The organism is Aureibaculum koreense (genome assembly GCF_034296135.1).
Classification (GTDB): domain Bacteria; phylum Bacteroidota; class Bacteroidia; order Flavobacteriales; family Flavobacteriaceae; genus Aureibaculum.
This window is the reverse complement of record NZ_JAXKVV010000004.1, coordinates 57672-173014: the sequence shown is the minus strand read 5'-3', so window position 1 is coordinate 173014 and position 115343 is coordinate 57672. Positions and strand designations below refer to the sequence as shown.

General features: G+C 34.0%; 90 protein-coding genes and 1 other RNA gene (2 of these 91 cut by a window edge). 39 read left to right on the top strand and 52 right to left on the bottom strand.

Annotated elements, in window-relative coordinates:
- On the top strand, positions 1-805 hold the 3' portion of the coding sequence (locus tag UMM65_RS05800; RefSeq protein ID WP_321975542.1) for a S41 family peptidase. Its footprint begins 794 nt before the window's first position; 805 of the gene's 1599 nt are visible here — the last part of the coding sequence; the start codon falls outside the window, past its left edge; it ends in the stop codon at positions 803-805.
- A 77-nt stretch (positions 806-882) separates the two neighbouring features.
- Here UMM65_RS05800 and UMM65_RS05795 read toward each other — a convergent pair whose 3' ends face one another.
- Positions 883-1494, bottom strand: coding sequence for an FAD-dependent oxidoreductase (locus UMM65_RS05795; protein ID WP_321975541.1), 612 nt, complete (start codon positions 1492-1494; stop codon positions 883-885).
- Between the two features lie 2 nt (positions 1495-1496).
- A complete protein-coding gene (locus UMM65_RS05790) occupies positions 1497-2075 on the bottom strand; it encodes a MarC family protein (RefSeq protein WP_321975540.1) in 579 nt (192 codons plus the stop codon).
- 207 nt (positions 2076-2282) lie between these two features.
- Here UMM65_RS05790 and UMM65_RS05785 point away from each other — a divergent pair, with 207 nt between their 5' ends.
- From UMM65_RS05785 to UMM65_RS05765, 5 genes are all read left to right on the top strand, one after another.
- Positions 2283-2858, top strand: coding sequence for a DUF3109 family protein (locus UMM65_RS05785; protein ID WP_321975539.1), 576 nt, complete (start codon positions 2283-2285; stop codon positions 2856-2858).
- Positions 2859-2937: 79 nt separating this feature from the next.
- Positions 2938-3438 carry an outer membrane protein gene (locus UMM65_RS05780; protein WP_321975538.1) on the top strand — a complete coding sequence of 167 codons (501 nt, stop codon included), beginning with the start codon at positions 2938-2940 and terminating at the stop codon, positions 3436-3438.
- Between the two features lie 333 nt (positions 3439-3771).
- Positions 3772-4743: a ribonucleotide-diphosphate reductase subunit beta gene (locus UMM65_RS05775; protein WP_321975537.1), complete on the top strand. Its 972-nt coding sequence runs from the start codon at positions 3772-3774 to the stop codon at positions 4741-4743.
- 232 nt (positions 4744-4975) lie between these two features.
- Positions 4976-7441, top strand: a complete 2466-nt coding sequence (locus UMM65_RS05770) for a ribonucleoside-diphosphate reductase subunit alpha (RefSeq protein ID WP_321975536.1) — start codon at positions 4976-4978, stop codon at positions 7439-7441.
- Positions 7442-7668: 227 nt separating this feature from the next.
- Complete coding sequence (locus UMM65_RS05765; protein ID WP_321975535.1) at positions 7669-8184, top strand: RDD family protein; 516 nt, start codon at positions 7669-7671, stop codon at positions 8182-8184.
- 182 nt (positions 8185-8366) lie between these two features.
- Here UMM65_RS05765 and UMM65_RS05760 read toward each other — a convergent pair whose 3' ends face one another.
- Both UMM65_RS05760 and UMM65_RS05755 read right to left on the bottom strand, forming a co-directional pair.
- On the bottom strand, positions 8367-9485 hold the full coding sequence (locus tag UMM65_RS05760) for a sialidase family protein (RefSeq protein ID WP_321975534.1): 1119 nt from the start codon (positions 9483-9485) through the stop codon (positions 8367-8369).
- Positions 9482-10366 carry a phytanoyl-CoA dioxygenase family protein gene (locus tag UMM65_RS05755; RefSeq protein WP_321975533.1) on the bottom strand — a complete coding sequence of 295 codons (885 nt, stop codon included), beginning with the start codon at positions 10364-10366 and terminating at the stop codon, positions 9482-9484. Before UMM65_RS05755 ends, UMM65_RS05760 begins: the two co-directional genes overlap by 4 nt.
- A gap of 224 nt (positions 10367-10590) precedes the next feature.
- On the opposite strand from UMM65_RS05755, the gene UMM65_RS05750 reads away from it, so the two are divergent.
- The gene (locus UMM65_RS05750; RefSeq protein ID WP_321975532.1) at positions 10591-13011 is read left to right on the top strand and encodes an alpha/beta hydrolase family protein; all 2421 of its coding nucleotides are present in this window, start codon (positions 10591-10593) and stop codon (positions 13009-13011) included.
- A gap of 208 nt (positions 13012-13219) precedes the next feature.
- Here the strand turns inward: UMM65_RS05750 and UMM65_RS05745 are convergent, their stop codons facing one another.
- Positions 13220-14959 (bottom strand): ABC transporter ATP-binding protein, encoded by a 1740-nt coding sequence (locus UMM65_RS05745; RefSeq protein ID WP_321975531.1) that lies wholly within the window; start codon positions 14957-14959, stop codon positions 13220-13222.
- A 147-nt stretch (positions 14960-15106) separates the two neighbouring features.
- On the opposite strand from UMM65_RS05745, the gene UMM65_RS05740 reads away from it, so the two are divergent.
- Complete coding sequence (locus UMM65_RS05740; protein WP_321975530.1) at positions 15107-16141, top strand: endonuclease/exonuclease/phosphatase family protein; 1035 nt, start codon at positions 15107-15109, stop codon at positions 16139-16141.
- 37 nt (positions 16142-16178) lie between these two features.
- Complete coding sequence (locus UMM65_RS05735; protein WP_321975529.1) at positions 16179-16886, top strand: PmeII family type II restriction endonuclease; 708 nt, start codon at positions 16179-16181, stop codon at positions 16884-16886.
- Here the strand turns inward: UMM65_RS05735 and dcm are convergent.
- Entirely contained in the window at positions 16835-18094 is a 1260-nt protein-coding gene (gene dcm / locus UMM65_RS05730) for a DNA (cytosine-5-)-methyltransferase (RefSeq protein WP_321975528.1), read from the bottom strand. The genes UMM65_RS05735 and dcm overlap by 52 nt on opposite strands.
- 131 nt (positions 18095-18225) lie before the next feature.
- Between dcm and gldA the strand changes: the two genes are divergently transcribed.
- Positions 18226-19119 carry a gliding motility-associated ABC transporter ATP-binding subunit GldA gene (gene gldA / locus UMM65_RS05725; RefSeq protein WP_321975527.1) on the top strand — a complete coding sequence of 298 codons (894 nt, stop codon included), beginning with the start codon at positions 18226-18228 and terminating at the stop codon, positions 19117-19119.
- A gap of 163 nt (positions 19120-19282) precedes the next feature.
- Here the strand turns inward: gldA and UMM65_RS05720 are convergent, their stop codons facing one another.
- Positions 19283-21925, bottom strand: a complete 2643-nt coding sequence (locus tag UMM65_RS05720; protein WP_321975526.1) for an AsmA-like C-terminal region-containing protein — start codon at positions 21923-21925, stop codon at positions 19283-19285.
- 163 nt (positions 21926-22088) lie between these two features.
- On the opposite strand from UMM65_RS05720, the gene kdsA reads away from it, so the two are divergent.
- Positions 22089-22907 carry a 3-deoxy-8-phosphooctulonate synthase gene (kdsA, locus tag UMM65_RS05715; protein WP_321975525.1) on the top strand — a complete coding sequence of 273 codons (819 nt, stop codon included), beginning with the start codon at positions 22089-22091 and terminating at the stop codon, positions 22905-22907.
- 49 nt (positions 22908-22956) lie between these two features.
- Positions 22957-23994 (top strand): transglutaminase domain-containing protein, encoded by a 1038-nt coding sequence (locus tag UMM65_RS05710; RefSeq protein ID WP_321975524.1) that lies wholly within the window; start codon positions 22957-22959, stop codon positions 23992-23994.
- 207 nt (positions 23995-24201) lie between these two features.
- Here UMM65_RS05710 and UMM65_RS05705 read toward each other — a convergent pair whose 3' ends face one another.
- Positions 24202-26754, bottom strand: a complete 2553-nt coding sequence (locus UMM65_RS05705) for an adenosylcobalamin-dependent ribonucleoside-diphosphate reductase (protein ID WP_321975523.1) — start codon at positions 26752-26754, stop codon at positions 24202-24204.
- Between the two features lie 204 nt (positions 26755-26958).
- The gene (locus tag UMM65_RS05700) at positions 26959-27324 is read right to left on the bottom strand and encodes a DUF1801 domain-containing protein (RefSeq protein WP_321975522.1); all 366 of its coding nucleotides are present in this window, start codon (positions 27322-27324) and stop codon (positions 26959-26961) included.
- 106 nt (positions 27325-27430) lie between these two features.
- On the opposite strand from UMM65_RS05700, the gene UMM65_RS05695 reads away from it, so the two are divergent.
- Genes UMM65_RS05695 through UMM65_RS05675 form a run of 5 tightly spaced genes read left to right on the top strand, consistent with a single transcriptional unit; the run spans position 27431 to position 30867 of the window.
- Positions 27431-28072 carry a hypothetical protein gene (locus UMM65_RS05695; protein ID WP_321975521.1) on the top strand — a complete coding sequence of 214 codons (642 nt, stop codon included), beginning with the start codon at positions 27431-27433 and terminating at the stop codon, positions 28070-28072.
- Positions 28072-28371: a winged helix-turn-helix domain-containing protein gene (locus UMM65_RS05690; RefSeq protein ID WP_321975520.1), complete on the top strand. Its 300-nt coding sequence runs from the start codon at positions 28072-28074 to the stop codon at positions 28369-28371. Before UMM65_RS05695 ends, UMM65_RS05690 begins: the two co-directional genes overlap by 1 nt.
- 51 nt (positions 28372-28422) lie before the next feature.
- Positions 28423-29820 (top strand): DUF4153 domain-containing protein, encoded by a 1398-nt coding sequence (locus UMM65_RS05685; protein WP_321975519.1) that lies wholly within the window; start codon positions 28423-28425, stop codon positions 29818-29820.
- Positions 29817-30209, top strand: coding sequence for a hypothetical protein (locus UMM65_RS05680; RefSeq protein WP_321975518.1), 393 nt, complete (start codon positions 29817-29819; stop codon positions 30207-30209). The genes UMM65_RS05685 and UMM65_RS05680 overlap by 4 nt, the downstream gene beginning before the upstream one ends.
- Positions 30199-30867: a DUF1361 domain-containing protein gene (locus UMM65_RS05675; protein WP_321975517.1), complete on the top strand. Its 669-nt coding sequence runs from the start codon at positions 30199-30201 to the stop codon at positions 30865-30867. Before UMM65_RS05680 ends, UMM65_RS05675 begins: the two co-directional genes overlap by 11 nt.
- 40 nt (positions 30868-30907) lie before the next feature.
- Here the strand turns inward: UMM65_RS05675 and UMM65_RS05670 are convergent, their stop codons facing one another.
- The 3 genes from UMM65_RS05670 to UMM65_RS05660 all read right to left on the bottom strand — a co-directional run bounded on the left by UMM65_RS05670 (position 30908) and on the right by UMM65_RS05660 (position 32796).
- Positions 30908-31270 carry a nuclear transport factor 2 family protein gene (locus UMM65_RS05670; RefSeq protein WP_321975516.1) on the bottom strand — a complete coding sequence of 121 codons (363 nt, stop codon included), beginning with the start codon at positions 31268-31270 and terminating at the stop codon, positions 30908-30910.
- Between the two features lie 99 nt (positions 31271-31369).
- Positions 31370-31594, bottom strand: coding sequence for a DUF3820 family protein (locus UMM65_RS05665; protein WP_321975515.1), 225 nt, complete (start codon positions 31592-31594; stop codon positions 31370-31372).
- On the bottom strand, positions 31591-32796 hold the full coding sequence (locus tag UMM65_RS05660) for an NAD(P)-dependent oxidoreductase (RefSeq protein ID WP_321975514.1): 1206 nt from the start codon (positions 32794-32796) through the stop codon (positions 31591-31593). The genes UMM65_RS05665 and UMM65_RS05660 overlap by 4 nt, the downstream gene beginning before the upstream one ends.
- A gap of 331 nt (positions 32797-33127) precedes the next feature.
- Here UMM65_RS05660 and ssrA point away from each other — a divergent pair.
- Positions 33128-33522, top strand: a transfer-messenger RNA (tmRNA) gene (gene ssrA, locus UMM65_RS05655).
- A 120-nt stretch (positions 33523-33642) separates the two neighbouring features.
- Complete coding sequence (locus UMM65_RS05650; protein WP_321975513.1) at positions 33643-33885, top strand: GIY-YIG nuclease family protein; 243 nt, start codon at positions 33643-33645, stop codon at positions 33883-33885.
- A gap of 318 nt (positions 33886-34203) precedes the next feature.
- Here UMM65_RS05650 and UMM65_RS05645 read toward each other — a convergent pair whose 3' ends face one another.
- Genes UMM65_RS05645 through UMM65_RS05635 form a run of 3 tightly spaced genes read right to left on the bottom strand, consistent with a single transcriptional unit; the run spans position 34204 to position 38188 of the window.
- Positions 34204-36714: a TonB-dependent receptor plug domain-containing protein gene (locus UMM65_RS05645; protein ID WP_321975512.1), complete on the bottom strand. Its 2511-nt coding sequence runs from the start codon at positions 36712-36714 to the stop codon at positions 34204-34206.
- Positions 36707-37618 carry a FecR family protein gene (locus tag UMM65_RS05640; RefSeq protein WP_321975511.1) on the bottom strand — a complete coding sequence of 304 codons (912 nt, stop codon included), beginning with the start codon at positions 37616-37618 and terminating at the stop codon, positions 36707-36709. Before UMM65_RS05640 ends, UMM65_RS05645 begins: the two co-directional genes overlap by 8 nt.
- Before the next feature lie 57 nt (positions 37619-37675).
- Positions 37676-38188, bottom strand: a complete 513-nt coding sequence (locus UMM65_RS05635; protein ID WP_321975510.1) for an RNA polymerase sigma factor — start codon at positions 38186-38188, stop codon at positions 37676-37678.
- 100 nt (positions 38189-38288) lie between these two features.
- Between UMM65_RS05635 and UMM65_RS05630 the strand changes: the two genes are divergently transcribed.
- Together UMM65_RS05630 and UMM65_RS05625 are read left to right on the top strand one after the other, a co-directional pair.
- Positions 38289-39362 carry a hypothetical protein gene (locus tag UMM65_RS05630; RefSeq protein WP_321975509.1) on the top strand — a complete coding sequence of 358 codons (1074 nt, stop codon included), beginning with the start codon at positions 38289-38291 and terminating at the stop codon, positions 39360-39362.
- A gap of 441 nt (positions 39363-39803) precedes the next feature.
- The gene (locus tag UMM65_RS05625) at positions 39804-40379 is read left to right on the top strand and encodes a DUF2911 domain-containing protein (RefSeq protein ID WP_321975508.1); all 576 of its coding nucleotides are present in this window, start codon (positions 39804-39806) and stop codon (positions 40377-40379) included.
- Between the two features lie 129 nt (positions 40380-40508).
- Here UMM65_RS05625 and UMM65_RS05620 read toward each other — a convergent pair whose 3' ends face one another.
- The 9 genes from UMM65_RS05620 to UMM65_RS05580 form a co-directional block, all read right to left on the bottom strand.
- Entirely contained in the window at positions 40509-41132 is a 624-nt protein-coding gene (locus tag UMM65_RS05620) for a thioredoxin family protein (RefSeq protein WP_321975507.1), read from the bottom strand.
- Between the two features lie 16 nt (positions 41133-41148).
- Positions 41149-41652 carry a TlpA disulfide reductase family protein gene (locus UMM65_RS05615; protein ID WP_321975506.1) on the bottom strand — a complete coding sequence of 168 codons (504 nt, stop codon included), beginning with the start codon at positions 41650-41652 and terminating at the stop codon, positions 41149-41151.
- A gap of 116 nt (positions 41653-41768) precedes the next feature.
- Positions 41769-42602 carry an endonuclease/exonuclease/phosphatase family protein gene (locus UMM65_RS05610; RefSeq protein ID WP_321975505.1) on the bottom strand — a complete coding sequence of 278 codons (834 nt, stop codon included), beginning with the start codon at positions 42600-42602 and terminating at the stop codon, positions 41769-41771.
- A 5-nt stretch (positions 42603-42607) separates the two neighbouring features.
- Positions 42608-44206, bottom strand: coding sequence for a glycerophosphodiester phosphodiesterase family protein (locus UMM65_RS05605; RefSeq protein WP_321975504.1), 1599 nt, complete (start codon positions 44204-44206; stop codon positions 42608-42610).
- A gap of 221 nt (positions 44207-44427) precedes the next feature.
- The gene (locus tag UMM65_RS05600; RefSeq protein WP_321975503.1) at positions 44428-46020 is read right to left on the bottom strand and encodes a RagB/SusD family nutrient uptake outer membrane protein; all 1593 of its coding nucleotides are present in this window, start codon (positions 46018-46020) and stop codon (positions 44428-44430) included.
- Positions 46021-46033: 13 nt separating this feature from the next.
- A complete protein-coding gene (locus tag UMM65_RS05595) occupies positions 46034-49003 on the bottom strand; it encodes a SusC/RagA family TonB-linked outer membrane protein (RefSeq protein WP_321975502.1) in 2970 nt (989 codons plus the stop codon).
- Positions 49004-49260: 257 nt separating this feature from the next.
- Positions 49261-49989 carry an MIP/aquaporin family protein gene (locus UMM65_RS05590; protein WP_321975501.1) on the bottom strand — a complete coding sequence of 243 codons (729 nt, stop codon included), beginning with the start codon at positions 49987-49989 and terminating at the stop codon, positions 49261-49263.
- 321 nt (positions 49990-50310) lie between these two features.
- Positions 50311-51807, bottom strand: a complete 1497-nt coding sequence (glpK, locus tag UMM65_RS05585) for a glycerol kinase GlpK (protein ID WP_321975500.1) — start codon at positions 51805-51807, stop codon at positions 50311-50313.
- 59 nt (positions 51808-51866) lie between these two features.
- The gene (locus UMM65_RS05580; RefSeq protein WP_415859556.1) at positions 51867-53435 is read right to left on the bottom strand and encodes a glycerol-3-phosphate dehydrogenase/oxidase; all 1569 of its coding nucleotides are present in this window, start codon (positions 53433-53435) and stop codon (positions 51867-51869) included.
- 181 nt (positions 53436-53616) lie between these two features.
- On the opposite strand from UMM65_RS05580, the gene UMM65_RS05575 reads away from it, so the two are divergent.
- The 3 genes from UMM65_RS05575 to UMM65_RS05565 all read left to right on the top strand — a co-directional run bounded on the left by UMM65_RS05575 (position 53617) and on the right by UMM65_RS05565 (position 56224).
- Positions 53617-54372 carry a DeoR/GlpR family DNA-binding transcription regulator gene (locus UMM65_RS05575; protein WP_321975499.1) on the top strand — a complete coding sequence of 252 codons (756 nt, stop codon included), beginning with the start codon at positions 53617-53619 and terminating at the stop codon, positions 54370-54372.
- A gap of 80 nt (positions 54373-54452) precedes the next feature.
- Complete coding sequence (locus UMM65_RS05570; protein WP_321975498.1) at positions 54453-54980, top strand: MORN repeat-containing protein; 528 nt, start codon at positions 54453-54455, stop codon at positions 54978-54980.
- 131 nt (positions 54981-55111) lie between these two features.
- On the top strand, positions 55112-56224 hold the full coding sequence (locus tag UMM65_RS05565; RefSeq protein WP_321975497.1) for a glycosyltransferase: 1113 nt from the start codon (positions 55112-55114) through the stop codon (positions 56222-56224).
- Here the strand turns inward: UMM65_RS05565 and UMM65_RS05560 are convergent.
- The gene (locus UMM65_RS05560; RefSeq protein WP_321975496.1) at positions 56216-57106 is read right to left on the bottom strand and encodes a glycosyltransferase family 2 protein; all 891 of its coding nucleotides are present in this window, start codon (positions 57104-57106) and stop codon (positions 56216-56218) included. The genes UMM65_RS05565 and UMM65_RS05560 overlap by 9 nt on opposite strands.
- 14 nt (positions 57107-57120) lie before the next feature.
- Positions 57121-57798, bottom strand: coding sequence for a cell division ATP-binding protein FtsE (locus UMM65_RS05555; RefSeq protein WP_321975495.1), 678 nt, complete (start codon positions 57796-57798; stop codon positions 57121-57123).
- 292 nt (positions 57799-58090) lie between these two features.
- On the opposite strand from UMM65_RS05555, the gene UMM65_RS05550 reads away from it, so the two are divergent.
- Together UMM65_RS05550 and UMM65_RS05545 are read left to right on the top strand one after the other, a co-directional pair.
- Complete coding sequence (locus tag UMM65_RS05550; protein WP_321975494.1) at positions 58091-61114, top strand: tetratricopeptide repeat protein; 3024 nt, start codon at positions 58091-58093, stop codon at positions 61112-61114.
- A 60-nt stretch (positions 61115-61174) separates the two neighbouring features.
- The gene (locus tag UMM65_RS05545; protein WP_321975493.1) at positions 61175-62899 is read left to right on the top strand and encodes a TonB-dependent receptor domain-containing protein; all 1725 of its coding nucleotides are present in this window, start codon (positions 61175-61177) and stop codon (positions 62897-62899) included.
- Positions 62900-63044: 145 nt separating this feature from the next.
- Here the strand turns inward: UMM65_RS05545 and UMM65_RS05540 are convergent, their stop codons facing one another.
- From UMM65_RS05540 to UMM65_RS05500, 9 genes are all read right to left on the bottom strand, one after another.
- Positions 63045-64415, bottom strand: a complete 1371-nt coding sequence (locus UMM65_RS05540; RefSeq protein ID WP_321975492.1) for a TlpA family protein disulfide reductase — start codon at positions 64413-64415, stop codon at positions 63045-63047.
- A gap of 9 nt (positions 64416-64424) precedes the next feature.
- The gene (locus tag UMM65_RS05535) at positions 64425-66872 is read right to left on the bottom strand and encodes a TonB-dependent receptor (RefSeq protein WP_321975491.1); all 2448 of its coding nucleotides are present in this window, start codon (positions 66870-66872) and stop codon (positions 64425-64427) included.
- Positions 66873-66951: 79 nt separating this feature from the next.
- Positions 66952-67665 (bottom strand): DNA repair protein RecO, encoded by a 714-nt coding sequence (gene recO, locus UMM65_RS05530; RefSeq protein ID WP_321975490.1) that lies wholly within the window; start codon positions 67663-67665, stop codon positions 66952-66954.
- Between the two features lie 11 nt (positions 67666-67676).
- The gene (gene porZ, locus UMM65_RS05525; protein WP_321975489.1) at positions 67677-70013 is read right to left on the bottom strand and encodes a type IX secretion system anionic LPS delivery protein PorZ; all 2337 of its coding nucleotides are present in this window, start codon (positions 70011-70013) and stop codon (positions 67677-67679) included.
- A gap of 189 nt (positions 70014-70202) precedes the next feature.
- Positions 70203-70445: a hypothetical protein gene (locus UMM65_RS05520; protein WP_321975488.1), complete on the bottom strand. Its 243-nt coding sequence runs from the start codon at positions 70443-70445 to the stop codon at positions 70203-70205.
- Between the two features lie 188 nt (positions 70446-70633).
- Positions 70634-71968 (bottom strand): sensor histidine kinase, encoded by a 1335-nt coding sequence (locus UMM65_RS05515; RefSeq protein WP_321975487.1) that lies wholly within the window; start codon positions 71966-71968, stop codon positions 70634-70636.
- A 50-nt stretch (positions 71969-72018) separates the two neighbouring features.
- Complete coding sequence (locus UMM65_RS05510; RefSeq protein WP_321975486.1) at positions 72019-72750, bottom strand: LytR/AlgR family response regulator transcription factor; 732 nt, start codon at positions 72748-72750, stop codon at positions 72019-72021.
- Positions 72751-72816: 66 nt separating this feature from the next.
- Complete coding sequence (pbpC, locus tag UMM65_RS05505; RefSeq protein ID WP_321975485.1) at positions 72817-75168, bottom strand: penicillin-binding protein 1C; 2352 nt, start codon at positions 75166-75168, stop codon at positions 72817-72819.
- A 130-nt stretch (positions 75169-75298) separates the two neighbouring features.
- Positions 75299-80878, bottom strand: a complete 5580-nt coding sequence (locus UMM65_RS05500) for an MG2 domain-containing protein (protein WP_321975484.1) — start codon at positions 80876-80878, stop codon at positions 75299-75301.
- A gap of 233 nt (positions 80879-81111) precedes the next feature.
- Here UMM65_RS05500 and UMM65_RS05495 point away from each other — a divergent pair, with 233 nt between their 5' ends.
- On the top strand, positions 81112-81519 hold the full coding sequence (locus tag UMM65_RS05495; RefSeq protein ID WP_321975483.1) for a DoxX family protein: 408 nt from the start codon (positions 81112-81114) through the stop codon (positions 81517-81519).
- Here the strand turns inward: UMM65_RS05495 and UMM65_RS05490 are convergent.
- From UMM65_RS05490 to dinD, 7 genes are all read right to left on the bottom strand, one after another.
- The gene (locus UMM65_RS05490) at positions 81511-84408 is read right to left on the bottom strand and encodes an OmpA family protein (protein WP_321975482.1); all 2898 of its coding nucleotides are present in this window, start codon (positions 84406-84408) and stop codon (positions 81511-81513) included. The two genes, UMM65_RS05495 and UMM65_RS05490, sit on opposite strands and share 9 nt — an antisense overlap.
- 142 nt (positions 84409-84550) lie before the next feature.
- Complete coding sequence (locus UMM65_RS05485) at positions 84551-85072, bottom strand: OmpH/Skp family outer membrane protein (protein WP_321975481.1); 522 nt, start codon at positions 85070-85072, stop codon at positions 84551-84553.
- Between the two features lie 221 nt (positions 85073-85293).
- Positions 85294-86199, bottom strand: coding sequence for a class I SAM-dependent methyltransferase (locus tag UMM65_RS05480; protein WP_321975480.1), 906 nt, complete (start codon positions 86197-86199; stop codon positions 85294-85296).
- A 161-nt stretch (positions 86200-86360) separates the two neighbouring features.
- Positions 86361-88232: a tRNA uridine-5-carboxymethylaminomethyl(34) synthesis enzyme MnmG gene (gene mnmG / locus UMM65_RS05475; protein ID WP_321975588.1), complete on the bottom strand. Its 1872-nt coding sequence runs from the start codon at positions 88230-88232 to the stop codon at positions 86361-86363.
- A 126-nt stretch (positions 88233-88358) separates the two neighbouring features.
- Complete coding sequence (ybeY, locus tag UMM65_RS05470; RefSeq protein WP_321975479.1) at positions 88359-88772, bottom strand: rRNA maturation RNase YbeY; 414 nt, start codon at positions 88770-88772, stop codon at positions 88359-88361.
- Positions 88769-92119 (bottom strand): DUF4175 family protein, encoded by a 3351-nt coding sequence (locus UMM65_RS05465; protein ID WP_321975478.1) that lies wholly within the window; start codon positions 92117-92119, stop codon positions 88769-88771. Before UMM65_RS05465 ends, ybeY begins: the two co-directional genes overlap by 4 nt.
- Positions 92116-92955, bottom strand: coding sequence for a DNA damage-inducible protein D (dinD, locus tag UMM65_RS05460; protein WP_321975477.1), 840 nt, complete (start codon positions 92953-92955; stop codon positions 92116-92118). Before dinD ends, UMM65_RS05465 begins: the two co-directional genes overlap by 4 nt.
- 73 nt (positions 92956-93028) lie before the next feature.
- On the opposite strand from dinD, the gene gltX reads away from it, so the two are divergent.
- Both gltX and UMM65_RS05450 read left to right on the top strand, forming a co-directional pair.
- On the top strand, positions 93029-94585 hold the full coding sequence (gene gltX, locus UMM65_RS05455) for a glutamate--tRNA ligase (protein ID WP_321975476.1): 1557 nt from the start codon (positions 93029-93031) through the stop codon (positions 94583-94585).
- 108 nt (positions 94586-94693) lie between these two features.
- Positions 94694-95599, top strand: a complete 906-nt coding sequence (locus UMM65_RS05450) for a T9SS type A sorting domain-containing protein (RefSeq protein WP_321975475.1) — start codon at positions 94694-94696, stop codon at positions 95597-95599.
- Between the two features lie 34 nt (positions 95600-95633).
- Here the strand turns inward: UMM65_RS05450 and UMM65_RS05445 are convergent, their stop codons facing one another.
- The gene (locus UMM65_RS05445) at positions 95634-95987 is read right to left on the bottom strand and encodes a 6-phosphogluconate dehydrogenase (protein WP_321975474.1); all 354 of its coding nucleotides are present in this window, start codon (positions 95985-95987) and stop codon (positions 95634-95636) included.
- 183 nt (positions 95988-96170) lie between these two features.
- Here UMM65_RS05445 and UMM65_RS05440 point away from each other — a divergent pair, with 183 nt between their 5' ends.
- On the top strand, positions 96171-97118 hold the full coding sequence (locus UMM65_RS05440) for an SPFH domain-containing protein (protein WP_321975473.1): 948 nt from the start codon (positions 96171-96173) through the stop codon (positions 97116-97118).
- A gap of 68 nt (positions 97119-97186) precedes the next feature.
- On the opposite strand, the gene tatA is transcribed toward UMM65_RS05440, so the two are convergent.
- From tatA to UMM65_RS05420, 4 genes are all read right to left on the bottom strand, one after another.
- Positions 97187-97381 carry a twin-arginine translocase TatA/TatE family subunit gene (tatA, locus tag UMM65_RS05435; RefSeq protein WP_321975472.1) on the bottom strand — a complete coding sequence of 65 codons (195 nt, stop codon included), beginning with the start codon at positions 97379-97381 and terminating at the stop codon, positions 97187-97189.
- Positions 97382-97485: 104 nt separating this feature from the next.
- Entirely contained in the window at positions 97486-98559 is a 1074-nt protein-coding gene (locus tag UMM65_RS05430; RefSeq protein WP_321975471.1) for a TPM domain-containing protein, read from the bottom strand.
- On the bottom strand, positions 98549-100756 hold the full coding sequence (rnr, locus tag UMM65_RS05425; RefSeq protein ID WP_321975470.1) for a ribonuclease R: 2208 nt from the start codon (positions 100754-100756) through the stop codon (positions 98549-98551). Before rnr ends, UMM65_RS05430 begins: the two co-directional genes overlap by 11 nt.
- A gap of 77 nt (positions 100757-100833) precedes the next feature.
- Positions 100834-102135 carry an NHL domain-containing protein gene (locus UMM65_RS05420; RefSeq protein WP_321975469.1) on the bottom strand — a complete coding sequence of 434 codons (1302 nt, stop codon included), beginning with the start codon at positions 102133-102135 and terminating at the stop codon, positions 100834-100836.
- Positions 102136-102819: 684 nt separating this feature from the next.
- Here UMM65_RS05420 and rpiB point away from each other — a divergent pair.
- Genes rpiB through UMM65_RS05400 form a run of 4 tightly spaced genes read left to right on the top strand, consistent with a single transcriptional unit; the run spans position 102820 to position 104913 of the window.
- Positions 102820-103251 (top strand): ribose 5-phosphate isomerase B, encoded by a 432-nt coding sequence (gene rpiB, locus UMM65_RS05415; protein ID WP_321975468.1) that lies wholly within the window; start codon positions 102820-102822, stop codon positions 103249-103251.
- Position 103252: 1 nt separating this feature from the next.
- Positions 103253-103696: a GNAT family N-acetyltransferase gene (locus UMM65_RS05410; RefSeq protein WP_321975467.1), complete on the top strand. Its 444-nt coding sequence runs from the start codon at positions 103253-103255 to the stop codon at positions 103694-103696.
- A complete protein-coding gene (locus UMM65_RS05405; protein WP_321975466.1) occupies positions 103693-104277 on the top strand; it encodes an NUDIX domain-containing protein in 585 nt (194 codons plus the stop codon). Before UMM65_RS05410 ends, UMM65_RS05405 begins: the two co-directional genes overlap by 4 nt.
- A gap of 12 nt (positions 104278-104289) precedes the next feature.
- A complete protein-coding gene (locus UMM65_RS05400) occupies positions 104290-104913 on the top strand; it encodes a hypothetical protein (RefSeq protein WP_321975465.1) in 624 nt (207 codons plus the stop codon).
- Here the strand turns inward: UMM65_RS05400 and UMM65_RS05395 are convergent.
- The gene (locus tag UMM65_RS05395) at positions 104910-106433 is read right to left on the bottom strand and encodes a M20/M25/M40 family metallo-hydrolase (RefSeq protein ID WP_321975464.1); all 1524 of its coding nucleotides are present in this window, start codon (positions 106431-106433) and stop codon (positions 104910-104912) included. The two genes, UMM65_RS05400 and UMM65_RS05395, sit on opposite strands and share 4 nt — an antisense overlap.
- A 120-nt stretch (positions 106434-106553) precedes the next feature.
- Here UMM65_RS05395 and recA point away from each other — a divergent pair, with 120 nt between their 5' ends.
- Positions 106554-107558: a recombinase RecA gene (gene recA, locus UMM65_RS05390; protein WP_321975463.1), complete on the top strand. Its 1005-nt coding sequence runs from the start codon at positions 106554-106556 to the stop codon at positions 107556-107558.
- A gap of 77 nt (positions 107559-107635) precedes the next feature.
- Here the strand turns inward: recA and UMM65_RS05385 are convergent, their stop codons facing one another.
- Positions 107636-108382, bottom strand: a complete 747-nt coding sequence (locus UMM65_RS05385) for a uroporphyrinogen-III synthase (RefSeq protein ID WP_321975462.1) — start codon at positions 108380-108382, stop codon at positions 107636-107638.
- A gap of 120 nt (positions 108383-108502) precedes the next feature.
- A complete protein-coding gene (locus UMM65_RS05380; protein ID WP_321975461.1) occupies positions 108503-109159 on the bottom strand; it encodes a DUF4271 domain-containing protein in 657 nt (218 codons plus the stop codon).
- Positions 109160-109424: 265 nt separating this feature from the next.
- Here UMM65_RS05380 and UMM65_RS05375 point away from each other — a divergent pair, with 265 nt between their 5' ends.
- The 3 genes from UMM65_RS05375 (at position 109425) to UMM65_RS05365 (ending at position 112183) form a co-directional block, all read left to right on the top strand.
- A complete protein-coding gene (locus UMM65_RS05375) occupies positions 109425-110144 on the top strand; it encodes a polyprenol monophosphomannose synthase (protein WP_321975460.1) in 720 nt (239 codons plus the stop codon).
- A gap of 209 nt (positions 110145-110353) precedes the next feature.
- Positions 110354-111706, top strand: coding sequence for a dihydroorotase (locus tag UMM65_RS05370; RefSeq protein WP_321975459.1), 1353 nt, complete (start codon positions 110354-110356; stop codon positions 111704-111706).
- Between the two features lie 93 nt (positions 111707-111799).
- A complete protein-coding gene (locus UMM65_RS05365) occupies positions 111800-112183 on the top strand; it encodes a DUF4296 domain-containing protein (RefSeq protein ID WP_321975458.1) in 384 nt (127 codons plus the stop codon).
- Between the two features lie 123 nt (positions 112184-112306).
- Here UMM65_RS05365 and UMM65_RS05360 read toward each other — a convergent pair whose 3' ends face one another.
- A complete protein-coding gene (locus tag UMM65_RS05360) occupies positions 112307-113341 on the bottom strand; it encodes an NAD-dependent epimerase/dehydratase family protein (RefSeq protein ID WP_321975457.1) in 1035 nt (344 codons plus the stop codon).
- 210 nt (positions 113342-113551) lie between these two features.
- Here UMM65_RS05360 and tyrS point away from each other — a divergent pair, with 210 nt between their 5' ends.
- The gene (tyrS, locus tag UMM65_RS05355; protein ID WP_321975456.1) at positions 113552-114847 is read left to right on the top strand and encodes a tyrosine--tRNA ligase; all 1296 of its coding nucleotides are present in this window, start codon (positions 113552-113554) and stop codon (positions 114845-114847) included.
- Positions 114848-114896: 49 nt separating this feature from the next.
- On the opposite strand, the gene UMM65_RS05350 is transcribed toward tyrS, so the two are convergent.
- A protein-coding gene (locus tag UMM65_RS05350; protein ID WP_321975455.1) for a phospholipase D-like domain-containing protein crosses the window boundary here: on the bottom strand, positions 114897-115343 show its 3' end. 855 nt of this gene lie beyond the right edge of the window; only the last 447 of its 1302 coding nucleotides appear in the window; its start codon lies off the right edge, out of view; the stop codon is at positions 114897-114899.

Here is a 115343-nt window from a genome sequence, read left to right as displayed (position 1 = left end):
CTTCACTAAAAATAAAGGTGGAAAAATAGATAAAACTTTTGCTACTTCAAAAGGCGATTTTGAAAAAGGACAGGTGTATGTTCTAATTGATGAAGTTTCTGCCTCGGCCAGTGAAATAGTAGCCGGAGCTTTACAGGATAACGATAAAGGTGTAATTGTCGGTCGCCGTTCTTTTGGTAAGGGATTGGTACAACAGGAAATGGAATTGGGCGATGGTTCTGCCGTTAGGTTAACCGTATCACGTTATTATACACCAACTGGAAGATCTATTCAAAAACCATATAATACCGGAAATGGTCAGAGTTATTATAATGATAGAATTACTCGATACCATAATGGTGAATTAACCAATTTTGATAGTATCAAAGTAGTTGATTCTTTAAAGTTTGTTACCCCAAAGGGTAAAAACGTTTATGGTGGCGGCGGCATTGTTCCTGATGTTTTTGTGAGTATCGATACAACAGCATATTTAGGCAGATTTCATTTTGCAACTATGCAGGATTTTGTATTTGAATATGTAGATAATCACCGTGAAAAAATGAATACTTGGACAGAGGGAGATTTTAAGCAAAATTTTGACGATGACGGTGAAATTTTGAAAGAATACCTTTCACTTTTTGACGATGAAAGTAAAATTTCCGATATAATAACTCCTCATCTAAAACGCTATTTAAAAGCACTTTTTGCTCGGAATTTATTTGATGAAAATTTATTTTATCAGGTATTAAATAATGGCGATGAGATGTTAAAAAGAGTAAAAGAGCTGGAAATGCAAGGGAATCCAGTTATGAGTTCGGACTTATGAGTTCAGAGTGTTACGTGTCACGTCTTGAAATTGGTTTATACCTAAAAAACTGAAAACTGCCATTGCGGACTGCCGACTTACTTTACCTTATCATGCACTTTTGTGTGTTCACCACCGTTCCATTTTGTTAAAATATCGGTAGCTACTGATGCTCCACTGCCACATGCAATAGCGAATTGACTACGCCATCCCGCCAAAGTACCGGCAACATATATTCCATCAGCAACTAAATGGTCATTATTCTTTAGCTGAATACGGTTTTTTTCAGGTTTTGCTTTTTGATGAGGCACTACATACTGTTCCAATCCTTTTATAAAAAAAGTGTTGGTATAGCCAACGGCTATTACAATTTCTTTGGCGTTATAATCAGACTGGTTGGTAACAACCTTAAAACTATCATGTAAATGTTTAATTTCAGTAACCTTTTCTTTTTCAATTTGAGAAACATGTGGGTATAACTCAAAAAGTTGATTTTTACCCGTTTCAAGAATATACTGTCCAGTTGTACCAGCATCTAATCCCAAAACATTATTAAATAGGGCATCTTGTAGGTGAGATGCTTTTTGATGTATAATAATTCCAATTTTTTTGTTTTTGGCAAAATCCTTTTCTTTGGCAGAACCCAAAATTAAAGCACAAGACATTCCAGCCGCACCTCCACCAATAATAAGAATGTCAAAATTTTTCATTTTTAATGATTAAATAAATCTTGAATATTTGCCGCAAACAGTTTTACAGCAATGGCCAATAAAATTACACCAAATATTTTTCTAATTACATCTATTCCACCTCTGCCTAGCAAGCGTTCAATCCTTTTAGATAGTTTTAATACAATATATACAAAAATAGTATTGATAATGATTGCAATTACAATGCTAATTGTTTCGTATTCTGCACGTAGCGAAAGTATGGTAGTCATTGTACCCGCACCTGCAATTAGCGGAAAGGCCAATGGCACAACACTTGCGGTTTCAGGAGCATTATGTTTATACAATTCTATTCCTAACACCATTTCCAATGCCAAAAAGAAAATAACAAAAGCACCTGCCACAGCAAATGAATTTACATCAACACCAATTAGCTTCAAAATTTCCTCTCCAACAAATAGAAATACAATCATAATTATTACTGCAACAATTGATGCTTTTTCTGACTGTATATGTCCAACTTTTTGACGTAAATCTATAATTATGGGTATGCTTCCCACTATATCTATAACAGCAAATAAGACCATAGTTGCTGTCATTATTTCTTTAAAATCTAACTGCATTTTCTTCGTTTTTAAATTTTCGGCAAAAGTAGTACTAAAAATTCGAGATTTGATATTAAAAATTTAAAATTTTAATGTGTTTTTTAAATTATATTAAATACAACCTTTTTACAAAAAATATAAACCACAAATTACACGATTGAACCAATAAACAATTAAACATTTACACAAATATCACGTACTTTTGCCGTTTCAATTAGATGTAAAATGTTTCAATTAGGTAAAACCATAGTTTCTGAAGAAATTATTGAAAATGATTTTGTCTGCAATCTTTCTGCGTGTAAAGGAACTTGTTGTGTAGATGGTGAAGCGGGTGCACCGCTTGAAGAAGATGAGTTGAAAACCTTAATGGATATTTACCCTAAAGTAAAACCCTATTTAACGAAAGAAGGTATAGAGGCCATTGAAGACCAAGGGTTATTTGTTACTGTGGATGGAGAATTTGAAACCCCCTTAATACCAAGAGATGACAGTTGTGTTTATATTAATTATGATGAAAAAGGCATTGCCCAATGCGGTATAGAAGAGGCTTACAACCAAGGTGAAATCACTTTTAAAAAACCGATTTCTTGTCATTTATATCCAGTTAGGGTAAAAAGTTATTCAGAATTTGCGGCCGTAAATTACCACAGATGGGAAATTTGTGACGACGCTTGTACTTTGGGCAAGGAGCTTCAAGTGCCTGTTTACAAATTTGTAAAGCATGCTTTAATCAGAAAATTTGGTGAAGACTGGTATGAAGAATTGGAAAAAGTTGCGGAAAAGATGAAAGGTCAACAATAATTTTTTTACCAATATTTTAAGAAGAATAATTGTTAAAATGTATATATTTGTTCTTAATTAAACAGAAAAATTTAAACAAATGAAATTTATTAAAAAGTTAGTTTTTGCAGTTGCCTTAATTGGAGGAATAACTACCATGAATGCACAATTTTCTATTGGTGGAGGTGTAGGTTTTAACGATAAAATGGGAGGCCCGGGAATCTTGGCAAAAGCCGAAGTAGAAATTATGGATAATATTTCTATCTCACCAAGTATATCTTATTTTTTTGGTAGTAAATTATATGGCTACGAAAGAAATTTATTTGCTGTAGATGCTAATGGACACTATAAAATCGAAATAATGATGGATGAGCTTGATGTTTATCCGTTGGCGGGTTTAAATTACTCAAGTTACAATACTGGTGATTACAGACTTAATGATGATGAATTTAAAGTTAAAGGAAATAGCTTAGGGCTTAATATTGGCGGTGGCGGCAGATGGAAATTTACAGATCAACTGAGTGTTTTTGCGGAGTTAAAATATGTAATTAGCAATTATAGCCAAGTAGTTTTTGCCGGTGGTATTTTATACGAGCTATAACTCTAAAAAGAATAATTTCTTAAATAACTAAAGAGTCAATTTTTATTGGCTCTTTTTTTTGTTTTTAAATTTCCATTTAAGCAGAATTTCAAAAACCCAGCAAACTTCCTTACTCGCTAAAGAGACCTATTTTTAATAAGCTGACTATCAGTGATATAATTAACTTAGTTTTAATAAGTAATAAACAATTTTAATGTCGTTTGTTAAAAACTTCACGTGTTTTGTGAATAATTATGGCTTTGATTCCTCGTCAAAAAAATGAACCTTTGTAAACTCGGTTTTCAACAAAAAAATCCAGCAATTATTTTTCTAATTTAAACTAATTCTACTATTATGTCTCAAATTGAGCCAATTCTTGAACCTAATGACAACAGATTTGTAATTTTTCCAATCCAACATCCAGATTTATGGGAATGGTATAAATTACAGCAAGCCAGTATTTGGACCGCCGAAGAAATTGACTTGGAAAAGGATATTAACGATTGGAACAACAAACTGACTGATGATGAAAAGTATTTTATCAAGCACGTTTTAGCCTTTTTTGCCGCTTCCGATGGTATTGTAAATGAGAATTTAGCTGAAAATTTTGTGTCTGAAGTGCAATATACCGAAGCAAAATTCTTTTACGGATTTCAGATTATGATGGAAAACATCCATTCTGAGGTCTATTCTCTGCTTATTGACACTTATGTAAAAGACGAAAAAGAGAAAGACCAATTATTTAGGGCCATTGAGGTTTTTCCTGCTATTAGAGACAAAGCACAATGGGCATTGAAGTGGATAGATAGTCCAAGTTTTGCAGAACGTTTGATTGCTTTTGCCGCCGTTGAAGGTATCTTCTTTTCTGGTAGTTTCTGCTCCATATTTTGGTTGAAAAAAAGAGGTCTTTTGCCAGGTCTTACGTTCTCTAACGAATTAATCTCAAGAGACGAAGGTATGCATTGCGATTTTGCCGTGCACCTGCATAATAACCACATGGTAAATAAAGTCCCTAAAGAACGAATCAAAGAAATACTTTGCGATGCACTTGATATAGAAAGAAGCTTTATAACAGAATCGCTTCCTGTTAGCCTTATCGGAATGAATGCCAAATTAATGACTGAATACTTAGAGTTTGTAACTGACAGGCTTCTAGTAGAGTTTGGTTGCGAAAAGGTATATAACTCAGCCAATCCATTTGATTTTATGGAAATGATTTCTCTAGAAGGAAAAACCAATTTCTTTGAGAAAAAAGTTTCTGAATACCAAAAAGCTGGAGTAAAATCTGGTGGAACGGGCAGTATTAGCTTTGATGCTGATTTTTAACGAGTCTGTCATTCCCGCGTCTGCGTGCCACCACAGCTTTAGCGGAGGAGCAAGGTGGGAATCTCATGATGCTTTACATAAGTCTTGATTGAGCTCGGTACAATGGCTGAAAGAATCTTTTGAAAACAGTATTCACATTAATGAGATTCTTCACTTCATTGCATTTCGCTCTGAATGACAAATACCAAATTAACCAATGACTATTAACCTAATAACTAAATAACTTAACAATATGTATGTACTAAAAAGAGACGGAAAAAGAGAACCGGTAATGTTTGATAAAATTACCGCTAGGGTAAGAAAAATGTGTTACGGATTAAACAAATTGGTTGATCCTGTAAAAGTTGCCATGCGTGTTATTGAAGGGCTTTATGACGGGGTTTCAACTTCAGAATTAGATAGTTTAGCGGCAGAAATTGCGGCTACCATGACAGTTCAACATCCAGATTATGCAAAACTTGCCGCTAGGATTGCCGTTTCTAACTTACATAAAAATACCAAAAAATCATTCTCTGAAACCATGACGGATCTTTACCAATACGTAAATCCTCGTACTGGCAAAAAAGGACCGATGATTGCGGATGATGTCTATAAAATTATTCAAGACAATGCTGAAAAACTGGATTCTACAATAATCTACAACCGCGATTTTAATTATGACTTTTTTGGGTTCAAAACCTTAGAACGTTCTTATCTTTTAAAAATTAACGGTAATATCGTTGAGCGTCCACAACACATGCTAATGCGTGTGTCTATCGGTATCCATTTAGATGATATTGATGCTGCAATCGAGACGTACGAACTAATGAGTAAAAAATATTTTACCCATGCTACACCTACATTATTTAATGCAGGTACCCCTAAACCACAAATGTCCTCATGTTTTTTATTACAAATGCAAGAAGATAGCATCGATGGTATTTATGATACTTTGAAACAAACCGCTAGAATCTCTCAATCTGCTGGAGGTATTGGTTTGTCTTTACATAATATTAGAGCCACAGGCTCCTACATAAGAGGCACAAACGGAACCTCAAATGGTATTGTACCAATGTTGCGTGTTTTTAACGATACAGCACGTTATGTGGATCAAGGTGGTGGTAAACGTAAAGGTTCTTTTGCCATGTATTTAGAACCTTGGCATGCAGATATTTTCGACTTTTTAGATCTAAAGAAGAACCACGGTAAAGAAGAAATGCGTGCTCGCGATTTGTTTTATGCCATGTGGATTCCAGATTTATTTATGAAGCGAGTTCAAGAAGATGGTGAATGGACTTTAATGTGCCCAAATGAGTGTCCGCATTTATTTGATACTTACGGTGATGAATTTGAAAAATTATACGAAGGTTACGAAAAAGTAGGAAAAGGCAGAAAGACCATCCAAGCACGTGAATTATGGGAAAAAATACTGGAATCTCAAATCGAGACCGGAACACCTTATATGCTCTATAAAGATTCGGTAAATAGAAAATCGAATCAGAAGAATTTAGGTACTATTCGTTCGTCAAACTTATGTACTGAGATAATGGAATATACAGCAAAAGATGAAGTTGCTGTATGTAATTTAGCTTCTATTGCCATGCCAATGTTTATTAGTGAAGATGCAGAAGGTAAAAAATATTTTAACCACAAAAAGTTATTTGACGTTACTAAAAAAGCAACTCGTAATCTGGACACGGTAATTGATAGAAATTATTATCCTGTAAAAGAAGCTGAGAATTCGAACTTCCGTCATAGACCCATCGGATTGGGTATTCAAGGATTAGCGGATGCTTTTATCATGTTGCGTTTACCCTTTACTTCTGATGAAGCCAAAAAATTAAATCAAGATATTTTTGAAACGCTTTATTTTGCTGCGGTAACCTCATCTATGGAAATTGCCAAAGCAAAAGGGCCTTATTCAACTTTTAAAGGTTCACCAATGTCAGAAGGTGAGTTCCAATTTAACATGTGGAATATTTCCGAAGATGACCTTAGTGGAAATTGGGACTGGAAAAAATTACGTAAAAATGTAATGAAACATGGTGTACGCAACTCATTATTAGTTGCACCAATGCCAACAGCATCAACCTCTCAAATTTTAGGTAATAATGAAGCTTTTGAACCTTACACTTCAAATATTTACACACGTAGAGTGCTTTCAGGAGAGTTTATTGTGGTGAATAAACACTTGTTAGAAGATTTGGTAGAACTTAATCTTTGGGACAATACTATGAAAGAAAGTATTATGCGTGCAAACGGTTCAGTACAACACATTGAAGAAATTCCACAAGAATTGAAAGATTTGTACAAAACAGTTTGGGAGTTAAGTATGAAAGACATTATAGACATGGCACGTCAGAGAGGCTATTTTATAGATCAATCTCAATCATTAAATCTTTTCTTAAAAGATCCCGATTATGGAAAACTCACCTCTATGCATTATTATGCTTGGAAATCTGGTTTAAAAACGGGTATGTATTACTTAAGAACCAAATCGGCGGTAAATGCCACTCAATTTACGCTGACCAATAAGAAAGAAGAGATTAAAAAGCCCGAAGCCGTTGCAATTGAAACACAGGTAAATATTGAAAAGTCTTCAACTCCTTCTCCTGTAATTTCGGATGATGTTTCAATGACACCTGAAGAGTATAAGGCTATGATTGCATTGGCCAAAGAAAGCCAAGGTGATGATGATTGTTTAATGTGTGGATCTTAATGAAACAGTAATTTTAAACTTTAAAATTACGTTGTTAAATTAATGCCACCGAAGGGCGGTATCTCACTTTAAATTTGAGACAAACAGAAGTCTTTAGAGTTTTAATAAAAATAGTTGTGTTTAATTTAAAAATCTCGAAACTGAATTGGTTTCGAGATTTTTGTTTTTTCAAAATAATAAGCACTACATTTCGTTAAAAGCCTATGTCTTTTTTTAATTTACGGTAAATGGAAGTATTAAACTATAAGGAATTTAGGGTAACAGACGAAATGTTGGCTGGTAAAGGTAAAAGACTACTTAATTATATAATTGATATAGCTTTTTTCTATTCTTTGTTTTTTCTATTGGGGATGGTGCTATACCTTATTGCTAAAATAATGGCAAATGAAGAACTTATAACATTTCTTTTAGAATTAGAAAATTTTAATCCGATTATAGACAGGCTGTTAACTGCCGTTCTTTTAGTAATATATTATGTGGTATTAGAAAGCCTATCTCAAAAAAGTATTGGTAAATTAATTACCAGGTCAAAAGTAGTTCTAGAAAATGGAGAAAAACCACCTTTTGAAGTGTTTATCAAACGCTCACTATGCAGAATTATCCCTTTTGATCAACTCTCCTTTTTAGGTAAAAAAGGATGGCATGATTCTATTTCAAAAACCTTTGTGGTTGATGATAAAATTTTTAACGAACAAAAAACCCATCATAAAAATTATCAACAGCTTGGCTCAAAAGATCTCTAGAATAAACTCCATATATAGATCTAAACACCATTAACTATTTTGGGTGCCGCTTTATTCTTCAATCCAATCGTTAAAATTATTACAACCTGCATTTAGCACGATAATTTTAGAAGATAGTTTTAAAGATATTACTAATTTAGTCCCAGCTACCGAGAGTTTGCAACTAGTGGTTTCAACATGTTTTATTTCTTCTCTAACCTATCCTCACCATCAGTCAACCACTCTAACGAAAAACTCACAAAAGAATTCTCCGTATAATCATCTTTTTCAAAAAACAAACCTATATCACCATTTTTAAGAATGGTTAAAGACGAGTATGCTGAACTACCAGCGTAAACAGTCTTTCCTTTTGACCATGTTTTACCTTCGTCATAACTGATTTTTACGGTCATATTTTCGCGTTTGTCTATGCTATTGGCATTAGAAAACAACAATCTGTTTTTTTTATAACCATCTTCAATAGAGGTATAACGAATAATGCTCGCATTACAACCAGGATCAATTAATGCTGGTTCTTCTTGGGTGGTCCACGTTTTACCACTGTCTTTTGAAGTGTGAATATATCTCATACTCGCCTTGTTAACACGGGCATTAACCATTAGCGTTCCATCTACCAATTCCACAATTTTTGATTCGTCGGCGGGTTTTAAGGGAGTATCAATGAAGAGCCATGTTTTGCCATGGTCATCACTACCAAATACGTGCATACCGCTTTCTAAATTTACCATACAATGCAATAATAGTCCATCTTTGGTTTGGATACCTCTGCCCGAAGTGATAAATTTAAAATCGTTATGCCATTCAGGTTTTGTAATTTGCGAAGTAATATCTTCGGGTTCGCTCCATGTTTTTCCGTTGTCCGAACTTTTTGTTACGTGTAAATAATAGACATTCAGTTCTTTATCCAAATCCATAAAGCTATAAAACATAAAAATCTCATTGGTTTCATTATCCACAATCATAGAAGGGTCTGAAGCGGATTGCCCGTAAGGAAAATCTACTACACGTTCTATAGCTGACCAAGTTTTGCCATTATCAGAGCTTCGTCTGATAACTATGTTGATTTCCTTGCTCCATTTTAAATCGCCACAAGAAGGTACACGCTCATCAATAGCAGCAATTAGATCTCCATTAGGTGCAGTGACTAAGGCTGGAATTCGATAACAACTAACACTATCTGCCATTGAGGTGTTAAATAAATTCGTAAAGTTAAGTTCGTCAGGTATAGTGTTCCTTTCAGGTTTTTGTCCATATACAACTAATGTAATAGAACATACAACTACTAGAATTAAATTTTTCATGAATTAGATTTATAGATTAATGGAAAAAATTTACCTTCCATTTTTTTGCCTTTTGGTATTATAGGTACCCCCTGTAAAAGTTCATCATCGGTATTACTAATGGTTCCATCTGCAAAAACGTTTAGAACGAATGCTCTTCGGCTAACTTCAGACTTATTTTCATAAGAACCGTGCACCATTAAAGGATGATGAAAAGTGGCATATCCTTTTTTCAATTCAATAGGTAAAGGCTTAAACTCTTGTTTTTGTTCTTTGGTTAAATATTGTAAAAGTCCATCCATGTCTCCTGCCAGTTCAGGGGCATTTAACAGTCCCCATTTGTGACTTTTAGGAATGTAGTGAAGGCAACCGTTATCAATAGTAGCATCATCCAAACCGGCCCAACAAGTAAGGTGCTGCATGGCAATTGTACGTGTCCAATATGAATAGTCTTGATGCCAAGCCACCACACCTCCATGTTTTGCTGGTTTGCAAAACAACTGATCGTGCCAAAACCGTACTGGTTTATTTTCGAGTAGCTGATGGGCTGCTATTACAAAAGCAGGATTCCATATTACGTCGTGAAAACCTTCAGATATACGCCAATGTCCCAAAGAATGAAATAAAACAGAATTGGGATCATTCGATTCATTACTGTGAAACTCATAAAACAAATAATGTGCAGGGTGATTAGGGTTCATTACCTCAGTCAATTGTTCATTTAAAAAATCAACCTGATTTTCATCCAATAATTTGATTTCTGATACATAGCCATATTCATGAAAATGGGCAACTTGCTCATCACTCAAACGGTATTTCTCCCACTCTTCATTTGATTGGGGCTGCTTGAATAAATCACTAAGCAAATGATGATAGTCCGCTAAATCTCTAATTGTTGACATAATTTACATTTTAACTGCACGTAGTTTTGGTTTGTTTGTGCTAACTGATCATTCTTTGTTGATTGAATAGCTTTATTATTTTTCCAAGACATAAAATAGCCTTTCTCTTTACCAACTTTACATTCAATAAAAGTACGTCAAGTTTGCATAAAAAACAATCATTGAATATTTACATTAAAAATCATAACTTAGCATAGTCAATTTTTTTAACTAAATACTTAGCCATGAAATCAATAATTTATGCTTTCCTATTTCTTTTTATTTTAAAAATAAATGCCCAAGTAAATGTTACTTACCAAAAACCTTCTAAAGAAATTTTAGATTTGGTTGATGTACCATTAGCTCCATCCGTTATTATGGATGACAGTAAATCCGTAATGATTTTCCTATACAGAGATGCTTTTAAAACGATAGCTGAACTTTCAGAAGATGAATTGCGTTTGGGTGGATTGCGTATCAATCCTAAAACTAATATTGGTAGTAGAACCAATTACTACAACAATATTAAAATGAAAAGTTTGGGGAGTAAAAAAGCTGATTTGATTCAAGTATCGGGTCTACCTGATAATCCGAGAATTGCTAATTTTAGTTGGAGTCCCGATCAAAAAAAGATTGCTTTTACACAAACCACTCCTAAAGGTGTTGAATTATGGGTTATTGACATTGCCAATGTAAGTGCAAAAAAACTGACTGAAGCCAATATCAACGCCAATATGCGAGATGTTATAAATTGGTTTGAAGATAGTGAGCATATTTTGGTAAAAATGCTTTCCGAGGATAGAAAAGAATTGATAAACACTTCAAAAGCTATTCCCGATGGCCCTACGGTTTCTGTTAATGACGGTAAAAAAGCACAAAACAGAACGTATCAAGATTTGTTAAAAAACCCCAATGATGAGCATAATTTTGAGCAATTGGCCCTTTCTGAACTGCACAAAATTTCCTTAAACGGAATTTCTCAAAAATGGTTGGAAAGTGCAATGTATGAATCTATCACTTTTTCGCCCGATGGCAGCTATGTCATGGTGTCAACTGTAGAAAAACCTTTTTCTTATATAGTTACCTATCGTCGTTTTCCTTCCAAAACTAAAATCTACACTAAAAATGGAATGGAAGTAGCCACGGTATTGGAATCGCCGTTATTGGAAGATCTGCCGCAAGGCTTTATGGCAACGGAAAAAGGTAGAAGAAACTTTAGCTGGCGTGCAGATAAACCGGCAACGTTAATTTATGCAGAGGCTTTAGATGGTGGCGATCCTGAAAATAAAGTCGATTTTAGGGATGAAATTTTTCAACTGGAAGCTCCTTTTAAAGGTGATGGCCAACCCATTTTAAAAACCATAAATCGGTATTCGGGAATACAATGGGCAAACGACAACTTGGCTATAGCCTATGATTATTGGTGGAATACCAGAAATACTAAAACCTATGTTTTTAATCCGTCGGATGCTTCTCAAAAACCGGAAATTATCGAAGATAGAAATTACCAAGACGTGTATGCCGATCCTGGCTCTTTTGTTACCAAAAGAAACGACATGGGCAGTACTATTTTAGCCCTAGATAAAAGAAATAATGCTTATCTAATCGGTAGAGGTTTTTCCGAAAAAGGTCAATTCCCTTTTCTAGATAAAATGGATTTAAAAAGCAAAGCCAAACAACGGCTATATCAATCAAAATATACGGACAAACTCGAAAATTTGAACGATTTTGACGTTGATAAAAACCAATTGTTAGTGAGAATAGAATCTCCGAGCGAATACCCAAATTACTATTTCAGAAATGTAAGGAACAAAAAACTAACACAATTAACTTCTTTTGAAAACCCATTTAAGGCCATTCAAGATGTACACAAAGAGGTAATTACCTATAAACGTGATGATGGACTGGAACTTTCTGGCACATTGTATCTTCCAGTTGGTTACGATATGGAGAAAAAAGAAAAGATGCCAATGATTTTATGGGCCTACCCCAGAGAATTTAAAGACAAAAGTAGTGCTTCGCAAAATACCAGTAATCCCAATGAATTTATCGCACCGTATTGGGGCTCACCAATTTATTGGGTAAATAAAGGTTATGTAGTATTAGATGATGCCGCTTTTCCCATTGTAGGCGAGGGCGATGAACAACCTAATGACACTTTTAGAAAGCAACTGGTGGCCAATGCAAAAGCGGCAATTGATGCTGTTGACGAATTAGGGTATATTGATAGAAATCGTGTAGGCGTAGGTGGTCATAGTTACGGTGCTTTTATGGTGGCCAATTTATTATCGCATAGTGATCTTTTTGCAGCGGGAATCGCAAGAAGCGGTGCATACAACCGTACGTTAACACCATTCGGATTCCAAAGTGAGGAACGTAACTATTGGGAAGCTCCAGAGGTGTATTACACCATGTCGCCGTTTATGCATGCGGAGAAAATGAAAACACCATTATTATTAACACACGGTATTGCAGATAACAATTCAGGTACGTATCCACTACAAAGTGAACGTTATTTCAACGCCTTAAAGGGTCTAGGAGCAACAGTAAGGTTGGTAATGTTACCCAAAGAAAGTCATGGTTATAGGGCTAAAGAAAGTATTTTACATTTACTTTGGGAACAAGACCAATGGTTGGAAAAGTATGTTAAGAATAAAGGGAAATAACCACCCCGCCCTTCAGGCACCCCTCCTTGAAAAAAGGAGGGGAATTAAAACGAAGTTTTGATTAACGATTTTTGAATTTTAAAAAATAAAGCCGTTAAAGGTTATTAGATTTATTCTGTAAATCTCTGCGGAATAGCTTTTTTGCCTTTGATAGATAATTTTAAAACTGGAATTTGGAAACCAAAGAACTCGAAACTTTTTTCAACCTTTATATCCTACTCTGATAGGTATATAAATCATGATATCTACCTTTTTTGGTAATAAGTTCGTCATGTTTGCCTTGTTCAACAATCCTACCGTCTTCAATGACTAAAATCTGATCCGCTTTTTGTATAGTGCTCAATCTGTGAGCAATTACAAAAGTAGTTCTGTTTTCCATCAATGTACCCAAACTTTTTTGGATGTACGATTCGCTTTCCGTGTCTAAATTAGAAGTGGCTTCATCCAAAATAATAATTTTGGGATTTGCCAAAATAGCTCTGGCTATTGAAATCCGCTGACGCTGTCCGCCAGAGAGTTTAACACCCCGTTCGCCAATTACGGTTTCTAAACCGTCGTCAAACCTATCGGTAAATTCATTTACATATGCTCCTTTAACAGCCTCCAATAGTTCTTCTTCAGTAGCATCAGACCTGGGGAATAAAATATTTTCACGGATAGTGCCTTCGTACAAAAAATCATCTTGTAAAACTACAGCAAGATGTTTTCTAAAACTGCTGAGATTTACGTTGGCCAAATCTATTCCATCAAGGGTAACTTTGCCTTCAATCGGATTTAGAAATGTAGCCGCCAAACCAGCGATGGTGCTTTTACCAGAACCCGAAGAACCTACCAACGCGGTAACACTGCCCGAAGGTGCTTTTAACGAAATATTATGCAATACCTCTTTGTTTTCCTCATAACTAAAAGAAACATTATCAAAAACAATATCACCTTTGATTTCATTTAAAATGACATTTCTCTTTTCCGGATTATCTTCTTCTGTCATGTGCATCAACTCTTGGGTACGATCCAAACCTGCCATAGCTTCAGTAAGTTGACTCCCGATATTGCTCATTTGAACGATTGGGGCAATCATAAAGCCTAAGAACAGGGTAAAGGATACAAATTCCCCATAGGTCATAGTATTATCCATAATAAAATAACCCCCAATTCCCATAATTCCCGCAGAAGCCAGACCCAATAAAAAGGTTGAAGAACTTGTCATTAAAGCTGTTGCGGTCAAGCTCTTTTTAACGTTTAGATATAAACGTTCCACACCGTCTTCAAAAGTTTTATTCTCTTGTGCTTCCGCATTAAAACCTTTTATTACTCGGACTCCGTTTAAAGTTTCCGTCAACCTACCTGTTACTTCAGCGTTGATTTTACCACGTTCCCTAAAAATTGGTCGGATATATCCAAATGCTTTTAAAGCAATAAATGCAAATATGGCAACAGGTACCAATACAAAAAAGGTCATTGTGGCATTTAGGTTGATTAAAATAATCAATGAAATAATCGCTGTAATTGTGCCACCAATTAATTGTACCAAACCGGTTCCGACCAAATTCCGAACACCTTCAACATCTGTCATTACACGGCTAACCAATGCCCCCGATTTATTATTATCAAAAAAACTGATAGGTAATGTTAACAGTTTTTTTTGCACCTTGGCTCTTAACAATGAAATTAAATGTTGAGCCTCCACACTTAATAATCGCGTTAACGAAAAAGATGTTACCGCCTGAATTAAAATAGCACTACACACAAAAATTAATAACGTCGTTAACGCTTGTATGTCTTTAGAGGGAATGACCTCGTCAATCAAATTTTTACTGGCGTATGGCAACACCAGCCCCGATAAACTTTTTAAAATAATTAAAAATAACCCTAATAATACAATATTCTTTCTGGGCCAAATAAACTCTTTAAATGCCCATGCAAACGATACTTTTTGTTTTTTGCTCATTACACACTAATGACTAAAACCGAGCCAATTATTTTTGGCTGACAATTAGGCATAAAGATACGTTTTTCGCTCCTTTGGGAAAAAGGGGAAAAATCCCTATTGACAAATTCATTTATTGTTAGTAATTTGATAGCTCAAAAACATATTATGGCAGCACGAACTCAACTTAGCTTTGCATCGTTCAATCTTTATAATTTAAATTTGGATAATCTACCAATGTATAGAGACCGCGATGGATGGGATGAGGCAACTTATACAAAAAAAGTTGATTGGGCAGCTAGCGTTATCAAAAATGGAAATGTAAACGCTTGGGGATTTCAAGAATTATGGCATAAAAAAGCTTTAGAAGATGTTTTTAAAAAAGCCGGGGTTTTGAATGCCTACGAGCTTTTAGTACCTGATAACCAAGAAGGGCAACGAATAGTTTGTGCAGGTGCGGTTAAAAAGGATATTTTAGTGGGTTCCCCCGAATGGATTGTAAATTTTCCCGATAAATTTATGTTAAAGAATGCGGGTGGAGACCCTCAAACACCCCTTATTAATGTAGCTTTGACCCGATTTTCAAGACCAATATTACATTTTAAAATCAAGCCCAGAAGTAATGGTAAAACCATATCGATTTATGTAGCTCATTTAAAATCGAAAAGACCCGCTGAAATTTATAGGGAAGATTGGTATAGGGGTAATGCAGATTATTATAAAAACCACTCCGTAGCTTTGGGTGCTGCAATCTCAACCATTCGTAGGACTGCCGAGGCAGCCGCATTAAGAATGATAATTACAGAAGAACTAAAAAACACAGATACTCCTGTAGTGGTTTTGGGCGATTTAAACGATAGTCAACATAGCAATACCTTGAATATAATTACTGGACAGCCCAATTACTTACTAAGTGGATTGTCAAGCGGAGGGAGTGATACAGGGCTTTATACCGCTGGTGCATTGCAACAGTTAAGGAGTTTACGCAATGTTTATTATACCCATATCTATCAAAATATTAAAGAATCATTAGATCATATTTTAGTTTCGCAAGAATTTTACGATAATTCCAGAAAAAGAATTTGGGCTTTTAAAGGAGTGGAAATCATTAACGATCATTTAAATACCGAAGACCATAAAATAGATGGCTCTACCGATCATGGAATTGTAAAAGCTTCTTTTGAGTATAGGCCGGTGAAATAACGGTATTATTAATAGATAGTTTATATTTGTTTTCACTATGGAAGAAAAACACTTATTAAAAATTATTACCAACTATTTCAGAGGTTCTATTTTTGAAAATCATAAAATTAATGTCCTAAAAGAACATTCTAGGTTAAAGTCTTATAAAATAAATCCGATTATAGTTAAATATTTATCTAAAGTTTTAGAAGACGATTTTACCCCTCTCGGCATAGCTAAAGCACTTTATTACCCCAGAGTATTGGGAACTTCGATTACAACATCATTTGGAACAAGAATACAAAAAATGTTTGTTGAACTGGGATTGGCACAAGGTTCTTTAATTCCTGAAATGGATATTGAATTTATTGACAAATTAGATGGAAGAAAAAAATGGTGCCAACTAAAATCAGGGCCAAATACCATAAACTCTGGTGATGTTGGGCCGTTAAAGCGAAAATTTTCTAAAGTTGCTAATTTGGGTAGAACAAACTCAATGACTTTAAATAATTCAGATCTTATTTTAGGTGTTTTATATGGAAATGAAGAACAATTAAGCCAACATTATAAAAAAATAGATGAAACTTACCCTGTAATTATCGGAAAAGAATTTTGGCACAGATTAACGGGCTTTCCTAATTTTTATGAAAAATTAGTCCATGAACTCGATAATATGATTATTAATTTAGATACCGAAGATTTTTTTAAAATAGGTTATACAACTTTGGCCAAAGAAATTGAAGATTCCGACTTGTTCGATTTCTGATAAACCTGATTTAAAAAAGTAACCAGAGAATAGCCTATTTCTTTAGCCAGGTTAACCGGAACAGCATTCCCAATTTGCTTGTACTGCTGTGAAACCGAACCCACAAACTCCCATTCATCGGGAAATGTTTGAATTCTAGCATATTCTCTTACTGTAAACGGTCTTGTCTCTTCTGGATGACACCTTTCTGTTTGTTTTTGAGCTGGGCTACAGGTCAATGTTAAACAAGGTTCATCCCATCCAATACGTCTTGCCATTCCTGTTTTTCCACCACCTAAATAGAAACTTTTTTGCATATATTCTTTCTGAATGTTCAAAGGTAAATCACGCCAATATCCTTTTGGAGGCACTAAATCGAGGACATTTTTTTTATGCTCGGGATACGTTGTTCCTTCAGATTTTGGAACATCGGTTTTATAAAGTGTTCCTTTTTTAAGTGCATCCTCTAAATTGTAAATTTTATCGGACGGTCTTGGGTAATTGTATTCAATATTGATATCCTTTCTAACACCAACCAAAATTAACCGTTCTCTTTTTTGGGGAACTTTATAATTTATAGCCTTCAATACCTGAACAGGAACTACGTTATATCCTATTTCATCGAGAATGGAAATCATCCCTTCCAATGTTTTCCCTTTTTCATGAGATAATAAACCTTTAACATTTTCTCCAACACAAATTACAGGATTTACTTCTTGCACAACCCTTGCAAATTCATAAAACAAAGTCCCTCTGGCATCTTCTAATCCCAATTTTTTACCTGCATAGCTAAATGCTTGGCAAGGAAAACCGCCCGTAACGACATCGACTTTATTTTTATATTCTGAAAAATCAAAATTCTTAATGTCGCCTTCCAAAACATTCCATTTTGGTCTGTTTTTCCGCAACGTTTGGCAAGCCCATTTATCAATTTCATTTAGTGCAACACAATTGATTCCTGCTTTTTCAAGACCAATTCCCAATCCGCCAGCTCCAGCAAACAATTCTAAAACAGTATAATCATTGTCAGGTTTTTCAAAATTATCGTCTGAATTTATAAAACTATTAAACTCAGGAAAAAGCAGTAACTGTTCCTTTTTATAAACCCTGTAATTGCTCATGGGTTCGCGTACAGCAGAAAGTTTACCATCTCTGTCCCACCTTCTGAGTGTTTCCGTATTTTTTCCTAAAATTTCAGCGACTTCTGAAATTGAATAATAATTTTTCATTTACAATAATTGATAACCAAATTACACAACCTTATACATGGTTACAAAATTATAACAATAATTTCGATTATGAATATTAAAAAATATTTATTTCCACAAACTTTCGTTACTTTGTAAACTAAAAAATCAGCATGTCAATAGAAGTACAACAAATCAGTAAAATTTACGGAACGCAAAAAGCATTGAACAATGTTAGTTTTAAAATAAACTCGGGCGAAATCGTAGGTTTTTTAGGGCCAAATGGTGCGGGAAAATCGACCATGATGAAAATTATTACAACTTACATCAATGCTTCGGATGGTGTAGTTATGGTAAATGGACATAATGTGGCTACTGAACCTATATTAGTAAAACAATCTGTTGGGTATTTGCCTGAGCATAATCCGCTGTATTTAGACATGTATGTAAAAGAGTATATACAATTTAACGCTTCGGTACACAGGGTTTCAAAAGAACGGATTCAAGAAGTTATAGAACAAGTGGGTTTAACACCCGAAGCCCATAAAAAAATCGGACAATTATCTAAAGGATATCGCCAACGTGTGGGTTTGGCTGCTGCTTTGTTACACGATCCTGAAGTATTGATTTTAGATGAACCTACAACTGGTTTAGACCCGAATCAATTGGTTGAAATTAGGGGTTTAATCAAAGAAATCGGTAAAACCAAAACTGTATTGTTTTCAACACATATTATGCAAGAAGTTGAAGCGGTTTGTGACCGTGTTATTATCATCAATAAGGGACAAATTGTAACCGATAAAAAACTAAACGAACTTAAAGGAGATAAAGAACAGGTTATTGAAGTCGAATTCGATTTACGTGTTGAACCACAGTTGCTCAATCAAATTCCAAAGTTAAAAAGTGTAGAGAACATCCATGATAATATTTGGCAATTAACATTTAATACAAGCAAAGATATGCGTCCTGCCATTTTCGATTTTGCCCATGACAACGGGTTAAAACTGTTGCAATCTAGCCTTAAAAATCAAGATTTGGAAAGTTTGTTTAGGAGTTTGACAAAATAGCTAGAAGGTCGGAAGTTCACAGTTTAAAAACTGCTTTATATAGGGCGTGGACACCCCTAAAGTCCCCTCAAGGGGACAATAGTTTCGGCAATATATTGTTTTAAGTTTTAAAAATTCAATCTCAAAATTTCACTTCGATCTTCCGTTTTCGGATCTTCCAACTTTAGTTAATAGTATCCTTTGCCTTTTTCTTCTTCCCGAACAAGTCTTTTAGAGCGTCTTTTGCTACATCTTCAACTTTCGGTGTTGTTTTCGGCTTTTTAACGGAATCTGTAGCTACAGAAGTTGTCGTACTATCCTTGGGTTTGTCCTTTCCACCAAGTAAATCCTTCAAAGCATCTCCAACTTTATCTTTGCCCTTATCAATCAATTTTTCCTTTTGTTTGGCTACCAATTGTTTAGTCAAATCGGTTACCGCTGCTTTAAAGTCTGTTTTTATTTCAGGATTGCTAAATTTACCTGTTATCATTGCATTTACAGGTATTTTAATGTTTTCACCTTCTTGCTCGCTTAGTTGGGCTATCAACTTGGTTACATCACTGCCTAAATATTTTGCTGGAACGTTAATTACCGCCTCATAGCCTAAGGTGTTATCAAAACCATGGCCACCACTTACATCAATTTTAATATCCTCATAATTAATAGAAAACGGATTCACTTGCACTTTACCATCTTTAAAAGTCAACGCTGTTTTTAAATCGTTCAAATTCAATTTTTTAGTATCCAAAAAACTAAGTTGTTCTTCTAATTTTGAAATAATTGGCGAATTTTCTGATGAAAGTTTTGAACTCACCAGTTCAGCAATGGCCTTACCAGACAACGTATTCAAATCGGGTGTAAAATTGTCTTTTAAATTCCCTGAAAGACTAATGTTTGTGTTCAATTTTCCTTGTATTACTTTAGCGATTGGTGCTAAGGCTTCCAATAAATTCAGCTGCTTAAACGATTCGTCAATGTTTAGACTGTTCATGTCCAAATTCATCGCAAATGTTGGTATTGCTGTTTTGGTTGATACATTTCCCTCAAAGCCGATAACTCCATTAAATACATTTGATTTCATATTTTTTAAGGTTGCCGTTTGATCTTTTATCAACAACGTACCTGAAACATTTTTTAAAGTAATATTATCATATAAAACCGTATTTGCCTTTGCATCAATAGTACAGTTTAAGAACGATGGAATTTGTATACTTTCTTTTTTGGAAGTATTTTTTTCTGCCTCCTGTTCATCTTCTTTTTTATCCGTTTCAGCTACCATAAAATCATTTATCGAAAAAATATTTGAGTTTAAAGAAAAACGACCTTCAATTTCTTCTTTATTGAACAGAAAACCAATCAAATTGTTAATATTGCCCGTAGCTTGAATGTCCGTCTTTCCCAGCTTCGCATCAAAACTGTTTAGTTTTACCGTTTTAGGACTTAATATTAACGAAGTATTATCAATAACCAATTTATCGCTCAATTCAGCAGAAACATATTCAAAATTCTTTAATGTAAAAGTGCCAGAAGTACGTGTGTTTTCATATTTTTTATTCTCAATAGAATTCATATCAAAGGATGTATTGGCATTGACTGCCAGATTTCCTTTTAAATCCTTAACAACATCTGCGGGATATACTTGCTCTAAATTTGCCAAATTGATATTTCCATCTAAATGGGCTTTAACCTTCATGTTTTCGGTAACTTCGGTCAACTTGGCGGACGCATTGAACACTTCCTTATCCAAACGGAATGATAGCGTATCAATATTTACATAAGTATCTTTTGCCAATCCTGTCTCGTTGGCTATTTTGGTATTGATATTTATATTTTGTAGAGATTTTGGTAAATCAGGATACTTAAACGACGCATTATCCGAATTGATAACAATATCAAATTTTGGGATATGGGTTTCATCAACCACACCTTCAAACTTACCATTAACGTCGAAATTACCTGTGGTCTGAACGCCTTCAATATTTTTTGAATACACTTCGGGAATCAAGGCCAAAAAGTTTTTAAAATCAGAAGAAGGAGTTTTAAAATTAATATTTACCTCTTGGTTTTTTTCATTGATTTTTACAAATCCGTCAAAAACCAATGGCAATTGATTTATCAAAGCTTTGTTTTCTAAAAAAGTGTATTTATTTTCGTTCAAGTCAATGCCGATTAGGGCTTCCAAATCAATTTTGTTATTGTTTAAATAGGCTACACTATCCATTTCCAACGAAATAAGTCCATCAGTTTGGGTCTTTAACTTTGATGTTGCCGCAGATAAATTTCCTTCACCTTTGTGATTAAAGTCATCTAACAAGAAAGTCATTTTGCTTGATGCATCATTATAGGATATTTTACTATTGGTGATGGTATATCCTTCTAAATTCAATTGAGTCGGTTCACTTTCTGGGGTATTTGATGTTTTCTCGGTTTCTTTGGCAATATCGTAATTAGCATTTCCGTTCTCATCAATTTTTATCGCCAAATTAGCCTCTTCAACTGTAAATGTGGTTATGCTGATGTCAGCACCACTTTTAAACAATTGAACAATTGGTAATTTTAAATCAATTTGTTTTGCCTGGAACAAAGTATCACCCTCAAAAGGGGCGTTATTTACCAGTGAAGTATTATTTAATGTTACCTCGGCACTAGGAAAGCTGCTCCAAATACTCAAATCGGCATCCGCAAAGTCTAACGTTCCATTAATATTGTTATTGGCCGTTTTCTTAACCATTTCAATAATTTTCCCTTCAAAAACAATGGGAATAATAAATACAGCAGCTATAATTACCACTAGAATTATTCCAAGTATTTTAACTATTTTCTTCATAAATATTTAACATGAAATTTAATGCAAAAGTACAATACACACATAACGCATTTTAACGCATTAGATTTTATTGTTAGTGCAATTCGCAAAACTAATTTTCATTTGGGAATTGTATTGTTAAGGAAAACGTAAAATATTGTATTTTTGCGACAAATTATAATCTATGGATATTTCTCTAATTCCCAATATAAAACACGCAGAAAGCAACAACTTTTTTCTATTATCTGGGCCTTGTGCCATTGAAGGGGAAGAGATGGCATTACGCATTGCGGAAAAAATAGTTACCCTTACCGATAAATTAGAAATTCCATACATTTTTAAAGGTAGTTTTAAAAAGGCAAACCGTTCCAGAGTAGATAGTTTTAGTGGTATTGGCGATGAAAAAGCCTTGAAAATACTACAAAAAGTAAGCAAAACTTTTGATGTACCCACGGTTACGGACATCCACGAAAGCGGTGATGCCTATTTGGCAGCTCAATTTGTAGATGTATTGCAAATACCCGCATTTTTGGTACGTCAGACCGATTTGGTAGTTGCTGCCGCTAAAACGGGTAAGGTTGTCAACCTTAAAAAAGGGCAATTTATGAGTGCCGAAAGTATGCGACATGCTGTAAATAAAGTAATTGAAAGTGGTAACGACAATGTTATGATAACCGATAGAGGCACAATGTTCGGCTATCAAGATATGATTGTCGACTTTAGGGGCATCCCGACCATGAAACAATTTGGAACTACGGTCTTGGACGTTACACATTCCCTGCAACAACCAAATCAATCTTCCGGAGTTACGGGTGGCAGACCGGAAATGATAGAAACTATTGCCAGAGCTGGAATTGCCACAGGAGTTGACGGCCTCTTTCTAGAAACCCATTTTGATCCTGCCAACGCAAAATCTGATGGTGCGAATATGCTCCACTTAGACCATCTGGAAAAATTGTTGACCAATTTAGTGGCGATAAGGAAGGTGATTAACATACTTTAACATCATAAAAACACAATTTTTTAATTGAAACATTGTTATATAGTTTATTGTGAGACATTTAACTATATACTTATTATTCATACTGTGTTCTAATTTGTTGTTCGGGCAAGAATTCACAATTGCCGGGCATTTAAATTCAGAACGTTCCTCTCATAATTTGTCGGAACAATTCAACAGTGATTTCAATACCGTTGATGCCAAAGTAAGAGATTACGGGGCAAACTACAATAGTTCATCACAATTGGCAGAACAAATCCTAAAAGATTTTGACACCAAAAAGGACAGAATTCGTGCTTTATACACTTGGCTGTGCCTAAATATTCGTTATGATATGGCATCTTTTAAAAGCGGACAGACCGAAATAGGTTTTAGTTATACTTCTAAAGTCGATTTTGATAGAAAAATGAAAGCTATAAACAAGAGTATTGTCAATAAAACCCTAAAGTCAAAAAAAGCGATTTGTGAAGGCTATGCCCAAACGTTTAAAGAAGTTTCTGAGCATTTAGGCATACAGTGTAAACTTATAGGCGGCTACGCCAAAGGTGATGTCACCGATATTAATAATCCACCAGCAGCAGAAAACCATGCTTGGAATACCGTTAAAATAGATAAAAAATGGTATTTGGTGGATGTTACTTGGGGCGCGGGCTCTACTAATGGCAACAGATGGACCGCCAAGTTTGACGATTTTTATTTTTTTACCGATCCTGAAAAGTTTGCCTTAACCCATTATCCTAGTGAAAAAGAATGGTTGCTAACCAACATAGACCTTACCAAGAAACAATTTTTTAGTTTACCTATTTTCAAAAAATCTTTCTTTACCAATAAATTGAAATTGATTTCACCCAAATCTGGTACCATTGAGGTTTCCACAAATAATGATATTACTTTTTTAATGGGCAACATCCCTCAAAATATTAATTTATATTATGCCTTTAAAGGTGATAAATACAGCCAAAAAATACAGGTTAATTGCAATAATGAACAATGTACGTTCAACATTCCCTTTACTAAGAATAGCGATTCAGAATTGTACATTTTCGCTAATCAAAAACCGATTTTGGAGTTTTATGTAAAACGAAAATAAAATTAAAAAAAGAAATCCCAAATTCCAACTTAAAGATAATTGGAATTTGGGATTTGTTTATGTGTTCTAATAGTGTAAACACCCCTAAGGTCCCCTCAAGTGGACAATGGTTATCGATTAAATTCTGTTTTTTAACTTATAAATTCAAAAATTGTTAATTCTGTTCTGGGATTTTCCAATATCGCAGTAACTCTGAACTCATAACTTTTACCCACATTTAGACATGCCGCAACTTTTGCATTTTAGGCAGCCTTCTTCGAAAACCAATCCTTCAGGATCTCCGCACTCACCGCATTTCTTGTCTTTAACTTCTGCATCTTTAGGTATAAAACGTTTTAAGGCTCTTGCAACACCGTTTTTCCAAGTATTGATATGATCGTCGTAAAGGTTTAAATTCTGAATCAAATCGACCACATAAGGCATTGGCATACCATGACGCAATACGCCCGAAATCAATTTGGCATAATTCCAAAATTCTTTATTGAAAGATCTGGACAATCCTTCAATAGTGGTTTTGTAACCATCACTATCAATATACTGGAAATCATATCGTGCCACACCATCTTCATCTCTATTTTTTATAACCCATCCTTTCTCTACCCATTGTGGCAAGTTAAAAGCATCTTTCATTTTACCCGTAAAAATTTCGTAAGGTTTACCTTCGATTAAGCCGATAACCGCTAGCCATTTTTCGGACTCATTATGGAACCTAATAATTTCAGCTTCAATTTTTTCCGGTCTTTTGGCCACTAATGTTTCTTCGGTATAAACCTCATTATTTTCTGTCTTTTCATCCGCTTTAACCAAAATTCCGCTTCTAGAGCCATCTCTGTAAACGGTTATCCCTTTTAAGCCTTGTTTCCATGATTCAATATAAATATCACCTACTTTGTCAACCGTTACGTCAGATGTCAAATTAATGGTAGAACTAATGGAATGTGTAGTATATTTTTGAACCAAAGCTTGCATTTCCACACGTTTGTTCCAGTCAATTTCAGGGGCGGTTGCACCAACATACGGACTATCTTTTACATCGGTTTTGCCAGTTGTGTTCATCCAAGTTTCGTACTTTTTATGATATACAGTAAACTCTTCAAAAGCATCGCCCAAATCATCCACAAAATCAACATTTGCATTTTCGTCGCTCGTATTAACTTTTCTACGGCGTACGTACGACAACAGAAATACTGGTTCAATTCCTGAAGAAACCTGAGCCAACATACTTAACGAGCCAGTTGGAGCCACAGTACTAATTGAAATATTCCTTCGGCCATTTTCCATCATTCTTGCATAAAGATCAGGGAATTCATTGCTCATCATTTGCACAAATTCCGAAGTATCTTCAATATTTCTATTAAATACTTCAAACTGGCCTCTGTTGATAGCCATATCTATACTGCTGTCAAATTCGGCAGTAAATTTTTCCTTGATTATTTTATCAACAACGGTTAAAGCCTCTTCGGTATCAAATTTAATTCCCAAAGCTGCAATTGCATCTGCCAAAGCAGTAAAACCTAAACCGGTTCGTCTTCCTTTTTTACCGGTTTCCGACAATAATTGCCAAATTTCTTTTTCGGTACGTTTTATGTGGTCAGGCTCTGGATCTGCCTCTATTTTTGCCAAAATTTTATCGGCCGCCTCTAATTCCAAATCTACCAAATCATCCATTAATCGTTGCGATTCATACACAACTTCGTAGAACTTTTTAAAATTGAATTTAGCTTTCTTAGTAAAAGGTTCTTCTACAAAACTGAATAAGTTAACAGCAATTAAACGACAACTATCACCTCCTTGCATAGCAATTTCAGAACAAGGGTTAGTAGAACTATTTTTAAATTCAGGATACACCGACGAAGTTGAATAATGATGTTGTTTGTCCCAAAAAATCAATCCTGGTTCGGCTGTATTGTGGGCACATTTTATAATTTTTTGCCACAATTCCTTTGCGTCAATTTCTTTGGTGTATTTTGGTTCGGCACTTTCAATAGGCCATTGCAATGTAAATTTGGTGTCATTTATAACAGCGTTCATGAATTTATCAGATAATCGGATGGAAATATTGGCCCCTGTAACTTTAGTCAAATCTTGCTTGATGGTAATAAAATCCTCAATGTCTGGATGAGCTACATCCATGGTTAACATTAATGCACCGCGACGACCATTTTGAGCCACTTCGCGTGTAGTATTTGAAAACCTGTTCATAAAAGAAACAGCACCCGTGGTAGTACCGGCTGCGTTCGAAACTAAAGCATCTTTTGGACGTAATTCCGATAAATCAACACCCACTCCACAACGTCTTTTAAATAATTGTGCCAATTGTTGATCGGTATAACAAACACCACCATAAGAATCCATTACCGAAGGCACAACGATACAGTTAGAAAGAGAAGCGATTACTTCCTTATTACCTAAACCGTACATAACACTTCCTTGCGGAATTACATATTTAAACTCTTTGAAAAGATCATATATTTTTTCTGTAGTTAATGGTTTTCTCGTTTTTCCATAAGTAGATAAACTGTCTGTAACTTTATCTGTAGGAATGTAATTTTCTTCTATCCTTCCAAACTCTTCCGCCATACGTTTGTGCATTTGATCTGGCGAATTTTCTAAATAATTACCATTTTTATCTTTTAGGCAATATTTGTTAATCCAAGTGGTAGCAGCTAATTCATCATTGTTGAAATAAGCTAACGAAGTCTTTAATACTTCTTGATAATCATAAATTTTGGCTTTGGTTTTGATAGTTTCTACAGACATTTTTCTTTTTTTTAGTAATTTGATTTCTCAAAAATAATACAGAATATTGCTCATTTTAAGAAGATAGGAGATAGTTAATAACAAAATTTTACACAGTTCGTTGAAAACTTTTTTAAGGCATTATTTTAAAAATTGGATAGTTTTTGATAGTTTTTAAAGCGTGCATTTTTCTTGGTCTCAGATAATTTTATTCGTTCTGACTTGTTATTTATAGAACTTTTTATCTTTTACCGCATAAGCATCTTTAAGTATTTCGATTAAAATTTTTTCGTTGATTTCCTTTAATGATTTATACCTCAGCGATTTCATCATTTTACGTTTTGCAGTGGTCATATATTCTAAATTGACGGTTAAATGGGCAGCGTTCCAAAAGCCTAAATCTACAAACCGTTCTTTTTGATTTACGTTTAGATAACAGAAGGGTCTCCCATTAATATAGTAAAATGGAATTCTATATTTGTATTTAAGGTCAACATCTTTAATTGTATTTTCAATGATTACTTGCAAGTGTAATAATATGGAACGATAAGGTTCGGGTTGATTTAAAATATAATTTTCTGCGGGATTCATATTTGTTTTTAGAAACTGCAACTAATTTAAGAAAATCTAAATTTAATCCATAAAAGTTGTACAATTAAAATTTTCAATTAACTTTGCATTTCAAAGTACTTTTATTATGAGTGATAAAGATTATTTAAAAGACATCTCAGAGATTAAAAATATAATGAACCGCTCTACAAGGTTTTTATCTCTAAGCGGGCTCTCGGGCATATTGGCTGGATGCTATGCGTTAATAGGAGCATTTATTACCTATAAAATATTAGAAACATCTAACTATACTTTCGATTATAGTGAAAAAACACTAAGAAGCAACTACGACACAATTGCTAATTTAAAAAGTACTTTAATCGGTCTTGCATTGCTTGTAGCTTTTTTATCGGTTATTTCTGCCTATTTCCTGACCAAACAAAAAGCAAAAAAGAACAACGAAAAAATTTGGACGCCAGCATCTCGTCAACTCTTAAGTAGCTTTGCCATACCCATGATTACGGGAGGTGTGTTTATTTTTCTTCTGGTTCAAAAAGGAATATATGGTATTGCTGCCCCAGCTGCATTGATATTTTACGGATTAGCCTTAATTAATGCAAGTAAATATACATTAAGTCAAGTCAGGTTTTTAGGGTTGCTGGAAATATTATTGGGGTTATTGGCCTTGGTGTTTTTTGGTAATGGATTATTATTCTGGATACTAGGGTTTGGGGTTTTACATATAATTTACGGAGGGTTGATGTACTTTAAAATGGAGAGAAGTAAATAGTGAAAGACATCTTAAAAAATATAAACAAACTTTTTGACCACCGTGTCAGGCTAGGTATTATGTCAGCTCTAATGGTCAATGAATCCTTAGATTTCAATACGTTAAAAGATTTGCTTGATGTAACGGATGGAAATTTAGCGAGCCATATTAAAGCCTTGGAAAAAGCAGATTACGTAAAGATAAGAAAATCGTTTATCGGTAAAAAAACAAATACAAAATATAATGCCACTCATCTGGGCACATTAGAATTTAAAAAACATTTAACCGCCTTAGAGCGGATTATTAATAATAAATCTTAAATTTTTTTATCACAATACTTTGTATTTCAAAGTACTTTTAATTTTAAAATCATGAACAAAAACATTTCATTGCTCGTTGGCTCTTTTTTCTTTAGTCTATTGTTTTTTAAACAAAATCTGGGTCTTAATTTTTTACTATTTTCAATGCTTACTGTTGGTCTTCTCGGAGTTTTTAATGCAAAGAAGTTTATATCAATAAGAGTTATTGTTGCCGTGTTATCTTTTTTAATCATGGCGGGGTTCGTTTTTATTTACAATTCCACCTTAAGTGTACTGTCGTCGATTATTGCTTTCTTTTATCTTTTAGGAACATTGAGCGAAGAAAAATCTTCAGTATATATTCAAATCCTAAATGGGTTTTTCTCCTCAATAGCGGCTGGATTTACCATCTACTATAATCGGCTAATAGACGAAACCAAAGCCGTAAAAAAGAAAAACATCAATTATATCTATTGGTTTAAAATGGTCGGAATTCCAATAATTGTCCTTTTGGTATTTGTTATTTTGTATAGAAGTGCTAATCCATATTTTAATGAACTTTTTAAAAGCATTGACTTTAGCTTTATTAATTTACAATGGGTCTTATTTACCGTATTAGGCTATTTTTTATTACTAAACATTACAAGTCCGCTTAGTATTGAACCGATTACAGAATATGATCTTAAAACTCTCAACACTCTAAACAAAGAAGGTATAAAACCTCAGCCCTTAGAGGATTTAGAGCAAGAAAACCAATTAGGCATTATACTACTTGTACTCTTAAATTTACTAATCCTATTTTTCTTAATTACCGACACCGTATATTTGTCAAGATTAACTGATCTTAATGCTCCTGATTTATCAAAAACCGTGCATGAAGGTATATATGCGTTAATTACTTCAATCTTTTTTGCCATCGGTATAATTCTGTATTTTTTTAGAGGAAACCTTAATTTCTACGAGAAAAATAATAACCTAAAAACACTAACCACTTTGTGGATTGCCCTAAATATTTTCCTAATTTTCATTACTGTCTACAAAAATTACATATACGTAAGTTTTCATGGGTTAACATATAAGAGAATTGGTGTTTTTGTGTATTTGCTACTTGCTCTAATTGGCTTAATAACTACTTTTATTAAAGTATATTCCACATTAAATTTCTGGTTTTTATGTAGAAAGAATATAAGTATCGGACTTCTCTTATTACTTATTTCAACAACTGTAAATTGGGATCAATTAATAACAAAATACAATACGGAATATGCAAACAACACGGATTTTGATTATTTAATAAGCCTTTCTGATAACAACACTTTTATGCTGAAGGAGTTTAAAGATACAACACCCAATAAACCCCCTTTAACTGCTCAAAACAAGATAGAAAACAAATACAGCCAATACCATAGAAGGCTAGAAAATAAGAAATGGCAAGAATTGGTGTTTGATAATTTAAAGCTCGAAAAATGAATGTTCTTTCAAAATCATTGACAACAGCGTTTAAATCTTCTTTGTTGGCATCAGTATTATTTGTCCTGGGAATATATAGTGTCGAAGATACTCCAATAATTATTGTAGAAATTATACCTGCACTCTTAATTGTTTGTGTAATTACATTTACTATAAGCACTATTGCTATATGGGTTACAATTTTGCCTTTTTATTATTTATCATCAGATAAATTAGAGTTAAAGTTTAAGGTCTATTTTCCTTTTTACGCCACACTCTTTTTTAGTATTTGTTTTATTATGGCTATTTCAATCGATTTTATAATAGGTTCCCTAATCTTTGGTATTGCTTACATAACCGCTATGTTCGCTTGGATATGGTTTTTTAAACCCGATAAAAATGAAAAATAATTCTCAAAAAAAGTTACAGCTCTTGCTGTTGTTATTCTCTAGTTATTGCTTAGCTCTAGTACTATTTCGAGCATGGATTACAACATCCTATTTTTATCTATTCCTTATATGGAATTTGATATTGGCTTATGTCCCTTATTGTATTACAACAATAATTAGTAAGGTAAGGCTAAAGAATTTTAGTTTTGTTTCGGCCTTTATAGTTTGGCTGTTGTTTTTACCTAACGCATCGTATATTATTACCGATATTTTCCACCTAAAACATCAAACAAATGTGCCTATCTGGTTTGACCTGTTACTAATATTGTCTTTTGCATTGAATGGTTTATTATTGTTTTTCTTATCTGTTTATGATATGCACAAACATCTTTTAACCAGAGTTTCATTAAAATTAACTTGGCTGATAACAATAGTTACATTATTACTTTCAGGATTTGGTATTTATTTAGGTAGATTTTTAAGATGGAACAGTTGGGATGTCATATCAAACCCAAAATTATTAATGTTAGATATAATTGATAGAATTATTAATCCTTTATCACATCCTGGCACTTGGGGCGTAACTTTTGGGTATGGAATATTATTTTTATTTGGGTTTATATTGTTAAAATTAATACGAGCTGATTATAGAGAAATTGATACAACAAAAAAGCAATGAACTTGTCATTGCCTTTTTGTTGTATCAAAGTAAGTTGGAGTTATGGCATCGCATAAAAAAATTGTTCGTTTACAATTTTTCCATCATTGACTTCATAGACGCAAATTTCTTCAATTTGTTGCCTACCTCTGTCTTTGAAAGTAACATCAAAATCCATGGTGCACGAAAAATGGTTTCCCGCAACCTGAGGATCGGAAATTTCACCCTTATGAAACTCCTGTACATTATTAAACCAATCAATGCTTTTTTGGGTAACGGCTTCTTTACCCGAAGTTACTTCACCTGGAAAGCCTGGCATTTCTTTACTTACAATGTTATCGGCATATAACTCGTTTATTGCGGTCATACCATCTCCTTGTCGCATTAGTTCGACCAATCGATTGGCTACTTTTTGTGTGCTCATAGTTTTAAGATTTAGTGTTAATATTTTCTAAAGTTAGAAAAAATAAGCTGCATTTGTTACGAACAAAATTCATTTAACAAAAATTTAAATTTGTTAACACTATTTTTCACGCCTTTTAATCTCCCTTATTAAATGCTCCAAACCGTTCAATTTTAATTCGTAAACCAAGCCGAGCATCATGCCTAATTTGCCTTTTGGGAAACCTTTGGCGTGATACCAAACTATATAATGTTCGGGCAAATCTATAAGGTCTCTACCTTTAAATTTACCATAAGGCATTTTGGTGTTGGCTAGGTCGATAAGGAATTGTTTGTCTTGCATCATTCTTTGCCATCAACATAGTCTTGAAGGTATTTAAAATTTTTGGTCAGCTTACCGTTTTCCGTAACCTTTGCTCGTTTTAAGACCCCGTCTTTATCTCCATTAAAAAAAGCGGGAATTACATCTTTCATAAACATTGAGCCAAATCCGCGACTGGCATTATCGGGTAGTTCGCAGGGTAAATTGTCAACAGCCATTACCACGATGGCATTTTCGTCTTTAAAATTTATCTCTTGTCTAGTTTCTGGATTATATCCGTAAACAGGATCGGCAATTGTAGAAGGTCTTATTGTTGGTGCCACAGGACCGTCAATATCACAACTAATATCTGCAATTACTTTTATATTAAAATTAACCGATTTTGTATTTCTATGTGTAATGATATGTGGAGCACCTTCACCATAAAAATGGGCCGCAATGTAAATATCACTTACTTTAGCAAAACGCATAAATGTTGACTTGTATTCTTCTGGATTTTCGAAAAAATCATATTTATCTAATTGTCTTCCGTCTATGCGAGTATTATAATCTAGTGCATCCAATTGCACGTAAACAGGTTCGTCAAATTCTTTCTTTAGATAGTCATTAACCGAAACCTCTTTAATTTTTAATATCTCTAAAACTTCTCTAACTCCAGCACCCACTTTACCTGTACCGGTTACTACAATTTTTATTGCAGGCACTTTTATGTTGTTTAACTCCTTCTCTAATTCTATCCCGTTTTTTAAATCGTCCGCCTTTGGTAATTCAATCCCTCCAAATTTAAGTCCATAAGCCCTAAAGGCGTTATAGGCACCAACCACCCCCGCATAATATCCAAAACCTATCAAACGGTGTCCTTTAGAATTGGTAATGGTTTCATGATCGTAAAACGTGATGTTTTTGTCGAGCATAGCTCTTAACAAATCTCTATTATAGGGTTGTTTTTTAATGGTATGCGAAAAGAAAAAGTATGATTTATTAGCAATTAAATTTTCAATTGGAACTTCTTTTACACCCAATAAAACATCACAATCCGATACATCTTCAGCAACGGTAATTCCTAGCTCTTTATATTCTTCATCTTTAAAAACCCTGATATCGGAAGATTCGACAATTACCTCGGCATTAGGATATTCTCCTACTAATTTTTGGCAGGCATTGGGCGACAGAACCACACGACGATCTGGCGGGTTTTTACGCTCTTTTATTAAGGCAAATTTCATATGCTGTATAAATATTTCTTTTAAAAACCAAAATGATTGATTATACCATTTAAATCTCGTAAAACACCCCTAAAGTCCCCTCAAGGGGACAATACTCAAAAAACAAAACACGTTTGGCTTCCGTCTTCTGTCTTCCTGCTTTCAGCCTTTCTAAGTTTTGGTATAAAATTTGTTGCAAGGTATTATGAAATAAGGTATTTAACAAGTTTTGATTTTAAAATATTGCGTACCTTTGTAAAATCCTTCTGGATAAGAAATAAAATTGATGAGTTCCTGAAATAAATTCAGTATTAATTCAATTGCGGTACGTAAAACGTACCTATTTCATTAAGGGGATGACCGGTTTTGACAGCAAGATCAGTTAAACTGTAAGCATGTCGAGCAATGAAATAGTACTCGTAAAACTCAATTTCAACACTTTAAACGGCGAGAATAACTACGCTCTAGCTGCATAATCTGAATTATAGTAGGATTTAGCCAAGTCTCTACAAGGTAGAGAAGCTTTATGTCTCCTGAAAGCCTTTGTTAATGGCGTTCAACTTAGAGACATCGTAAAAATTAACATAGAAATGCTAGGCTTCGATAGTGTTTCGAAATTTAAGAAGCTAAGCTAAAAGTAGGCGGTTTTCGGTCAGCTTTTAGACGAAAATCAAACGAAAACTAAACATGTAGAAAGCACTTTAGTTGCTTGTTTGGACGAGGGTTCGAGTCCCTCCATCTCCACCTTCGCCCTCCGAAGCTTTTTCGTAAGAAAATGCGAAGGAGGGCTTTTTAATTTATCAACGAATTATTATATATTTCTGAGTTGGGCTATGGTGGACACCGTCCACCTTAAACCTTACTATTATGGAACAATGGACCGTTTATATATTACTTTGTAACGATAATACTTATTACACAGGTTGTACCAACAATTTTGAAGATCGGTTATCAAAACACGAAAAAGGTTATGTGAATTACACCAAAACAAGACTTCCTGTTCATATTGTTACTAAAGCTGTTTTTTATGACAAATACAAAGCTTATGATTTTGAAAAATATTTAAAATCAGGTTCTGGTATTGCTTTTAGAAATAAAAGGTTAATTTAAAAAAACTGCCAAGTTTACTTGAGTAGATTTTGTTATTTAAGAGACCAAATTTGGAACAAACAAGTAATTATAATTGCAGTAATGGATGCATTTAGGTCGGACAATGGCCAATCCTTCGGCTTAAGACTTCTTTAAACCCTTTTAAACCCTATCGTATTTAATAAAATAAAATCAACAATAAACCTAACTGATTTTCAATACTTTATATAAGTAAAAGTACTAGTTGGTATGTTTTTAATCCAATAAAATTTTAAAATATCCAACAGTTACAAGCTTGTTTTCCATAATATATCTACTTGAAAACAAAGAATATTTCGGTTAAAACAAAATACTAAACACAGCATTTGGAGTAAAAGCTAATGCACTTTTTGTTACCTGCTCAATTTGATTATCACGAACGCGATAAAAATTAGAAATTACATTGTCTTGATTCAGTACATTCCAAATTGAAACACCCACTTTAGCTCTAATTCCTGAGGTTATTTTAAATTTATATCCCGCAGATGCATCTAAACGTAAATAGTCTTCAAGTCGACTGCTGTTGGTAGCTTCATATTGAATGGTGTTTTCTTCTACGGTTTGATTTTCTATAGGACGCGTAGTTGGTTTACCTGTATAATAGTTGAGCCCTGCTGAAAATTTAAAGCTTGTGGTAGAAAATGTGGATCCCAACGTTACTGCGTGAGTGATATCCACATTATTTGGGAATTGTGATGGACTAAATTCATCAAAAGTATAAGTGTTTTTTCCATAAGAGTAACTCAACCAGCTACTCACCTTTCTAATTCTCTTATTAATCAATACGTCCATTCCATTTACGGCATAAGACCCAATGGATTGATCATAAATATGAGGACCTAAAAAACCTTGACTTTGCGAGGTAATTTGATCTACATTTTTGTGATATGCAGTAGCACTAATCAACCACCCTCTATTGGAAAAGCTCACTCCCAAAGAAGCTTGCTTACTTTGGATTACAGGCACCTCTAGTTGATTTGATAAACGCCATCTTCTCTTTTCAACTCCTAAAAAGTCGTTTTGAAAATTGATGATTTGAGAAGTGTTTTGATGTTTGAGCTCTCCGGCTATTTCTAGGTTAAAAAAGTCCGCGAACCGTTGATTAATCACTAGTCTGGGCTCTATCAAGTGCTTTTTAAATTTTTCTATATAGGCGTACCGCAATCCACCTTTTATTTGTGTATCGTTTGATTCAGATTTAAAATCAACACTAGAAAATAAAGCGTGTTCACGAATTACCTCAGTTTCTAAAGTTAAAAATCTTGGATCATCTACATCGGTAAGATTAGATATGCCAGATTCTATAAATTGATAGCCATTGATATAGGTCCATTTCGGGTTGGCTACATAGATTGTTTTAAATTTTACAGAAGACTCCGAAACCTTGTTTTCCTGCTCCAGACGTTGATCCTTTAAAACATCCTCATTTATCGCGTTGAGTCGGTAATCGGTTTCATAAAGTTGAAGGCTGGTTCTGAATTTATTCGTCCAATCTCTTTGATAATGGAGACCTTCGGCGGTTGTGTTCTGAATCAATCGGCTCTCTCTTGAGCTAGTTTGTTGATTTTGCTCCGCACTTTCATTAAAAATTAATTTATTATTGACCTTGATAAAATTAAATCGTATTAAGTCTTTAGTACTGGGTTGGTATAACCAACGTACAGAAGTGTCATAAAAATCAAAAGTAATTCCAGAATGTTCAACTTTCGTAGTGTTATTATCTACTTCACTATCTTGCAATACACGATCATAATAAGCTGAATAGGTAGGCGTTTCTACAAAGTCATTAATCGCTTTTCGAGCGGCAATTTGTACTGAAGATTTTGCTCCAAGCGGAACATCGATAAAAGCATTGGCATTGGTAAAATTTGCCCCAAAACTTCCTGATATTTTTTTTGCAATCTTATCATCGGTATTCATGAGTATGGTGCCCGAAACTCCGTCAGTATAATCAACCCCGGTCCCGTTTTTTATCAGAGATACTTTAGAAGTAATTGAAGGATTAAACATGGAAATTAATCCGAAAAAATGTCCCGATTGATACATTTTTATACCATCCCACAATAACAGATTTTCAGCATGTGTACCGCCCCTAATATTTATGTTTGATACCGTTTCGTCAGAACTTTGAACTCCTGGCAAGGCCTGTACTGTCTGTAATACATCTGTTTCTATCAAACCTGGTACAAGATCAAATTTTTTGAAATTTATGGACATACTACCGTCAGAAAGTTTGTCTATACCCTTGGCAATATAATTGGCCAAGATAACTTCTTCCAATGACTCATTTTGGATACGTAGTACAATAGTATCACAACTATTAGATTTAAAATCACTCGATGAAAAGATTAAGGGAGCATAACTTAAATGCCTAATCTCTATGATTTCATTTTTATCTTCTACCGTTAGACTAAAGAAGCCCTTAGCGTTCGAAATTGTAGCATCATTATCTCCAACAATGGAAGCTGAATTTACAGGTGTTTTATCAAACTGATCGACCAGATACCCACAAATGTTGAAAGAATCATTAATTTTATTAATAGTGATATAATTACCATCAAAAAAAGTGAATTTAAGTCCCGTTGACTTTCGGAGATACTCAACGGTATTTTCTAAATTTAAATTCGGATCAGGAGATGAAATATAGATATTCTTAATAGTTTGATCTGCAAAGGTAAATTGACAATCCAATCGTTGTTGAATATCAACTAAAATTTGGACAAGGGGTTTTTTATCGTTGTTGTCCTGTGCCAACAACAAGGAGGAATTAAAAAGATAAAGTATAAGTACAAAGCATTTTAATTTATTCACTCGAATATAAAAGTATTTTTGTAGGACCTTCTCTCTTATACTTTAAGTTGAATGAACTCGTGATAGATTGAAGTGCCTGCTCAAGGCTTAAATGGGTAAAGCCGCCCGTAAATAATTGTTCAGTATCAATATCCTTAACGGTAATTTCTACGGCAAATTGTCGTTCTACTTCATTCAATACTTCAATTAACGGAATACTTTTAAAAGTACTTCTGTCAGTGATCCAAGTTGGTTCTGTTTGTTTGATCTCATCCAATTTTAATTTACCATTGCGAATACTCAAAGATTTACCGATGGTTAATATCTGATTAACATCGCCACTTTCTACATGTACAACCCCTTCAAAACATTTGACTTCAAAAAAACTATCGCGTTGATTTACGGTAAATTGTGTTCCGCGTACAGAAACTACGCCAGCACTGGTATTTACATCAAACTTAGATCCTTTGGCAACCTTAAAAAAGGCTTCTCCTTTCAGGGTTAATTCTCTTTTCTCTTCCCAGGTTTTTTTATTAAAACTTACTGTAGAGAGGTTATTTAAAATCACCGTAGAGGCATCCGGTAAATCAAAAGTTTGTTTTTGACTGGCCAAAGTCTTAATTGTGGTAGTCCTATTATTAAAGAAAGTAAAGAATAATCCTAGGCTAATAACTATTATTGCCGCAACCCTCAATAAAACTTTATTAGGGCTAAAACGTACTACTTTTGGTTCTGTCTTACCATCACGAATCGTTTTAAACTGTTCATACGATCTTGTTTCCGAAAAATTTGATGCTTTAAACGCTTCAGCTCCTTCTATGATTTTTGAATTTAATTCAAAGTCAACATCTTCTTCAAACGCCTTTAATTCCTCAGTATTAAGGTCATTTGTTAACCATTTTTTTAGTATTTCGTCTTGATTCATTGAGTATTATTTAACCTAAAAACAACTTAACATGGATTTATCCTGACAAATTTTACGTTAATTTAATTCTTTTATTTCAGCTTTAATAATTTTAAAGGCAGAATAGATTCTATATTCGACCACTTTTTTGGTGATATTCAACATTTCCGCAATTTCTTGATGTTTTTTCCCCTCTGTTTTATTGAGTAAAAAGGCAACGCGTTGTTCTTCAGTTAATTTAGCTAATGCACGTTGATATTTTTGATAAAATTGTTCCTTTTCTAACAAAAATTCTGGATTTTCTCCAGTATAATCCTTCGGTTTTACCTGTTGATGTTTTAAAATTACCTTTTGATGTTTTATTTCGTTCAACATCATATTTTTTGACACCATAAAAACAAAACCTTTGGCTTTTTCAAAACTTACTTCTTTACAATTTTTCCATAATTTAACGAAAGCTTCTTGTACTGTATCATTTGGGTCGTGGCGATTCCCATATTTGTAATAAAGGTAGTTATGAAGGTCTTTTGAGTATGAATTATAGATAGAAGCGAACACACTTTCATCACATACAGACTTAGATTGGGTCATTAATTTCCTATTTATGAATTAAAATTAAAAATTTTCAGGATTTTTTAACGTTTAATTGTTTTAATATGTGTACAATAATATTAACAATTCGCATTGCATAATGAAACAAACGATAAAAACAACCAAATTATTACTCTTAGGATTATTAATTTTTAGTTCCTGCAGAACTGAAGAATCTGTTTTGATTCCTGGTCCAAACGAATCTAATTTTACGGCTGATTCGAATTTGGCGGGCCTAATGAAGCGTACCGCCTTAAAAGATGGCTCTTTTGATAACATAATTGATAGGGCTAATTGTTTTACCGTACAGTTTCCTTACACAGTTTTTGCCAACGGTATTCAGGTAGTAGTGAATTCTTCTGCCGATTTTGAATCGGTAGAGAATATATTTGATGATCACGATGATGATACCGATACCATCCAAATTCAATTCCCTATAACAGTAACCTTAGAGGATTTTACTGAGGTAACATTGAACAATCAAACTGAATTCGATGCTTTAGCAAGTACTTGTAAAGGTGAAAACGAAATGGATGATGATATTGAATGTGTAGATTTTCGCTTTCCAATAACCATCTCAACTTATAATACGGTTACTGAACAATTTGATAAAGATCAACTACTAAATGATCGGGAATTATTCGATTTTATAGATGATTTTAAATCGGATGACATCTCAAATATTGAGTTTCCAGTAGTAGTTATTCGAAGTGACGAGACCGAAATTACAACGAATACCATGCCAGAACTAGAAGCAGAAATTACCGCTGCAATCAATGCTTGTGATGAAGATGACGACTACGACTATAATGACGATGATTGTATAGATTGCGAATTACTAGAATTCGTTGACTTATTGACTGAATGTAACGATTGGGGAATTAATCGCTTAACGCTGAACTCCTTAAATCTAGACTTACTATATCCGTTATATCGATTTGAATTCGATAGCAATGGTACTGTAAGGGTAAAACTTTTACTATTGACATTGTTTTCGGGAACTTGGACTGCAACTGGTACTGGACAAAACATTGAATTGACAATATCCATTCCTGGCTTGACGGAAGTATCTAATGTTTGGACCTTAACTGAAATTGATATTGTGCCAGGCGAGACAAGGGTTGATTTTAAGAATGGTGACGATCGTTTGCGGTTTGAAAGTGTATGTAATTAATAGATGTATTAATTTAAATTTTTTATATCATAACTAAAAAGAGCATCTTAATTTCGGGATGCTTTTTTATTGAACCAGACAATTGTTGATCAATTAAATTACCCGTAAAGCAAAGTAATATTGGGAAAATTAAAATTAATTTGATTTTTTTTCAGGATTATTAAAGAGGAGGTTGTTTTTAAGATAGGGGAGTCTTAATAGCAAATTAATCTAGACTCAGTTTAATTTTTTTATATCATAGCTAAAAAAGCATCCTTACTTCGGGATGCTTTTTTTAATACGAATAAAATAACCATTAGATTCATTACACTTTAGCAGCTAATTTGTGAAGAGAATAAAAAAATCATTTTATTTTCAGGACAATTTAAACTTAAGTTGTTTTTAATCCACAGGTCGCAAATAAAAACTTAAACATGAGTGACCAATTAAAAATTTTATACTATGAAAAAAATTGCTATGTTAAGAACCGCTTGGATATTGATACTAATTTTATTGCTTGCTACAAGTGTTTCCGCTCAAGATTTTCAAAAGTTGGATAAGGATCCTCAAGATATTGCTTATTTAAGGGCTTCAAGGGTTTCGATGCCTATGGTCAAAGTTATTTATGGAAGACCATCTTTAAAAGATGACCAAGAACAACTGACAGATAAAATTTCTTACGGTAAAATTTGGAGAACTGGAGCCAATGAAGCGACAGAAGTTAAGTTTTATAAAGATATCTATTTCGGGGAAACCCTAGTAAAATCAGGAACATATGTATTATTAACTATTCCTGGCGAAACAGAATGGGAAATCATATTAAATAGCGAAATTGACACTTGGGGTGCTTTTCAGTATAATCCTGAGGCTAATATTGCTCAACTAAAGATACCGGTAAAAAAAGCAGAACGCTTATCAATATTCTCTATTGGATTTAAAAGAATCAACGAAAATGCCAAAATGGTATTGGCTTGGGGTTATACACGAGTTTCAATTCCAATAAAATTTACCGAAGAATATTATTTTGCTAAACTATAAGTTAGTTGAAGAATTAATCAATAGCTAGACTAATTGTAATTGAATAATTTGAGGGGAGTCAATCTATTTAATACTTGGGATTATTGCTAGAAAACTGCTTTGAATTGAATTCAAAGCAGTTTTTTTATTTTACTTCTTTATCGAACACCCGATAGCCCTTGTTTTAGTAACCTCTATCTCCTTACTTGCCAATAACGCATCTACTGCATTTTCTAAATACTTAACCTTAACATTATTCTCATTTCTAGAACTATCATCAATTCCGCCAATATATTTTACAACTAGTCCTTCCTCTTCTTTTTGTAATAAATAGACGTGAGGTGTTGCCGTAGCACCATATTGCGGATATATTTTTTGCCCATCATCAAACAAATAAGGAAATGTAAACCCTTTTTCTTTAGCTCTAACCTTCATCAATTCGTAACTATCACCAGGTTGGACAGCAGGATTATTAGGATTAATTGCAATCACAGGAAAACCTTGGTCTTTGTATTTTTTGTCTAGGGCCAGTATTCTATCTTCGTTCCTTACAGAAACAGGACAAGTATTGCAAGTAAAGATAACGATAAAGCCTTTGGCTTCCGTATAATCAGCTAATGATACCATGTTTCCATCAACATTCTTTAATGAAAAATCAGTGGCAATATCACCAACGTTATAACCTTCAGAATTGTTTTTTTCTGAGTTTGAAGTGGTAAAAGCAAACAATGTTGCTATTACAATTATTGCTAGTAGTGTTTTTAAGTTTTTCATAATATAAATAATAAAGTTATAGAAATTCTTTAATCGTTTTATTTAATGATTCTTGAGTAAATGATTGCTCAAAAAAAGCTCGTTTATTTTTATTGTAAATTATGGTTGCCGGCAACGCACCAGACCAAGATTCATCCACTTTGGGTATCCATTCATTTTCATTGGGATCGTCCAATAAAATTACTTGTGGACTAACTTTATGCTTTTTTACAAATGGTATCAATTTACTTTCAAACTTTTCAGGAAAATCTAAACTAACCAAAATTACCTTTACTTTTTTGTCTTTGTAATTAGTGTACAATTCTTCAAAATAGGGTAATTCCTTTATACAAGGACCACACCAGGTTGCCCAAAAATTGATTACATACGTAGAATCATCATTAGCATTTAGTATGGGTTCCAGTTGAGAAAAATTGTAAATTTCTATGCTATCATTCTCTTGGTTAGCAACATCAATTTTCTGTTGTGCCTTACTAGAAAACACAATTAATAAGCCTATAACAACTAATACCTTCCTCATTAATAATCAATTAGATTCCCAAATTTAATCAAAGATAGTTACTAATAGAAGTAGTATTGATTCTTTTATAAAAATTTTAACTTACTCAAAAGTCGTAGTATATGTTTTTTATACCTCTATTCAAGTTCTAATTTTACATAGACGGGCAAATGGTCGGAAGGGTATTTTAAATCTTTAGAATCACTTAAAACAGCATATTTTTTAACCATAACTGGAGGTGATTTAGATACAAAAATATAATCAATTCGCCGTGTAACGGGTTCGTTAAACTTAAAACCGTTAAACGTGCCTGATGGTCCAAATTTAAGTTTACTTGATTCTTTGGTATCAACAAAATTTTGCTGTAAGTTGCTTATGAGTTCATTGTCAGGCTCTACATTAAGGTCTCCCATAATTATTATAGGATGATTTTCTGTATTTATTGTTTTTATCCTTTCTTGAATCAATTTCATGCTATTTAGCCTTGATTGTTGCCCAACATGGTCTAAATGAGTATTGAAAATCCACACTTTTTCCAATGATTCTAAATCAGTAAATAAGCCATAGGTACAATTCCTTTCAAAAGCAGCATCCCAACCCTTTGAGCGTATTTCAGGTGTTTCAGAAAGCCAAAACGTACTATCATTTTCAACCTTTACTTTATTCGTATTGTAAAAAATAGCAGAGTATTCTCCATTATCTCCTCCCTCTCTACCATGACCTATCATTTTATAATCTGTCAGGGTTTCTTTCATAAATTTAATTTGGTTAGGACGACCTTCTTGGGTTCCCATCACATCTGGACCGTAAAATTTTATCTGCTCGGTTATAAATTCTTTACGGTGTTCCCAAGCATTTTCTTCATCCGAGGCAACATCTAGACGGATGTTGTAGGTCATAACTGACAAGTTTTGACCATGAACAGAGATAAAAAACAACACCATGGTAATTAAGAAAAGAAGGTTTTTCATTTTTGCTAATTTTTTTGTTGATAAACCCTTACATAATCTACCACCATTTGTTGTGGAAAAACACTATCATCAATTCCTTTTTGACCTCCTAGCATTCCGCCAACAGCAACATTTAAAATTAAATAAAATTTTTGGTCAAAAGGCCATTCTGCTGTGGTTTTATGTTCGTTTTCTATCTGATTATAAACCACACCATCTAAGATAAAGTCTATTTTTTCGGGTGTCCAATCCAATGCAAAAACATGGAATTCATCATAAGGTTTATCAATAAAAATACTTTTGCTTTTTTCAGTTCCCTTGGTATGGTTATAGGCTTCAGTATGAATTGTTCCAAAAATGGAATCCTTATTAAAGCCAACGTGTTCCATAATGTCAATTTCACCGCATTCTGGCCAACTGACTTCACTTCTATTATTTCCCAACATCCAAATTGCAGGCCACATACCTACTCCCTTTGGCAATTTCGCCCTAACTTCAATGCGTCCATATTGCCAAGATGCCAAATCTTTAGTGGTTAATCTGGCGGAAGTATATTTTGCTGTTTTCCGCTCGGCGGCATATTTCATCCAGCTTTTCTTTAGTAATTCTGGATTGTTATAATCTTTATTAGTAATGGCTTCTTTATGGGTTTCAATGATTAAATTTCCATCTTCTACCCTTGCGTTTTTTAAACTATCGGTATAATACTGTTCTTCTTGATTTGCAATAAAACCATAGGCATATCCCCATTTGGTGCTATCTAGCTTGCCCTTATAATTGAACTCATCGCTCCAAACTAAACTGTAACCATCTTTGGTTGGGCTCTCTTTAATTCTCTCAAACAATAATTCAGGTTCATTGGTGGTAATATAATCGAATTCATTGGCCAACAACCAATCTAAATCTTCCTGAGCATTTACCGTCCAGGCATTTAATGTTAATCCTAATTCTTTGGCTTCCTCAATCCAATGTGGATTCTTTTTAAACACGTTCATATGATAGTCCAACCCTGAAATTCCGTCATTTTTTAATTCCTGTGGCGATTTAGAACCATTTAAATACTGCGTTTTTGCATTTGGATCGAGTTCTACAATTTTTTGAAGAATACCATAGCCAAAACTAATATAGGAATGGATATAAGGTTCGGCTTTTAGTTCTTTGACCAGAGCTAGTATTTTCTCGGTCATCTTAAGGTTGTGTTCTATATCTTTTGAAGGTTTTATTTCTAGCACCAAACCTGTAGTGGTATTGTTTTCCATACCCGCAAGAATGTAATCTTTAAGGGTAGGTAATATTTCCCCATTGGAAAGTTTGAATTTTGAAAGTTCTTCGTAAGTGCTTTCTTTTATCGTCAAATCGTTGTAATGAGGATCGTGATAAACAACTGGAATGCTGTCCGCAGTCATATGCACATCAAACTCTGAACCTGTACAGCCCAACTCAATGGCATATTTTAGAGCGGCAATGGAGTTCTCAGGAAGCTCCTTGGCTTTAAAAGCACCACGGTGGGCAACTACTACGTTATCTGCAAAATTAATATTGTCTTTCACGTTATTGTCACAAGCAATAAGACCTGTAAGCACTAATATAAGGGATAAATTTTTGAGATATGAGATGTTAGACATGAGATATTGGATAAAAAATGAAGTTATCGTTTAGTTTATAAAATTACAAAGAAATTATTTTAACTGTAACTTCAAAAAGCGGTTTTGATAAAATAGATACCATATAAAGTTTAACTGATTCAAATAAAAAGCGGGATTAGTTCAATTAAAAAAATCTAAGGGTTGATTCGAGACCCTTAGATTTTTAACATACTAACTTAAACTCAAAAAATTTAATTCCATTAATCTGTGTAACCCGAGTTCTGAGGGTAATTTGGCCCCAATAAATCTAATTCTGATTGTGGAATTGGCATATTTACCATCCAATCTTCTATACGCTCTCTAGCTATAAACTTCCATTGTTCATTACCTGCATGGTCCCTCATAAACTCAATTAATTTACCTGTTCTTTTTAGGGTGTACCATCGCTGCCCTTCAAAAGCTAATTCTCTAGCTCTTTCATCTAAAATTGCTTGTAAATCAATTTCTGTTAATTCTGTGGCGTTGGCACGTGTTCTTACTGCATTTATATAAGTTAAAGCTTTTGCGGTATTGCCATTCATCATGTGAGCTTCGGCACCAATCAAATAAGTCTCCGCTAATCTATAAATCAAGATGTTTTTTACTTGACTCGCTTCATCAGGCACAGCATCATCCTGTAAATATTTTAAAACACCCGGGTTCATAGTTAAATAATAGTTTCTATGCTGACTACCATACTCTTCGTAAACATCAATAGTGTCACCTACTTTTTTACCTGCTGGTAAATTTGCTACATCGTTATATGTATAATAACTTATATAGTAAGTATGATCATCCCTGTCATCATTTGGGTCTTCTTTTAAAAGATTACGTAAATACTCATTTGGCATTAAAAAACCAGCTCCTCTAGCTCCATTTTCTATGGCAAAATCTGCACCATCAATTCTATTGTATTGTGCTACCACATTAAAATTCATACGGTGCATATTACCCCCTCCAATAGTTTCATTGGGGTCGGCATACTGAATGGCAAACAAGGTTTCACCATTATTATAATCTCCTTTAAAAACATCTTTAGTGTTACCTACTAAATTATAGCTACCATTATCAATAACCGCATCAGCTTGTAAGGCTGCTTCTGTATAGTCTTTTTGCCAAATAGCCGTTTTAGCTCTTAAATGTCTGGCAGCAGCTTGAGTCCATCTTCCATATTGGTCAGTTGTCCAATCTAAATTGGCAATTGCAAAGTCCAAATCACTGTTTATTAAAGTGAATATCTCTTCTTCCGTTGAAGGTGCCTCCGGCCTGTCAAAACCATTTTCTGGTGTAGTGGGCTCAGTTGTAATAAAAATGTTATTAAACATTCTATACAAGGTAAAATAAGAATTAGCTCTCATTGCCTTCGCTTCTGCAATTAAAACATTTTTTCTTGTTTCATCCATCTCCGTATTTTCTGCTCCTTGAATAACAGCATTGGCTCTATCAACCAATCGATAATGGTGTCTCCAGAATCTTGAAAAACGTTTTGACCCAAAGTCGTTAACCGTTCTCCCCCAACTTAAGGTAGCATACAAAGAGATTTCTCCAGATCTACCAAATACTAAATCTGATTTAGCGATCATGGTCATAGCTCTCGCACTATTCCACTCACCATCTTCATATAAAGCCCTGTTCAAACTATATAAACCGACCGTCGCGGCCTCTAGACCTTCAGGAGTATTATATGTAAAATCTGCAGAAGTATCTGACAGTAACTCGTCTTTTAAATAATCTTCACATGATGTTGTTAGAACCACAAGTCCGACAACCAACATACCGATTAAAATTCTTGAATTTTTATTAAATAATTTCATCTTTTCGATTTTTTTATAGTCCTAATTTAACTCCTACAGTAATACCCTTTGAATCTGGAAAATCTCCTGGATTATTTTCAGGACTGTACGATTTATAATCTGTAAATGTAAGTAAATTGGTACCCGTAACATACAATTTTGCATTACTAAATCCAATTTTTGATAAAGCTGATTGAGGTATGTTATAACCTAATGTCAGTGTTCTTAACCTAACAAAAGAAGCGTCTTTTACCGCCAAAGCAAATAAATTAGACGGAGTTGTAGGTCTTGGTCTTGGAAATTCGTTAGAAGGGTTTTCGGGTGTATAATACGGCACTTTAATACCATTCCTAATACCTTGCAATGTACCTCCATTTTCAAAAGATGCCAAATACGGATTTGACCTCATAGCACCTTGAGAAATAAATACATCAGCAAAAAGTTCAAATCCTTTAAAATTAGCAGTGGTATTAATAGAACCGTACCAGTCAGGGGTACTTTTAAAGTAATATAAATCTTCATTATCTAAAATCTTATCATCGTTCATATCAACTATCCTAACATCTCCTGGCATAGCATCGGGTTGAGCGGAGTTGGCAATATCGTCACCTTCTTGCCATATACCGTCAAATAAAAACTGTGTGAACGTACTCAGGGTTTCTCCAATATATAAGTCGTTGCCCGGTAAGTCTATTTCATTTCCTTCCGCATCTTTTTCACCAGTTAAAGAAATAATTTCATTTTTATTGGTGGAGAAAATTAGACCAACTGACCAATTAAAATCTTGTTTACGGATAATATTTGTATTTACGACCGCTTCAAAACCAGTATTTTCTACCTCTCCAACGTTGAACCTTGTTACTGAAAAGCCCGTTGTGCCAGGCAATACCCTATCTAGTAATAAATCAGTAGTTGTACTTTTATAAAATTCAAATGTTCCTGTTACTCTATTTCTAAATAATCCATAGTCCAAACCAATATTCAAAGATGTAGTTGTTTCCCATTTTAAATCAGGATTTGGTAATCTATTTAAAGGGGCAAAACCTCCAGAAGTAACACCGCCAAAAACGTAAGGTATATAATCTGAAACACCTAAAGTCTCTTTGGAATCAATACCATCATTACCAGTTTGACCGTAAGTTATTCTTAACTTCATCTGATTAATACTATTGGAGTCTTCTAAAAATGACTCCTCATGCATTTTCCAAGCAAAAGCTATTGCAGGAAAGAAACCCCATTTTTCTTTAGCTCCGAAAACCGACGAGCCATCTGTCCTAGCTGTTAACGTTAATAGGTATTTATCCATTAAGCTATATCTAGCACGACCTAGAAAACCAACTTGCCTTTTTCTAACAATCTCTCTAAAAGATTCACCTATGTTATTTGCAACTCCGTTATAACCTAAATCGTCATTTGCAAAGTTTGATTTCTCAATTGAGTTTGTATTGGTTTTACGTTCATTTACCGAATGTACAAAGGTTAAATCTAATTTATTATTCTCGTTGATTTCCGGTGCATAATCGATAATGTTTTCCAATAAAAATTCTCTGTAAAACTTGTCGGATAATGTTGCCAACCCATTCACATCACCATCTCCGCTACCATGCTTACTACTTCTGTAGATGCCCTGTTCCGACGCTCTATTACGTAAAAAAGTATTTAATTTATACGATAAATTAGGTGTAAATTGATACAAACCAACCAAATTGATATCCGTTAAGTTTGTCCTTACCTCATTAGTTGACTCTCTAATATTCCACAAAGGATTAATGGTTGTATTACCAGACCCTAAAGGCTCTTTATTTAACTCACCATTTTCATCAAAAGGCTTTGCCAGTGGCGAAATTGTTATAAAGTTCAATGAATTACTTTCAATATCTTGCAAGCTTGTTTGAAAATTCACATTAGCCTGTAAGCTTAATTTTTTAGTAACCTGTTGATCTACATTTAACCTAAACGTTCCTCTTTTAAAGCCTGAACTGGGTATTAACCCGTCTTGATCAAAGTAGTTCACACTTGAAAACACTTTTGTTTTTTCACCTCCACCCGATACACTTAACGAATGGCTTTGGATTACGGCATTTTCCATGACCAAGTCTTCCCAATCTACATAAGTCCTATTGTTCAAAGATTCCAGTTCAAACGGCTCGAAGATGTCTTCATCTGGCTCATACTCATCATTATTATCAGTTCTGCGTGCCTCTCTACGAACTTGTGCAAATTCTTCACCTGAATACAAATCAAAGTTCTTTGTTAATTTTTGAGAAGTTAAATAACCATGGTAATCTATCTTAAAACTACCTTCTTTACCACGCTTGGTAGTAATAAGAATAACACCGTTTGCTGCTCTAGCACCATAAATTGCTTGAGATGATGCATCTTTTAGAACTTCAACGGAAGTAATATCAGAGGCTGCAACATCATTAATATCATCATAAGGTATACCGTCAACAATAATAAGCGGGTCATTACCCTCTATTGACACCTTACCACGAATTACAATGTTAGAGTTACCACCTGGCCTGGCATCATTTAGATTAACCTGAACACCTGCGGCTCTACCCCTTAACATTTCGGATACATTAGTTGTGGGCACTGCCACAGCTTCTTCCACATCCACACTGGCTACGGAACCTACAACATCACTCTTTTTTACCGTACCGTAACCTACAACCACAACCTCATCTAATATATTGTCTGGATCTAAGGTAACTGTAATATTATCGGCAATTGCCACTTCTTTGGTAGTGTAACCAATGAAAGACACTTGTAATGTAGTTGCATCTGCACTTACATTCAATGAAAATTTCCCATCAAAATCGGTAGAAGTTCCATTTGTAGTTCCTTTTACTACTACAGAAGCACCAGGTAAAGGTGTTCCTGTTTCATCTAGCACAGTTCCTGTAACTGTTTTTTGGGCTTGTACCGCAGTAAAACCGCTAAGTACAAAAGCAAACATCAGCAGAGCTAGATTTGTCCTTTTTTTAAATAGTTTTAACATCATAAGTTATTTGAGTTTAATTTTAATTTTTCAATATTAAGAACAAATCGTTTAAGACAAGTGACCTTAATATTAATTCTCGGTTAAATATAAATCCAATTGGATAACTGAACTTTATTTGCTTTTAAAAGCAAAATAAAATAACGTTAGCTTTAGATTTCATTTCGTGTCATTATATTTAATGGCAATAATACATAATTTTTTTAATAAAACAAAATTATACGAAATAAAATAAAATAAAACGAAACTTTTTTAATTTGTTACGAAAGCACTAGCATCAACAATCCCGCTAATGAAGCCCCAATTATAGGCCCAACAACAGGAACCCAAGCATAACCCCAATCGTTTGAGGCTTTATTTTTAATGGGTAATATTGCATGCATAATCCGTGGACCTAAATCACGGGCCGGATTTATGGCATAACCGGTTGTGCCTCCCAAAGACAAACCAATTACCCAAACTAAAAACGCCACGGGTAAAGCTCCTAATGAACCTAAACCGATAGTTGTTTCGGGTTCTGATAAAGTAGCATCTGTAAAATAAAGCACCACAAAAACCAATACAAAAGTGCCGATAATTTCAGAAAAAACATTTGAAGAGGTATTTCTGATTGCCGGAGCGGTACAAAAAACCGCTCTTTTGGTTTCGCCATCTTCTGTAACATCAAAGTGAACTTTATAAAATATCCAAACAATCAGAGCACCCAGCATTGCACCGATAAATTGAGCCAACACATAGCTTGGCACTAACGCCCATTCAAATTTACCTGCAACGGCCAACCCAATACTAACTGCTGGATTCAGATGAGCACCGCTGTAAGGCCCAGCAACAACTACGCCCACAAAAACGGCTAATCCCCAGGCGGTGGTAATAACCATCCAACCTTGGTCGTTAGACTTTGTTTTTTCTAAAATAATATTGGCAACTACGCCACCTCCTAAAAGAATAAGAAAAAAAGTTCCGATGATTTCTGCTATAAATGGTGTCATACTTGTTAGGTTTTATTAATAATTTTATTTTTTTGATTAACGAACAACGATTAACGAGTTTTGATTTTTGAACTTTTGCTTTATTGCTTGGAAAATTTGATTATTTCTCAAAAACACAACCCTAGCCCCTTTTACGCGTGTCACTGAAGCTTTAATGGTTACGAAGCGTAAGCACAAGAGGGGAACCGGTACATTTATAGCCAAGACTCCGAACTTTTTCAATTGTAAAAAGTTAATTCATTTAAAAAAAATTCTGAACTCATAATTTTTTTGTACCCAGAGTCCTTTTTCACTTCTGTCTTCGGCCTCAGGTCTTCCGACCTATTTTTCCTTCGTCCAATATTCAAGTGCGTCAATGGCTTTGTACCAGCCTTTAATGCCAATTTCTATTTCCTTTCTATCGTTAGTAGGTTTAAAATGTTTGTCTGTTTGCCAAATCTCTTGAATTTCTTCTGGGTTTTCCCAATAGCCTACCGCCAACCCAGCTAAAAAAGCGGCTCCCATTGCTGTTGTTTCTACAACTTTTGGGCGAACGGTTATTGTATTTAACACATCCGCTTGAAATTGCATCAGCATATTATTAACCGTTGCCCCACCATCAACACGCAATTCCTTTATTGAAATACCCGAATCTGCTTCCATCGCTTTTAAAATATCCATGGTTTGATATGCGATGGACTCTAGGGCTGCACGGGCAATATGGGCATCTGTACTTCCTCTGGTTAATCCGAAAATTGTGCCTTGGGCATGTTGGTTCCAATGTGGAGCTCCTAATCCAGCAAATGCGGGAACAAAATAGACCCCTTCAGAACTTTTAACAGATTCCGCTAACGCTTCAACATCTGAAGAATTACGTATTATCTTTAAACTATCACGCAACCATTGTACAACCGCCCCGGCAATAAAAATACTACCTTCTAAGGCATAGCTTGTTTTTCCATTTATTTTCCAAGCTACCGTCGTTAATAAATTATTTTTTGAGACGGTGGGTTTATCACCAATATTCATGAGCATAAAGCAACCTGTTCCGTATGTATTTTTTACCATTCCTGGTTTTGTGCACATTTGACCGAAAAGGGCTGCCTGTTGGTCTCCTGCAATGCCTGCAATAGGGATTTTAGTATCGTAAAAAGTGGATTGCGTATGGCCGTAAACCTCACTTGACTGTTTTACTTCGGGCAACATACTTTTCGGGATGGTCAGTAATTCCAACATTTTATCATCCCAATCCATAGTATTTAAATTGAACAATAATGTTCGTGAAGCATTGGAAACATCAGTAACATGCTGATTGCCTTTCGTAAAATTCCATATCAACCATGTGTCTATGGTACCCATAAGCAGATTGCCGTCTTCGGCTTTTTTTCTTGCACCATCAACATTATCCAAAATCCATTTTACTTTTGTGCCAGAAAAATAGGAATCTATTACCAGTCCGGTTTTCTCTCTTATTACTTCTGCTTTGCCTTGTTTTTTTAGCTCATCACAATAATCTGAAGTACGCTTGTCTTGCCAAACAATAGCATTGTAAACTGGTTTGCCTGTATTTTTATCCCAAACAACAACCGTTTCTCGTTGATTTGTGATACCAATTGCAGCAATATTCTCTACATTTAACCCTTTTTTCGCTATGGCTTCAGCTGCCACACCAGCTTGTGTCGACCAAATTTCAGTAGGGTCGTGTTCTACCCACCCTGGTTTTGGAAAATGTTGTGTAAACTCTTTTTGAGCCACAGAGATAATATTTCCCTTTTTATCGAAAACGATGGCCCTAGAACTGGTTGTTCCTTGATCTAATGCTAGTATATATTTTCCCATAACCTGTTTTTAAATGATTTAAAACTCAAAAATTTCTTAAAATTAAGAAATCCATTGATTCATAACACGTATTGTTTTGCAATCTTTGTAAAATTATCAATTTCTTTACGCTCCCAAACTTTATCTTTACCTAGTTCTTTTGCTAAAAGTTCAGCAACTATCGGTGCAGAAATAATGGCTGCCCTAGCGTCTAAAAATAACATTCGCACCCTTCTTGCCAAAACATCCTCAATGGTTCTTGCCATTTCATTTCTAATGGCCCAGACAGCTTCGGCTTTGGTAAAATCTGATTTTGGATGTAATTTTTCACCCAATTTAGGTTCTTTAACTATTAATTCTTCAATACCTTTTTGATCTGTTCCATAAATATAAAGATGGTTTGTTCTATCCAAATTATTCATAGCACCATGTATGGAAAGGTTCTTGGTTTTACATTCCTTGTTAGGTAATTTCCCTATGGAAATGGCTTTATTAATGGTGTCTTGTGCCATTCTCCTGTAAGTAGTCCACTTGCCGCCGGTAATGGTTATAAGTTCAGATTCAGAAATGATAATTTTATGGCTTCTTGATATTTCTTTGGTTTTCTCCGAATCGTCTTTAGGTGCCGCCAATGGCCTTAATCCTGCAAAAATGCTTAGCACATCCTGCTTACTTACTTTTTTATTCAAGTATTTATTTGCAGTGGCAATAATAAAATCCACCTCCTTATCCAAAGGTTTTGGCTCTAAACTATGACTATCCAGTAATGTATCCGTTGTACCCACAACAACTTTATCGTGCCAGGGCACTAAAAATAAGACCCTGCCATCATCCGTTTTAGGAATCATAATGGCATCGTTGCCCGGTAAAAAGGATTTATTTAAAACCAAATGTATCCCTTGGCTAGGACGAACCATATTTTTAGCATTTTCATTATCCATTTGCAATACCTCATCAGTGAATACGCCCGTGGCGTTTATTATCACTTTAGCATTCAAATTGTAGCACTCATCTCTTTCCCTATCATGTGCAACAACGCCATTTACTTTTCCAGTATCGTCCTTTAATAATTTTATAACTTTACAATAATTCAAAAGTGTGGCACCCTTTTCTATACAGGTTTGGGCGATATTTATGGCTAATCTGGAATCATCAAATTGTCCGTCATGGTAAACCACGCTACCTTTTAATTTATCCGTTCTTATTGTTGATAATCTTGAAGTTGTTTTCTTTTTATTGATCCTTATAGATTTTCCAAAACTCAGTTTACCTGCTAAAAAATCATATAATTTTAAACCGATGGTATATTTTAGGGTATCCCATAATTTATAATTTGGAATAATAAAAGACTGGTTAGTTACCAAATGGGAAGCGTTTTTTAACATTAAGCCTCTTTCATATAAAGCTTCCTTAACCAAATCGATATTACCTTGAGCCAAATAACGCACACCTCCGTGGACTAATTTAGTACTTCGACTTGAGGTCCCCTTTGCAAAATCAATCTGTTCCAATAAAAGAGTTTTATAGCCACGCGTAACACTATCAAGTGCTATTCCCAAGCCTGTTGCCCCTCCTCCTATAATAATAACATCCCAATTTGAATCGGATTGTAACTGTTCAATTAATGTTTCTCTTTGGAACAAACTCACTTCTATTTTGTTTTGATTTATATTGTAACGGTTTCAAATATACACATTTTAGGCAAAAACGAAAGAAAACGAAAATTTATTTTTCCAAAATTTGGGGTTAGTATGCATTAAAAGACTTTTTATTTCTTCGTTTGCTTTCAATTTGATTATATTTGGAATGTTAAACTCATTATACTGCAGCATGAAGCGACATCAAATAATTTTAGACATTTTAAACAAGGAAAAATACCTCGAAGTATTAGATCTTTGTAAAATTTTAGATGTATCTGCTGTTACCATTAGAAAAGATTTAAAGCTGTTAGAAGAAAAAGGCCTTTTGTTTAGAACACATGGTGGAGCTTCTCTTGAGAATCCTTATATTAATGAAAAAGCGGTAAATGAAAAGGAAAAAATATCGGTAGAAGAAAAAAATGGAATCGCTCAGACTGCTGCAAAGTTAATTGATGAAAACGATTCAATCATGATTGCTTCCGGTACAACCGTACAGGCATTGGCAAAATTTATAACCCCTAAAAACAAATTGACTGTAATTAGCTCTTCGTTGTACGTTGTACTACATTTAATCAACCATAAGAATACGGAAATTTTGCAGCTGGGCGGCTATATTAGGCATAGTTCGGCATCGGTTGTCGGTAATTATGCTACGCAAATTTTAGAAAACGTATCTTGCAGTAAATTATTTTTAGGTGTGGATGGTATTGATTTAGAATACGGCCTGTCGACAACAAGTTTGGAAGAAGCCCAACTTAATAAAAAAATGTTGGCCTCTGCACAGAAATCCATTGTATTAGCCGATTCCTCAAAGTTTGGTAAGAAAAGCTTTGCTAAAATATGCGGAATAAGAAATATAGATCAGATTATTACGGATGCGGGAGTATCTAAATCCATTGTTAAAAAGTTAGAAGAAAAAGGCATTGTAGTTACGGTAGTTGGCTAAATTAGAACTGTTTCCGCAGGTATAGTCATACTATAAATCAAATCTTTACGTTATACTATTTTAATCCATAATATCTATTTATGAAAAAGTTGTTATTTATATTTTTAATTTCTCCATTATACATCTTAGCTCAGACAGAAGACACATCACAATCTACTGAAAAACAGGAAAGCAAGGTAATTGTAGAAGAATGTATTGCCGGTAATTGTAAAAATGGAAAAGGCACAATGCAGTACCAAACTGGAGTTTACGAAGGTTATTGGAAATCTGGACTGCGTGATGGCGAAGGAAAATATACATGGACAAATGGTGATGTTTATGAAGGGCAATGGACTAGTGATAAAAGACATGGGTATGGGATTTACACCTGGAACGATGGCTCAAAATATAAAGGAAACTATAGCTATGGTATTCGTAGCGGATATGGAATTTATTACTATACTAATGGTACAATTTACGAAGGTACTTGGCAAAATAACTTAAAACATGGTATTGCTAACTTTTATTATCAATCTAGTGTAAATATTGGTGGCAAATACATAAATAACGAATATGTTAGCGGTACAGGAATTAATCAAGAAAGTTATAATTTTAAACCTGCAAATTAGTTTGTAAGTTTTTAATTAATTTACGTCTTATTACTTGATGGATTCATGTCCATCTTCTTTTTCATAGCAATTTCCCGTTTTTAAGAAATTAAGAACGGGATTTTTTTTACTTTCGCTTTAAAATATCCCTTTTGCAACGAATTATAGTATCCGTTACGAGCGACTTGGTTACAGACCAACGCGTACATAAAGTTTGTACAACTTTGGTAAGTATGAAATATGAAGTAATTCTCATAGGAAGGAAATTGCCCAACAGTTTACCAATCAATAGGAGTTATAGAACCATCAGAATGAATCTGTTTTTTAAAAAAAAGTGGGTTTTTTATGCAGAATACAACTTGAAATTATTTTTTAAGCTGCTCTTTTTAAAAAAAGACATTTTACTTTCCAACGATCTTGATACTTTGTTACCCAACTTTTTAATTAGTAAGTTATTTGGTAAAAAGCTGGTTTATGATAGTCACGAGTTGTTTACCGAAGTAGGTGAGCTAATTAATAGGCCCAAAATCCAAAAAGTGTGGCTCTCTATTGAAAAGTGGATATTTCCGAAGCTTAAAAATGTATATACTGTAAATAAAAGTATTGCCAATTTTTATCAAAAAAAATATGGTGTTGATGTGGAGATTGTTCGAAATATTGCTCCAAAATTGCAAAACAAAACGGTTGACTTAGCTTTCTCGAAAAAAATAAAGGGAGATAAAAAAATGATAATTTTCCAGGGTTCCGGAATTAACTCCGATCGTGGAGCAGAGGAAGCCATACAGATGATGCAATATTTAGAGAATACAATACTTTATATTATTGGCGGAGGTGATGTTTTTAAAGAATTAAAGGTTTTGACAAATTCATTACAATTAGAGGATAAGGTTATTATTAAAGATAAATTGCCTTATGACGAATTAATGGAATATACCAAAATAGCTGATTTAGGATTGTCATTGGACAAAAGCATCAACTTAAATTATGAATTTAGTTTGCCCAATAAAGTTTTCGATTATATACAAGCGGGAATTCCGCTCTTGATTTCCAACAGAAAAGAAGTAGCTGCTATAGTTTCTGAAAATAAAATTGGTTGGATAATTGAAGATGTTGAACCTAAAAAAATGGCTGAAAAAGTAACGCTGATTTTTAATGATAATGAGCAATATCAGATTTACAAGGAAAATTTGATTAATGTAGCGGATAAATATTGCTGGGAAAAAGAGTCGGAAAAATTGAAAAGAATATTCAAGCGGTTAAAGTGATTCTTTTTTTAAACTATATAGAAAAGCCAGTTTATAAAAATCAAATAATAGCAGAGATGGATTTTTAGAATTTAATTGCTTAAAAATTTGGTTTTTAAACGTCCTAAAAACAAATACGATTGGTTTCTTAATAAATCGTAGTCTAATGTATTTATCAATTAGCTTAATATCTTCTTTCGTTACTAAATTTTGTCGATACAGAAATAACGCATTTCTAACTGCTTGTTCCGTCTTTTTTAAAAAAACAGATGATTTTTCAACTCCCAAATGAAAAACTGGATTTTCAATGTGAAGAATATTTATTTCTCTCTTTCTCAAATCTATGCCCAAAAGTGTGTCTTCATGCCCATACTGGGTCAAACTTTCATTAAATTTAATATCTTCAAAAACCTTTTTTTCAATTAAAAAATTTGAGGCCAATAAATAGCGAAATGGTTGTTGCTTTCTTTCAAATACACTCTTTTCTTCTCTTTTTTTTCCGTATTTATGCCGCAATTGCCTTTCTGATTTTGGTTTTTCTGTTTCGTATCTGATTCCACCGCAAATAACCTTATTATTTAGTGATATTACTTCTAAATAGTTGTTAATGAAGTCAGAACGCAAAGGCTTGACATCTGAATCCAAAAATAACAGCCAATTGAATTTGGCTTTACCCGCTAAAATATTTCTAACTTTACTTCTCCCAAGATTTTTATCTAAAATATTATAATTTGTATTACTTAACGAATTAATTTGAATGGGAGGAATGAGAAATTCTTCCTCAGAAGAATCATCAATGCAGATAATTTCAAAATCAATAGATGATGAAACAAGTTGTTTATGCACTTCCTGAATTAACGGAAGTGCTTTGTAATTATATGTGGGGATTAAAACAGATAACACTATCTTTTTAAGAGTTAAACCACTTCAAAAATCTTTTCACCGTCACATTTAACAGTTTTATGAGGGTATTTTAGAATCAAGGCATAATCGTGAGTTGCCATTAGTATAGTTCTTCCTTCCTTGTTAATTTCCTCCAAAACACTCATTACTTCTAAAGAAGTTTTTGGGTCAAGATTACCAGTGGGCTCATCGGCTAAAATTAATTCAGGGTCATTTAATAAGGCTCTGGCAATGGCGACACGTTGTTGCTCACCACCAGAAAGCTGAAAAGGCATTTTAAAACCTTTAGTTTTCATTCCTACTTTTTCTAGTACTTCATCAATTTTGGCCTTGCATTTTGAAATGTCTTTCCAACCAGTTGCCTTTAAAACGAAAAGTAGATTTTCATGTACATTTCTATCGTTTAACAATCTAAAATCTTGAAAAACAACGCCCAGTTTTCTTCTTAAATATGGAATTTGCTTTTCTTTAAGTTTAGTCAAGTCATAATCTACAATATGCCCTTCGCCCTTAAGCAAAGGCAAATCTCCGTACAAGGTTTTCATCAAACTACTTTTACCACTACCAGTTTTACCGATTAAATACATAAAATCTCCTTTGTAAATATCTAAACTAATATCCGAAAGAATCAGGTTTTCTTGTTGAAAAATAGACGCATTCTTTAAATGTAGTACTGGTTTTTGCTCGGCCATAAATTTGTAATTATTTACTTGACAAATTTAGGGAATAAAATTGAATGAATACGGGGAAGTCTTTTAACTTTAAAAAGCCCTAAATCAATACAGAGAGAATTCAAAAAAACATTAAACCACGTTTACTTTGGCTCAATATTTGCCTTTATGCTGTAAATTTTAACACATTTAGTTAACAAAATGTTATATTAATTAACAATTATACAATTTAGAATAAATTGGACGTTGTTTAACTTAGAGTGTGTTATTTTTGATTTTAATTAACGAACTATCTTTTAAACTATTCATAGCAATGAAAAATCGCCCTAGTTGGCTTATTGCCTCCCTAATTTTAATATACACAGCTTCCGGCTTTGCCCAAAAAACCGAAATTTATACGCACGATTTAACAGCATATAATCACGCCGTTGACTTATATAATAATAGAGACTTTGTTGCGGCCAAACATCAATTTAACGAATTAAAATCAGAGTTTGACGATATTTCTGAATATAAGGCCAATTGTGCTTATTATGAAGCGTTTAGTGCCATACAAATAGGAGATAAAGATGGTGATAAAATGATGCAAAGTTTTGTGGAACGGTTTCCTACAAGCACAAAGCAAAATACCGCTTTTTTAGAAGTGGGCGATTATTATTTTAAAAATGCCAATTATCCTTATGCACTAAAATGGTACAAACGTGTAGAAACTCGAAACTTATCCATTAAGCAAGAAGAAGATTTTAATTTTAAATATGCTTATGGGTTATTTGCCGTGAGAAGCTATGAACAGGCCAAAGGTGTTTTTCAAAAATTATTGACTTCGCAAGAGTATGGCTCACAAGCCAAATATTATTATGGGTTTATTGCTTATCAAGACGATGATTATGATAACGCTGACCGCTATTTAACCGAAGTTGCCGACGACAAAGAATTAGGTGATGATGTGCCTTATTACATGGCAAATATTAAATTTAAAACCGGGCAATTCCAAGAGGCTATAGATGTTGCCGAACCTTTCCTTGCCAAAGCCGATAGAAACGAACATTCTGAAATTTCTAAAATTATTGGTGAAAGTTATTTTAATTTGAATCAGTATGCCGAAGCAATACCGCACTTAAAAAATTATAAAGGCAAACGCCGTAAGTGGAACAATACGGATTACTACTTGCTAGGTTACGCCTATTATAAACAGAACGACTACGAAAATGCCATTGCCAATTTTAACAAAATTATTGGTGGAGAAAATGCGGTATCGCAAAATGCCTATTACCATTTGGCGGAATGTTATTTAAAAACTGAATTAAAAACCGAAGCGTTAAATGCTTTTAGAAATGCCTCGCAAATGGAATATAGCGAGGATATTAAAAAAGACGCGTGGTTAAATTATGCAAAATTGAGCTATGAAATCGGAAATCCCTACAAAAGTGTGCCAGATGTTTTGCAAGAATATCTTGACCTTTACCCTAAATCATCTGCCAAAGATGAAATTGGGGAATTACTTATCAGTGCGTATATTTCTTCTAAAGATTATGCAGGTGCCCTGGAAGCTTTAAAAGGTAAAAACGAAGCCCATCATAAAGATTTGTACCAAAAAGTAGCTCTTTTTAGAGGAATCCAATTATTTAACGATGGCGATTACGACAATGCCAATGAGTATTTTGATATTGCCATTGATAACCCCAGAGATAGCTCAACAACGGCACGTGCCATTTTTTGGAAAGCGGAAACAGATTATTTATCAAATAATTTTCAAGAAGCATTAACAGGTTTTCAACAGTTTAAAAATATTGGTTCTTCAGGACTCTCAGAAAATGAACTTATAGATTATAATATTGCTTACTCCTATTTTAAGTTAAAGGATTATAATCGTGCAGGTGACGAATTCCAGTCTTTTGTAAATAGTAATCCATCTGACGAGGATAAATTAAATGATGCTTATTTACGCTTGGGCGATGCATATTACGTTTCCAGTAATTATAATAAAGCCATTACAGCTTATAATAACGTTATCAACAACAAGGGTATAGATCGTGACTATGCTCACTTTCAACGGGCAATGAGCTATGGGTTTATTAGAAGAAACAATGCAAAAATTGATGATTTTAATGCTTTCTTAAAGGCGTATCCGAAATCTACTTTGCGAGATGATGCGTATTACGAATTGGGTAATTCTTATATAGTTGCCGAAAACAATGATGATGCATTAGCCACATATAATAACTTATTGAACGAATACAAGCGAAGTTCTTATGTTCCAAAAGCCTTGCTGAAACAGGGTTTAATCTATTATAATATTGAACGTGACAATGAAGCTTTAGATAAATACAGGCGGGTTGTAAAGGAATTCCCAAACACTAGCGAAGCGAAGCAAGCGGTTGCTAATGCACGACAAATTTATGTGGATTTGGGTCGTGTGGATGAATATGCAAGTTGGGTAAAAGGCTTGGATTTTGTTACTGTTACAGATTCTGAACTGGATAATGACATGTACGAATCTGCCGAAAAACAATACCTGTTAAATGATCGTAAAAAGGCAATTTCAGCATTTAAAAAATACCTAAAAGAATTTCCAAATGGCGGACATGCGTTGCACGCTAATTTCTATCTGGCGGAAGCTTTATTCAATGAAAAACAGCAAACAGCATCCATTCCACATTATAGTTATGTTACAGATCAGGAACGTAACGAATTTACCGAACAAGCCTTATCTAGATTATCACAAGCTTATTTAGAAGCCGATAATTGGTCAAAGGCTATGCCAATTCTAGAACGTTTGGAAGAACAAGCAGATTTTCCTCAAAACATCACTTTTGCCCAAAGTAATTTGATGAAAGGGCATTACGAATTGGAAAATTATGATGCCGCCGTAGACTATGCCGAAAAAGTATTAACCAGACCAAAATTAGAGAATAGAGTAAAATCTGATGCCAAAGTGATTATTGCCCGTTCCGCCTTTAAAACAGGAGATGAGCCCAAAGCACAAGAAGCTTATGAAGAGGTCGGTAAAATTGCCACAGGCGAATTAAAAGCTGAAGCCTTGTATTACGACGCATACTTTAAGCATCAAGAGGGTAATTACAAAGTATCAAATACCATTGTTCAAAAGTTGGTAGCAGATTACTCAGCCTATAAATATTTTGGGGCAAAAGGATTAATTGTTATGGCTAAAAACTTTTACGAATTAAAAGATGCGTATCAAGCTACTTATATTCTAGAAAGTGTTATAAAGAATTTTGCAGACTATAAAGATGTAACCGATGAAGCCAAAGCGGAGCTTGTGAAAATCAAAAAGAAAGAAGCAGAAACCAATGAATCCGTAAATCCGAACAATTAATAACATAAGTATTAAAACAACTTTAAATCTTGAATTTTCAATTTCAAATTTAATTACAATATGAAAAAATACATTTCAACATTGATTATACTATTGGTTACAACCATAACTTTTGCTCAGGTAAGAAAAAAGGATACAATTGGCACAGAAGTTATCAATGTGGTAAAATCATATACTCCTACGGTTTCCGATGCTTTTAAAATAAAGTCATCGCCCGAAATTGATACCAATGACATTAATGTGAAAAAACCCATTAGTTACTCTATTTTTTCAATTCCTGTAGCTTCAACTTTTACTCCCGCTAAAGGTAAAGCTAAAGTGCTGAAGGTAAATCCTAGTCCGCAAGTATATGACAATTATATTTCAGCGGGGTTTGGAAACTTTTCCACTCCTGGTGTTGAACTGTTTGTACATGGCAATAGTAACCGATACAATGATTTTGGAGCATTCTTTAACTTTATTTCCTCCAAAGGGGGCATTAATAATGTTGTTTTAGATGATAATTATTTTGATAGCCGACTGGATCTTTTTTACAAACAAGAAGAACGCGATTTCGATTGGCAGATCAATGCAGGGGGAAGAATGCAAAAATACAATTGGTACGGTCTGCCCGAAAAGTTGAGTTTTAGTCAAAATATGTTAGATAATATAGATGAAGAGGTAAGATATACCGAAATTTATGCAGGTGGTAAAATAGATTATAAAGATTCCTTTTTTCAAGGCGGTACCGTTGAGTCCAACCGTTTTACAGACGATCAAGGTAGTGCCGAAATTCACTTTTTAGCAAAACCCGAAATAGAATTCCCTATTGCTTCGGAATACATAAACGCCGATGTACGATTGGAATTTTTAAGGGGAAAGTTTCTAAGAAATTATAACAATACAAGCGATTTAAAATATACTTTTTTCAATATTGGTTTTAACCCTAGCTTAGAAATTCTACGTAATAATCTTACGGTAAATCTTGGTGTAAAATTATTGTATAGTTCAGGTTCGGGCAGTGGTAATGAAAACAAAGGTTATTATTACCCTAACGTAACAGCTTCTTATAAGCTTATAGATGAAGTGTTGACACTCTATGGTGGTGTAACAGGAGATTTACATCAAAACTCGTTTAAAGGCTTTGCAGATGAGAATCCGTATGTGTCACCTACCTTGACAATGAAACGTACAGATGAACAGTACAATGGCTTTTTTGGTTTAAAAGGTAAATTGGCTTCAAATATTGGGTATAATTTTAAAGCCTCATATAGTAGTGAACGAGATAAACCTCTATACAAGTTAAACCCCTCTAAGACCGAAGGGGCTACTTTGGTTGACTACGGTTATGAAGCCGGAAACTCCTTTGGAATTGTTTATGATACCATACAAACAATTAACGGATTTGCAGAAGTAACCATAGATTTATCTAAACAATTAAAACTGGGTGGAAATGCAGAATTTAACCAATATAATACCAAAAACGAAGAAAAAGCATGGAACTTACCCGCTTTAAAAGTAAGTGCCTTTGCCAATTATAATAACGAAAATTGGTTTGCTGGGGCTAATATATTTTACGTAGGCAGTCGTAAAGACGAAATATCTACGCCCATACACCCAGCAACTATAATTACGGTGGGTGATTATGTAGATCTAAACTTAAACGGTGGATATAAGTTCAATGAAAAACTAACCGTTTTTGCCAAGGTAAACAATCTATTAAGTAGCGATTATCAAAAATATACCAATTACTATGTACAAGGTTTACAGGTTTTTGGTGGATTGACATATAAATTTGATTTCTAAAAGCCCATCTCTAGTCCTTCCCTGTGCCTTCGCTAAAGCTATGGCGACACGCGGAAAGGGAAGGGAACTTGGAACGCGTACAATAATTGTTAAAATTAGTATTGACCCTTGATGAGTAACATTGAGCTTTCCCTTTTGCTTAATGTTACTTGTTTTGGGTTTTTTTGTTTTCTATAATTTTTTCGATTTTCTGAAGAGCATCCTTGCCAACGCCTCTGTATAAAATTTTTCGGTTTTTATCGATTAATATAAGGGTTGGATATTCTATTATTTTTAAACCCCTTATTATTCCCGACCTATTATCATTTTTATGAAATGAATGTACCCAATCCATTTTTTTATCATGAACATAATTTATGACATTTTCAACATTTTTATCGTATGCAACACTTAAAATTGTCAAATCAGAGATATGATTTTGGGAAACCCTCTTTAATTCAGGAGTTAGTTCTCTACATGGTAAACACCATGTTCCCCAAAAGTCAATTAGCGTATATTTTTTATCTTTGACAATTTCTGAAATATTGAACTTTTCGGTTTTAAGATCTGAAAGTTGAAAATTCTTAATTCTATCCCCTATCCTATAGCTGAAAAATTCTTTTAAGGTATCTAGTTTTTTTAACTTTAACATTGTCATTTTTGATGATATGGTGTCCAGTATAAAAATTTCATTATTCAGCTGAATTGTGTCATTTATTGTATAACTAAAATTTGAATTATAATCGGAATCTGTTTCACTAAACGTCAATGAATCAGATTTTATTAAAAAATTTAAATAAGGATAAACCCCTTGTATTGCAACATCAAAATTATTCTCTTCATAAGTAAAATTCCCTTTCCAATAATCTTTAAACTTAAAATGAATTCTTGATTTGTTAATTATTTTATCGTTGCTTAAAATGTTGTTATAATAAGAGTATGCACTTGGATAAATAATTACCCTTCGTTTTTGAAAAATAACACTGTCATTAATATTGACTCGTACTTCCAAGTGTTGAATGGGTAAATTGTTGTAAATTCTTTGGTCTTTAGGTTCTAAATAAAATTTTTCATCAAAAGATAAAACTAAATCATCAGAAAAGTCTTTATTATTATTTTCGTCAAAAATAACCTTTTGTTGTCCATCCTTAAAATAGGTTACAATTGCCAAAGGACTTAATGATGGTTTCTTTCTTTCAACAAAGCTGTCTAATCTAAAAGTTTTATAGGCAAGGCTATCAACAAAACCTAATTTATAAAGATCATATTTGAACTTTCTATAATCCAATATCATTGTTGAGATTATCAAAGAGTCTACTCGGGGTATATTTTTATATTGCAATTGAGAGTTATAAAATTTTGGATATTGATTGTACAATGATGATGCCATGAGTGAAGAGTATAAATTTGAAAAAGCAATTGATTTATTCTCTGTTATTTCTAGCGGTATTGAAATTTCATTATCATTAATTCTATCATTTTTACAAGAAAGTAGTGTGCAAAGAATTCCTAATGCTAATATATTTTTATTAATCATAATTTAATATTAAAAATTCCCCAACAAAGTAAAAGAAAAATTCCGTCCCGGTGCACTAATTCCAGAAGCAAATTCCCTGTAATGCGTGTCAAAAATATTATCGACGGCTATCATAAAGTCTAAGTTTTTGGTCAATCGGTATTTTGAATTAAAATTCAAGGTAGTCCAAGCGGGTGTGCCGTAGTAGGAATCTGTCGTCGCTATGTAAGGCGTGTCTTCATAACGGTCAATATCTTCTGTAATGTTATAATCTTCAGGCCTTTTTCTGCCGTTGAATTTTACATCTACCCCTAAACTTAACTTGCCCTTTTCATGGTTTAGAGCTACCATTCCAAATAAGGGAGGAATTGAAGATAAAGGCTCTTGAGTATCATAAGCTTTGCCCTTGGTGTAAGTTATAGAACCTCTAGTACTTAAATGGTCTGTTAGCCTTCCTTTTACATCTAAAGTTCCGCCAAAAATATAGGCATTGTCTTTATTTACGTTGGCCACAATGTTGGCCTCTTCGCCATCGTACATCATGGTTGTTTTTCCATTTAAGCTAAAGCCTTCACGGGTTATATAATTGTCTAACAAGGTGTAATATACTGTTCCTCCAACATAGAATTTTTTCTCGTTAAAATATTTTAAAACACCTAATTCTGCATTATAGGCATATTCAGGTCCTAAATCTATATTAGGAACCGTTACATCCCCACCTTGTTCACGCACTTTTCCTAAATCGTCCAAGTTGGGCGACCTAAACCCTGTTGAAAGTACGCTGTTCAATTGCAAACTTTCTGAAGGTTTATACACATAGCCTAATGTAGCCGAAATTGAAGCATTGTTTACCGAGAAATTATTATCTGGCAATTTAAAGAACGTTTCATCTATCCATTTAGCAGCAAGATACGTTTGTGTAAATCGTATTCCGGAATTTAAAGTAGATTTTTTACTGATATCTTGGCGGTAATTAGCATAAACCGCACTCGTGGTATATGTGCTGCCACCATCCGCATACCTTGATTGGACTGCAAAAGTATCTGAAAAACCTGTTATTTCGTCGCCGTCAATGGCTAAGGTTTTCCCTTCTGGATTTGATTCAACATTATTATGGGTAAACTCGGCTCCATAAGATAAGATTCTGTCTTTTAATTTTGTCAGCGGAACTGAAAAATCAGCATTGGCACTAAATACATCCACATTTTCTTTTCGAATGGTTCTATCTAAACTTCCAAATTTTCTATTGATTCTCGATTCTTTTATGTTTTGATATGCCAAAGTAATACTTCCATTGTCCAGCCATTTTTTTTCCGGATTTATTTCCAATTGTGTGGAAGCTAAAAAACGTTGTTGTGGACCATAATACCATTCGGCAAAGCGTAATTCACCATCACTGATTTCAGTTAATCGATCAAAACGGGGAATATCAGAAGATGTACTATACTGAAAATTGACATTCAAGTCCGTTTTTTCGGATAAAGGAATATAAAACTTCTGCAATAAATCTGTTTGGTCGTAGCCCGTATTTTTCTGTAGGTTGGGATTGGAATTTTCAACAGGATTTTCACTGTAATAATCATCTGTATTGTTAGAATATTCAAATACTTTCCCCCAATCATCAAACCCATGATTTCGGTTTTTACCCATCCTTAAATCCCCAAAATCACTTCGCGAAACACTGGTAAACGTCGCAAATCTTTTAAAGGACAATTCAACTCCAGCTTGGGCGGTAACTTCATTGTTTACTGTGCTGTATCTGGTTAAAAAGGAGGCATCGAAATCCGTTTCTTCGCTGATTTTTGGTTTTCTGGTATAATAATGGATTACACCACCCAAGGCGTCGGAACCGTAAACAACGGACGACGGACCAAAAATAACCTCAACCCTATCCAACATATTGGGCGAGACTGTTATAGAATTTTGTAGATGCCCTTTTCTATAAATGGCATTGTTCATACGTACACCGTCAACCACCAACAAAACACGATTGGCTTCCATTCCCCTTAAAACCGGGCTACCTCCACCAAATTGAGATTTTTGTACTTTTATTCCTGGCATTTCCGCTAACATATCTGCCGATGTTTGTGGCGATACCCTTTGAATATCTTTTATAGAAAAAACATCGATTTGCTCAGCAATTCGCTTTCGCGATTCTTGGCTTTTAGAGGTTGATAAAAACACTTCGTTCAACTGTTGTGCGGTAGTTCTTAAAAAAATTTTATCAGTGGTTATTTGTCTTTTCAATACTTCAAACTCAATATACCCAACATGTGTAAAAGATAAAATATCGTTGAATTTAAAGATGGAAAGGTCAACTTTTCCGTTTTTATCTGATACTTTGCGTTTGGTCTTATCTTCATTAAAAACGGCAACATTGGCAACGGGAAATTTGCTTTCCTCATCTAAAACAGTAATGGTTTGTGCGGTTGACGAAAAATAGGAAACTATAAAAGTAAGTAATAAAAATTTCTTCATCTACATAAATTTTTATAATCCTGTGCATTAGATGCACTCATCTCGGTTGGTTGTTTTTAATTAAATGACGATTATCGACTTAGTTAAAGACTGTTTTTAAAACCTCTAAAGATCTTGGTTTTCTAAATCCCGGTAAATGTAATTCAAAATATTGGATTAGAATTTCCAATAAATCTTGTCGGTTGGTTTTATTCAGTTTTAGTTCGTTAAGTCCATCAAAATTTGTGCCGAGCAGCGTTTTAAAATAATCTAAATTTTTACCAGAAATATATAAGTTTGATAATATATGATTGGAAAATTTTCCTTCTATCAAATTAAAATACAGAAATTGGCTACCTTTTTCTGGATAGAAACCCAAATATTTGGTCAAGTTCATCAAAAATACCAAATGAAAATTAGAGATGGAGTTATTGGCATCCAACCATTGAAAAGCGGTTTCTATATAACTGAACAATGACCGGTTTTCTTCTTCTTCCTTTAAGGCATGTGAGAGTACCTCGGATAAGAACACCATCATGGTTTGTTTAACAACACTATTATGAATGGTGGTATACGGTGTACTGATTTTAGCTTCTTTTATAAAGTGTAATGATTTGCTATTGTTATAATTAGCCGTAATTTCCAGTTGCGTAAGTGGTTGAAAAAAAGCTGGGGATAATTTACCTTTGGTGGCTTTAAAAAGCCGTTTTATTAAATAAGACCGTAATCCTTGTTCCGTATAGCATTTTACGATAAGGTCATAATCGCCATACTTAATAGCGTTCAGCACAATAGCTTTGCTTGTGATTAGCATATTATACCAATTTAATTGATTATGGCTATTTTGGTAATAGAGGTTTCGGACTTGTCAGGAATTGTTAACAGCACAACGTAAACCCCCGAAGCTACTTTTCTACCTGCCAAATTGGTTTTATCCCAAATTACCTTTCCCCCTTTTAATTCTTGACCTTCGATTACATTGGTTTCATGAACCAATCGCCCTGAAGCATCCAGTATTTTTACGTTTGTGCCACGTGGCAAATGTGTGCCGTTTCTGCCGTCAATAGTAACAAAAGCATGTTCTTTCTTTACAGGATTCGGATAGGCATATACTTCGCCCAATCCATCCCCGAAAGGGGCAACATTATTATTAAAAGCAACTAACCCTTTATCAGTTGCAAAAAACACTTTACCGTTGCTGTTATCGACTTTGATTTTAATAATTTTATTGGATGGTAAAGGTGAATTGCTCTCATTAAAATTAAACAATGTTTCTTGTCCTGACGGATTGGTAGCCAGCACACCGCCCGTATCCGTACCGAACCATTTATTGTCGGCTCCGTCTATAGCGATGGAACTTACGGGTTGATCTCCCAATAATTTTTTGGCAATGCCGTCATCTTCAATAATAACCGGAGAGGCATCATAAATAGCATCGTCAAAAACACCTCCAGCATTTGAAAATACTACCAGACCTTTTTTGGTACCAATCCAAATTCTATTATTTCTATCGACTGCCAAAGATCTTACATTAGGATCGGGCAAAGAACCTTTAGTGGCTTCTGTAACCAAGGCCCTTTTTCTATCACCGGATTCGTTATAAACCAATGCTCCATTCCGTCGAGATCCTATCCAAATGTTCCCTGAACGGTCAATAACCAATTCGGTCAAACCTAATGCTACATTTGTGAAAATAGAACTCAAATCAAAAGAACTCCAGGTACCTTCAGGACTTAATTTTTTTAATTTATTGTTAACCCATGAATTGCTAATCCAAAAATTGCCTCTATTATCAAAAGCTGAGCCATTGATTCTAACACTGCTGTAGTTTGGATTATTTGGTGCCAAATCTTCTAAACCACTATTGGTATGGTTCCAAAAAGCAATAACCTCATTATTTTCAACCACCAACATGCCTCCCGTAGCATCGGGATGGTTTGTATCGTTCTGCCCAAATGAACTGATATATGCCTTCTCCGGGTTTTCAGGGTCAAGAGTAACATGCACTAAATCCCTTACTGGATCAATTTTACCGTATGGAATATTAATCCAGTCGGTGGTATTAAAATGACTGATAGCACGCTCACTTTGTAAAGGGGTAAAAGCGGCGTCGTAACCTCCGTAAACCACCCAAATATGATTGTTCTCAGCAGTTATGGAAAATATATCGTTTGAAATGGGTCCTTGTGGGTGGATTTCGGTATGCTCAAAACCATTTGAAAAACTTCGATGTAAAATACCAAATTCAGAAGTGCCCAAATATATAGAATTACCCTCTGCATAGGCGGACTGTAAAACATAATCATGTTCTGGTGTTGTATTGGTAATTACCTGTTGTGATAAGGCATTATTGTAAACATAAGCAGATTTACGGGTTGTTGCCGTTAGGTAATTTTCAGATGCTTTTAACTGTAAAATGTTATCCGCTAAAAAATTAATAAACTGTAAACTAGTGCCATTTACTTTATACAAACCGCTAAATCTTGAAGTGAAAAGTTGATCGTTAAAAACGGTAATGGTTTTAAAATCGCCAACAAAATCGCCTTGTGGTTGTTGCCAATTATTGAAATCGATCAAACTATTGCTGTTAACATCGGCGGTATAAATTCCGTTCTCTGTAGCGGCATATATCAAATCGTTAAAAATGGCAATTTGGTTAATGTTAACTGTTGATGAATTATTACCAATAAAATAAGTGTCTTGATATTCTAGTTTTTCAATATCATAAACCACAACAGCAAAAGGTGTGGAAAAATATAGTTTATCGCCATGTTCAGTAATGTGATTAATAGCTTTTTCCCCAGTAATGCTCAAGCGTTGAATATCATTGGCCAATGTAATTTTACCTTTTTCGTCAATTATTTCCAAGAGTCCGTTTTGGTAACCAATAACTAGTTTTTCATATGCCTCGCTGTAATAAATGCTAGATGTGGCCTCTCCTGACAACCCTTGAACAGACGAAAGTTTTTCAGTTTCTTGACTTATTTCATCATAAATAAAAACGGCGTTATCCGTTACTGCATAAACTTTCGACCCTGTTTTTATAAAATCTTTTACATTATTGTAAGAATAAAAATCTTCCCAATTGGCACTAAAATCGGTTTGTGCCCGACCGAATACGGCAAACATTAGCGTAAATAGAAAAATATTTTTCTTTATCATCAATAATAGATTTCTGCCAAAGATATTCAAATAATAACTAAAGCAAAAACTAATTTAATCGATTAGAATTTTGAAAATATGACATAAAAAAACCTCAAATAAATGGGTTTTTGAGGTTTTAGGGGAACAACTCTAAATTATTCCTTTTCATAGTAATTTTCCCGAATTCGAATTAGTAATATTTTTATGTTAAGAATTGATTAAAACTGTTTCTGTTTTTTTGAACAACCAGTTTATCCCTGATTTTACATACACTACATTTTGCAACACTTCCTCATCATTTATTATTACTTTTATAGTCCTAATATATCGCGTTTCGTCTGTGTTCTGTAAAACGATTCCTTTGCCCACAAAATCTAAGAACTTTCTGTTGACTTCAATATTTTTCAGTACATCAGCATCTGATGGTTTAGAAAACGAGGTTATAGACATTGGGTTTTTAAGTAGTTGCAAAATACTATTCAAATGTACATTTTGTTTTAATTCATTAAGATTAAAATCAATAAATGTCCAGAAAAGTTTAATAAATGGTAAGATTTTGCCAATAAATGGTAAGGTTAGTATCCAATATTAGAAAAAAGTTATCCCCAAAAAAGGGTAGATTTAACTCACAAAGTTCTTTATAGTATCTTCTTTGGAAATTTAATGGTAACCTTAGTACCTGTTTCTTTGTAATCTGAAATATCTTCAATAATTACATACACTTTTTGGTTTTCATGTAACAGCTTAATTCTATCTTCAGACGCTTTTAAACCAAAAGGTTTTCTGTTGGATTTATATTTAGCATCGTTGGCTTCGGATTCTTTTATACCTACACCGTTATCAATGATTTCGCAACGAATATTATCATCTTCGTCATAAATGGATAGATTAATCCGCTTATAATCTTTTTTGGTATTAAATCCGTGCCAAATGGCATTTTCAATATAAGGCTGCATAAATAATGGTGGTACTTGAATATCTCTTAAATTTATATTTTCATCTATAGTTACAATATAGTCAAAACCTCCAATCATACGCATTTGTTCAAGTTTAATATACAATCCTAAAATTCCCAAATCATCTTCTAAGGGTATGGTTAAATTCGTAGAATTTTTCAATACTTCACGTATTAATCTTGAGAATTTTGTAATATAATCAGAAGCCTTTTCTTTATCGTGCTGCAACACAAAATTGTTGATTGAGTTTAACGAATTATACAAAAAGTGCGGATCCATTTGTGTTTGTAGAACCGTCATTTTTAAATCAGCCATTTCTTTGGATTTGCTAATTAACTCGTTCTCCATTTTTATTTTATTCTTCTCGAAAAGATTAAATTTATGGGCAATTAACGATGTTGTCATTATCAATTCGATCACGGCCCCTAAATACATCAACAACTTTGGGTTAAAACCAATATTCTCGAAGTAGCTATTATCAAAGGCCATTTTTAATAAATAGCTTACAATAGCCAAGGTTAAATAAGATACAGACCCAATAATAAAATAAGTGACATGCCTCCCTTCTATTTTAGTGAGCACAAAATAAGTAAGTACAGAAAACACAGCAATAATGGGCATTAAGAAGATAAATGCCTTTTCTTGATAACTACTCCCTAAAAATATTTCAATGGCAATAAAAACGAAAGCAATCAAAAAAGTAAAACGCATAGCCAAAACTATGAGCTGATCCCATTCTGGGATTTTCTTTTTTGTTTCTAAAATGTCCCTTCCAAAAGCTATGTAAGATGCCAATCCCAGAAGTAATAAGGGGTAATTTATATAATCATAAATAAATTCGAGTTTATCACCGATTACATTTTTTATGTAGTAAAGAAAAAAACAAAGTAAAAATAAGCTGTAATAGAGGTATTGCTTTCTTTTATTTAAAATGTAAAATAGTAGGCTATATAAAGCTGCAAACAATAGACCCCCTCTTATCCATGCGTATATTTCAGAACTTAAGTCAAATAGCATAGGTAAATGGTTAATTACAGGTGCTTAAAATTTCAATTATCAGAAAATCCTTAAAAAAATCTTTCCAATAATTCATTTTTCTTATTTCTACTAACGGAGGCCTCTAATTCGTTTATTAGTTTTAAAACATCGCCATCTCTTTTAGAAAATTCTTTTACATGATTCATATTTACCAAATAAGAAGCATGAACCCTAAAAAATTCAGGGTAATTAAACTTTTTTTCCACTTCTTTTAAGGTTTTGGTAACCAACAATTTTCTTTTGTCTTTTAAATGTACCGTAGTATAGCTTTTATCGGCTTTTAACATTACAATATCATCTCTTTCCAACAAAGAAATTGTTCCATCCGCTGCAATGCTGATTTTATCGTTATTTGCCTTTATGTTGTTAAATAACGATTGTAGTTTGTCTTCTAGCACATTTTCTTTTCTAGAAGTTTTCACTTTTTCAACCGCCGTTATCAATTCATCTTTATCCACGGGCTTTAATAAATAATCAATAGCCGAAACTTTAATTGCTTTTAAGGCAAACTCGTCATGAGCTGTTGTAAAAATAAGATCGAATTTAGTGTAAGATAATTCATGCAAAAGGGAAAAACCATCCATTTCAGGCATTTCAATATCCAAAAAAACCAAATCGGGCTTTTCTCTTTCAATAGTGTTTATGGCTTCTTTAGGGTTGTTACATTTGATGATTTCCATTTCATCCACATAACGGTTAAGCTTCCATTCTAAAGCTTCAAGTGCATTGATTTCGTCATCAACAAGTACTGTCTTTAACATGGTAAGGGGTTGCATTAGAGTTATTAAAGGGCAAGATACTACATTTTCAGTATTTTACACAAGACTTTAATCCGTAATTTCAATAACGCGTTTAATTTCATTTCCCAATTCATCTACAACCGTGACAATATGTTTACCAGGTTTTGGACTCAAAGCCAATTCATGAAAAGTTTGTGTTGTACCAATGTAATGCTCATTTAAATACCAAAAAATTTTAATATCAGGTACGTTATGAGCCAACCTAAAAACCAACTGATTGGTATTTTCGTCAAAATCTTTTGGTAGAAAAACCTTGACGGATTCTTTAGGGTAAATAAAGTCCATTACCGCTTTGCTATTGGACAAACAGCTTGATAAAAAAGATGGTAAAGTTTTATAAGTTGGGTTTTTACGCTGATAATAAAAAGCCTCTAATGGGGGTAAAACAAACCAAGAGGTATGTTCCATTTTGTTTATAGGATAACACGAAGAGTTTACCTGATACTGTTTGCTTTCGTCTAAATGTACCCATAAATGGTAGGGACAAGCCTTGGTTTTTAGTCCAGCTCGTTGTACGAAAACCGAATCTTTTTGTTCACAAATTTCTGAAGCTCTGTAACCACTTTTGGAGCATACGGGAATTTTTTCCATCTCATCAAAAGGCTCTTTAAACCAGTCACTTTTGGGCAGTACATCAAACACATCAAACAAAATTGGTGCAGCAGTTGAAACTCCAACTAGGCCAGGTCTGCCTTCACCATCAGCATTGCCTACCCAAACACCAACTACATAATCTTTAGTAGAACCAATGGCCCAAGCATCTCTAAATCCAAAGCTGGTACCCGTTTTCCAAGCAATTTCTTTTGAGGAATCAAAGAATTCCCAATTTTCTTCGCCTTCCGGTCTATTTACTTCTTTTAACGATTGATACGTCATATAAATCGATCCTGCATCAAAAATGGTTTTTTCGGTAGATAATTTCCCGAAATCAACCTCATCTTCCGCTAAGTATGTGGGGTTTACAAACTCGTTGGTATAATATTTACCACTAGTTTCTTGATAGTGATTAATGGTAGAAGACATGGCTGCGTAGCTTTTGCATAAATCCCATAAATTGCTTTCAGCACCACCTAAAATTAATGACAATCCGTAATGATTGGCATTGTATTTAATATCGGTTAAGCCTAATTCCTTAACATAATGATGGAATCTGTCCAAACCGAAATCTTGAAGCATTCTAACTGCAGGAACATTTAAAGACCTTGACAAAGCTCTACTTGCGGGAACAGCACCGTCATATTCCAAATCAAAGTTTTTGGGATTATAACTCGCTATTTGAGTAGGAATATCAGCCACTAGAGTGTTCGGTAAAATTTCACCGGCATCCAACATGGCGGCATATAAAAACGGTTTTAAAATACTGCCTGTACTTCTGGGTTTATCTATAACATCTACATCCTTTTGATGTTCAATATCGGTAGGCGAATTGCCTACATAAGCCAGTACTTTTCTTGTTTTTACATCCAACACCAAAACTCCAATATTATAAATCTGATTTTGTTGTAGCGTGTTGTAGTTGTTTTTTACTATGGTGTTTATGCGTTGCTGTAAGGCTTTACTTACAGATGTTTTTATTCTTTTTCCAGTATGTTCCTTGTTAACAGCTTGTAATAAATGTGATGCAATTTTGGGCAGTGGATATGGTTTTTGCGGTAATTTTTCTTGAATTGCCAACTCATAAGTCAAATCATCTATGGTTTCTTCTTCAAACAGTTTTTTTAATAATCTGTTGCGTTTTTCTAATAATCGTTGTTGATTTTTACCAGGATAAATCAGACTTGGTGCATTGGGCAATACCGCCAAGGTAGCACTTTCTGCCCAAGATAAGTTATGTGGGTTTCTACCAAAATATCGCCAAGCGGCAACATCTAGACCTACAACATTGCCTCCAAAAGGGGCATTTGCGGCGTACAAGCCTAAAATATCATTTTTACTATGGCGGAATTCCAGTCGGGTTGACAGAATTATTTCTATAAACTTTTCAAAATAAGTTCTACCTTGACCTTTGCGGGATAAGCGAATAACTTGCTGGGTTAAGGTACTTCCACCGCGTTTTACACTACCAGATTTAATGTTTTGCCAAAAAGCTTTTGCAATAGAAACGGGATTAAATCCTGGATGTTTATAAAAATAAGCATCTTCAAAAGCAATTATCGATGCAGAAAACTTAGCGGGAATGCTATCCGAGTGCGGAAAACGCCATTGCCCATCTGTGGCAATTTGGGCTCCCAATAATTGTCCGTCAATGCTTTCTATAACAGTAGAAGTAGGTTCGGAAAACAATTGTTTGGGTAATGAAAAATAATACCAAATCAAGAGTATAGCGAATACGATACTCTTTATTTTATGAGTTTTTATTAGAGTTATTATTTTGTTCATTAACGGTTTTCAATTTCTGAATGGAATAGCAAAAACCTACAGGGTCTTCCGCCAGCGGGCGGACAGGTTAAGACCTTGCAGGTTTATTATAATTTTATTTCACACAACAACAAGCGGATGCGATTTTCCCCTACTTGGTTACCGTAATCCATTGCCCTTTATCGCGAACGAAGTAATCGTTATCGTACATGGCTTCTGCCTGTATTCCCGGTAAATAATACTTGCCTAAATACGATGCATTTAATTGAACCGTAAATGTTTTTGATTTTTGTTTGTCCAAATCAAAATAGAAATTGACCCTATCGTCCCTGATGTCAGTAAAATTGGCTTGACTTGTCGTAGAGTTTCCATAATCGGTAAAGCGTGTATTAATAATTTCCCATCCTGATGGGAAAATCTGTGTTAATGCGATATTTGAGACAAATTCGTGCTTTAAATTGCTTACGGTTACCGTTGCCGTAAAATCGGTGCCTTGGACTAGGTTTGTAACATCCATACGTTTTCCTTCGCTGTCTTTATAAACCACTTGTACGCTTAAATTACGTTTTTCTACTAATTCTTCACCTAGAGGTAGTATTCCAGAATTCAAGATGGTAACATAAACCGTATTTGCCTTTTTATTGGTCACTTTTAGGCTATTTCCGCCATCAGTTATCGTTAATTTTCTCTGGGCGATAGACTTTTTAGTATTGATTGCATCGGCTTTTCCTCCATTATTGCTAAACTCAACATTTAAGTCTTTACCGCCACCTATTTCTACCATTTTAGCCATCGCCAATAAACTGTATGCTGTAGTTTGTGTGCTCATCCATCTGTCGGAAGATAATTCTTTAGCCAGATATTCAGACATTTCGCGTGATTTCGGATTGTCTGTCAACAACATCGTTTCCATAGCCATAGCCCTGTTTCTATTCGTTGAACCGTAGGTGTAATAATCATAGCTTCTAGATTCAAAATGAATATTTGCGGTTTGGGCGATTTTTTTTGCTACTTCTTTTTGTCCCGCCAAGGCGTAAGCTGCTGCCAATCGCCATTTGGCATCGTTCGAAAGTTCGTTAAACTCGCGTAATCTGTTCATTGAAGCCAAATCTGCATGACCGGCCAACGCTAAAGTGTATAAACGATATGCCTGAGCTAAATCTGTATTGTAACGTTTATAGCTGGCTCTCCAATTTCTGGCCGCTTCTTGTTGGTATTTTATCCAATTATTCATAAAAGTCAACGGCATTACATAGCCTTTTTTCTGTGCTTCGAGCATAAAATGACCTGCGTAACTTGTACCCCAATCATCAGCGGTATTTTGACCTCTCCAGTAGCTTAATCCACCACTTGGTGTTTGATATTGCCCTAATTTTTCAACTGTTTTCTTAACGTTTTTATCGATTTCCTGCTTTTTATCAAAAGTCAAATCTAATATATCCGCCAAATACAATTGTGGAAAACCACTAGAAGTAACCTGCTCTACACAACCATGTGGATAGCGAATCAGATACTGCATTCTACCTGTAAAATCCATAGGTGGCAACGTAGAAAATTCTACCTGTGCAAAGCTAGTTCCAGGTACTCCAAATGTATTAAAATCAATGGTTTGAGATGTGTTGGGCTCTAAAATCACTTGTATTGATTTTGAACTTACAGGATTCGGATTCACCACATCAATCTCCACTTTGTATGATGATTTTTCTCCATTACCTGAAGCCAAAACTTCAATAGTTCCGATGCCCTGTGCCTTACTGACATCCAATTCAAAATACACCATTTTTTCATCGGGCTTAGCGAAAGAAAGTGATTGGGTCTGTTGGCCAACAATCGAAATTCCTTTGCTCAATTTTAAACTTATTTTTGCGTTTTTTATCTTATTTTCCATCGCAAAAACAGTAACAGGAAGTGTTACTTTTTCACCTGGACTAAGTTTCCTTGGTAAAGAAGACAATACCATTAACGGTTTACGAACCGGTGTTGTTTCACTTGCACTTCCGTATGCTTCTTTGTTGTTGTCACCTGCAATAACCATGGTTCTGACCGAACCGATGTATTTGGACATCAAGATTTCATGTGATGCTGTTTTGCCTTTATCCAAGGTAAATGGACCTAAATAAGTTACTACCGGTTTAAATCTGTTGGCCTTTTTAGGTTTTTTTGGCCCCGCATCTTCATCACCACCAATAGCGAAAATTTGAGCAATTGTTCCGCCATACGCACCGATTACGTAGTCAAAAATATCCCATGTTTTTACGCCAAGGGCTTCTTTGGCATAGAAATCATCCCAAGCATTTGGGGTTTTAAATCTCGTTAAATCCAATAAACCGTCATCCACAACTGCTAAAGTATAAGTCATAGGTTTACCTTGTTTTTCGCTCACTTTTACGGTAAACTTTGCTTCTGGTTTCAATACTTTGGGCATTGAAATTTGAGGTTCTAAAATAGTATTTGGGTCTTTAACCATCAACGGGATAACACCGTACATCCTTATTGGCAGATCACTTGCCGTTGAGGCGTGCGGTTGCAATAACGAAATATTTACAAATACGTTTGGTGCCATTTCTTTAGTGATGGCAATTTCTGTAGTTGTTTCTCCTTTTTGGGTTTTAATCCAACGTTGATCGATTACTTCCGTGCCATTTTCTATACTGATTAATGCTCTACCAACTGTTCCCGATGGGAAAGTGATTTTGGCCTTTTCGCCAACATTATAATCTTCCTTATCGGATGAAAATACGAGCATTGTAGCTCCAGACGCATCGCTACCCGCAGGTCTTTTCCACCAATCTTTGTAGAAATAGGCTGTTCTACCAGTAGCATGACCACTTTCTGGGTCGTACACACGGATTAGGTATCGTCCACCTTCTTCGTCAGAGACATTAACTTTAAAAGTACCTTTTCCATTGGCTGAGGTATTAAGAACCTGTGATAGTACAGGTTTGTGATATTGACTTCCAACATAAGAAGCTAAGTCGTCATAAGACGAATTCCACCACCAACGCCATTCTACTTTATAAACTTTTATTTCTACACCTTTTCTGGCTATAGGATTTCCTTGATTGTTAACCGTAACCACATCAAAAGCTACATCTTCATCCGTAAAATATGAACCATACGCTTTTGCCTCAGGCGATTGTAAGCCTACAAAAGCATCATAAGGTGCAAAATTCTTGGAAATAACATCAATGGAGAAATCGCCGCCGTTTTCAAAGGCCCTCGTTAAGAATGAAGCTTTTAACATTCCTGGTGCTTTGCTATTGAAACTTAATTTTTTGGTCAAATTAGCATTTCCTTCAGCATCTAGTTTTCCATCAAAAACGGTGATTTCTTCAGGTGTAAAACTTCTGGTTGGATCAGCAAACACATAATTTGGATACTTGTCAAAAGCTGTTGATGTTGTAGTAAATTTTGCCTTTACATCCGCTTTTAAGTTCTTGGCATCTGCACCGTGAAGCCATTTAACGGACAGTTTTCCGTCAATAGGTTTATTGGCAGTTAAAATTTCATCTTCAAAATCAATTGCAATTTTTAAACGGTTTGGTTTAACGGTTTCTACTTTTAGTCCTTTATAGAAATTGGCACCACCAACGCTTATTTTAGCATTCCAATTTCCTGTAGCCGAAGTTTCATCCGTTACAACGGTAAATTTATGGAAGCCATTTTTCCCATCGGTATCTATTAATTTATGAGTTAATTTTCCGTGTGGATCTGTAATTTCCAGCTTTACTGGATGATTTTCTGGAAGTTTATTAGCGTTATCGTTCAGCACAAAAGTCAGGTGGATACTATCTCCAGGTCTCCAAACACCACGTTCGCCATAGATATAGCCTTTTAGGCCTTTTTGCAATTGCATTCCAGAAACGTCAAACTTACTTAAGGACAATGAATATCCGTCATTTAACTTGAGATAAGTTTTTTGTCCCGAATGTGAAACCACCGCAAAATGGGCATTTTTATCAGAGTTGTAAAGAGCAAAACCTTGGCTGTCTGTATTAACGGTGCCCAATTCTTGTTGTTGAAAATTGTACAACACAACTTTTGCTCCAGAAATAGGGTTGGTTGTCAAAATATCGGTAACCGCAAAATGATAGGATTTGTTCTCTCCTTTTTTTGCAATAACACCTAAATTGGTTGCCATTATATTGGTCGTAGCAATATTATTTTCATTGAAATAATAGGCTTCTTTACAAGGGTTTTCCCTATCTTCCCAATTATAATATCTATAATTTTTATAGCTATAAATCAGGTTATCCCAATACTGCTCTTCGCGATCTTCGAGTTCATCTTCGTCTAGACTGCTGTCGTCATAATTTTCCCCTTCTTCGAAATATTCTTCGTAATCTTCAGTTTCTACGTTAGTGACCAATTGGCTTCCATCACAAGTATTTAATGCATATTCTTGAGTAAAACTCAACTCAATTCTGTAAATAGCACCAGGATCGGCTTTTATCATTTTTGAAAGATCTACCGCATAGGTTTTCCATTTACTATCATTTTCAATATCAGAATTTATCAACGTCATGGTCTTTTTTGCCACACGACGACCCACACGCCTAACACTATAAGAATTAATTCCGTTGAGGTTTTCTTCTTGTAAAAATTGTAAAATGTTGTTCTCAAAAATTTTGATAACACGTACATCAACTGCTTTTAAATTTACCGCTTCAAAATTCAATTGTAAATTTTTTGAATCTGGTAAAATAATACCATTACTAATTAATCTAACCGCTGGTTTTAACTCTTCAAAAGCGATTTGTTCAGAGAATTTTTTCTTGAACTTAAAACCATAAACATTGGTAATCCCTGTAAAAACATCCACTTGTACATTACCTTTTAAACGTGCTTCAGGATATACTTTTAATACATTTCCATCAACAACATACTTTAGGTTACTAGATCCGGCAATGGTTACCAAACCTTTAAAATTTTGTTGTTTTTTTATGGGATCAGAAAAATTTAGGGATAAATGTTGTTCCGGTGATTGAACCACATCTACATTTACAATGGAAAAATTACTAATCCCTGGGATGGTTCTTTTTGCCTCGCCTTCATTGTCAATTCCAAACTTTTTACCTGACCATTTAATCTCGATTTCAGAATCATCTTTTAAACGATGAATACTGTCGATTTTAAATTGATAAACAGATGAATTTTGTGAAACCGGTAACCATTTTACAGTTAAAGCTTTACCATTTTGTGAAACTGAAACCAATTTTTCAACGGTTTCTAACGGAATAATATCCGCAGAGCGTAAAACACCTTCAATATATTGCCATTCTTTACTATATGATTGTAGATTATTTGTGTTTAGGGCAAAGTTTGGCTGAATGGTTTTAAACTTAAAGGTATATGCTGCAAATTCTGAAGGAAGGTTTAAATACAATTCCGATAAGTTTACCGTAACCGTATATTCGGTATCTGGTTTTAAATTTTCTTCAGGATTGAAAACAAAGGTCCGCGAATTTAGAGCGGTTACTTTCCCTTTTATAGATGGCGAAATAGAGATTACATCTTCCGAAATTTCTTTGTCGGGCTCCCAGCCTTCCACTTCTTTAGCCAATCCTATTTGAATGGATTCCGTTATGGAAACCACTCCAGAAGTAGTATAATATATATAATCCTTAAATTTAAAAAGGTTATCGGTATCTTCTTGTGGATTCTTTTTTTTACATGAAATTACTACAATTACCAATACAAACATGGTAAAAATTCGGTTGAAAGTCTTCATTTTGATAGGGTTAGATTACCATACCGCGTTCGCACAACGATATTATTATATAACCACAAAATTAGATGATTATTGTATGGTTAAATACACGTGAAGTAGGGGTTTAGGCATCCCCGAAAATGGGGTAGGTTCAGTCTGCAGTCCACAGTCTCCAGTAGGCAGTACAACTTTGACTGAAGACTGCCAACTGCCAAGTGAATACTTATTTTCCTATCTTTGAAAAAACATTAACCATGGAAAACCTATACAATACTGGCATTAAATTCGCCCCTCAGCTACTTATATTGGTTTTTATAGCCATTACTTTTTTACAATCTGGCGTAGATAAAATAACAGATTGGAACGGAAATTTATCGTTTTTAAAAGAGCACTTTGGTAAAACGTTTTTAAGAAACAGTGTGCCCTTATTACTATTGATTATCTTAATTGGAGAGGTTATAGTGGGGTTTTTGAGTATTATAGGAATTGTTCAAATATACGTATCTGGAAGTACTGCCCTAGGTTTTTTAGCGGCGGTTATTGCCTCAAAAATATTGTTGATGTTGTTATTTGGGCAACGTGTAGCTAAAGATTATGCTGGGGCAATGACCATAGTAGTGTATTTTATGGTTACCGTTTTTGGAGTGTATATATTAAGATAAAGTCAGAATATTTTCGCCTACATCCACTCCATCAATAAAAATATTAACAGTATAAACGCCCTTGGTAAATTTGTGTACTATTTTATCAATAAACATTACCGCTTTTAAACTTTGGTTGTTATAGTAAACGGTTGTCTGATCCGTATAGCTTTGGTCTTTACCGTTTGCTAAAGCAAATACCCCTTTTTCGTTAACTGTTTTGCCCGAAGGTGACTTTATAACAACATAAGCATCTTTGTAACCTTTTTTAGCATTACTATTGGGTTGTAGCCTAAATGTTACACGAAGTGCATTTACCTTTTTAGACCTGTCCGTTTCAATATATTTTCCCCTTTTACTCTGCATTGCTTTTACACTTACTTGCTTAGTGCTAATAATAGCTTCTTCTTTAACGGCGGGTTGTTTATTGTTTTGCGTCTTCTCTTCAACCTTTACTTTAGTATTAGTATCAGATGTTTGTGATGAAGCACTTTTTGCTTTTAGTTCTGCCAATAATTTGTTCGGATCTGTTTCTTTCGAATTATTATTCTCTTGATTTTTCGCTTGTTCAAAATTGAATTTGCTCTCTCTTTTTTCTTCTGCTACTGCAGTATTGACCAAATTATCGTAATCTGAGTTATTATTTTGTCCTAATTGTACTGTTTCTTTTTTTGAAACTTTTTGTTGACTTGCTTCAGTAATAGGTTCAATCAATTGATTTTTGGAGGCTTCTTTCTTATCAACCTCTGTTTTGTTATTTTCTTGATTGCTTTTTTCTATTTCTTTATTTAACCATTTTGCCTCTTCGCTTAAAGTTTCTTCTTCTTCGATAGGTTGATTAGTTTCGATTAAGGATGATGTTGCAACCTCATTTTTATTTGATGTTAAAGTTGATTTTTTTGGAGCTTCTTCTGTCTTTACCTCTTCGGTTTTTTGCTTCTTATCTTTAGCTGAAATAGATGTTTGATTCTCTTTCAACTTTTCAGTTTGGACCAATTCATTTTTTGAACTTTCTACTGTACTTTTTACCACTTCGGCTGATTCTCCAATTTCTGAATTTTCAGTTTCGGATGCTTCTTCCGTTTTGGTATCATAAGCATTTTCGGTCTCAACTGCTTCAGAATAGCTTGATGTTTGAGCTATATTTTTTTCCGGTTGTGCGTCTTGAACTTTGGTAGTTTCTGATACAGCGTTTACAGGATTATTATCGAAATTTTCAGTTGCAGCTTGTGGATTGATAAATGCAAATTCCGTTCTTCTATTCTTTTCGTGGGCTGCCTCACTACATTCAATACCGTCTATACATTTATTCACCATTTTACTTTCTCCATAACCTTTGGCTTTGATTCTGCTTCTATCAATGCCTTGAGACACCAGGTATTCTAAAGACGCTTTAGCTCTGCGTTCTGATAATTTTAAGTTATAGGCACTGCTACCTCTTGAATCGGTATAAGAAGACAGTTCAACATGAATCGTCTTGTTGTTCTTCAAGATCTTAGTCAATTTATCTAATTCTCTAGCTGCTTTAGCTGTAATGTCTGACCTATCAAAAGCAAAGTAAACAGGACTGATTGCGGCTTCATCTTCTTCAATAGCGGACTCCGTTCGAGTTACAGCTTCTTCAACTTCGTCAATTTGTTTTATTTCTTCTTTATCTTCTATAACTTCTTCCGCATTTTTGACATCATCCGCTTCAGCGATAAGCGTTTCTTCGGCCTCAATTTCTTCAGCTGATTTTTTAATCAAGAATTTATTGGCCTCCAAGGTAGGTGCTTCTAAATAATTTGCCGTATTTACAATATGGTCTTCAGTATTGTAATTATCTGCTTCTGCTTTAAGTGTATAGGTTTGATTGCAATCTAGTGTTAAAGCGTATTTTCCTTCGGCATCGGTTTTAATTTGTTCTAACTCTTTGTTATCTTTATCAAAAAGGGAAATAATGGCATCTTTAATTATTTGTTTGGTCCCATTATCTTTAACCACACCCGTAATTGCTTGAACACACGGTCCATCTTCTTTTACCTTTTCTACCAAGAATGAATAAATATCATGATTATTTTGACCTTGCAACCTGTTTGAGGAAAAGTACCCTCTGTCGTCATTTTTACTTATAATAAAAGCAAAGTCGTCATTTGCACTATTAATAGGTGCATCCAAATGAACTGGTTTAGCAATTGGGTTTTTGAGATCAATACAATACACATCTAAATTTCCTAATCCATCTTTGTGATTGTTAGAAGAAAAGTATAGTTTAAAGTCTTTTGTTATATATGGTGTAACCTCGTTACCCGAAGTGTTAATTCTATTTCCCAAATTTTTAGGTTCTCCAAAACTACCATCATCAGTTATAGCAACTCTAAAAATATCCGCACCCCCTAAAGTTCCGGGCATATCCGAAGTAAAGTAAAGTTCTCTACCATCGTTACTTAAGGATGGCTCTCCAAAAGAATATTTATCATTGGAAAAAGGTAATTTTTCAATGTTGGTCCAACTTCCGTCATCATCAACAGCCGCTTTGAACAATTGTTCTTTATCTTTTCGTTTTGGTTTTTTTCTATATTTTTTAGCAGAAAAATAAACTGTTTTTAAATCGGGGCTGTAAGCTGCACCGGTTTTGGTAATTTTATTTGTGGGCAATCCTTGTATTTGTTTTTTATCGATAATATCTCCTTCGGCACCAACCGTAGCCAAAAATAAATTAGATTCCGACAGTTTTTCACTATTGGTGTTTATTTTTTCTGTGTTGGGTGATTTATAGATAAACTGATTATCGCTTAAAAAAGTTACGCCATAGTCTGGCTGGGCAGTATTGGTTTCTAAATATTTTATCAAATATTTGCTCTCAGCGGTTTGTGCAAAAGCCGATACGCAAAAACAACATAATATTGTTAATAATATAAATTTCCTCATTACTAAATCTAAGTTGTGTTAGCCTATTCATAACGATAGTTTTTTTATTTAAGTATTTGTTATCAACAACTTATTAACATTAAAAAGCCCGATTCAAAATTGAATCGGGCTTAACTTATTGATTGTCAGTATGTTTTTTAGACTATTCTTTGTTCTTGTAAGATTTATTTAATTGAACTAAAACATCATCTGTAATATCTGCTTTTTCTTCGCCGTACATAACCGTTCCATTGCTTCCGGTAGTACCCAACACAAAATTATAACCCTTTTCTTTGGCATAAGTTTTAACAAAATCATTTATTTCTTTAGATAGTGATTCTAAACTTTCCTGCCCTTCAGCTTGTACTTGTTGCTGAATGGCCTGTTGGCGTTGATTTATTTGTTGTTGTTCTTGCATCAATGCTTGTTCTCTTTCTGCTCTTGCATTGGCAGACATCTTTTGGGCATTATCTTGATATACTTTTGCTTTATTTTGCCAATTACCAATTAAACTATCCAATTCAGATTTTAATTTATCTGATTTTACTTTCATAGTTGCTTCGGTATCTTTGGTGCCTTTGTACTCTTTCATAATTTCTTCTACGTCAACGTAAGCAATTTTTACCGATTCTTGGCATGACATTAAACCGAATGCTACTACAGCTATAATTACTAAATTCTTCATTTTATTATCTTGATTAAAATTTCGGCAAATATATAAAAATAACATTGCTCTATATCTTAAAATCATATTATAAATTATATTGATGGTTTTTCAACTAATGATAATTCATACTTATAAACATTGTGTTAAATATAGCGTTGTTCTAAGGGTTTTCTAAGTTGTTTCAATGGATTTCCTTTAAATGTACTTTCTAATCGCTCAAAACGCTTTAAAATGGCAAATTATTGATTTTTGATGATATAAATGTGCGAAGAGTACTCTTTTGATGATTTTGCTTTCAGGTTTGATTTTAATCCTATCCAAAACGCCCTTAACATATTTGATTTGCCAAATTTATATTTTTCGGAAAGGAGGCTAACGTAAAACGAATCAAATTTCATCGGCAATACTTTTTCGACTTTCATTTTTTCCTGAGCGAACAACTCTGAAATTGATTTTTTAGAAAAATGCCATAAGTGTCTCGGCACATCATAAGCTGCCCAAAATTCTTTATAATAGTTGGCATCGTAACTTTTAAAATTTGGAACGGCAATGATTAAAGTTCCGTTTGGTTTTAAAAGTGATTTTAGATTGGAAACATATTCGTTCAGATTAGGAACATGTTCTAACACATGCCACATGGTGATGACGTCAAAAGTTTTTGAATTCAATTTTTCCAAATCATCATGAATTTGAAAGTTGGAATCTTGCCTGTCGGCAGATAGGTTTGATAATTTGCAATTTACAATTTCCCTGGCTTTTTCATTTGGTTCTACTCCGGTAACTTTCCATCCGTCATTTTTACATGCTGCTAAAAAATCTCCAGTCCCCGCTCCAATATCCAATATCATTTTGTCCTGAGAATTAAAAGAATTTATGAGTTTTACTTTTTTCTTTACGGTGTAGTTCCTAACCCAATGGTACAGTTTGTCAACTACAGATTTCTTAGTGTCCGAATGTGAAATGTATTCATCACTTTCGTAATACTTTCCTAAATCTTCTTCGTTTGGTTGTGGCGTTGTAATTAATAACTCGGATTCATTATCGATAAAAATTAAAAACGTTTCACGTGAAACGGTATAGTCTTTACATGAAATATATGGTTCTAATTTATTATTATCAATTGGGGATTTTACTATTTGTTTCACGTGGAACTATATATTTTAAAGTGTACGTTTGAATTTTTGTTGGAGTTTAGACCTGACAGGTTTTTTTCATACTACGCTAAATCTTCGGTGGACAGCGAAAAACCTGTCAGGTCGGCATTCCAAGTTCCCCTCCCTGAGGAGGGGCTAGGGGAGGCTTTTCCCTACCTCCCCATATACACCAACAATACAGAAACATCACTTGGTTTAACACCAGAAATTCTACTTGCTTGTGATATGCTTGTTGGTTTTATTTTTGTCAACTTTTCACGAGCTTCATAAGACAATGATTTCAGTTTGTGATAATTAAAATTGGGGGGAATAATGATATTTTCTAACCGATTTAACTTATCAGCATTGTTTTTTTCTTTTTCAATGTAGCCTGCATATTTGACATGAATATCCGTCTGCTCAATTATTTCATCATCAATTTTATTATCAATTATAAAGTCGTTCACACCAGGGAACTGACGTACATCATCGAAACTCAATTGAGGTCGTGACGCTAACTTAATCATTTTCATAGATTGATCAACCTCTGCGGTACCTTTAGCTGTCAAAATAGGATTCACATCCTTATGACTAATACTTGTTTCCTTTAAGTAAGCCACAAAAGCATCCGTTTTCTCTTGTTTTTCATGTACACGCTCTAATCGTTCTTTAGAGGCCAATCCCATTTCATAAGACATCGGTGTTAGTCTTAAATCAGCATTATCTTGCCTAAGTAATGTTCTATATTCGGCTCTCGATGTAAACATTCTGTAGGGCTCCTCGGTACCTTTTGTAATCAAATCATCGATTAAGACTCCTATATAGGCCTCACTTCTTTTTAAAATAAATGGTTCCCTTTCTTGAGTTTTTAAGGCCGCATTTATACCCGCCATAAGCCCCTGTGAACCTGCCTCTTCATAACCGGTAGTTCCGTTTATTTGTCCAGCGAAATATAAATTTTCAACCAATTTTGTTTCTAGTGTATGCTTTAACTGTGTTGGAGGAAAGTAATCGTATTCAATAGCATAACCGAAACGGAAAAACTTTACATGCTCAAAGCCTCCTACTTTTCTTAGTGCCTTTACTTGAACATCTTCCGGTAATGAAGTTGAAAAACCATTGACATAAACCTCAACCGTATTCCATCCTTCAGGCTCAATAAACATTTGATGTCTATCTTTTGTTGCGAATCTGTCTATTTTATCTTCAATAGAAGGACAATACCTTGGACCAATACTTTGTATTCTGCCATTGAACATTGGCGACCTATCGAAACCAGTTCGTAACAAGTCGTGAACTTCTTGACTCGTATAAGTCATGTGACATGAGCGTTGCTTGGTAAGTGGCTCTGTTAGATTTGTATACGAAAATTTTTCAGGTTTTTCATCTCCAGGCTGTTCTATCATTTTAGAATAGTCCAACGAACGGCCATCAACTCTCGGTGGTGTTCCAGTTTTCATTCTTCCAGATTCAAAACCAAGTTTAACCAAATCTTCTGTTATTCCTGTTGATGCTTTTTCACCCGCTCTACCTCCACCAAAATTCTTATCTCCAATATGAATCAATCCATTTAAAAAAGTACCTGCAGTTAAGATTACGGATTTACCTTTTATAGTCAAACCCAAACCCGTTTTTACACCTGTTATTTTTCCATTTTCAATAATCAATCCATTGACCATATCTTGGAAAAAATCTAAATTTTCGGTTTGCTCCAACATATTTCTCCACTCTTCGGCAAAACGCATTCTATCACTTTGAACTCTTGGGCTCCACATTGCAGGCCCTTTAGATTTGTTCAACATCTTAAACTGAATTGCTGACTTATCAGAAACTATTCCGCTATATCCACCTAAAGCATCAATCTCTCGTACAATCTGTCCTTTAGCAATTCCACCCATAGCAGGATTACAACTCATCTGGGCAATATTCTGTAAACTCATTGTAATCAGTAAGGTTTTAGCACCCATATTGGCACTAGCGGCTGCCGCCTCACTACCAGCATGTCCACCACCAACTACAATTACATCATATATGTCTTGAAAAATACTCATTATCCGATTTAAAGTCTTATTTCTTTTTAATGTTTCACGTGGAACATTATAGTCTAATCTAGAATTAATTATGTGTTTTTACTAGTTAATGAGATTCCCGATGTCTCAGGAATGACATTATTAGAAAGCCCGCAAAGATAAGTAATAATCCTCTTTCTTTCGCATAAGTGCCTTTTCATCTTCTGTATTGTCTTTGTAGCCACATAAATGTAGGATGCCATGGATCATCACACGGTGCAATTCGTCATTAAATGTTACCTCAAATTTATTGGCATTTTCAATAATTCTGTCTATTGAAATAAAAATGTCGGCACTAATAACTTTGCCAAGGTTGTAATTAAAAGTGATAATGTCAGTTAAAGTATTGTGTTTCAAGTGTTTAACATTCAATTCAAGTAGGTAGCTATCATCACAAAAAATGTAATTTATTGCATCTTCTTTATGACTTTCGGCCGCTATTGTATCTGATATCCAATTACTTACAGCATTTTTATCCCCGAATTCAAATTCCTTTTGATAATTATATTCAATCATTCCTTAACAGGTTCTTTAAAGTACTGTTGCACTTTCTTTTTATAATTATTACGTAAAGGCAAAGGTTCACGGTTTAGAATTTCATCTTTATTAAAGAAAAGTTTTTCTCCTTTAATTTTTGGTATCGTTTTCTTCTCAAACGTTTTGACGTTGGTTTCAGATTTTCGCTTATTGTCCTTCCCCTGTTCCAATTGAGCATCCTCTAATTTTAACAATTCATGCTCTAATTGTTGCATTTTTCGTAAAACACTTCTGTTAAAACCTTTGTCTAACAATTGTTTTTCCAAAGCTTCCATTTGCTTTATGGCCTTTTGTCCTTGAGATCCGCCTTTCCCTTCTTTACCCATCATTTCCTTTAAGGCTTCTTTTAAAGCATTTTGCTCTTGATAAATTTGGTATTGTTCGCCGCTCATTTGTTCTTTTCCTTTTTTACAGTCTTCTACTTCTTTTGGTTCGCCCTCACCCTTTTTCATACCCTCTTCCATCTTCTTTTTTAATTCACCTTGCTTTTTGATGATATCTGGTAAACGAAATCCATCACCTCCAGAACTATTACCCAAACCATTCCCACTTCCTTTGCATTTTCCCTCTCCAGAACTGCTATTTTGCATGTTATTTAACATATCACTCAACATATCTGCCAAGTTGTTTGCGGCCGTCATGGTGTATTGTTGATTGGATCTGCCTGATTGAATTTGATTCTCCGCAATATGTTCTAACGATTTATCCAAATTGTAATGAGCATTTGTCAGATCTTCCTGAATTTTAGAGGTCAATTGTGGTACTCTTAAGGAAAGTGTATATAAACTATCGTCAATATGCTCAAAATTCTCTTTGATAATTTGTTGTTTTTTTAGCTTTTTAGGAAATTCGGCATGACTTGCATCAATGCCATCAAAAGACATTAACAATTGTTCTTGGTCAAAAGAAAAAGTTAACAAATTCTCTAAAATGGATTTAAGGTCGTCTATGTTTTCTTGTAACATTTCACCTTGCATTTCCATCATAGCACCTCCCATTTTTTTGCTTAGTTCATTTTGTTTTTTTGCCGCTGATTTTTGTTTTTTTGCCGCTGATTTTTTCTTTTCTTCTTTTAAAAGATTTTTTTCCTCGTTGCTCTTTTCAGAATTTTTGGATTCTTCTTCTGCTTCTTTAAGATCCTCTTCAGCCTTTTTCATCTCCTCTTCTATGGCCTTTTCTTCGTTTTTAGTTTCAGGAAATTTCATTGGTTGAGCCAAATTTTTATTTTGCTTTCTTAGTTCTTCAAAATCCTTTTTTATCTCTTCAAAATCTTTATTAAGGTTTTCTTGGTCTTCTGGTTTACTGTTTTCATTTTCAGATTGCTCCTCTTGCTTTTTAGATAGTGAATCTAATTTTTTGGTAATCTGAGCCGCTTTCTTCTCTACAAAAAAACGTTTGGACATTTCCAACAACCTCTCCAAAGTCTTTTTTTCTTGCTTATTCTGTTCTGTTAGCTTGTCCAATTTGTCTAACATCTGTTCCTTTTCCAATTTCTCGGACATTTTTTTTAACTGTTCTAACAAATCATTTTTTTCTTGAAGTTCTTGAGCTTCTTCAATCCTTTTTTTCAGTTCTTCTTTTCTATCCTTTATAGTTTGATTTTCGTCATTTTGCTCTTGCTCGTCTAAATTCTCTTTTAGATTTTCAGTATGCTTTTCTTGCATTTGCTTATACTGCTCTTGCCTCTTTAAAAATTGGTCAAACTCCTTTTTATCATTCCAATTCAAATCAGATTTCTTTTTCAATTTTTTTGAGAATTCATCTAAATCTTTATTAAGTTTTTCACTATCCTTATTTGTTTTATTGAGCTCTTCTAAGTTTTGTTTTTGTTCTTTGAGTAAATCGTCCGTGATTTCTTGTTTGGTTTTGTTATAATAGCTAAACACTTGACTTTTCGTTACTTTACTACCATTTGCACCATCATTATCATACACTTCAAAATACATATTATATGTCTTTCCAGACTCAATTTTTAGCATTTCGGGCGAAAAAATGTAATAAAACTCCTCAAAAGTGGATTTATTGATGTCAATCGCCACTTTTTTGGCAGATTTTTCATCATTCTCGCTGTAATACACCAATTGTAACTTTTTAAGTCCATAATCATCGCTTAATTGACCCACAAACTGGACTGGGCCTCTACTGATAGAATCAATATCCGACTTAACCTCAATTTTTGGATGCTCATCCTTTATAACCTGAATAGCATAATTCAGTTTTTCATAATTTTTCAAATTCTTGTTGGATGTCGTTATCTGATAATTCAAATCGTTATGAACACGTTTCGAAATTGAAAAATTATTATCCGATTTTAACGTAAAAGCATCGCTTTTTCCTGAGACAAATTTCATAGAATCCGTTGCTTTCGTTGTAATATTCCATGTAATTGTTGAGCCTTCCGGAATTACAGCATTTCCAGTATTCTTTATGAGTTCGTCTTTTTTACCGGTATAAGCAGGATAATTCATATACATTTCAAATCCCGTTACATTTGGTGTTTCTAAAACTTCTAACTGATAGGGTTTGGAACGTACATTATTTGCCTCTAAATAAAACTCAATAGGCTCTTTAAGATTATTGAATTGGTGAGAAAAATTGCCATTGATATCCTTTAACATATAACTTTCATTGTTAAAGTGAATGGTTACATTCTCTGGAACTACTTTTCCTTCTGTGGCAACGATCAATTCGAAGGGTTGACCTTCAATATTTTGCAACTTATCGTTCAGCACGATAAAAGCAAAAGGTGCGGGCGGTTCGTAAGCAGTTTTATAGTCCACAACACGATTAAAACTATCATTAAAAATAGAATTATTACCTGAAAGGGCAGTAAATGCCCAAATTAACAACGGAATGGATAAATATTTTAAATACTTGACATTTCCCTTGAAATTAACGGCTTTTTTGAACGGAATAGGTTGTAAGCTTGCCGATTTCTGCTCAATACTTGCCAATAACAGCTCAGATTGATCTTTATTTTGATTCAATTGCAACACATTCAACAATTTATCATCAACTTCGGGAAAATGTTTGCCTATAATCGATGAGGCATCCGATAAGGAAATGCCCTTCTGCAATCCGAATAATTTTGCTAACGGAATGGCGATAAACTTTATGAGCAACCCCAACTCTACCGCAATAAAAACGAAGAATAAAACACTTCTGGCCGTTGGTGGCAACCACAAAAAGTACTCAATAAATACCGTTATAAGAAAATACAACAACCCGAAAGAGGCAAACAGAATTAGCCCTTTAATCAGTTCATTGGTGTAGTACTTTTTTATGAACTGTTGTAATTTTTGTTGTATGTTGTTGAAATTCTTCAAGTTAGTTTTTCAGGATTATTTCCAAGCTTTTTGGATTCAGATTTAGCTTTTCTCTCTAATTTTTTTATATCCTCTTCTAGTGGTAATTCTTCTGGCTTTATTTTCCTGTCTAACAATAGCTTTCTGACACCTCTATTATTCGTAATATGCTCTGCTGAAATACTTCGTTCTGAAGATAAATTTCTTTCTTTAGTATTAAAAACGGTGATTTCAGTTGCAAAATCTTTTGCTTTAATTGTAATTGTAGGTAGGAAATCTGCCAAAGCCCTTCCTTTTGGAATGCCTAGTTGCTTCTTCATTTGTAAAGTTGATTTTCCGAATAAAGCTTGGTCTCCTTTACTTCTAATCAGTCCAAAGTTTCTATCATTTCCAGTCTTTTCATATATTAAATTTGATAGTTCTTTTTCTGACAGCGTAAGTTTTTGTCTCGCTTGTAACCTTTCCCAATCATTAATTCTTTTCTCAATTAATTCGTATTTCCTAGTTTGTATAGCAAAATAATTTTGTGCAAAAGCAATTTGCTCTTTTTGCGGATCACCATTTTGGGTTATCAAATAACATGCAAACCTAGTGAGCATTATATCATCAATTTCTCTTTCACTTCCCGATCCTAATTTGACCATTTTGTTGACGTCAACAAAATGGTCTAAGACCTTATTTTCCGATACTTCACAAGAAATTTTTGCTTTAACTAAAACTTTTGTGAAATTTCTCCATTCCGAATATCCTAAAAGCTGTTGTAAATCACGAGCAAACCAAAACTCAATATTCTTGTCTGTTGTTCGAGAATGACTTTCAAAATTATCTGTCATATTTTTTATAATCTCCCTTTTCATAAAATCTATTTATAGACCATAAAAATAGCATTTTCATTGTCAAATACTATCTTTGCAACCTAATTTTAACGAAATGATTAACAAAGTACGTGTACGATTTGCCCCTAGCCCAACTGGACCATTACATATTGGCGGTGTTAGAACGGCATTATTCAATTATTTATTTGCTAAAAAACACAAGGGAACTTTTATTTTACGAATTGAAGATACAGACCAAAATCGTTATGTAGAAGGTGCCGAAAAGTACATTGTTAACGCATTGAATTGGCTCAATATTCCTTTTGATGAAGGTCCTGAAATTGGTGGAAACCACGGGCCTTACCGACAATCGGAACGAAAGGACAAGTATAAAGAACATATTGATAATTTGGTTGCTTCGGGCAATGCTTATTACGCTTTTGACACTGCTGAAAAACTCGATTTTCATAGAAAAGACCATGAAGCTAGGGGTAAAACCTTTATTTATAACTGGCATAACCGTTTAAAATTGGACAATTCGCTTACTTTAACCAATGATGAGGTAAAAAAACGTATTGAAACTGGTGAAAACTACGTAGTTCGTTTTAAATCGCCCGAAAATGAAACTTTGGTGCTGAATGACATCATTAGAGGAGAGATAACCATTGATACCAATGTACTGGACGATAAAATTTTGTTTAAATCGGATGGTATGCCAACTTACCATTTGGCTAATATTGTAGATGACCACTTGATGGAAATCAGCCATGTTATTCGTGGTGAAGAGTGGTTGCCGTCTTTGGCATTGCACGTTCTATTGTACAGGGCTTTTGGTTGGGATGCTCCGGAATTTGCACATTTACCGTTGATTTTAAAGCCTGAAGGCAAAGGTAAATTAAGCAAACGTGATGGTGATAAGCTTGGTTTCCCTGTTTTTCCATTAGAATGGCGTAATAACGGCGAAGTTTCGCGTGGTTATAGAGAAGATGGTTATTTCCCTGAAGCCGTTGTTAATATGTTGGCATTACTGGGGTGGAACGAAGGCGAGGGCACAGAAAAAGAAATCTATTCTTTGGATGAGCTGATCGAAGCATTTAGCTTGGAACATGTAAGCAAAGCGGGTGCAAAGTTTAATCCTGATAAGACTAAATGGTTCAATCAGCAGTACTTACAATTAAAAAGTGATGATGAATTAGCTGATTTATTCTCTGCTCATGTGTTAGCGATTAAATCGAATCCCATTTTAATGGAATCGATCAATAAAATTGCAAAACATTTGGATGATAAAAATTATATCAAAAAAGTTATTTCATTGATTAAAGAACGAGCCGTTTTTGTTTCAGATTTATTGCGATTAGGTAGTTTCTTCTTTGTTGCCCCAACTTCTTATGACGAAAAAGCCAAAAAGCAATGGAAAGAAGATACTCCAGAATTGATGAATGAACTAGTTGCGGTACTTAATCCTATTGATGAGTTCTCATCACCAAACATAGAAACTACTGTAAAAGAGTGGATTACGAGAAAAGAAGTGGGTTTTGGCAAAGTTATGCAGCCATTGCGTTTAAGTTTGGTAGGTGCTGTGCAAGGCCCACATTTGTTCGATATAATGGAGTTGATTGGAAAAGAGGAGACAATCAACAGGGTTGAAAAAGCTGTGAAAAGCCTCCCTTAGTCCCTCCTCAGGAGGGAAACTTAGAACGCAATAAGACCTCACAGGTTTTTGTAAGTAATTGAAAGTTAGTGCGTCTATTGTTAAATAAACGTTTTAACTTCTCAAACTATGTTTCAAAAATTACTTTCTATTGGTCTTTTTTTACTTTTTTTAGTCCCCCTCAACGCACAAAAAGTTTCTTATAAAATTGAATTTATAAGTAACTGGAGTTCTACTACACATCCCAATCAATACCCTTCTGGTTCTGCACATTGGTCGCCATTGGTTGGTGCTAGTCATAATGCCTCAATTAGTTTTTTTAATATTGGTCAGTTAGCTACGGATGGTGTTGAGCAAGTTGCAGAAACGGGAGCTACTTCCACAATTGAAAACGAAATAGCTACGGCCATTTCTAATAATACAACTTATAAATTGATAAAAGGTAGTGGTTTAAGTACTGGACCAGGCACAATTACTATTGACGATGTTGAAATTGATGCCAATTTTCCATTGGTCAGTTTAATTACCATGATCGCTCCTAGTCCTGATTGGGTGGCACAAGTAAATAGTGTAAAGCTCACTGATGCCAGCAATAATTGGCTTCAAGAACTATCTTTAGAAGTTTATGCTTCTGATGCGGGCACGGATAACGGTACAACTTACGGTTCAAGCAATAGCAATACCGACCCAGCAGTAAATATGTTCAGTTTGGAAGATACTGCTCCATTCTCTGACCAAATTGTGGGTACTTTTAAATTTACGTTTCTAAAAGTATTATCTACTGATGATGACGAATTGGAAAGAGCTGTTTCTGTTTATCCTAATCCTAGTAATGGGGAAATATCAATTAACAATATTGGCACTCATATTTTAGAGAAAGCTGAAATATTCAGTGTAAATGGACAAAAAGTAAAAGAATTTAAACAGATTAGTAAAAATAACAATCTAAATATTACTTCGCTTCAAAGCGGATTATATTTTATAAAGTTGAAATCCGACAGAGGAAGTACTGTTAAGAAAATAATTGTGAATTGAGTGACCCCGAAAAGTTTTTGAACCCTTTCGGGGTTTAATCAGGCTTTGTTTTTTCCACCTCGGTAATAAAGTATTTGGTATCTCCCAACCATGGAAAAGTGGCAAAACGCTCTTTGTAGGTCAGCTTTACATGTTGACCCTGCATATCTTTTAATCGCTGAATCACTTCTTTTTCAGAGCTTTCCACAGAAAAACTAAAATGTTGCGATTCTGATACTCCTTGACTGATTTCGCCTTCCCAAGTTTTAAAAATGACACCTTTGTGTGTTATTTTAATTAATTCACCTGATCTATAGCCATTACTAAAAGTGGCATAGTATACCACTAAAAAATACCCAATAAGCAATACAAATGCTATAGAGACAATAATTCCAACAATTTTTTTCATTCAATTATATTTTTTATAATCTTTTGTTTTTCAAACCTTTGAGTGTCGTTAATCCTTCTTAATATGCTTTGGGATAAATAAATAGCCATCATGGGCTTCTTTATTTCATTTTATCCTACCAAAAATACGGAATTATCATTAACTTTATCTGCTTAAACTTTTTAACCTTATAAACAAAAAAATATGGAAGCTTATATTGGGTACATACCCTACATTTTTATTTTACTATTAATTTTCTTTGCCTCAATTTTTATTGTAAAGCAACAAACCGCTGCTATTATTGAGCGTTTTGGTAAGTTTCAGAGCATTAGACATTCAGGTTTTCAATTAAAAATACCATTTATTGATAGAATTGCTGGAAAGGTCAGCCTAAAAATTCAGCAATTGGACGTAATCGTAGAAACCAAAACATTGGATGACGTATTTGTAAAACTAAAAGTTTCGGTACAATATGTTATCATTAAAGAAAAGGTTTATGATGCCTTTTATAAGTTGGAATATCCACACGATCAAATTACGAGTTACGTATTTGATGTTGTGCGTGCTGAAGTTCCAAAAATGAAACTGGACGATGTATTTGTTAAGAAAGATGATATTGCTATTGCCGTAAAAACAGAATTACAAGATGCTATGTTAGATTATGGTTTTGACATTATTAAAACTTTGGTTACTGACATTGATCCTGACGCACAGGTGAAAGCAGCTATGAATCGTATTAATGCAGCAGATAGAGAAAAAACTGCGGCTCAATATGAAGGTGATGCAGCTAGAATATTAATTGTAGAAAAAGCGAAGGCTGAAGCGGAAAGCAAACGTTTACAAGGACAAGGTATTGCAGACCAACGTAGGGAAATTGCACGTGGTTTAGAAGAATCTGTTGAAGTATTAAATAAGGTAGGAATTAACTCACAAGAAGCTTCCGCTTTAATTGTAGTAACTCAACATTACGATACATTACAATCTATAGGTGAAGAGACGAATACCAACCTTATATTATTGCCTAACTCACCACAAGCAGGTAGTGATATGCTTAATAATATGGTTGCTTCTTTTACCGCAAGTAATCAAATTGGGGAAGCAATGAAAAAAGCTGAAAGAGAAAAGGAAAAAAAAGATAAACAAGACCAATAGAATATTATAACAATATTGCAAAAAAAAAGTCGCCTATAGGCGACTTTTTTATGCTTCAGATTCTAAAATTAATCTGTAATCTTTTCTTTATTCTTCTCCTCTTCATCTTCTTTAGTAGCTTTTTTGAATTCTTTAATTCCGCCACCAAGACCTTTCATTAACTCTGGTATTTTTCTACCTCCAAAAAGTAATAAAACTATTATTGCAATAATAATAACTTCTTGTCCGCCTAACCATCCTAAAAATATTGTTGTTGCTATCATTTTTTAATAATTTATAAAACAAAGGTAATAATTAAACGCGAATTCTGAATAATTATTTGTTAAAAGGCTATTTTATAATTTAAAATACTGTTGCATATGCAGAATTACCAACTTCCACTTGCTCCTCCTCCACTTGAACGTCCCCCTCCTCCTGAAAAACCTCCTGAACTTGAAGATCTTGAAGATGAACTACTACTCGAACCAGAAGAAAATGAGAATGAATGGGTACCTTTGGACGAAAAAGTTTTGCCATAATACTTTAAATCTGTTTTATTAAAAGAAAAACCAAAACCTTCTTTGCCATAAATAATAATTTTTATAATAGCAATTAGAAGTGCTATACCAAAAAACAAACTCACGAAAACAATGCCTGTCAGCTTTAAATCATCAGTTAAAAATTTAAAATATGATGTATTAAAATCACTAAGTATAAATAAGAACCCACCAAGCGGCACAAGTGTAAAAACCAAACCAAACATTGAGGCATATAGAGTGCCTAATAGCATAAAAATAGACCTTATAAAACCTAATTTTCCAATTAGAACACCTCTTAATATTTCTATTAAACTGCTATATGAATCGAATAAAAGTTTTCCGCCAACAGCAACAAAAATTGACAAAAACAGACCTATAAACAGTTTTACAAACCAAGGTATTTTATCATTTCCTTCTATTTCTTGTGCAAATTCTTCTCGTGCTTCATCACTACTTAAAAGCTCTATAATTTTATCTGTAGCTTTATCAATGCCTTTAAAATATTCACCATTTTTAAACTCAGGAATCATTACAGTTTCTATGATTCTTTTAGCAAAGGCGTCGGTTATGTAAGGTTCTAAACCATCGCCAACCACAATTCTTACTTCTCTTTCTGTTTTGGCAAATAAAATTAATAAACCATTATCTATTTCTGCTTGACCAAGTTTATTTTGGTTAAAAGTTTCCAAGCCATACGTAAATATTGAAATACCTTTTAAATTATCAACAGTAAGTACAACTATCTGATTTGTGGTTTCTCTTTCAAAATATGTTAATTTTTGGCGTAGGGAGATATGTTCTTTATCAGAAAATATTTTAGCCGAATCAGTAACAATTTCAGTTAATGTTGGATAAGAATTCTGTGCAACAACCGAAAATGTTGCTAAAAATAATACAACAAAGACTCTAAATTTAGTCACCATTTCCGTTTACCAAATAAAAATCTAAATGTTTACGCTCTAAGTCTGTATTTTTTACTTTTACCGTAACCTCATCACCTAATTGATATAAATTTTTTGTGGCTTGTCCTACCAATGCATATTGTTTTTCGTCGTAGATATAATAATCATCCTTAATATCTCTAATACGCACCATGCCTTCGCATTTATTTTCAATAATTTCGATATAAATTCCCCATTCGGTAACACCTGAAATTACCCCTAAAAATTCCTCATCCTTGCGGTCTTGCATATACTTTACCTGCATATATTTTATAGAATCACGTTCGGCCTTTGCGGCCAACATTTCTCGTTCAGAAGAGTGTTCGCATTTTTTTTCGTAGGGTTCTGCTTTAGGTGATTTTCCTCCATCTAAATAGTGCTGTAGCAGTCTATGTGTCATAACATCGGGATAACGTCTTATAGGCGATGTAAAATGGCTGTAATAGTCAAATGCCAATCCGTAATGTCCTATATTATCAGTTGTATAAATAGCTTTGCTCATAGACCTGATAGTTAAGGTCTCAATCATATTTTCTTCTGGTTTGCCATGAACATCGCTTAATAATTTATTTAAGGAATCTGAAGTGGTTTCTTTAGTTTGTGTATTAATTTTATATCCAAACTTACTGATAATCTGTTGCAGACCTGCGAGTTTTTCGGTATCAGGTTCATCATGAACCCTATAAATAAACGTATTTTTTGTAGGTGTTCCGTTTTTCTTTTTACCGATAAATTCAGCTACTTTTTTATTTGCCAAGAGCATAAACTCTTCAATCAGTTTATTGGCATCTTTAGATTCTTTAAAATATACACCAATAGGTTCAGCATCTTCATTAAGATTAAACTTAACCTCGACCCTATCAAAAGTAATCGCTCCTTGTTGTAAACGTCTTTTTCTTAGTTTTTTAGCAAGTTCATCCAGTTTTAAAGTAGCTTTTACTATTTCTTTATCAACAACATAACTTTTTCCAGTAATTGAAATTTCCTGGGGGATGGTATTTTCTTTGGTCTCGATAATATGCTGTGCTTCTTCATACGCAAAACGTTGGTCTGAATATGTAACCGTTCTACCAAACCATTCTTTAATAACATGTCCTTTTTCATCCATTTCAAAAACAGCCGAAAATGTTAATTTTTCTTCATTTGGACGCAAAGAACATACACCATTTGATAACACTTCTGGTAACATCGGCACTACCCTATCTACTAAATACACTGAAGTTGCACGACTATAAGCCTCTTCATTTAAAATAGTATCAGGTTTTACATAGTGAGAAACATCTGCAATATGGATACCAATTTCGTAGTTGCCATTTTCAAGTATTTTATATGACAGGGCATCATCAAAATCCTTAGCATCTTTAGGATCAATTGTAAAAGTTAGCGTATTACGCATATCCCTTCGTTCAGAAATATCCTTATCACTAACTTCAGTTACCAATTTACTTGCATCTTCTTCCACTTTTTCAGGAAATTGATATGGAAGACCATATTCCAATAAAATAGAATGAATTTCGGTATCATGTTCACCAGGTTTACCTAAGACATCGAGTATTTTACCAAATGGGTTTTTAGAATTATCGGGCCAATCTGTAATTTTAGCCAATACTTTATCGCCGTCTTCAGCTCCGTCAATATTGTTTTTAGATATAAAAATATCCGCATACATCTTATTATTATCAGGTAATACAAATCCGAAATTTTTACTTAGTTGTAAAACACCTACAAACTCCGTTTTTGCCCTCTCAATAATTTCAATAACTTCGCCTTCGTATTTATCGTTATTTCTTCTCCTATATACATAAACTTTCACCGTATCACCATCTAAACCTCTGTTTAAATTTATGGTTGGGATAAAGGCATCGTGTTCCAACGTATCAGAAATAAAATAGGCATTTTTATTTGAGGTAACATCTAAAATACCAACATGATAATGTTCGTTTTGTATGATTTGATATTTACCTTTATCTGTTTCTTTTATGCGTTCTTTTTGTTTTAAACTTTCTAGTTTTTGGATTATTTGTTGTCTGCCGTTAGCATCAGTTATATCTAATTTTGCAGCAATTTGTTTATAATTAAAGGATTGTTTTGAATTCTTATTTAATGTTTTTAAAATCTTTGCAGATAAATCCTTTACTACATTACCTTTCTTTTTATATTGAAATCGTTTTTTTGACATATTTATTTTTTCTACGCGAAATATAATAAAAAAGCCCCGACGGTAATCGAGGCTTTTGATTATTAAATTGTTATTTTTTATTCTAATACAACCTTTTGTTCTGTTGATCCTTCCGATGTGGCTATTCTAAGTACATAAATACCTCTTGGTAATTTAGCTACGTTCAAAGTTTTATCATTCATTTGTACTTTTACTTGACCACCGTTAGCATTAAACATTGCTACGCTCTTAAGCTGAACATTATCTTTTAACTCAATATTGATCTTGTCAGTACTTGGGTTAGGATATACTTTAATGCTGGTTTCAGCACTAGCATCTTCAGTATCGGCATTCGCTAATCCAGAAATTTTTCTAATTCTGTTGTTACCTCTATCAACTACAAATAACTCACCAGCATTATTAAAAGCTAACCCTGTTGGATTGGCCAATTGTGCATTTTTAGCCAATTCACCATCACCAGAATATCCTGCTTCACCAGTACCAACAACGGTACTGATTGTTCCGTTTGATAAATTTATCTTTCTTACCATATTATTACCTCTATCAACTACAAATAAATCTCCAGCATTATCAATTGCCAAACCTAAAGGGTTAGCTAATTGAGCTTTAGTTGCGTCAGTGCCCTCACCAACAAATCCTGTTTCACCAGTACCTGCTATTGTTGAAATTACACCTGTTGACAAGTTCACTTTTCTAATACGCTCGTTACCGGTATCAGAAATGTAAATGTTTCCTTTACCATCTAAAGCCAGACCTGTTGGATTGGCTAATTTTGCAGCACTAGCTTGACCACCGTCTCCAGAAAAACCAACTTCTCCTGTTCCAGCAACCACAGTTACTTTACCAGTAGTAAAATCCACTTTTTTAACATTGCTATCTCCATTAACAGAAACATAAAGATTTCCTTGTTTATCAAAAACAACATTAAACGGACCACCTAAAGGTTCGTTAATATTTGGAAATTCAGTTTCAGATTTTTGTGCAACCAAGGTAATTGAACTACCTGTATCTAAATTTACTTTTCTTATTCGTAAATTAGCAAGATCTGCAACATATAAATTGTTGTAGTTATCGAACGTTAATCCGATAGGTGTTTTTAATTCACTAATTTCTTTTTTATTTGCTGTACCCACAACCGTAGTAATAATACCTGATTCGTTATCTATTCTTCTAATACTATTATTATAAGTATCTGCAATGTAAATATTGTCAGACTTATCAAAAGTTAAGTTAAAAGGTAGGTTTAATTTAGCGGTAGTAGCTAAACCGCCATCGCCTGAAAATCCTGAAGATCCGGTACCGGCAACTGTAGTAATTGTTTGACTTTGTGCGTTATACACAAAAGTTAATAGTAATAAAATAATGTAATTTTTTCTCATAACTTAGGGGTGTTTAAATTTTCTTAATTCATAGTTTAGTCTGCTAATTTACAATATTTTAAATAATATCGTAAAAAAAATGGCAAAAACGTACTAAATACAACTATTAATGAGGTTCTTTTCGTTTTAAAACCTAAATATTACAGCTTATAGTTTTACTTATCAACATTTATATTATTAAATATTTTTTGTTTTTGAAATTTTAAAAAAGAAAATGGTTGTTATTATGTATTGTTAATAGTTGCTATAAAAAACTTAAATTTTATTTTGATATTAAGTTCTTAAATATTCATCAACAAGATATGAGTTGTTTTTTACATAATAAAGTACTTATAAATCAAACCAATAATAGAGAATAATACCAGCTTGTTAACAACTGTTATTAACCTATTTTTTTGATAGAATTATTTATCTTTAAGTTAAGAAGTGCTATTTTTTATGTTGATAAATATTCATCAAATTCTAATAACTATTATAAAATTGTATTCTTTTAAATTGTCTTAATCTTTTTAATTAAATTACAAATTATTCTTATGAGATTTAATTGATAATTGATTAACAATTTGGCAATTATTTAAAGTGCTAATTTCTAAATTATTGCAAAAAACAATTAACAATCCAAATTTTTAATGTTCATAAAGTTAAATAGTGCTAAATTTGAATTTTAAACTAAAACTAAATCTAATGAAAATTGCAATAGGTAATGACCATGCAGGTACTGATTACAAAAAAGCTATAGTTGAACATTTAGAAGCTAACGGACTTAAAGTTATTAATTTTGGTACTGATACCGATGATAGCGTTGATTATCCAGATTTTATTCATCCAGTAGCCAAGGCTATTGAAAATGGAGAAGCGGACTTTGGTATTACAATCTGTGGAAGCGGTAACGGGGCACAGATGGCCGCTAATAAACATCAGCACATTAGGGCTGCTCTTTGTTGGAACAATGAATTGGTTGCTTTAGCTAGACAGCACAATAATGCTAATGTATTGAGTATTCCTGCAAGATTTGTTTCCGTACATCAAGCCATAAATTTTGTAGATATATTTTTGAATATGGATTTTGAAGGAGGTCGCCATCAAAAAAGAGTGGATAAAATAGCTTGTTGTTAAAATGAAATGGTTTTTAAAAACTTTTAATGAACTTTCATTAGAGGAATTCCATTCAATTTTAAAACTTCGTATTGATATTTTTGTAGTGGAACAAAATTGTCCTTATCCCGAATTAGATAATAAAGATCAAATAGCTTATCATTGTTTTTGTAAAGAAAATAATGATGTTATTGCTTATACAAGAATTTTTAAACCTGGTGATTATTACAATGAAGCTGCATTCGGCAGGGTAGTCGTGCATCAAAATTTTAGAAAACAGCATTTAGGAAGAGAATTAATATCTAAAACAATAACAGAAACTTATAAATTATTTGGTAAAACACCAATTAAAATTGGTGGACAAGTTTATCTTAAAAAATTCTATGAATCTTTTGGATTTCAACAAGTAGGAGAGGAGTATTTGGAAGATGGAATTCCACATGTTTATATGGTATTAAACAAATGAACAACCCTAAAGTCAATATAAAAAAAATTACCAATCTATCTAATGACTGGTACAGATTAGATAAGGTCAACTTTGATTACCAATTAAAAGATGGTACATGGCAAAACCAGAATAGAGAGAGCTATGACAGGGGAGATGGAGCTTGTATTTTATTGTTTAATCGTAAAAAAGGTTCAGTTATTTTAACCAAACAATTTAGAATGCCCAGTTATTTGAACGGTAACGATGACGGAATGTCCATTGAAGTATGTGCTGGTTTGTTAGATGAAGATGACCCCGTTACATGTGTAAAAAAAGAAGCGGAGGAAGAAACGGGTTATCAAATAGATAAAGTTAAACAGGTCTTTAAAATTTATTCAACTCCAGGGGCGGTTACCGAGAAAATATATTATTTTATTGGTGAATATGACGAATCTATGAAAATTAATGAAGGTGGTGGTCTGGATTCAGAAACTGAGGAAATAGAAGTGTTGGAATATGATTTTAACACAGCTTTGAAAATGGTTAAAACCGGCGAAATAAACGATGCAAAAACGGTTATTTTACTGCAATATGCAGCTCTTGAAAAATTATTTGATTAACTTTTTTAGAAAATGAAACACTTTAAATTATCCGAGTCTGTTTTTTTAATTTTTGATAAAACTTCTTTATATATAACCGAGGGACTGGAGGAATCAAAAGTGGTTTTATTAATAGAAAGCAAGAATTTAAAGGGAGTCGCAAATTATGAATATAAGGATATTTTAGAGTTTGTGTTTATTGAAGAAAATCTTGATTTTGAAATTAATTTTACATCAGAAAATTTTGAAGATCAGTATTATACGTTGGATAAAAGTACTTTCGATAATTTAAAGAATTATATTATTAATAACCTTGACGGAATAGATATTGCAAAACTGGCTCTATACAAACAACTATATCCGTATTTTCTTGGTTTGGGAACGACGGGATTGTTTTCGTATTTGATTTATGTAGCTGCCAAAGCCATTGAAAACGGAAACCCCATACACGGCACCGGAAAATTAGGTTTGTTTAAAAACCTGTTGAATTTCTTTGCGGGATTGTTGGGCACATTAGGTACGATTGTGTTTGGAAGCCTAATTTCCGCTATTTTAATTTACTTTATCTTTAAAAAGGTAATAAATCCTAAAAACGGAACGGTTATATATTTGGATCATTTTCCTGAGCTAAAAACTAGTAAAAAAGTTCAAAACTAATTTGACTTTATAGGTTCATCCAAAATTACCAAACAAGTTTCTATCCCCTCCAAAAAATTACCGAGTCGGAAGTTTTCGTTAGGACTGTGAATATTATTATCAGGATTGGGAATACGCACTGAAACCGCTGGGATTCCTAATGTTTCAATAAATGCGGCCATAGGTTGCGAGCCGCCTGTAGTTCTCATGTTCACTATATTTTCACCATAAATTCTGTTGTGTGCTTTGTTTAAAAAATGACCAATAGGGCTGTCCATTTCAGTTCTAAAAGGTCTTGAGCCCAATTTATAAGTAAAATTTGCCAATTTAGGATAGGTTTGACGCTCCTTTTCCGTTGGTATGGAATCTACCAAATGATAACCTTGGTCTTGGATATAGCTTTTTAGCAATTCCATCAAACGCTTTCCGTCGGATTCTGGCACTAAACGTATATCAATTTCTACCATAACTTCTGCGGGTATAATAGTTCTAACTTTTTCGCCTACCCAACCCGCATTTAAACCCCGAACATTTAATGATGGATACTGCAACGCTTCTTGATAGGTATTGCCAACGGCATTGGCTTTAGCAACGCCAATTCGTTTTTTGATGCTATCTAGATGTTCAGGCACATTGTTAATGGCTTGTTTCTCTTTATCGCTCAAAGTGATGCCATCATAAAATCCAGGTAAGGTTACACGCCCGCTTTCGTCTTTTAATCCACCCAATAATTTAGCCGTTTCAAACACGGGGTTAGGTGCAAAATTTCCATATTGTCCACTATGCAACGCATATCTAGGGCCAAAAACTTTTAATTTGGCAGTGGCAATGCCTCTGGCTCCATAGGTCAATGTGGGTAGATTGCTTACGTGTCTAGTGCCATCCATAATCAAAACCATATCTGCTTTAAGTAGTTCTTTATGGTCGGTTACCGCTTGAGGAAGGGTTGGCGAACCCATTTCTTCTTGAAAATCCATTATCACTTTTACGTTGTACGCGGGTTTAATTTTTTTTGAATGCAATATTTCCAACGCTGAAATAAATGACATTGCAGGTCCTTTGGAATCGGATGCCGAACGGGCAAAAATCCGCCAATCAGGATTTATATCCTCATTAAGATCAGGAAAATCTATTATTTTCCATTCGTTAAGTCCAACTTTTTCTTTGAGTACAGGTTTAAATGGATTTTCTTGATGCCAGGCAGAGGTATCCACAGGTTGGCCATCAATTTGCAAATAAAACAACACGGTTTTTGCTTTTTTATGAAACATTTTTTCAGCAAATAATATGGGAACACCATCGGTGGTAATAGTTTGCGTATTAAAATCCAATTTTTTGAAAATGGCATTGCAATGAGCTAAATTTGCTTCAGTTTGTGCTGGAAAATGCCCATCATTCGGAATTTCTAAAAAACGTTTCAACTTAACTATCGCCTCGGGAAATTTTTGTTCAGCCGACCTTTTAATTTGTTCTTTAGTTAGCGATTGTCCAAAAGAAAGATATCCACAAAATAAAAAAACAAAGAGAAAGTTCTTTTTCATATTTAAAAAGATTGAGAAGTAATTAAGTAAAGATAAACATTGTTTTTTTATCGCATAAAAATTCAAGTTCTTTTTCGTATTTTAGCCTCTCTTATTTACAAAACATTTTTAAGCATAATTATGGCAGAAGACAAAGAAAAAACAGCAAAATTAAAGTCGTTACAATTAACTTTAGATAAATTAGATAAAACTTACGGAAAAGGCTCGGTAATGCGTTTGGGCGATGATGTTACTGAAGATGTTGATGCTATTCCATCAGGTTCTTTAGGATTGGATATCGCATTGGGCGTTGGCGGCTACCCCAGAGGTAGGGTTATAGAAATTTACGGACCAGAATCTTCTGGTAAAACGACGTTAACATTGCACGCTATTGCTGAAGCACAAAAAGCTGGTGGTATTGCAGCATTTATAGATGCAGAACATGCCTTTGACCGGTTTTATGCTCAGAATTTAGGTGTTGATATTGATAATTTAATTATCTCTCAACCAGATCATGGTGAACAAGCCTTGGAAATTGCCGATAATTTAATCCGTTCTGGAGCCATAGATATTGTTGTAATTGACTCTGTTGCTGCATTAACCCCTAAAAGCGAAATTGAAGGTGAAATGGGCGATTCTAAAATGGGCTTGCATGCTCGTTTAATGTCTCAAGCCCTACGTAAACTTACTGGCACTATCAGTAAAACAAAATGTACAGTTATATTTATCAACCAATTACGTGAAAAAATTGGCGTAATGTTTGGCAACCCTGAAACCACTACAGGCGGTAATGCTTTAAAATTTTATGCCTCTGTTCGTTTAGATATAAGAAGAAGAACTCAGATTAAGGATGGCGATAAAGTAGTAGGTAACAGTACTAAAGTAAAAGTGGTCAAAAATAAAGTCGCCCCACCTTTTATGCAGGCAGAATTTGATATTATGTACGGAGAAGGTATTTCTAAAGTTGGCGAAATATTGGATATTGGTGTTGAATTGGGTATCGTTAAAAAAAGTGGTTCTTGGTTTAGTTATGGAGACACTAAATTGGGTCAAGGTAGAGATGCGGTAAAATCACTCATTAAAGATAATCCTGATTTAGCGGAAGAGCTCGAAGCTAAAATTCTTGCAGAGATCAATAAGGATTAATTACATAAAAAGCATAAAAAAAGCGGACATTTGAATTTGTCCGCTTTTTTTGTTCAATAATCAAAAATTACAAAGGTTTATCCTTTGTTTACATTTTTTATATAATGCTCCAAAGCCATTGTCATTGATGGTGTTTCTTTACTCGGAGCTGTAATATCTATACGTAAACCAGCTTCTTCGGCGGCTTTGATAGTAGTATTTCCAAAAACAGCTATTCTGGTTTCGTTCTGCTTAAAGTCGGGAAAATTATGAAACAACGATTCTATACCCGATGGGCTGAAAAACACCAAAACATCGTAATAGACATTCTTTAAATCGGATAAATCACTCGTTACGGTTTTGTAAAGTATAGCCCTTTCCCATTTAACGTCAAGTTCATTCAACAATTCTGGAACTATTGGTTTTAACTTGTCCGACGAAGGCAATAGAAAAGATTCTGTTTTGTGTTTTTTGATCTGTTTCAACAAATCCTGAAAAGTACGTTCACCCACATAAATTTTACGCTTTCTATAAACAACATATTTCTGCAAATAGTAGGCTACAGCTTCAGATTGACAAAAATATTTCATGTCATCAGGTACTGTAAAACGCATTTCTTCTGCTAATCTAAAGTAATTATTAATTGCATTTCTACTGGTAAAAATAACAGCGGTAAATTTAGAAAAATCAATTTTCTGATTTCTCACCTCACGTGCAGGTACACCTTCCACATGAATAAAGGATCTGAAATCAATCTTTACTTTTTGCTTGTCAGATAAGTCAAAATATGGGGATTGTTTGGTGCTAGGAGCTGGTTGAGAAACTAAAATGGTTTTTACTTTCATCTGAGTTATTGAGTTTTTATTGTTCATCCCGAATAGTCGAGAGGCATGCCTGAACTTTAAATCGAAACTTAAATATCTTCGAGGCGTTACATAAATACTTTCTTTATTCTAAAAATGCTCTTAAATAATAAGGATTTTGGTCATTATTATAAAAGGAGCAATTTCGAGCGTGCAAAGATACAAAATAAAATAAAACGATTTTCCAAAAACTAAAGATTGGTTGTTTTTGATCAATAATATGTAATAATATAAAAAGAGTAATACCGCTACAATCAACAAAAAATAGGTATAGATATCTGATTCAAAATAAAAATGAACAGCAATCAATGGTAACATAATTAAGCTATAATTGCTCAAATAAGTTGTTTTTAAAAAGGTAAAATACTTTTGAACCCGCTCTTTTTCAAATAATACGCCCAAAAGTACACCTGCCACAACGCGTAATCCTATAAAAAAACATACAACCAAAATAATTTTTAGGTAAAACAGAAAATCAAAAGAGGCTACCTTAGGTTCAAATAAATGGATGGCTATAAATAATAGAAAAGAAATAACAATAATATAAACCGATAAAAAAATGATATTGAATGAGTTGAAAAGTAAAGGGTTGGCTTTAGAATAACTATTAATATACGTATTGTTTACCAACAGATTTTTTAATTTGTAATACCTGTCGCTCGACTTTAACCTATTTAAAATCAATAAAGTAACCGAAATTAAAAGCATGATTGTAATCCAATCTTTAGAAATTACAACACGCTCTATTGCTTCGTTCATGGCTTAAAATTAGTAACACAAAATTAGTAATATTTTATTAAGGATATTTCTAATGATTAAGTACTTTCAAAAAAACGAATAGAATGAATTAGATGCAAGGCATATTTTTTTGGAATAGTCGCAGTTATTGCAAAAAAATACAATGCGGTCAGATAGTTTATTCTCTTTGGCCTATTTAAAATTTAACTATATTTTAAGTACTTAAATTTTTGATGTAATTTAATTATAAGAAATATCTTCTACCTTTGCGGATTAAATGATTTAGATGTCAGACGCATTAGTTATTATACCCACATTTAACGAAAAAGAAAATATAGAGAATATCATTAAGGCTATATTTTCCCTTCCAAAGGCATTTGATATATTGGTGGTTGACGATAATTCTCCGGATGCTACCGCTTCTATTGTAGAAGACTTGCAATTACAGTTTCCGAATAGATTGCTTTTAGAAAAGAGAAAAGATAAAACCGGCCTTGGAACTGCATATATACATGGTTTTAAATGGGCCTTGGCTAAAAAGTACGATTATATTATCGAAATGGATGCGGATTTTTCACATGACCCCAAAGATCTTATTCGACTCTACCGAGCATGTTATGATTACGGTGCTGATGTTTCTATCGGTTCACGTTATTCAAAAGGGGTAAATGTGGTTAATTGGCCTATGAACAGGGTTTTAATGTCCTATTTTGCCACTAAATATGTACGATTTATCACAAGGATTCCCATACACGATACCACAGCAGGCTTTGTCTGTTATAAACGCAAAGTGCTAGAAACCATAAATTTAGATAAAATCAAATTTGTGGGTTATGCGTTTCAAATTGAAATGAAATTTAAAGCCTGGAAACACGGTTTTAACATTAAGGAAGTTTCCGTTATTTTTACGGATAGGGCATTGGGCAAATCGAAAATGGACAGTTCCATAATTGGCGAAGCGATTTTTGGAGTAATAAAAATGAGGATGAAAGGGTTGCCTAAGTGAGTTGGCAGTCCCGATAGTTATCGGGATCGGTCAGTAGTAAATCATCCCGATTTTATTCGGGGTTTTGTTGACCTACAAGGTCTCCAAGACCTTGTAGGTCTGAACGAACGACGCAATAAATTTTAGAGGATGTAAAATTATTAAAAAGAAAATTAGTTATGAATAATGATTTTTGGAAGTCGGGAGTCAAGAATAAAAATTAGTTAAAAATGAACAGAACGCTAATAAAAAATGTGAAAATTATTAACGAGGGCGAAATTACCCTTGGTGACATCTTGATTGAAGATCAACTGATTGCAGAGGTCGGTACAATTGATACTATTTCCGCAAATACAAAAATTATAGATGGTTTGGGCAAATATGTAATGCCCGGTGTTATTGATGATCAAGTGCATTTTAGAGAGCCAGGCTTAGTTCATAAAGCAACTATTGCTACTGAAAGTAAAGCGGCTGTTGCAGGAGGTATAACCTCATTTATAGAAATGCCCAATACCGTACCACAAGCTACAACACAAACTTTATTACAGAATAAATTTGATATTGCTGCAAGAACTTCGTATGCCAATTATTCTTTTATGTTTGGTGGTACCAATGATAATTTAGAAGAATTGTTAAAAACAGATCCTAATAAAGTGGCAGCGATTAAGCTGTTTTTAGGTTCATCAACAGGCAATATGTTGGTAGATGATGAAAAAGTACTTGAAAAAATATTCTCTTCAACCAAAATGCTGATTGCCGTACATTGTGAGGATGAAATTACCATCCAAGATAACTTAGCCAGTGCAAAAACCATATATGGTGATAATATCCCCATGGATTTCCACCCAAAAATAAGGAGTGAAGAGGCTTGTTATATTTCATCTTCCAAGGCCGTTGCTTTAGCTCAAAAAACAGGGGCGAGATTACATGTTTTTCATCTTTCAACAGCACGGGAAACAGTTTTGTTCAGAAATGATATTCCGTTAGAAGAAAAACAGATTACTGCTGAGGTTTGTGTACATCATCTGTGGTTTGACGATTCGTACTACAAAACTAAAGGAACATTGATTAAATGGAATCCGGCCATTAAAACCAAAGAAGATAAAAAAGGACTTTGGAAGGCCTTGTTGACCGATAAAATAGATGTCATTGCCACAGACCACGCTCCACATACGCTGGAAGAAAAATCACAAGTTTACACCAAAGCACCAAGCGGTGGCCCATTGGTACAACACGGATTATTGGCGATGTTAGAATCCACACGTCATGGAATTCTATCTTTGGAGAAGTTGGTTGAAAAAATGTGTCATAATCCAGCAATTTTATTTCAAATAGAAAAAAGAGGGTATATCAGAAAAGGTTATTTTGCGGATTTGGTTTTGGTAGATTTAGAGTCATCACAAACCATCACAAAAGAAGGAATTTTATACAAATGTGGTTGGTCACCGTTCGAAGGCACAACTTTTAATTCCGAAATTACACATACGTTCGTAAACGGAAACTTGGTATATAACCGAGGAAAGTTTGACAATGATAGTAGAGGTATGCAATTGACTTTTAATCGAAAAAATAATGGAGATTAGAAAATAGAACAGAGAAAACAGATAAAAACAGGGTAAAAAGTCTATTCTCTTTTCTCTATGTTCCATGTTCCAATTTTGTTAACATTACATAAAATGAAACAACTAATATATATACTCATAACTATCACGTTTGCAGCATCCTGTACCAGCAAGACTATTTATAAGAAACCAGATAATTTAATAGAGCAAGATAAAATGGTAGATATCTGGACCGACATTTATATTGCAAGAGGAGCCAGGTCCGTAAAAACGAAAGATTTAAGAAAAAACATCAATTATTTACCCTTGGTTTTTGAAAAACATAAAATAGACAGTGTCCAATTTAGCGAAAGTAATTTCTATTATACTTCAAAAGTAGATGATTATCAGAAAATGTTCGAAGAGGTTAAAAAAAGATTGGAAACCCAAAAAGAAATTTACCAGCCAAAAACGGAATTGGACTCAATAATTGAGCAATCAATGGAGGATGTTGAATAGAAGTCTCTTTCGATAGTTATCGGGTTTAGCCCTCTCCACAAGCGAGTGAGTTTTAATACTCTATCGTTAATAGAAGTTGCGATAATTTCCCCTGAGGGGAAATGCCCAAAGGGCAAAGGGGCTTTAAACTCCTTTGTCTTTTATGTAATTTTTACAAACAGTTTTTATAGTATCATCTAAAGGAATAAACTCGTAATCAAGGGCTTCACTTATTTTTTTGTTGGAATAATTATAAGTGTTATGAGCCGATTTGGACGATTGTTTAGTAATTATCGCTGTTCTGCCAGAAAACTTGCTGAGCACCCAATTAATACGCCATCCGATACCGCTTAAAAGCTTTGTAACCTTTATTGAGGGCCGTTTTTTACCTAAAGCATCTGCAATGGCAAAGAAAACATTCTTAAACGATTCATTTTCGCTGACCAATATGTAACGTTCGTTTTTTATGGAGCTGTCCATCAGTTGAATCATAATAGTTGCGACGTCCCTAACATCCACAAAACCGGTAATTCCCTCGGTATAAAACGGAAACCCCTTATAGGTTTTATCAAATAATTTACCTGAACCTGATTGCCAAAATCCTGAACCTAAAATTACCCCAGGATTTACAATAACTACATCCACACCCTCTTGGCCCGCACGCCATACTTCTAATTCCGCTCCGTGTTTTGTTATGGCATACCCATAATTATTATCGGCTACATTCCATTCGTTCTCTTCGTTTATGCTTGCCATGCCGGCAAGTAGGTCTTTTCCCGATAAAGGTTTGCCAACCGCGGCAACAGAACTGACAAAACAAAGCTTTTCAACATTATTTTCAATACATAGATTTACAATATTTGCAGTGCCCTCAATATTTATTTTTCGCATTTTCCTGTAGTCTTTACTACTAAATGAGATCATTGCTGCACTATGATAAACCTTGCTTATCCCGATAAAAGCATTGGTTAGAGCGGGAATATCATTAATATCTGCTTCAACCCACGTTATGGAGCTGAAAAGCTGTTTAAAATCAGATGAATAGTAGGAGAATACATTTTTAACAGCATCTAAATCGCTATTTTTTCTATGGATTGCCACAATTTTTTCGCCCTGTTTTGACAAAACGAACAACAAATGCGAACCCACCAAACCAGTACCTCCAGTAACTAAAATCATGCCCCTAAATTAGCTAATAATTGGCACTTGATAGCGTATAATTTTTCTTTTTAGCAGTAGGCAAAAACTCCTCCCCTTATTTTCAAGGGGAGGTGCCCAAATGAGATTTTAAATTATGGAGAAATATTGTGGGCGGAGGGGTTTTTTTACTTCTGTCTTCGGCCTTCCAGCTTCGGACTTTTCCCTATCTTTGCCCAAAATTTTACAATTATGACTAATAATTTCGTTGAGGAATTACGTTGGAGAGGCTTATTGCATGATGTTATGCCAGGTACGGAAGATCAATTGAATAAAGAAACGACATCAGCCTATATCGGATTTGACCCAACAGCAGATTCTTTACATATTGGTGGTTTGGTGCCAGTAATAATTTTAAAACATTTTCAAAATTTTGGACATAAACCTATTGCTTTGGTTGGAGGAGCAACGGGAATGATTGGCGACCCTTCAGGAAAATCGAACGAACGGAACTTATTGGACGAAGCTACATTAACCAAAAATGTAAATGGAATTAAAGCTCAACTGTCAAAGTTTTTAGATTTTACATCTGGTGCTGAAAATGCTGCTGAACTGGTCAATAACTATGACTGGATGAAAGATTTGTCTTTTTTAGATTTTGCCAGAGATATCGGTAAACATATTACCGTAAATTACATGATGGCGAAAGATTCGGTAAAAAATAGACTGAATCCCGAAGCCAAAGAAGGGATGAGTTTTACCGAGTTTACGTACCAACTTATTCAAGGATACGATTTTCTGCATTTATATAAAGAGAAAGACTGTTTACTACAAATGGGCGGATCTGATCAATGGGGTAATATTACTACAGGAACAGAACTCATTCGTCGTAAAGTGCAAGGAAAGGCATATGCGATTACCTGTACCTTAATTACCAAAGCCGATGGTACCAAATTCGGAAAATCGGAAGGTGGAAATGTTTGGTTAGATGCTGAACGCACTTCTCCTTATAAATTTTACCAGTATTGGTTAAACGCTTCGGATGAAGATGCTGAAAAGTATATTAAAATATTTACTTTTTTAGACAAACCCACCATTGATGAAATTATAAAAGAACACAAGCATCATCCTCATATGCGAATTTTGCAAAAAACCATTGCAAATGAAGTTACCATGATGGTACACTCTAAAGAAGCGTTGGAAAACGCCATAAAGGCATCGAATATACTGTTCGGAAAGTCAACCTCTGCAGATTTAAAAAGTTTGGATGAAAAAACCTTTTTAGATGTTTTTGAAGGCGTACCACAAGCTGAAATTGCTAAAACCGACTTTGAAAATGGTATTGATATTATTGCTGCACTCAATGAAAAATCAGGATTTTTAAAATCGAATAGTGAAGCTAGAAGGGCGTTAAAAGAGAATTCTATTTCAGTCAATAAAGAAAAGATTGATGAAAATTATAATCTTTCTGTTGCTGATTTAATTGCAGATAAGTTTGTGTTGTTACAGAGAGGGAAAAAGAATTATTTTTTGTTGAGGGTGGTGTAGGTTGAGAAAAATGCATAAAAGTTATGGCAATTTCATTCAAACTCTTTCATTATTCGTCTTCTTGAGGAATTGGTTCGCCATTCATGAATGCCTCAAATGCACCAATTGGGGCAAAATCTATATTAATGTTTGAATAATTATCTTTTTTTCTCCATAAACGGACAGAATCTGTTCCTTTTTTGTGTAACCATTCTAGAGTAACTAATTTTCTTTCTTTTAAACCTAATACATCTACTAATAACCATTGCCCCAATGCTGACTGTCCGTATCTTTTCCCGTTCTCATCAAATTCGGTATTACTGCCCGATTGTAAACCCTTCATATTGCTTTGCGTAACTAAAGAAGGAATTTTTTTACCGTTAGGTAGTTGTAAATAAAAACGGATTTCAGGTTTATTTTTTTTATTCCCTAAAAAATTTTCTTTTTCTTTTTCAAAGTCGAATATGTTTTTTACAAAAAAATTAGGATATTTTTTGTGAAACTGCCGTGGTATAGG

What these genes read in the sequence shown, in the direction of transcription:
- dcm (WP_321975528.1), bottom strand. Translation starts at nt 18,094, where the DNA reads ATGAAAAATTATTATTCAATTTCAGAAGTCGCTGAAATTTTAGGAAAA.
- UMM65_RS05450 (WP_321975475.1), top strand. Translation starts at nt 94,694, where the DNA reads ATGTTTCAAAAATTACTTTCTATTGGTCTTTTTTTACTTTTTTTAGTC.
- gltX (WP_321975476.1), top strand. Translation starts at nt 93,029, where the DNA reads ATGATTAACAAAGTACGTGTACGATTTGCCCCTAGCCCAACTGGACCA.
- UMM65_RS05405 (WP_321975466.1), top strand. Translation starts at nt 103,693, where the DNA reads ATGAACAACCCTAAAGTCAATATAAAAAAAATTACCAATCTATCTAAT.
- UMM65_RS05785 (WP_321975539.1), top strand. Translation starts at nt 2,283, where the DNA reads ATGTTTCAATTAGGTAAAACCATAGTTTCTGAAGAAATTATTGAAAAT.
- UMM65_RS05590 (WP_321975501.1), bottom strand. Translation starts at nt 49,989, where the DNA reads ATGACACCATTTATAGCAGAAATCATCGGAACTTTTTTTCTTATTCTT.
- UMM65_RS05705 (WP_321975523.1), bottom strand. Translation starts at nt 26,754, where the DNA reads ATGTCTGTAGAAACTATCAAAACCAAAGCCAAAATTTATGATTATCAA.
- UMM65_RS05600 (WP_321975503.1), bottom strand. Translation starts at nt 46,020, where the DNA reads ATGAAATTATTTAATAAAAATTCAAGAATTTTAATCGGTATGTTGGTT.
- UMM65_RS05430 (WP_321975471.1), bottom strand. Translation starts at nt 98,559, where the DNA reads ATGGTGACTAAATTTAGAGTCTTTGTTGTATTATTTTTAGCAACATTT.
- UMM65_RS05790 (WP_321975540.1), bottom strand. Translation starts at nt 2,075, where the DNA reads ATGCAGTTAGATTTTAAAGAAATAATGACAGCAACTATGGTCTTATTT.
- gldA (WP_321975527.1), top strand. Translation starts at nt 18,226, where the DNA reads ATGTCAATAGAAGTACAACAAATCAGTAAAATTTACGGAACGCAAAAA.
- UMM65_RS05385 (WP_321975462.1), bottom strand. Translation starts at nt 108,382, where the DNA reads ATGAAAGTAAAAACCATTTTAGTTTCTCAACCAGCTCCTAGCACCAAA.
- UMM65_RS05780 (WP_321975538.1), top strand. Translation starts at nt 2,938, where the DNA reads ATGAAATTTATTAAAAAGTTAGTTTTTGCAGTTGCCTTAATTGGAGGA.
- recA (WP_321975463.1), top strand. Translation starts at nt 106,554, where the DNA reads ATGGCAGAAGACAAAGAAAAAACAGCAAAATTAAAGTCGTTACAATTA.
- UMM65_RS05360 (WP_321975457.1), bottom strand. Translation starts at nt 113,341, where the DNA reads ATGATTTTAGTTACTGGAGGTACTGGTTTGGTGGGTTCGCATTTGTTG.
- UMM65_RS05485 (WP_321975481.1), bottom strand. Translation starts at nt 85,072, where the DNA reads ATGAAGAATTTAGTAATTATAGCTGTAGTAGCATTCGGTTTAATGTCA.
- UMM65_RS05575 (WP_321975499.1), top strand. Translation starts at nt 53,617, where the DNA reads ATGAAGCGACATCAAATAATTTTAGACATTTTAAACAAGGAAAAATAC.
- UMM65_RS05650 (WP_321975513.1), top strand. Translation starts at nt 33,643, where the DNA reads ATGGAACAATGGACCGTTTATATATTACTTTGTAACGATAATACTTAT.
- rnr (WP_321975470.1), bottom strand. Translation starts at nt 100,756, where the DNA reads ATGTCAAAAAAACGATTTCAATATAAAAAGAAAGGTAATGTAGTAAAG.
- pbpC (WP_321975485.1), bottom strand. Translation starts at nt 75,168, where the DNA reads ATGAACAAAATAATAACTCTAATAAAAACTCATAAAATAAAGAGTATC.
- UMM65_RS05545 (WP_321975493.1), top strand. Translation starts at nt 61,175, where the DNA reads ATGAAAAAATACATTTCAACATTGATTATACTATTGGTTACAACCATA.
- UMM65_RS05370 (WP_321975459.1), top strand. Translation starts at nt 110,354, where the DNA reads ATGAACAGAACGCTAATAAAAAATGTGAAAATTATTAACGAGGGCGAA.
- UMM65_RS05720 (WP_321975526.1), bottom strand. Translation starts at nt 21,925, where the DNA reads ATGAAGAAAATAGTTAAAATACTTGGAATAATTCTAGTGGTAATTATA.
- UMM65_RS05555 (WP_321975495.1), bottom strand. Translation starts at nt 57,798, where the DNA reads ATGGCCGAGCAAAAACCAGTACTACATTTAAAGAATGCGTCTATTTTT.
- UMM65_RS05395 (WP_321975464.1), bottom strand. Translation starts at nt 106,433, where the DNA reads ATGAAAAAGAACTTTCTCTTTGTTTTTTTATTTTGTGGATATCTTTCT.
- UMM65_RS05635 (WP_321975510.1), bottom strand. Translation starts at nt 38,188, where the DNA reads ATGACCCAATCTAAGTCTGTATGTGATGAAAGTGTGTTCGCTTCTATC.
- UMM65_RS05760 (WP_321975534.1), bottom strand. Translation starts at nt 9,485, where the DNA reads ATGAAAAATTTAATTCTAGTAGTTGTATGTTCTATTACATTAGTTGTA.
- UMM65_RS05440 (WP_321975473.1), top strand. Translation starts at nt 96,171, where the DNA reads ATGGAAGCTTATATTGGGTACATACCCTACATTTTTATTTTACTATTA.
- recO (WP_321975490.1), bottom strand. Translation starts at nt 67,665, where the DNA reads ATGCTAATCACAAGCAAAGCTATTGTGCTGAACGCTATTAAGTATGGC.
- UMM65_RS05510 (WP_321975486.1), bottom strand. Translation starts at nt 72,750, where the DNA reads ATGTTAAAGACAGTACTTGTTGATGACGAAATCAATGCACTTGAAGCT.
- UMM65_RS05670 (WP_321975516.1), bottom strand. Translation starts at nt 31,270, where the DNA reads ATGAGCACACAAAAAGTAGCCAATCGATTGGTCGAACTAATGCGACAA.
- UMM65_RS05375 (WP_321975460.1), top strand. Translation starts at nt 109,425, where the DNA reads ATGTCAGACGCATTAGTTATTATACCCACATTTAACGAAAAAGAAAAT.
- UMM65_RS05740 (WP_321975530.1), top strand. Translation starts at nt 15,107, where the DNA reads ATGGCAGCACGAACTCAACTTAGCTTTGCATCGTTCAATCTTTATAAT.
- UMM65_RS05380 (WP_321975461.1), bottom strand. Translation starts at nt 109,159, where the DNA reads ATGAACGAAGCAATAGAGCGTGTTGTAATTTCTAAAGATTGGATTACA.
- glpK (WP_321975500.1), bottom strand. Translation starts at nt 51,807, where the DNA reads ATGGGAAAATATATACTAGCATTAGATCAAGGAACAACCAGTTCTAGG.
- porZ (WP_321975489.1), bottom strand. Translation starts at nt 70,013, where the DNA reads ATGATAAAGAAAAATATTTTTCTATTTACGCTAATGTTTGCCGTATTC.
- UMM65_RS05550 (WP_321975494.1), top strand. Translation starts at nt 58,091, where the DNA reads ATGAAAAATCGCCCTAGTTGGCTTATTGCCTCCCTAATTTTAATATAC.
- UMM65_RS05620 (WP_321975507.1), bottom strand. Translation starts at nt 41,132, where the DNA reads ATGAAAAACTTAAAAACACTACTAGCAATAATTGTAATAGCAACATTG.
- UMM65_RS05665 (WP_321975515.1), bottom strand. Translation starts at nt 31,594, where the DNA reads ATGATGCAAGACAAACAATTCCTTATCGACCTAGCCAACACCAAAATG.
- UMM65_RS05540 (WP_321975492.1), bottom strand. Translation starts at nt 64,415, where the DNA reads ATGATTAATAAAAATATATTAGCATTAGGAATTCTTTGCACACTACTT.
- UMM65_RS05685 (WP_321975519.1), top strand. Translation starts at nt 28,423, where the DNA reads ATGAACAAAAACATTTCATTGCTCGTTGGCTCTTTTTTCTTTAGTCTA.
- UMM65_RS05660 (WP_321975514.1), bottom strand. Translation starts at nt 32,796, where the DNA reads ATGAAATTTGCCTTAATAAAAGAGCGTAAAAACCCGCCAGATCGTCGT.
- tyrS (WP_321975456.1), top strand. Translation starts at nt 113,552, where the DNA reads ATGACTAATAATTTCGTTGAGGAATTACGTTGGAGAGGCTTATTGCAT.
- UMM65_RS05630 (WP_321975509.1), top strand. Translation starts at nt 38,289, where the DNA reads ATGAAACAAACGATAAAAACAACCAAATTATTACTCTTAGGATTATTA.
- UMM65_RS05770 (WP_321975536.1), top strand. Translation starts at nt 4,976, where the DNA reads ATGTATGTACTAAAAAGAGACGGAAAAAGAGAACCGGTAATGTTTGAT.
- UMM65_RS05745 (WP_321975531.1), bottom strand. Translation starts at nt 14,959, where the DNA reads ATGAGCAAAAAACAAAAAGTATCGTTTGCATGGGCATTTAAAGAGTTT.
- UMM65_RS05755 (WP_321975533.1), bottom strand. Translation starts at nt 10,366, where the DNA reads ATGTCAACAATTAGAGATTTAGCGGACTATCATCATTTGCTTAGTGAT.
- UMM65_RS05680 (WP_321975518.1), top strand. Translation starts at nt 29,817, where the DNA reads ATGAATGTTCTTTCAAAATCATTGACAACAGCGTTTAAATCTTCTTTG.
- UMM65_RS05795 (WP_321975541.1), bottom strand. Translation starts at nt 1,494, where the DNA reads ATGAAAAATTTTGACATTCTTATTATTGGTGGAGGTGCGGCTGGAATG.
- UMM65_RS05750 (WP_321975532.1), top strand. Translation starts at nt 10,591, where the DNA reads ATGAAATCAATAATTTATGCTTTCCTATTTCTTTTTATTTTAAAAATA.
- rpiB (WP_321975468.1), top strand. Translation starts at nt 102,820, where the DNA reads ATGAAAATTGCAATAGGTAATGACCATGCAGGTACTGATTACAAAAAA.
- UMM65_RS05765 (WP_321975535.1), top strand. Translation starts at nt 7,669, where the DNA reads ATGGAAGTATTAAACTATAAGGAATTTAGGGTAACAGACGAAATGTTG.
- UMM65_RS05445 (WP_321975474.1), bottom strand. Translation starts at nt 95,987, where the DNA reads ATGAAAAAAATTGTTGGAATTATTGTCTCTATAGCATTTGTATTGCTT.
- UMM65_RS05775 (WP_321975537.1), top strand. Translation starts at nt 3,772, where the DNA reads ATGTCTCAAATTGAGCCAATTCTTGAACCTAATGACAACAGATTTGTA.
- UMM65_RS05625 (WP_321975508.1), top strand. Translation starts at nt 39,804, where the DNA reads ATGAAAAAAATTGCTATGTTAAGAACCGCTTGGATATTGATACTAATT.
- UMM65_RS05570 (WP_321975498.1), top strand. Translation starts at nt 54,453, where the DNA reads ATGAAAAAGTTGTTATTTATATTTTTAATTTCTCCATTATACATCTTA.
- UMM65_RS05605 (WP_321975504.1), bottom strand. Translation starts at nt 44,206, where the DNA reads ATGTCTAACATCTCATATCTCAAAAATTTATCCCTTATATTAGTGCTT.
- UMM65_RS05410 (WP_321975467.1), top strand. Translation starts at nt 103,253, where the DNA reads ATGAAATGGTTTTTAAAAACTTTTAATGAACTTTCATTAGAGGAATTC.
- UMM65_RS05640 (WP_321975511.1), bottom strand. Translation starts at nt 37,618, where the DNA reads ATGAATCAAGACGAAATACTAAAAAAATGGTTAACAAATGACCTTAAT.
- UMM65_RS05495 (WP_321975483.1), top strand. Translation starts at nt 81,112, where the DNA reads ATGGAAAACCTATACAATACTGGCATTAAATTCGCCCCTCAGCTACTT.
- UMM65_RS05735 (WP_321975529.1), top strand. Translation starts at nt 16,179, where the DNA reads ATGGAAGAAAAACACTTATTAAAAATTATTACCAACTATTTCAGAGGT.
- UMM65_RS05695 (WP_321975521.1), top strand. Translation starts at nt 27,431, where the DNA reads ATGAGTGATAAAGATTATTTAAAAGACATCTCAGAGATTAAAAATATA.
- UMM65_RS05515 (WP_321975487.1), bottom strand. Translation starts at nt 71,968, where the DNA reads ATGCTATTTGACTTAAGTTCTGAAATATACGCATGGATAAGAGGGGGT.
- tatA (WP_321975472.1), bottom strand. Translation starts at nt 97,381, where the DNA reads ATGATAGCAACAACAATATTTTTAGGATGGTTAGGCGGACAAGAAGTT.
- UMM65_RS05400 (WP_321975465.1), top strand. Translation starts at nt 104,290, where the DNA reads ATGAAACACTTTAAATTATCCGAGTCTGTTTTTTTAATTTTTGATAAA.
- UMM65_RS05675 (WP_321975517.1), top strand. Translation starts at nt 30,199, where the DNA reads ATGAAAAATAATTCTCAAAAAAAGTTACAGCTCTTGCTGTTGTTATTC.
- dinD (WP_321975477.1), bottom strand. Translation starts at nt 92,955, where the DNA reads ATGAAAAGGGAGATTATAAAAAATATGACAGATAATTTTGAAAGTCAT.
- kdsA (WP_321975525.1), top strand. Translation starts at nt 22,089, where the DNA reads ATGGATATTTCTCTAATTCCCAATATAAAACACGCAGAAAGCAACAAC.
- UMM65_RS05535 (WP_321975491.1), bottom strand. Translation starts at nt 66,872, where the DNA reads ATGAAGAAATTTTTATTACTTACTTTTATAGTTTCCTATTTTTCGTCA.
- ybeY (WP_321975479.1), bottom strand. Translation starts at nt 88,772, where the DNA reads ATGATTGAATATAATTATCAAAAGGAATTTGAATTCGGGGATAAAAAT.
- UMM65_RS05610 (WP_321975505.1), bottom strand. Translation starts at nt 42,602, where the DNA reads ATGAAAAACCTTCTTTTCTTAATTACCATGGTGTTGTTTTTTATCTCT.
- UMM65_RS05420 (WP_321975469.1), bottom strand. Translation starts at nt 102,135, where the DNA reads ATGAGAAAAAATTACATTATTTTATTACTATTAACTTTTGTGTATAAC.
- UMM65_RS05500 (WP_321975484.1), bottom strand. Translation starts at nt 80,878, where the DNA reads ATGAAGACTTTCAACCGAATTTTTACCATGTTTGTATTGGTAATTGTA.
- UMM65_RS05615 (WP_321975506.1), bottom strand. Translation starts at nt 41,652, where the DNA reads ATGAGGAAGGTATTAGTTGTTATAGGCTTATTAATTGTGTTTTCTAGT.
- UMM65_RS05365 (WP_321975458.1), top strand. Translation starts at nt 111,800, where the DNA reads ATGAAACAACTAATATATATACTCATAACTATCACGTTTGCAGCATCC.
- UMM65_RS05490 (WP_321975482.1), bottom strand. Translation starts at nt 84,408, where the DNA reads ATGAGGAAATTTATATTATTAACAATATTATGTTGTTTTTGCGTATCG.
- UMM65_RS05700 (WP_321975522.1), bottom strand. Translation starts at nt 27,324, where the DNA reads ATGAATCCCGCAGAAAATTATATTTTAAATCAACCCGAACCTTATCGT.
- UMM65_RS05520 (WP_321975488.1), bottom strand. Translation starts at nt 70,445, where the DNA reads ATGTCTATAACCTCGTTTTCTAAACCATCAGATGCTGATGTACTGAAA.
- UMM65_RS05595 (WP_321975502.1), bottom strand. Translation starts at nt 49,003, where the DNA reads ATGATGTTAAAACTATTTAAAAAAAGGACAAATCTAGCTCTGCTGATG.